This is a genomic window from Halosimplex salinum (assembly GCF_003730195.1).
Lineage (GTDB): Archaea > Halobacteriota > Halobacteria > Halobacteriales > Haloarculaceae > Halosimplex > Halosimplex salinum.
The window spans coordinates 167,505-279,099 of sequence record NZ_QWGG01000004.1 but is presented as its reverse complement, the minus strand read 5'-3'; the positions used below and the strand labels follow the sequence as shown (position 1 = coordinate 279,099).

Annotated in this window: 114 protein-coding genes, 2 tRNA genes and 2 pseudogenes (2 of these 118 only partly in view); 41 read left to right on the top strand and 77 right to left on the bottom strand. The window is 68.8% G+C overall.

All coding sequences use genetic code 11. The annotated features are described in order from the left end of the window. From D1409_RS12705 to D1409_RS12695, 3 genes are all read left to right on the top strand, one after another. Positions 1–223, top strand: partial view of a 5-methyltetrahydropteroyltriglutamate--homocysteine methyltransferase gene (locus tag D1409_RS12705; RefSeq protein ID WP_123537354.1) — the final stretch only. 791 nt of this gene lie to the left of the window's left edge; 223 of the gene's 1,014 nt are visible here — the last part of the coding sequence; its start codon lies off the left edge, out of view; the stop codon is at positions 221–223. Next, positions 220–1,305, top strand: a complete 1,086-nt coding sequence (locus tag D1409_RS12700; protein ID WP_123537353.1) for a methionine synthase — start codon at positions 220–222, stop codon at positions 1,303–1,305. The genes D1409_RS12705 and D1409_RS12700 overlap by 4 nt, the downstream gene beginning before the upstream one ends. A gap of 275 nt (positions 1,306–1,580) precedes the next feature. Beyond that, a complete protein-coding gene (locus D1409_RS12695; protein ID WP_123537352.1) occupies positions 1,581–2,090 on the top strand; it encodes an HTH domain-containing protein in 510 nt (169 codons plus the stop codon). 21 nt (positions 2,091–2,111) lie between these two features. On the opposite strand, the gene D1409_RS12690 is transcribed toward D1409_RS12695, so the two are convergent. The 10 genes from D1409_RS12690 to D1409_RS12645 all read right to left on the bottom strand — a co-directional run bounded on the left by D1409_RS12690 (position 2,112) and on the right by D1409_RS12645 (position 10,710). Then, entirely contained in the window at positions 2,112–3,224 is a 1,113-nt protein-coding gene (locus D1409_RS12690; protein ID WP_123537632.1) for an ABC transporter permease, read from the bottom strand. Between the two features lie 35 nt (positions 3,225–3,259). Then, positions 3,260–4,003, bottom strand: coding sequence for an ABC transporter ATP-binding protein (locus tag D1409_RS12685; protein WP_235853553.1), 744 nt, complete (start codon positions 4,001–4,003; stop codon positions 3,260–3,262). Then, positions 3,990–5,798, bottom strand: a complete 1,809-nt coding sequence (locus D1409_RS12680) for a CARDB domain-containing protein (RefSeq protein ID WP_123537351.1) — start codon at positions 5,796–5,798, stop codon at positions 3,990–3,992. Before D1409_RS12680 ends, D1409_RS12685 begins: the two co-directional genes overlap by 14 nt. Positions 5,799–5,868: 70 nt before the next feature. Beyond that, positions 5,869–6,528 carry a Yip1 family protein gene (locus D1409_RS12675; protein WP_123537350.1) on the bottom strand — a complete coding sequence of 220 codons (660 nt, stop codon included), beginning with the start codon at positions 6,526–6,528 and terminating at the stop codon, positions 5,869–5,871. A 133-nt stretch (positions 6,529–6,661) separates the two neighbouring features. After that, positions 6,662–7,675 carry a phosphotransferase family protein gene (locus D1409_RS12670; RefSeq protein ID WP_123537349.1) on the bottom strand — a complete coding sequence of 338 codons (1,014 nt, stop codon included), beginning with the start codon at positions 7,673–7,675 and terminating at the stop codon, positions 6,662–6,664. A 218-nt stretch (positions 7,676–7,893) separates the two neighbouring features. Then, on the bottom strand, positions 7,894–8,373 hold the full coding sequence (gene ndk, locus D1409_RS12665) for a nucleoside-diphosphate kinase (RefSeq protein WP_123537348.1): 480 nt from the start codon (positions 8,371–8,373) through the stop codon (positions 7,894–7,896). A gap of 3 nt (positions 8,374–8,376) precedes the next feature. Beyond that, positions 8,377–8,805: a 50S ribosomal protein L24e gene (locus D1409_RS12660; RefSeq protein WP_123537347.1), complete on the bottom strand. Its 429-nt coding sequence runs from the start codon at positions 8,803–8,805 to the stop codon at positions 8,377–8,379. Further along, complete coding sequence (locus D1409_RS12655) at positions 8,805–9,035, bottom strand: 30S ribosomal protein S28e (RefSeq protein WP_123537346.1); 231 nt, start codon at positions 9,033–9,035, stop codon at positions 8,805–8,807. Before D1409_RS12655 ends, D1409_RS12660 begins: the two co-directional genes overlap by 1 nt. Positions 9,036–9,045: 10 nt before the next feature. Further along, complete coding sequence (rpl7ae, locus tag D1409_RS12650) at positions 9,046–9,408, bottom strand: 50S ribosomal protein L7Ae (RefSeq protein ID WP_123537345.1); 363 nt, start codon at positions 9,406–9,408, stop codon at positions 9,046–9,048. Positions 9,409–9,678: 270 nt separating this feature from the next. Next, positions 9,679–10,710 carry an NAD(P)H-dependent flavin oxidoreductase gene (locus tag D1409_RS12645; RefSeq protein ID WP_123537631.1) on the bottom strand — a complete coding sequence of 344 codons (1,032 nt, stop codon included), beginning with the start codon at positions 10,708–10,710 and terminating at the stop codon, positions 9,679–9,681. Positions 10,711–10,783: 73 nt separating this feature from the next. Here D1409_RS12645 and tmcA point away from each other — a divergent pair, with 73 nt between their 5' ends. The 3 genes from tmcA to D1409_RS24535 all read left to right on the top strand — a co-directional run bounded on the left by tmcA (position 10,784) and on the right by D1409_RS24535 (position 13,878). Further along, positions 10,784–13,144, top strand: coding sequence for a tRNA(Met) cytidine acetyltransferase TmcA (gene tmcA, locus D1409_RS12640; protein WP_123537344.1), 2,361 nt, complete (start codon positions 10,784–10,786; stop codon positions 13,142–13,144). After that, entirely contained in the window at positions 13,144–13,650 is a 507-nt protein-coding gene (locus D1409_RS12635; protein ID WP_123537343.1) for a DUF456 domain-containing protein, read from the top strand. The genes tmcA and D1409_RS12635 overlap by 1 nt, the downstream gene beginning before the upstream one ends. 63 nt (positions 13,651–13,713) lie before the next feature. Beyond that, complete coding sequence (locus D1409_RS24535; RefSeq protein ID WP_164471668.1) at positions 13,714–13,878, top strand: hypothetical protein; 165 nt, start codon at positions 13,714–13,716, stop codon at positions 13,876–13,878. A gap of 28 nt (positions 13,879–13,906) precedes the next feature. On the opposite strand, the gene D1409_RS12630 is transcribed toward D1409_RS24535, so the two are convergent. From D1409_RS12630 to D1409_RS12475, 32 genes are all read right to left on the bottom strand, one after another. Further along, the gene (locus D1409_RS12630) at positions 13,907–14,248 is read right to left on the bottom strand and encodes a DUF7344 domain-containing protein (protein WP_123537342.1); all 342 of its coding nucleotides are present in this window, start codon (positions 14,246–14,248) and stop codon (positions 13,907–13,909) included. 72 nt (positions 14,249–14,320) lie between these two features. Continuing rightward, positions 14,321–15,052 carry a GNAT family N-acetyltransferase gene (locus D1409_RS12625; protein WP_123537341.1) on the bottom strand — a complete coding sequence of 244 codons (732 nt, stop codon included), beginning with the start codon at positions 15,050–15,052 and terminating at the stop codon, positions 14,321–14,323. Between the two features lie 111 nt (positions 15,053–15,163). Further along, positions 15,164–15,538 (bottom strand): hypothetical protein, encoded by a 375-nt coding sequence (locus D1409_RS12620; RefSeq protein WP_123537340.1) that lies wholly within the window; start codon positions 15,536–15,538, stop codon positions 15,164–15,166. Positions 15,539–15,556: 18 nt separating this feature from the next. Further along, complete coding sequence (locus D1409_RS12615; RefSeq protein ID WP_123537339.1) at positions 15,557–17,224, bottom strand: FAD-dependent monooxygenase; 1,668 nt, start codon at positions 17,222–17,224, stop codon at positions 15,557–15,559. Between the two features lie 60 nt (positions 17,225–17,284). Beyond that, on the bottom strand, positions 17,285–18,997 hold the full coding sequence (locus tag D1409_RS12610; protein ID WP_123537338.1) for an electron transfer flavoprotein subunit alpha/FixB family protein: 1,713 nt from the start codon (positions 18,995–18,997) through the stop codon (positions 17,285–17,287). Positions 18,998–18,999: 2 nt separating this feature from the next. Beyond that, entirely contained in the window at positions 19,000–19,896 is an 897-nt protein-coding gene (locus D1409_RS12605; protein ID WP_123537337.1) for an electron transfer flavoprotein subunit beta/FixA family protein, read from the bottom strand. A 175-nt stretch (positions 19,897–20,071) separates the two neighbouring features. Beyond that, positions 20,072–20,401, bottom strand: coding sequence for a 4Fe-4S dicluster domain-containing protein (locus D1409_RS12600; RefSeq protein ID WP_123537336.1), 330 nt, complete (start codon positions 20,399–20,401; stop codon positions 20,072–20,074). Positions 20,402–20,541: 140 nt separating this feature from the next. Further along, entirely contained in the window at positions 20,542–21,195 is a 654-nt protein-coding gene (locus D1409_RS12595; RefSeq protein ID WP_123537335.1) for a helix-turn-helix domain-containing protein, read from the bottom strand. A 202-nt stretch (positions 21,196–21,397) separates the two neighbouring features. Beyond that, positions 21,398–23,131: a glutamate--tRNA ligase gene (locus tag D1409_RS12590; RefSeq protein ID WP_123537334.1), complete on the bottom strand. Its 1,734-nt coding sequence runs from the start codon at positions 23,129–23,131 to the stop codon at positions 21,398–21,400. A gap of 120 nt (positions 23,132–23,251) precedes the next feature. Next, positions 23,252–24,028: a YihY/virulence factor BrkB family protein gene (locus tag D1409_RS12585; protein WP_123537333.1), complete on the bottom strand. Its 777-nt coding sequence runs from the start codon at positions 24,026–24,028 to the stop codon at positions 23,252–23,254. A gap of 85 nt (positions 24,029–24,113) precedes the next feature. Continuing rightward, positions 24,114–24,296 (bottom strand): hypothetical protein, encoded by a 183-nt coding sequence (locus D1409_RS12580; RefSeq protein ID WP_123537332.1) that lies wholly within the window; start codon positions 24,294–24,296, stop codon positions 24,114–24,116. Positions 24,297–24,388: 92 nt separating this feature from the next. After that, positions 24,389–25,429, bottom strand: coding sequence for a geranylfarnesyl diphosphate synthase (gene idsA3, locus D1409_RS12575; protein ID WP_123537331.1), 1,041 nt, complete (start codon positions 25,427–25,429; stop codon positions 24,389–24,391). Between the two features lies 1 nt (position 25,430). After that, the gene (locus tag D1409_RS12570) at positions 25,431–26,771 is read right to left on the bottom strand and encodes a ribonuclease J (RefSeq protein WP_123537330.1); all 1,341 of its coding nucleotides are present in this window, start codon (positions 26,769–26,771) and stop codon (positions 25,431–25,433) included. Between the two features lie 280 nt (positions 26,772–27,051). Next, positions 27,052–28,845 (bottom strand): hypothetical protein, encoded by a 1,794-nt coding sequence (locus D1409_RS12565; RefSeq protein WP_123537329.1) that lies wholly within the window; start codon positions 28,843–28,845, stop codon positions 27,052–27,054. 99 nt (positions 28,846–28,944) lie between these two features. Then, positions 28,945–29,685, bottom strand: coding sequence for an isopentenyl phosphate kinase (locus D1409_RS12560; RefSeq protein ID WP_123537328.1), 741 nt, complete (start codon positions 29,683–29,685; stop codon positions 28,945–28,947). Further along, the gene (gene mvk / locus D1409_RS12555; RefSeq protein WP_123537327.1) at positions 29,682–30,665 is read right to left on the bottom strand and encodes a mevalonate kinase; all 984 of its coding nucleotides are present in this window, start codon (positions 30,663–30,665) and stop codon (positions 29,682–29,684) included. The genes D1409_RS12560 and mvk overlap by 4 nt, the downstream gene beginning before the upstream one ends. A 45-nt stretch (positions 30,666–30,710) precedes the next feature. Further along, entirely contained in the window at positions 30,711–31,169 is a 459-nt protein-coding gene (locus D1409_RS12550; RefSeq protein ID WP_164471667.1) for a DUF5518 domain-containing protein, read from the bottom strand. Positions 31,170–31,178: 9 nt separating this feature from the next. Beyond that, positions 31,179–31,553, bottom strand: coding sequence for a DUF5518 domain-containing protein (locus tag D1409_RS12545; RefSeq protein ID WP_123537326.1), 375 nt, complete (start codon positions 31,551–31,553; stop codon positions 31,179–31,181). Positions 31,554–31,619: 66 nt separating this feature from the next. Then, positions 31,620–33,221, bottom strand: coding sequence for a molybdopterin-dependent oxidoreductase (locus tag D1409_RS12540; protein WP_123537325.1), 1,602 nt, complete (start codon positions 33,219–33,221; stop codon positions 31,620–31,622). A 115-nt stretch (positions 33,222–33,336) separates the two neighbouring features. Beyond that, the gene (rpsB, locus tag D1409_RS12535) at positions 33,337–34,113 is read right to left on the bottom strand and encodes a 30S ribosomal protein S2 (RefSeq protein ID WP_123537324.1); all 777 of its coding nucleotides are present in this window, start codon (positions 34,111–34,113) and stop codon (positions 33,337–33,339) included. Continuing rightward, a complete protein-coding gene (gene eno / locus D1409_RS12530; RefSeq protein ID WP_123537323.1) occupies positions 34,110–35,315 on the bottom strand; it encodes a phosphopyruvate hydratase in 1,206 nt (401 codons plus the stop codon). Before eno ends, rpsB begins: the two co-directional genes overlap by 4 nt. Further along, positions 35,312–35,488 (bottom strand): DNA-directed RNA polymerase subunit K, encoded by a 177-nt coding sequence (locus tag D1409_RS12525; RefSeq protein WP_123537322.1) that lies wholly within the window; start codon positions 35,486–35,488, stop codon positions 35,312–35,314. Before D1409_RS12525 ends, eno begins: the two co-directional genes overlap by 4 nt. Beyond that, entirely contained in the window at positions 35,485–35,679 is a 195-nt protein-coding gene (locus D1409_RS12520; protein ID WP_123537321.1) for a DNA-directed RNA polymerase subunit N, read from the bottom strand. The genes D1409_RS12525 and D1409_RS12520 overlap by 4 nt, the downstream gene beginning before the upstream one ends. 7 nt (positions 35,680–35,686) lie before the next feature. After that, positions 35,687–36,085: a 30S ribosomal protein S9 gene (locus D1409_RS12515; RefSeq protein WP_123537320.1), complete on the bottom strand. Its 399-nt coding sequence runs from the start codon at positions 36,083–36,085 to the stop codon at positions 35,687–35,689. Further along, positions 36,079–36,516, bottom strand: a complete 438-nt coding sequence (locus tag D1409_RS12510) for a 50S ribosomal protein L13 (RefSeq protein ID WP_123537319.1) — start codon at positions 36,514–36,516, stop codon at positions 36,079–36,081. The genes D1409_RS12515 and D1409_RS12510 overlap by 7 nt, the downstream gene beginning before the upstream one ends. Next, positions 36,513–36,863, bottom strand: coding sequence for a 50S ribosomal protein L18e (locus D1409_RS12505; protein WP_123537318.1), 351 nt, complete (start codon positions 36,861–36,863; stop codon positions 36,513–36,515). Before D1409_RS12505 ends, D1409_RS12510 begins: the two co-directional genes overlap by 4 nt. A gap of 18 nt (positions 36,864–36,881) precedes the next feature. Further along, positions 36,882–36,966 (bottom strand) — tRNA-Leu (locus D1409_RS12500). Between the two features lie 174 nt (positions 36,967–37,140). Beyond that, a complete protein-coding gene (locus tag D1409_RS12495; RefSeq protein ID WP_123537317.1) occupies positions 37,141–37,908 on the bottom strand; it encodes a DNA-directed RNA polymerase subunit D in 768 nt (255 codons plus the stop codon). A gap of 2 nt (positions 37,909–37,910) precedes the next feature. After that, entirely contained in the window at positions 37,911–38,300 is a 390-nt protein-coding gene (locus tag D1409_RS12490; RefSeq protein ID WP_123537316.1) for a 30S ribosomal protein S11, read from the bottom strand. Between the two features lies 1 nt (position 38,301). Beyond that, the gene (locus D1409_RS12485) at positions 38,302–38,820 is read right to left on the bottom strand and encodes a 30S ribosomal protein S4 (RefSeq protein ID WP_123537315.1); all 519 of its coding nucleotides are present in this window, start codon (positions 38,818–38,820) and stop codon (positions 38,302–38,304) included. After that, complete coding sequence (locus tag D1409_RS12480) at positions 38,820–39,347, bottom strand: 30S ribosomal protein S13 (protein WP_123537314.1); 528 nt, start codon at positions 39,345–39,347, stop codon at positions 38,820–38,822. Before D1409_RS12480 ends, D1409_RS12485 begins: the two co-directional genes overlap by 1 nt. A gap of 22 nt (positions 39,348–39,369) precedes the next feature. Beyond that, positions 39,370–39,454 (bottom strand) — tRNA-Ser (locus tag D1409_RS12475). 248 nt (positions 39,455–39,702) lie between these two features. Between D1409_RS12475 and D1409_RS12470 the strand changes: the two genes are divergently transcribed. The 3 genes from D1409_RS12470 to fni all read left to right on the top strand — a co-directional run bounded on the left by D1409_RS12470 (position 39,703) and on the right by fni (position 42,229). Next, positions 39,703–39,996, top strand: coding sequence for a hypothetical protein (locus tag D1409_RS12470; protein WP_123537313.1), 294 nt, complete (start codon positions 39,703–39,705; stop codon positions 39,994–39,996). 69 nt (positions 39,997–40,065) lie between these two features. After that, positions 40,066–40,614 (top strand): NUDIX domain-containing protein, encoded by a 549-nt coding sequence (locus tag D1409_RS12465; RefSeq protein WP_123537312.1) that lies wholly within the window; start codon positions 40,066–40,068, stop codon positions 40,612–40,614. A gap of 541 nt (positions 40,615–41,155) precedes the next feature. After that, positions 41,156–42,229: a type 2 isopentenyl-diphosphate Delta-isomerase gene (gene fni / locus D1409_RS12460; RefSeq protein ID WP_123537311.1), complete on the top strand. Its 1,074-nt coding sequence runs from the start codon at positions 41,156–41,158 to the stop codon at positions 42,227–42,229. 50 nt (positions 42,230–42,279) lie between these two features. Here the strand turns inward: fni and moaA are convergent, their stop codons facing one another. After that, positions 42,280–43,356 carry a GTP 3',8-cyclase MoaA gene (gene moaA / locus D1409_RS12455; RefSeq protein WP_123537310.1) on the bottom strand — a complete coding sequence of 359 codons (1,077 nt, stop codon included), beginning with the start codon at positions 43,354–43,356 and terminating at the stop codon, positions 42,280–42,282. A 125-nt stretch (positions 43,357–43,481) separates the two neighbouring features. Here moaA and D1409_RS12450 point away from each other — a divergent pair, with 125 nt between their 5' ends. After that, on the top strand, positions 43,482–44,504 hold the full coding sequence (locus D1409_RS12450; protein ID WP_123537309.1) for an ArsR/SmtB family transcription factor: 1,023 nt from the start codon (positions 43,482–43,484) through the stop codon (positions 44,502–44,504). A gap of 39 nt (positions 44,505–44,543) precedes the next feature. Here D1409_RS12450 and D1409_RS12445 read toward each other — a convergent pair whose 3' ends face one another. The 6 genes and pseudogenes from D1409_RS12445 to D1409_RS25740 all read right to left on the bottom strand — a co-directional run. Beyond that, complete coding sequence (locus D1409_RS12445) at positions 44,544–45,272, bottom strand: archaeal proteasome endopeptidase complex subunit alpha (RefSeq protein ID WP_123537308.1); 729 nt, start codon at positions 45,270–45,272, stop codon at positions 44,544–44,546. Next, positions 45,272–46,003: an Ntn hydrolase family protein gene (locus D1409_RS12440; RefSeq protein ID WP_123537307.1), complete on the bottom strand. Its 732-nt coding sequence runs from the start codon at positions 46,001–46,003 to the stop codon at positions 45,272–45,274. The genes D1409_RS12445 and D1409_RS12440 overlap by 1 nt, the downstream gene beginning before the upstream one ends. 162 nt (positions 46,004–46,165) lie before the next feature. Continuing rightward, positions 46,166–46,588, bottom strand: coding sequence for a hypothetical protein (locus D1409_RS24530; protein ID WP_164471666.1), 423 nt, complete (start codon positions 46,586–46,588; stop codon positions 46,166–46,168). A 433-nt stretch (positions 46,589–47,021) separates the two neighbouring features. After that, positions 47,022–47,840: a hypothetical protein gene (locus D1409_RS25230; RefSeq protein ID WP_206425045.1), complete on the bottom strand. Its 819-nt coding sequence runs from the start codon at positions 47,838–47,840 to the stop codon at positions 47,022–47,024. Positions 47,841–47,861: 21 nt separating this feature from the next. Then, positions 47,862–48,698, bottom strand: coding sequence for a hypothetical protein (locus D1409_RS12430; RefSeq protein WP_164471665.1), 837 nt, complete (start codon positions 48,696–48,698; stop codon positions 47,862–47,864). 33 nt (positions 48,699–48,731) lie between these two features. Beyond that, a pseudogene (locus D1409_RS25740) lies at positions 48,732–49,037 on the bottom strand (PKD domain-containing protein); the annotation flags it as partial. 264 nt (positions 49,038–49,301) lie between these two features. Here D1409_RS25740 and D1409_RS12425 point away from each other — a divergent pair. The 6 genes from D1409_RS12425 to D1409_RS12400 all read left to right on the top strand — a co-directional run bounded on the left by D1409_RS12425 (position 49,302) and on the right by D1409_RS12400 (position 54,056). Further along, positions 49,302–49,853 carry a protein-tyrosine phosphatase family protein gene (locus D1409_RS12425; RefSeq protein ID WP_123537304.1) on the top strand — a complete coding sequence of 184 codons (552 nt, stop codon included), beginning with the start codon at positions 49,302–49,304 and terminating at the stop codon, positions 49,851–49,853. Between the two features lie 85 nt (positions 49,854–49,938). Continuing rightward, entirely contained in the window at positions 49,939–51,162 is a 1,224-nt protein-coding gene (locus D1409_RS12420; protein WP_123537303.1) for an HD domain-containing protein, read from the top strand. Positions 51,163–51,183: 21 nt separating this feature from the next. After that, positions 51,184–52,218 carry an amidohydrolase family protein gene (locus tag D1409_RS12415; protein WP_123537302.1) on the top strand — a complete coding sequence of 345 codons (1,035 nt, stop codon included), beginning with the start codon at positions 51,184–51,186 and terminating at the stop codon, positions 52,216–52,218. A 76-nt stretch (positions 52,219–52,294) separates the two neighbouring features. After that, complete coding sequence (locus tag D1409_RS12410; protein ID WP_123537301.1) at positions 52,295–52,651, top strand: four-helix bundle copper-binding protein; 357 nt, start codon at positions 52,295–52,297, stop codon at positions 52,649–52,651. 111 nt (positions 52,652–52,762) lie between these two features. Beyond that, positions 52,763–53,299, top strand: coding sequence for an alpha-crystallin domain-containing protein (locus D1409_RS12405; protein ID WP_123537300.1), 537 nt, complete (start codon positions 52,763–52,765; stop codon positions 53,297–53,299). Positions 53,300–53,555: 256 nt separating this feature from the next. Beyond that, positions 53,556–54,056, top strand: a complete 501-nt coding sequence (locus D1409_RS12400; RefSeq protein WP_123537629.1) for a universal stress protein — start codon at positions 53,556–53,558, stop codon at positions 54,054–54,056. Positions 54,057–54,086: 30 nt separating this feature from the next. On the opposite strand, the gene D1409_RS12395 is transcribed toward D1409_RS12400, so the two are convergent. The 4 genes from D1409_RS12395 to D1409_RS12380 all read right to left on the bottom strand — a co-directional run bounded on the left by D1409_RS12395 (position 54,087) and on the right by D1409_RS12380 (position 58,258). Further along, positions 54,087–55,061, bottom strand: a complete 975-nt coding sequence (locus D1409_RS12395; RefSeq protein WP_123537299.1) for a biotin--[acetyl-CoA-carboxylase] ligase — start codon at positions 55,059–55,061, stop codon at positions 54,087–54,089. Positions 55,062–55,110: 49 nt separating this feature from the next. Beyond that, positions 55,111–55,926 (bottom strand): hypothetical protein, encoded by an 816-nt coding sequence (locus tag D1409_RS12390; protein WP_123537298.1) that lies wholly within the window; start codon positions 55,924–55,926, stop codon positions 55,111–55,113. Continuing rightward, entirely contained in the window at positions 55,923–57,182 is a 1,260-nt protein-coding gene (locus D1409_RS12385) for an outer membrane protein assembly factor BamB family protein (protein WP_123537297.1), read from the bottom strand. Before D1409_RS12385 ends, D1409_RS12390 begins: the two co-directional genes overlap by 4 nt. A gap of 77 nt (positions 57,183–57,259) precedes the next feature. Continuing rightward, positions 57,260–58,258, bottom strand: a complete 999-nt coding sequence (locus D1409_RS12380; RefSeq protein ID WP_123537296.1) for a Gfo/Idh/MocA family protein — start codon at positions 58,256–58,258, stop codon at positions 57,260–57,262. A 309-nt stretch (positions 58,259–58,567) separates the two neighbouring features. Here D1409_RS12380 and D1409_RS12375 point away from each other — a divergent pair, with 309 nt between their 5' ends. Further along, a complete protein-coding gene (locus tag D1409_RS12375; protein ID WP_123537295.1) occupies positions 58,568–59,332 on the top strand; it encodes a helix-turn-helix transcriptional regulator in 765 nt (254 codons plus the stop codon). Positions 59,333–59,344: 12 nt separating this feature from the next. On the opposite strand, the gene D1409_RS12370 is transcribed toward D1409_RS12375, so the two are convergent. Further along, on the bottom strand, positions 59,345–60,334 hold the full coding sequence (locus tag D1409_RS12370) for a hypothetical protein (RefSeq protein WP_123537294.1): 990 nt from the start codon (positions 60,332–60,334) through the stop codon (positions 59,345–59,347). A gap of 585 nt (positions 60,335–60,919) precedes the next feature. Here D1409_RS12370 and D1409_RS12365 point away from each other — a divergent pair. Together D1409_RS12365 and D1409_RS12360 are read left to right on the top strand one after the other, a co-directional pair. After that, positions 60,920–61,294 carry a hypothetical protein gene (locus D1409_RS12365; RefSeq protein ID WP_123537293.1) on the top strand — a complete coding sequence of 125 codons (375 nt, stop codon included), beginning with the start codon at positions 60,920–60,922 and terminating at the stop codon, positions 61,292–61,294. Positions 61,295–61,452: 158 nt separating this feature from the next. Beyond that, entirely contained in the window at positions 61,453–61,944 is a 492-nt protein-coding gene (locus D1409_RS12360) for an adaptin protein (protein WP_164471663.1), read from the top strand. Positions 61,945–62,045: 101 nt separating this feature from the next. Here the strand turns inward: D1409_RS12360 and D1409_RS12355 are convergent, their stop codons facing one another. Both D1409_RS12355 and D1409_RS12350 read right to left on the bottom strand, forming a co-directional pair. Next, positions 62,046–63,893: an acetyl/propionyl/methylcrotonyl-CoA carboxylase subunit alpha gene (locus tag D1409_RS12355; protein WP_123537291.1), complete on the bottom strand. Its 1,848-nt coding sequence runs from the start codon at positions 63,891–63,893 to the stop codon at positions 62,046–62,048. A gap of 133 nt (positions 63,894–64,026) precedes the next feature. Continuing rightward, positions 64,027–65,922, bottom strand: coding sequence for a PDC sensor domain-containing protein (locus D1409_RS12350; RefSeq protein WP_123537290.1), 1,896 nt, complete (start codon positions 65,920–65,922; stop codon positions 64,027–64,029). 238 nt (positions 65,923–66,160) lie between these two features. Here D1409_RS12350 and pdhA point away from each other — a divergent pair, with 238 nt between their 5' ends. The 4 genes from pdhA to D1409_RS12330 all read left to right on the top strand — a co-directional run bounded on the left by pdhA (position 66,161) and on the right by D1409_RS12330 (position 69,472). After that, a complete protein-coding gene (gene pdhA, locus D1409_RS12345; protein ID WP_235853552.1) occupies positions 66,161–67,276 on the top strand; it encodes a pyruvate dehydrogenase (acetyl-transferring) E1 component subunit alpha in 1,116 nt (371 codons plus the stop codon). Positions 67,277–67,432: 156 nt separating this feature from the next. After that, complete coding sequence (locus D1409_RS12340) at positions 67,433–67,591, top strand: DUF1059 domain-containing protein (protein WP_123537289.1); 159 nt, start codon at positions 67,433–67,435, stop codon at positions 67,589–67,591. Between the two features lie 118 nt (positions 67,592–67,709). Beyond that, complete coding sequence (locus D1409_RS12335; RefSeq protein WP_123537627.1) at positions 67,710–68,381, top strand: DUF4166 domain-containing protein; 672 nt, start codon at positions 67,710–67,712, stop codon at positions 68,379–68,381. Further along, positions 68,378–69,472, top strand: coding sequence for a YndJ family transporter (locus tag D1409_RS12330; protein WP_164471662.1), 1,095 nt, complete (start codon positions 68,378–68,380; stop codon positions 69,470–69,472). The genes D1409_RS12335 and D1409_RS12330 overlap by 4 nt, the downstream gene beginning before the upstream one ends. A 455-nt stretch (positions 69,473–69,927) precedes the next feature. Here the strand turns inward: D1409_RS12330 and D1409_RS12325 are convergent, their stop codons facing one another. Beyond that, positions 69,928–71,478 carry an acyl-CoA carboxylase subunit beta gene (locus D1409_RS12325; RefSeq protein WP_123537288.1) on the bottom strand — a complete coding sequence of 517 codons (1,551 nt, stop codon included), beginning with the start codon at positions 71,476–71,478 and terminating at the stop codon, positions 69,928–69,930. Positions 71,479–71,672: 194 nt separating this feature from the next. Here D1409_RS12325 and D1409_RS12320 point away from each other — a divergent pair, with 194 nt between their 5' ends. Further along, the gene (locus D1409_RS12320; protein ID WP_123537287.1) at positions 71,673–72,299 is read left to right on the top strand and encodes a uracil-DNA glycosylase family protein; all 627 of its coding nucleotides are present in this window, start codon (positions 71,673–71,675) and stop codon (positions 72,297–72,299) included. 15 nt (positions 72,300–72,314) lie between these two features. On the opposite strand, the gene D1409_RS12315 is transcribed toward D1409_RS12320, so the two are convergent. Together D1409_RS12315 and D1409_RS12310 are read right to left on the bottom strand one after the other, a co-directional pair. After that, positions 72,315–73,706: a sodium-dependent transporter gene (locus tag D1409_RS12315; RefSeq protein ID WP_123537286.1), complete on the bottom strand. Its 1,392-nt coding sequence runs from the start codon at positions 73,704–73,706 to the stop codon at positions 72,315–72,317. A gap of 72 nt (positions 73,707–73,778) precedes the next feature. Next, on the bottom strand, positions 73,779–75,299 hold the full coding sequence (locus D1409_RS12310; protein ID WP_123537285.1) for a sulfatase family protein: 1,521 nt from the start codon (positions 75,297–75,299) through the stop codon (positions 73,779–73,781). 92 nt (positions 75,300–75,391) lie between these two features. Between D1409_RS12310 and D1409_RS12305 the strand changes: the two genes are divergently transcribed. Then, positions 75,392–76,015, top strand: coding sequence for a hypothetical protein (locus tag D1409_RS12305; protein ID WP_123537284.1), 624 nt, complete (start codon positions 75,392–75,394; stop codon positions 76,013–76,015). Between the two features lie 27 nt (positions 76,016–76,042). On the opposite strand, the gene D1409_RS12300 is transcribed toward D1409_RS12305, so the two are convergent. The 4 genes from D1409_RS12300 to D1409_RS12285 all read right to left on the bottom strand — a co-directional run bounded on the left by D1409_RS12300 (position 76,043) and on the right by D1409_RS12285 (position 80,738). Further along, positions 76,043–76,762 (bottom strand): SDR family NAD(P)-dependent oxidoreductase, encoded by a 720-nt coding sequence (locus tag D1409_RS12300; RefSeq protein WP_123537283.1) that lies wholly within the window; start codon positions 76,760–76,762, stop codon positions 76,043–76,045. 573 nt (positions 76,763–77,335) lie between these two features. After that, entirely contained in the window at positions 77,336–77,983 is a 648-nt protein-coding gene (locus D1409_RS12295; protein ID WP_123537282.1) for a glycerophosphodiester phosphodiesterase, read from the bottom strand. A gap of 492 nt (positions 77,984–78,475) precedes the next feature. After that, positions 78,476–79,213 carry a hypothetical protein gene (locus D1409_RS12290; protein WP_123537281.1) on the bottom strand — a complete coding sequence of 246 codons (738 nt, stop codon included), beginning with the start codon at positions 79,211–79,213 and terminating at the stop codon, positions 78,476–78,478. Next, positions 79,203–80,738, bottom strand: a complete 1,536-nt coding sequence (locus tag D1409_RS12285) for a protein kinase domain-containing protein (protein WP_123537280.1) — start codon at positions 80,736–80,738, stop codon at positions 79,203–79,205. The genes D1409_RS12290 and D1409_RS12285 overlap by 11 nt, the downstream gene beginning before the upstream one ends. Positions 80,739–80,985: 247 nt before the next feature. Here D1409_RS12285 and D1409_RS12280 point away from each other — a divergent pair, with 247 nt between their 5' ends. The 3 genes from D1409_RS12280 (at position 80,986) to D1409_RS12270 (ending at position 85,736) form a co-directional block, all read left to right on the top strand. Beyond that, positions 80,986–82,614 carry a DUF3604 domain-containing protein gene (locus D1409_RS12280; RefSeq protein ID WP_123537625.1) on the top strand — a complete coding sequence of 543 codons (1,629 nt, stop codon included), beginning with the start codon at positions 80,986–80,988 and terminating at the stop codon, positions 82,612–82,614. 98 nt (positions 82,615–82,712) lie between these two features. Next, the gene (locus tag D1409_RS12275) at positions 82,713–85,004 is read left to right on the top strand and encodes a methyl-accepting chemotaxis protein (protein WP_123537279.1); all 2,292 of its coding nucleotides are present in this window, start codon (positions 82,713–82,715) and stop codon (positions 85,002–85,004) included. Positions 85,005–85,007: 3 nt separating this feature from the next. After that, the gene (locus D1409_RS12270) at positions 85,008–85,736 is read left to right on the top strand and encodes a bacteriorhodopsin (protein ID WP_123537278.1); all 729 of its coding nucleotides are present in this window, start codon (positions 85,008–85,010) and stop codon (positions 85,734–85,736) included. Positions 85,737–85,883: 147 nt separating this feature from the next. Here the strand turns inward: D1409_RS12270 and D1409_RS12265 are convergent. Further along, positions 85,884–86,723, bottom strand: a pseudogene (locus D1409_RS12265) (transcription initiation factor IIB); the annotation flags it as partial. Between the two features lie 484 nt (positions 86,724–87,207). Further along, on the bottom strand, positions 87,208–87,669 hold the full coding sequence (locus D1409_RS12260; protein ID WP_123537277.1) for a MaoC/PaaZ C-terminal domain-containing protein: 462 nt from the start codon (positions 87,667–87,669) through the stop codon (positions 87,208–87,210). Positions 87,670–87,779: 110 nt separating this feature from the next. On the opposite strand from D1409_RS12260, the gene D1409_RS12255 reads away from it, so the two are divergent. Both D1409_RS12255 and D1409_RS12250 read left to right on the top strand, forming a co-directional pair. Continuing rightward, entirely contained in the window at positions 87,780–88,760 is a 981-nt protein-coding gene (locus D1409_RS12255; RefSeq protein ID WP_123537276.1) for a 3-hydroxyacyl-CoA dehydrogenase family protein, read from the top strand. Positions 88,761–88,918: 158 nt separating this feature from the next. Then, on the top strand, positions 88,919–89,446 hold the full coding sequence (locus D1409_RS12250; protein ID WP_123537624.1) for a DUF2391 family protein: 528 nt from the start codon (positions 88,919–88,921) through the stop codon (positions 89,444–89,446). 39 nt (positions 89,447–89,485) lie between these two features. On the opposite strand, the gene mce is transcribed toward D1409_RS12250, so the two are convergent. After that, a complete protein-coding gene (gene mce, locus D1409_RS12245) occupies positions 89,486–89,875 on the bottom strand; it encodes a methylmalonyl-CoA epimerase (protein WP_123537275.1) in 390 nt (129 codons plus the stop codon). 724 nt (positions 89,876–90,599) lie between these two features. On the opposite strand from mce, the gene D1409_RS12240 reads away from it, so the two are divergent. Further along, positions 90,600–91,703, top strand: coding sequence for an aminotransferase class V-fold PLP-dependent enzyme (locus tag D1409_RS12240; RefSeq protein ID WP_123537274.1), 1,104 nt, complete (start codon positions 90,600–90,602; stop codon positions 91,701–91,703). Positions 91,704–91,909: 206 nt separating this feature from the next. Further along, complete coding sequence (locus D1409_RS12235; RefSeq protein WP_123537273.1) at positions 91,910–92,347, top strand: NUDIX domain-containing protein; 438 nt, start codon at positions 91,910–91,912, stop codon at positions 92,345–92,347. 15 nt (positions 92,348–92,362) lie between these two features. Here D1409_RS12235 and D1409_RS12230 read toward each other — a convergent pair whose 3' ends face one another. From D1409_RS12230 to D1409_RS12200, 7 genes are all read right to left on the bottom strand, one after another. Continuing rightward, a complete protein-coding gene (locus D1409_RS12230; protein WP_123537272.1) occupies positions 92,363–92,980 on the bottom strand; it encodes a DUF998 domain-containing protein in 618 nt (205 codons plus the stop codon). A 150-nt stretch (positions 92,981–93,130) separates the two neighbouring features. Continuing rightward, positions 93,131–94,816: an acyl-CoA mutase large subunit family protein gene (locus D1409_RS12225; protein ID WP_123537271.1), complete on the bottom strand. Its 1,686-nt coding sequence runs from the start codon at positions 94,814–94,816 to the stop codon at positions 93,131–93,133. Between the two features lie 97 nt (positions 94,817–94,913). Next, positions 94,914–95,324 carry a hypothetical protein gene (locus D1409_RS12220; protein WP_123537270.1) on the bottom strand — a complete coding sequence of 137 codons (411 nt, stop codon included), beginning with the start codon at positions 95,322–95,324 and terminating at the stop codon, positions 94,914–94,916. A 77-nt stretch (positions 95,325–95,401) separates the two neighbouring features. Continuing rightward, positions 95,402–97,390: an FG-GAP repeat protein gene (locus tag D1409_RS12215; RefSeq protein WP_123537269.1), complete on the bottom strand. Its 1,989-nt coding sequence runs from the start codon at positions 97,388–97,390 to the stop codon at positions 95,402–95,404. Between the two features lie 122 nt (positions 97,391–97,512). Then, a complete protein-coding gene (locus D1409_RS12210) occupies positions 97,513–99,858 on the bottom strand; it encodes a glycoside hydrolase family 2 TIM barrel-domain containing protein (protein WP_123537268.1) in 2,346 nt (781 codons plus the stop codon). Between the two features lie 75 nt (positions 99,859–99,933). Next, positions 99,934–100,338 (bottom strand): SRPBCC family protein, encoded by a 405-nt coding sequence (locus D1409_RS12205; protein WP_123537267.1) that lies wholly within the window; start codon positions 100,336–100,338, stop codon positions 99,934–99,936. A 42-nt stretch (positions 100,339–100,380) separates the two neighbouring features. After that, positions 100,381–101,112, bottom strand: coding sequence for an HFX_2341 family transcriptional regulator domain-containing protein (locus tag D1409_RS12200; protein WP_123537266.1), 732 nt, complete (start codon positions 101,110–101,112; stop codon positions 100,381–100,383). 132 nt (positions 101,113–101,244) lie between these two features. Between D1409_RS12200 and D1409_RS24520 the strand changes: the two genes are divergently transcribed. The 7 genes from D1409_RS24520 to panB all read left to right on the top strand — a co-directional run bounded on the left by D1409_RS24520 (position 101,245) and on the right by panB (position 106,945). Then, positions 101,245–101,406, top strand: a complete 162-nt coding sequence (locus D1409_RS24520; RefSeq protein WP_164471661.1) for a hypothetical protein — start codon at positions 101,245–101,247, stop codon at positions 101,404–101,406. Positions 101,407–101,505: 99 nt separating this feature from the next. Continuing rightward, positions 101,506–102,129: an NUDIX hydrolase gene (locus D1409_RS12195; protein ID WP_164471660.1), complete on the top strand. Its 624-nt coding sequence runs from the start codon at positions 101,506–101,508 to the stop codon at positions 102,127–102,129. A gap of 430 nt (positions 102,130–102,559) precedes the next feature. Further along, positions 102,560–103,069 (top strand): hypothetical protein, encoded by a 510-nt coding sequence (locus D1409_RS12190; protein ID WP_123537264.1) that lies wholly within the window; start codon positions 102,560–102,562, stop codon positions 103,067–103,069. Between the two features lie 190 nt (positions 103,070–103,259). Beyond that, positions 103,260–104,525: a serine hydroxymethyltransferase gene (locus tag D1409_RS12185; RefSeq protein WP_123537263.1), complete on the top strand. Its 1,266-nt coding sequence runs from the start codon at positions 103,260–103,262 to the stop codon at positions 104,523–104,525. Positions 104,526–104,530: 5 nt separating this feature from the next. Beyond that, positions 104,531–105,067, top strand: a complete 537-nt coding sequence (locus D1409_RS12180) for a GNAT family N-acetyltransferase (protein ID WP_123537262.1) — start codon at positions 104,531–104,533, stop codon at positions 105,065–105,067. An 86-nt stretch (positions 105,068–105,153) separates the two neighbouring features. After that, positions 105,154–105,984, top strand: coding sequence for a hypothetical protein (locus tag D1409_RS12175; protein ID WP_123537261.1), 831 nt, complete (start codon positions 105,154–105,156; stop codon positions 105,982–105,984). Positions 105,985–106,114: 130 nt separating this feature from the next. Then, positions 106,115–106,945: a 3-methyl-2-oxobutanoate hydroxymethyltransferase gene (panB, locus tag D1409_RS12170; protein WP_123537260.1), complete on the top strand. Its 831-nt coding sequence runs from the start codon at positions 106,115–106,117 to the stop codon at positions 106,943–106,945. Between the two features lie 35 nt (positions 106,946–106,980). Here the strand turns inward: panB and D1409_RS12165 are convergent, their stop codons facing one another. From D1409_RS12165 to D1409_RS12155, 3 genes are all read right to left on the bottom strand, one after another. Continuing rightward, on the bottom strand, positions 106,981–108,063 hold the full coding sequence (locus D1409_RS12165) for a S66 family peptidase (protein ID WP_123537259.1): 1,083 nt from the start codon (positions 108,061–108,063) through the stop codon (positions 106,981–106,983). A 90-nt stretch (positions 108,064–108,153) separates the two neighbouring features. Beyond that, a complete protein-coding gene (locus D1409_RS12160) occupies positions 108,154–108,450 on the bottom strand; it encodes a type I phosphoribosyltransferase (protein ID WP_123537258.1) in 297 nt (98 codons plus the stop codon). 10 nt (positions 108,451–108,460) lie between these two features. Beyond that, complete coding sequence (locus tag D1409_RS12155) at positions 108,461–108,796, bottom strand: 2Fe-2S iron-sulfur cluster-binding protein (RefSeq protein ID WP_123537257.1); 336 nt, start codon at positions 108,794–108,796, stop codon at positions 108,461–108,463. 141 nt (positions 108,797–108,937) lie between these two features. On the opposite strand from D1409_RS12155, the gene D1409_RS12150 reads away from it, so the two are divergent. After that, positions 108,938–110,308, top strand: coding sequence for a geranylgeranyl reductase family protein (locus tag D1409_RS12150; protein ID WP_123537256.1), 1,371 nt, complete (start codon positions 108,938–108,940; stop codon positions 110,306–110,308). 279 nt (positions 110,309–110,587) lie between these two features. Next, positions 110,588–111,070 carry a type IV pilin gene (locus tag D1409_RS12145; RefSeq protein ID WP_123537623.1) on the top strand — a complete coding sequence of 161 codons (483 nt, stop codon included), beginning with the start codon at positions 110,588–110,590 and terminating at the stop codon, positions 111,068–111,070. 31 nt (positions 111,071–111,101) lie between these two features. Here the strand turns inward: D1409_RS12145 and D1409_RS12140 are convergent, their stop codons facing one another. Next, positions 111,102–111,595: the 3' end of an amidohydrolase gene (locus tag D1409_RS12140; protein WP_123537255.1), read on the bottom strand. 787 nt of this gene lie beyond the right edge of the window; only the last 494 of its 1,281 coding nucleotides appear in the window; its start codon lies off the right edge, out of view — the gene reads right to left on this strand; it ends in the stop codon at positions 111,102–111,104.

Sequence of the window (111,595 nt, the reverse complement as noted above, 5' to 3'; positions counted from 1 at the left end):
CGACGACGTGGCGCTGGGCATCGTCGACGGGCAGAACACGCTCGTCGAGGAGCCCGACGAGATCGCGGAGCGCGTCGAGTGGACGCTCGCCAACACGCCCGGCACCGACTTCGAGACGGCGTACGCGACGATCAACACCCCGACGTTCTACCTGCCGTCGGGCAAGTTCGAGGAGAAGCTCGCGGCGCTGGGCGCCGTCGAGCGCACGGAGGTGAAAGCATGAGTGACCGACCCGCAGACAACCGAGAGCAGTTCCGCCCCGCCGAGCACGACAACGACCACTTCCTGCTGACGACTGTCGTCGGCAGCTACAAGAAGCCCAAGTGGCTCGACCACGCCCGCGACCTCCTCGAGGACGAGGACACCAACTTCGGCGACGAGGAGTGGGAGGAGGCCACCGACGACGCCGCCCGCCTCATCACCGAGGAGCACGAGCGGTCGGGCCTCGACGTCGTCGTCGACGGCGAGATGCGCCGCAACGAGATGGTGGAGTACTTCGCCGAGCGCATCGACGGCTACGAGTTCAACGGCCGCGTGAAGGTCTGGGGACACAACTACTTCAACAAACCCAGCGTCGCCGACGAGGTCGAGTACGGCGAGCAGTGGCTCGTCGACGAGTTCGAGTTCACCGACTCGGTCGCCGACCGCCCGGTCAAGGTGCCCATCACCGGCCCGTACACCCTCGCCAGCTGGACGTTCAACGAGGCCTACGAGGACGACGCGGCGCTCGCCTACGACCTGGCCGAGCTCGTCAACGAGGAGATCGAGCAGCTGGTCGACGCCGGCGCCCGCTACATCCAGATCGACGAGCCCGCGCTCGCCACGACGCCCGACGACCACGCCATCGTCGGCGAGTGTCTCGAGCGCATCGTCGAGGACATCCCCGAGGACGTGCGCATCGGCGTCCACGTCTGCTACGGCGACTACTCCCGCATCTACCCGGAGATCCTCGACTACCCCGTCGACGAGGTCGACCTGGAACTCACGAACGGCAACTACGAGCAGATCGACGTGTTCACCGACCCCGAGTTCACGCTCGACCTCGCCCTCGGCGTCGTCGACAACCACACCGCCGAGGTCGAGACCGTCGAGGAGATCAAGGAGAACATCAAACAGGGCTTCAAGGTCGTCCCCCCGGAGCAACTGACCATCTCCCCGGACTGCGGCCTGAAGCTCCTGCCCCGCGAGATCGCCTACCAGAAGATGGAGAACATGGTGCAGGCCGCCCGCGAGATCGAGGCCGAACTCGACGCCGACGAGATCGACGTCCCCGTCGCAGGCGAGACGGCGTCCGCCGACGACTGAGACCCGGGCTTTCTTTCTGCGTGGCACGCACAGCGAGCCGATGGCTCTCGGCACTCGCGCCGAACGCTGCCGCTGTGGCTCTGATCGCGCACCCGGGAGAGCGACACACCACCGAAGACCGTGAGGGCACCCCGGCGATCGAACGTGCCGGACGCCTTTCGAGTACCGACGCAGTGCTAACCAGCGCCATTCTAGCGGCCTAAATCCCCTCGAAGGAATACGGCGGAAAGCGTTTTGAGGCACCCACTCGAGGAATCGATCAAGTGACAACCAGCATGACCAGCACAACAGACTATCGCGTCGAGCTATACCTCCGCGGGGACACGTACGGCAGCTACGACCGGCAGAATCGGATCCTCCAGCGCGTCGAGAACCTCGGAGCCGAGGGCGTCGTGGCCGACACCGACGTCGACGCCTCCTGGCAGCGCATCCGAACGCCCGAACAGGACAGCCGGGACGAGGCCGTCCGAACCTACGAGGAGTTCGGCGAGTGGGCGCGCGAGAACGGCTACCGGCTCGAACCGGCGTTCGAGCGCCGACAGCGCTCCTACATCGGCACCGACGTAGTTCAGGACGTTGTCGTGTTCCCGATGGCGTCGCTGGCGGTCTACGCCGAGAGCGACCTGCAGGCGGTGTTCCCGTGTGCCGACGAATCCGGCGAGATCCACTTCTCCGTCCAGGACTGCCTCGACGCCTTCGAGGACGAGGAGACCGACTGGTTCGAGCAGTTCGCGCCGGTCACCGTCGACCGGGCGGAGCCGCGGCTGAGCGTCAGTGCGGACTGAAGAGGGGGATTTTCGCGGATTTCAGCTCCGGAGCGCGTCGACCGGGCGTTCGTTGGCGGCTTTCCAGGCCGGGTAGAGGCCGCTGAGGAGGCTGGTGCCGACGCCGAAGGCGAACGCCAGGCCGACGTAGAGGAAGTTGTCCGGGCGGAACGCGAGCAGCGCGTCGTCGAGCATGAAGTGGTTGATCAACCCGCCGGCGATCATGCTGAAGACGACGCCGACGATCCCGCCCACGACGCCGAGGAGGACCGCCTCGGAGAGCATGATCTTCAGGACGTCGCGCTTCTGGAAGCCGACGGCCCGGAGGACGCCGATCTCCTGGCGGCGCTCGACGGTGCTCATCAGCATGACGTTGAGGATACTGACGCCGGCGACGAGCAGGGAGATAGAGCCGATGCCGAGCAGGAAGAGGTTGAGCGCCTGGAACGTCTCCCCGATCTGGTCGGCCAGATCGGCGTTGTCGTCGACGGTGAAGCGGTCGCGCCGGTCGTTGAGCTGTTCACGGAGGGCCATCGCGGTCTCGTTCGCGGCCTGACTGTCCTCCGCCTGGACGATGACCTGCGAGTAGGTCCGCTGCTGGAACATCGTCGTCGGGACGACGACCACGTTCGCCGTCGGGAGGAACCCGACCGTCCCGCCGGGAGCGAGGATCGCTCGCACTCGCGTCGTCGACCCGTTGATCGAGATCGAACTGCCCGGCTCGAGGTCGTACTCCATCGCGAGCTGCTGGCCGACGAGCGCACCGCTCCGGAAGTTCTCGGGGATGGTCCCCTCGCTGGCCTCGTAGACCCCCGCCGGAGAGTCGACGGCGTACATGAACCGGTTCTGCGGTGGTCCCCTGTCGAGCGAGACCGGCGCCCGCTGTTGCTGGAGCGGGACGACCGACGCGCTCGTTCCGGCGATCCGCCGGATGTCTCTCACCTCGCGTTCCGAGATGGCGGTGGGCGCTTGCCGGCCGTCCCGATTCGGCTCGACGGTCACCTGGTTGGCGATGTCGTCGAAGTTCTCTGTTATCTGGTATCTGAGCGTGAGCCCGAACATCCCCAGCGACGCGATCGCGATGACGCCGATGACGATGCCGAGCGCCGCGAGCACCGACCGGACTTTCGTCCGGCCGATGTTCCGGCGAGCCATCAGGAGCGCGGGGAACCGCTTGAGCAGCCAGTCGATCACGGTGGGCCACCTCCGTCGGATCCCGGTTCCGAGGCGGACAGCGCCGAATCGCTCGCGTGTTCGCCGTCCGTTGGCACGTCCTCGCCCATGTAGCCGTCGACGAGTTCCACGGTCCGGTCGACGTACTCGTTGACGAGTTCGTCGTGGGTGACGGCGATGACCGCCACGTCGCGGTCGGTGATATCGACGAACTCCTCGAGGATCTGCTTGCCGGTGGCCCGGTCCAGGTTGCCCGTCGGTTCGTCGGCGAGCAGGAGGCGGGGTTCGTTGATGAGCGAGCGGGCGATAGCGACCCGCTGTTTCTGCCCGCCGGAGAGTTCGTCCGGCTTGTGGTCCAGTCGGTCGCCGAGGCCCATCCGTTCGAGCAGGTCGACGGCCCGCTCCTCCACGGTTGGGTCGTGGTCGAACAGCGCGGGGATCTCGACGTTCTCGCGGGCGGTGAGCGTCGGGATGAGGTAGAAGTTCTGGAAGACGAAGCCGATGGTGCGCTTGCGCGAGCGGGTCCGCTCCGTGTCGGAGATGCCGGTCACGTCCTCGCCGTCGAGGAGGACCTCGCCCTCGCTGGGGTCGTCGAGCAGGCCCAGCAGGTTCAGCAGGGTCGTCTTGCCGCTGCCGCTGGGGCCCATGATGGAGACGAACTCGCCGGGTTCGACGGCGAAGTCGATCCCCTTCAGGGCCGTCAGCGTCTCGCCGCCGGTCCGGTACCGCTTGACCACGTCCCGGGTCTCAATCACCGCCACGGCTGTTCCTCCAGGCGCGGAAGACGACTGCACCGACGCCCAGCACGACGATGCCGGCGACGACCGCGGGCAGGAGGATGCCGCCGCCGCTACCGGAGTTACGCGGTTCGGGGTCGCCCCCGCCGCCACCGAAGGCCTGTCCCGCACCGCCGGTGTCGACGTCGATCGTCCGAGTGTGTCGTTCACCGTCGACGAGGTACTGGACTTCGAGGGGGACCGTCGAGACGTTCCCCCGCGTGGTCGCGTACACGTCGAAGGAGACGAAGTCGCTCGCCGGGACGGTCCCGACGAAGAACTCCCGGTTGGGCGCGCTCGGCGTCACCCGCTCGGTGTCGACGACGCTGACGAGCACGCTCTCGGCGTCTGTCGTCCCGAGGTTGCTCGCGCTCCCGGAGATCCGGAGCCGCCCGCGGTCGGGGACGACCTCCATACCGGTCAGGCCGATGGTGCCCGGCGTCTGCGTGAGCGCCGTGGACGCGCTCGTCTCGCCGCGCTGGTCGCCCACGTCGTAGGTCGCCGTCACGTCGACGGTCGCGCTGTCTTCCGACAGCGACGCGTTCAGGCGGACCGTCCGGGAGTCCCCGGGCGCGACGCGGTCGACTAGCGCCTGTCCGATCGAGGCGTTTGGCGAGTTCGCGCGAACGCTGACGTTCGAGAGAGGGGCGTTCCCCTGGTTGAGCACCGAGACGGACACCGTCTGGGCGTTGCCGCCCTCCCGGGAACTCAGGTCGAGCGCGACGCGGTCGCGGAGCGGGTCCGTGTCGACCGTGACCGTCTCGGTGACGGTCCGGCTCGCACCGCCGCGCGTCGAGTAGGTCAGCGTCGCGGTCAGTTCCTGTTCGCCGGCCTGTGCCGGCTGGAATTCGAAGCCGGCCGTCGCCGACTCGCCGTCGGCGATCCGGGTGAACACCGACCGGTCGTTCCTGACCGTGACGCCGTCGCCCGACACCGTCAGTTCGGCGCTGGTCATCGCGGCACCGAGGCCGTTGGCGACCGTCACCGTCCCGTCCGACTCGATGCCGGCGATCGACCCGTTGGTGTCGACGTCCAGTTGCGGCCGCGCCTCCTCCGTGCGGACGGTCACCGTGTCGGTGACGGTGTCGGTCACGCCGCCCGCGGTCGTGTACGTGAGCTCCGCCGTCATCGAGTGCGTACCGGGTTCGTCGGCGCGGTAGTCGAATTCGACGGTGCGCGAGGCGTTGGGGTCGACCGTCGCCAGTACCGCGCGCCGGTTCGAGATCGTCACGTCCTCGCCGTCGAGCGTGAGTTCGACGTTCTCGATCGGGCTCCCGAGGCTGTTGGCGACCGTCACCTCCCCGTCGGCGCGGACGCCGGCCGCCGAGTCGTTCGCGTCGACGTCGACCTGCGGCTGGCGCTGTTCGACGGTGACCGAGAACGGGTAACTCAGCTGGGTCCGCTCGTCGTTCTCGGTCTCGCGACCCGAGACGCGGACCCGGAGGTCGTACGTGCCGGGCTCGTCGAACGACGCCGTCAGCGGGACCGTCTTCGAGCCGCCGACGGGGATCGTCCCGATGTCTTTCACGTCGTCGTACTCGTCGGGGTCGTCACCGCCGTTCGCCTCGACGATCCGGACCCTGTCGACGAAGTACCCCGCCGAGCTACTGTCGAAGTTCTCGATGGTCGGCGTGACCTCTATCTCGCCGCCCGGGACGGGGCGGTCGGGACTGACGTCGACCGAGGAGATGGTCACGTCGACGCTGGTCGCGGCCGAGACGGCCGGAAGCGATGCGACTGCGAGCAGTACCAGGAAGGCTACCGTCTTGTTGCGATTCATTTGTCGAAGCGGGTTCGCGGGATCCGGGTGTCGATGCGCGAACGCGGAGCGGGGGTTCGGAGACGAGTCATCAGAGGACCTCGACTGCTATCAGCAGCGAGCGGATCGTGAGTAGCAGGCCGAGCGCGACCGGTACGGCGACGCTCAGCCCCGCCTGTTTGAGGGTCAGGTTCCGGGCGTGTTTCACTGCGAACGTCCAGAGGAACGCGCTCCAGAGTGTGAAGACGATCCCAAGAACCGCGATGAGCGCGACCAGCGGCCCGGTCTGGAGGTTTCGAGAGAACTCCTGCATCGTCTCCATCGTGATCTCGGAGGGCACCTCCACGCCGCGGACGTTGAACCGGTAGTAGCGGATCGCGGCCTCGGCGATCGACCCCAGAATGCTCGGGACGAACCCCCAGCCCACCAGCGCCAGCGTGGTCGAGAAGTCGCCCTCGCCGTCGAACAGCGCCGAGACGCCGTGAAAGACACCGGCGTACAGCAGCCAGATCACGAACGGGCCCGCGACCACCAGGATCAGAGTGATCGCCTGGACCGCACCCATGAGGCCCGCGTCGAACTGGCCGCTCTCGAAGACCTGCGCTCTGAATCGTGACTGGAGTATCGAAGCGATCACGTTGACCGCAGCTATCAGCAAGATTACGACCAGCGGACCTATCAGCGACGGGTCCGCCTGCCGCTCGCGGAAGAACTCGTTCGGGTCGGTCAGCAACGCCAGTGTGGAGGGCATGCGCGGAGTGTTCCGTAGAGTGTCGACTTAAAAACTTCGTTTCAGGAGACAGGTTCGCGTGCGGACACGTGGTGGAGGGAAAGTAGAATTTCCAACAGGTGTATGGTGAGCAGGCGTCCGGTTCGTCGGGTCGCTACCGCGGGAGTTCCGCGAGGAGGCGGTCGAACTGCTGGCGGTACTGGAACTCCGCGCGGGCGCGGCCGAGGTCGTCCTCGGCGAAGGCGTCGTCGAAGCCCGTCATCCGCCACAGCAGCGTCGAGAGCTGGTAGATCGGCTTGCACTGTTCGTACCGTTCGTCGGGTTCGAACTCGTGGTGTTCGCGGTACCCCTCGTACAGTTTCTCGCGCAGGGTCTCGCGGACCGTCGGGTCGTCGAACGTCGAGTCGATGTAGAGGAACTCCGACTGGGCGACCTGGTAGTCGCGGTGGGCAGCGAGCGTGTCCTGCCAGTCGAGCACCGCCGTGATCGGCTCGGGTTCGTCGAGCATACAGAGGAGGTTCGTCGGCTGCATGTCGTCGTGGACGAGCCGGGGCATCCCGTCTTCGGGCACGAGCTGCACGGTGTCCTCGAACGCCTCGCGCGCCCGCGACTCGACGCCCTCGAAGGGCGTTTCCGAGAGCCGGTCGATGTGGGACTCGGTGAGGTCGGCGAAGTACTCCTGCCAGTTGCCCCGCCAGTTCTCGATCGTGATCCGGTCGTCGTAGAGCATCAGCCGCCCGAACGCCTCGAACGCGATCTCGGAGTGGAGGTCGCCCATGATCCGTCCCACCTGTTCGATGACGCGCTCCCAGAGCGCCTGGTCCATCGCGCCGTACTGGTCCGCGAGGTTGTCACCGCGCACCCGCTCGGTGACGAAGTACGGCGGCACGTTGCGCTCGGGCTCTTGCTTGAACACGAGAATGCGGGGAATCGGAAGGTCCGTCCGGTCGGCGACGTAGTCGTGGAGCTTCGGTTCGACCGCGAATCGGTCGTCGCCCGCCGGCTTGAACTTCACGACCACCTCGTACTCGTTCCCCCGGTAGACGAGGGTGACGAGATAGACGTCCGCGCGAGTCCCGCCAGTGGCCGGTTCGTACCGGAACTCCTCGTAGTCCGGCCCGGACTCGTCGAGGACGGCTTCGATATCGGCGGCCGATGTCGTCTGCACGCCCTCCTATTGGACAGGGGGTGGCAAAAATGTATCAGTCCGATTCCGGTCGGACGACCGACTGGTTTCCCCGTCCGTCCGTCGGGCGGGCGACGGCGTCGTCGAAAGCGGCCGTCGGTCGCCGCCGTTCGACGTGGCGACTGCTGGAGGACGTGTGTAAGTCGGCGGAGCGGTCCGCCGACGAACGCAGCGACGGCCGAAAAGCGGGGTCCGAACGCTCAGTGCGACTCGTCTTCGTACACCCAGGGCTCGTCCGCTCGGGTGTAGTCGACGAGTTCGTCCTCGTCGAAGAACAGCTCGATCTCGCGCTCGTTGGCGCCCTCGTCCTCGTGGTCCGAGCCGTGGATGACGTTCTGGCTGAGGTCCAGCCCGTAGTCACCGCGGATGGTGCCGGGGGCGGCCTCGGCCGGGTCGGTCGCGCCCATCATCTGTCGGACCTGTCGGGTGGCGTCCGCGCCCTCCCAGACCATCGCCATCACCGGACCGCTGGTGATGAACGCGACGAGGTCGTCGAAGAACGGCTTGTCCTCGTGCTCGCCGTAGTGGCGCTGGGCGAGGTCGTCGTCGATCTGCATGAACTTCGCGCCGACGAGCTTCAGCCCGCGCTCTTCGAGGCGGGAGACGATCTCGCCGGTGAGCCCGCGCTGGACCGCGTCGGGCTTCGCCATCACGAAGGTGCGTTCGTCGTGGTGGCTCATGGGTTAGGCTTCCGCCTCCTCTTCCTCGGCGTCGGCGTCGTCGGACTCCTCGTCCGCTTCGGCTTCTGCGTCGGCCTCGTCCTCGTCGTCGGACTCGTCGTCCGCCTCGGCTTCCGCGTCGTCCGCCTCGGCTTCCGCGTCGTCCGCTTCGGCCTCGGCGTCGTCCGCTTCCTCCGCCTCGGCGGCTTCGTCCTCGGATTCGGACTCCGCTTCGGGTTCCGGCTCCGGTTCGGCTTCGGCTTCCGGTTCGGCCTCGGCCTCTGCGTCTTCGCCGGCCCACTCGAGGTCGCGGGACTCGCGACCGAGGTTGGCGTTCTTCTCGCACTTCGAGGAGCAGTAGTGGATGGTCGAGCCGTTGACGCGGACGAACATGGTGCCCGTGCCGGGCTCGATGTCGGTGCCACAGTAGTCACATTCGCGCGTTCGTGGCATTATTGACCTCCGATCTGGTCGGCCTCGCGTGCGGTCTCGCGGAGCTGGAGTACGTCACCCTCGCGGACCGGACCGAGGACGTTTCGCGTGATGATGCGACCCTGATTCTCGCCCTCGCGGATCCGGCACTTGACCTGCATGGCCTCGCCGTGCATCCCCGTGGTGCCCACGACTTCGATCACTTCGGCGGGCGTGGAACCGCCGTCTCCGTCGGATTCTTCAGCTGACATCGTCGGTCACCTACCGGAGTTCCTCGACCTTGTCGGCGATGTCGTCGACGTCGTCCTGTGCGTCGCCGGCATCGACGATGGCTGCGGCCGCGCTGCCGACCTCGAGGCCGGCGGCGTGACCGACGTCGTCCTGCGTGCTCACGAAGACGAACGGGATGTCCTTCTCGTCGGACAGTTCCGGGAGGTGCATGACGATCTCCTCGGGCTGGACGTCCTCTGCGACGAAGACGAGGTCGGCGTTGCCGCGCTCGACGGACTTGGTCGTCTCGTTGGTTCCTTTCTTCACTGTCCCTGTGTCTCGTGCGACCTCGAGGGCCTCGAGAGCGTCGTCCTCGAGGTCCGCGGGTACGTCGAAGTCTACGTATACTGGCATTTGTGTTCACCTCCTGTGCGTGGGCTCGCGCTCCCCCGCCATTCCGGGCCGACGCCCGTGGGCCGCGAGAAGTCCGCGGCACGTATCCTGAGAGGCTAGGAGCATCATCAACCCCGCACAGGCTGTACACCCAACTGGCAGAGGAGTACTAAAAGCCCTTTCGAAGATGAGAAAGCGTGTGAGCCGCCTGCACACGTCACGGCCGCTTACACCCCTCAGCGCGAACCCCGCCGATCGATCGCGCCTCGAACGGCACCGCGCCCGCGCACGCTACGACCCCCCGGGGCCGCGAACCGCTCGCAACGTCTCGACTGCGTCGGTCGCCTCGGCCACCAGCTCCGCGACGACCGTGTTCGCGTGCGCCACCTCGTCGACCCCACCGACGCTCTGGCCGGCGTAGTGTGGCAGTTCCTCGACACTGCCCTCGACCCCCGCCAGCGGCGGCAGGTCGACGTACCGCCGGAGGGACTCACCGTCGCCCGTCTCGGCCACCACCGCGTCGGCGTCCGGCCGCTCGTCGAGGGGCGGCCGCCCGGCCGCGATCCACCGCTCGGTCGCCTGCGACTCCAGGGTCCGGTGGGGCTGTTCGGGCCACCCTCTCGGGAAGGGCGTCCCGCGGACCGTCTCGTCGGCCGCCCCGTCGACCACTGCCTCGCGGTAGCGCTCGTGGGCGTCGGCCTCCTCGGTCGCGACGAAGCGGGTTCCGAGCCACCCGCCGTCCGCGCCGAGGGCGAGCGCCGCCGCGAGTCCGCGCCCGTCCGCTATCCCGCCCGCGGCGACCACGGGCACGTCGTCGGGCGTCGCGTCCGCGACTCGGGGGACGAGCGCCATCGTCGCCACGTCGCTCTGGACGTGCCCGCCGGCCTCCCAGCCCTGCGCGACGACCACGTCGACGCCCGCCTCGACGGCCGCCCGAGCCTCGTCGGCGCTCCCGACCGTCGCGAGCACGTCGGCCCCGGATTCGTGGACCCGTTCGACGTACGGTTCGGGGTCCCCGAACGAAAACGAGACGAGCGGGGCACCGGCGTCGAGACAGACGTCGAGATGCTCCTCGGTCGGACGCTCTCGAGCGGCGTCGTCCAGCACGAGATTCACTGCGAACGGGTCGTCGGTCCGCTCCCGGACCGCGTCTACCGCCGCACGCGTCCGGTCGAAGTCGCGCCATGTGACCGCGAGCGTCCCGAGTCCGCCGGCGTTCGAGACGGCCGCGGCCAGGTCCGGCGTCGAGACGCTCCCGATGGGCGCCTGGACGACCGGGTGTTCGATGCCGAGTCGGTCACAGAGCGGCGTGTGGAGGGACACGACCGGTGATGCGAGCGCGTCGACCTTGAATCCGATCGGCGGTTCTTTGCCGTTCGGCGGCGGACTGGCAGGCATGACCGTCGGTCGCGTCGCCGCCGCGCTCTGGGAGGAAGCCCGCGCTACCAACGAGCGCCGACTCCTCGTTCTCTCCGGCGACGCGTCCGCCACACGCGACGCCGCCGCGACCGCGCTCGACGCCGGCGACGTCGACCCCTCGGACGTGACCTACGTCGGAGACGCCGACGGAACGCCGTGGGAGCGGGTACCGCCCGCCCGCGCCGGCGACCTCCTCGGGACGACTCACGCCGCGCTCGTGCTGGACTGCCACGAGGAGTGTCGCCCCAACGCACTCGGCCGGGCCGTCGGTGCGGTCGACGGCGGCGGACTCCTCGTCCTCTGCGTCCCGCCGCTGGACGAGTGGCCCGACCGCCGCGACGCCTTCGACGAGAGCCTCGCCGTCCCGCCGTTCGACGCGAGCGAGGTGGCCGGCAACTTCCGGACGCGACTCGTCGAACTGCTCCGGGCCCACCCCGGAATCGCCGTCGTCGACGTGGACGAGAGCGGCGATCCGAATGTCGAGAAGACCGGACTCACCGACCCCGCGCCCCGCGTCCCGCCGGACCCGCCCGCGGTCCCCGACGACCCCATCTTTCCCCTCGACGTGTACGAGCGCTGTCTCACGGACGACCAGGTGACGGCCGTCCACGCGCTCGAAGCGCTCGGGGAACCCGGCGAGGCGGTCGTCGTCGAGGCCGACCGCGGCCGCGGGAAGTCGAGCGCCGGTGGGCTGGCGGCGGGCGCGCTCGCACTCGCCGGCCGCGACGTGCTCGTCACCGCGCCGCAGTACCGGAGCGCCGCCGAGGTGTTCGCACGGGCCCGGGAGGTGCTCGCGAGCGCCGGCGCGCTCCGGGGAGAGCCGGACGAGGACGGGGACGAGAGCGATGGCGGCCGGGACCCCGAACTGCTCCGGGCGGACTCGGGCGGCCGGGTCCGCTTCGAGCGGCCCGCCGCCGCGGCCGACCTGCCCGAGGACCCCGACGCCGTCCTCGTCGACGAGGCGGCCGCGCTCCCGGTCAGACTCCTCGAACGGCTCCTCGCCGCCCCCGCAGTCGCGTTCACCACGACGATCCACGGCTACGAGGGCGCGGGTCGGGGCTTCTCCGTGCGCTTTCGCGACCGCCTCGCCGAGAGCGACTTCGAGATACGGGACGTGTCGATGACCGACCCGATCCGCTACGCCGCCGGCGACCCCGTCGAGGTCTGGGCCTTCCGCGCGCTCCTGCTCGACGCCGGCCCCGCGGTCGACCCGCTCGTGGCCGACGCCGACCCGGACGAAGACCCCGATTCGATCGCCTATCGCGCGTTCGACGCCGGCGACCTGCTCGCCGACGAGCACCTGCTCCGCGAGGTGTTCGGCCTGCTCGTCGCCGCCCACTACCAGACGGAGCCGGACGACCTCGCCCGAGTGCTGGACGCGCCCAACGTCGCCGTCCGGGCACTCACCTACGAGGGTCACGTCGTCTCGGTGGCGCTACTCGCGAGGGAGGGGAACCTCCCGGCCGACCTGCGAGCGCACATGTACGAGGGCGGGAGGGTGCGCGGGAACATGATCCCGGACGTGCTCACGAGCCAGTTGCGCGACGAGGCGGCCGCCGAGCCCGAAGGGTTGCGCGTTCTCCGCATCGCGACCCACCACGCCGTCCGCTCGCGTGGCCTCGGCTCTCGGTTGCTGTCGCACGTCCGCGAGGAGTTCGCCGCCTCGGTCGACTGGCTGGGCACCGGCTACGGCGCGACGCCCGAACTCCTGCGGTTCTGGCGGGCGAACGGCTTCGATACCGTGCACCTCTCCACGACCCGCAACGAGTCCAGCGGCGAGTACTCCGCGGTGATGCTCGCCCCGACCAGCGACGCCGGACGCGCCCTCGCGGACCGACACGGCCGCTGGTTCGTCGACCGCGTCGGGGCGATGTGCTCGGACCCGCTCGACGATATGGACCCCGACGTGGTGCGCGCCGCGCTCCGGAGCGTCGACGCGACGCCCGCGCTCTCCCTCTCCGAGTGGGAGTGGCGCCTCCTCGTCGGTATGACCGGCGGCGCCGGCATCTTCGACACGTCGCCGCGGCCGCTGCGCAGGCTGACCGTCCGATACCTCGCGGACGTCGGCGGGGCGGCCGGCGCGGACGCCGACGGACACGGCAGCGACGAAGGCGGTGACGACGAGGACGACGGTGACGGGGAGTCGCTCCTGACTCCGAAACAGGAGCGCCTGTTCGTTCGGAAAGCCCTGCAGGGTCACTCCTGGGAACGCGTCACGGCGGAACTGGGCTATCACTCCGACGGCCAGTGCATGCGCGCGCTCGGGGAGGCGGTCCGACCACTGCTTTCACGGTTCGGGGACGCCAACGTCGAGGCAGAACTGGAGCGATTCGAATGATGCAACTCCCCGCACTCGAGGCCCTCCCCGTGGATCTGCTCGTGATAGTCGCGTTCGTCCTGCTGGTCGCCGGCGTCGTCGGCAGCGTCGCGCCGGTCGTCCCTGGCGGACTGCTCTCGCTGTCCGGCGTCCTCGTCTACTGGTGGGCGAGCGGCTTCTCGGAACCGAACGTGCTCGTCCTCTCGGGCGTGCTCTTCGTCGCCCTGCTCGCGGTCCTCGTCGACTGGCTCGCCGGCGCCGTCTCCGCCACGGCCGGCGGGGCGTCGCTTCGGACGACGGTGATCGCCACCGTCGTCGGACTGATCGGACTGACGTTCGGTCCGATCGGGTTCCTGCTCGGCACCGCCGGCACCGTCTTCGTCCTCGAACTCGCCGACGGCGGCGACCCCGAGGAGAGCGCCCGCGCCGCGGGCGTGACGCTCCTCGGGATGCTCACTTCGAGCGTCCTGCAGGTCCTCCTCACCGCGGGCGTCCTCGTCGCGATGGTCGGCGTCCTCGTGCTGTGACCCGGCTCCACGCCGGCAGTCGAGCGCGGGAAAGACTCTCCTCGCGGCGCTCGTAGAGGTCGTATGGTCGAGTGCGCGGAGGACGACTGCGACGACGAGGCGGTCGTCGAGCTCCACATCCCGTGGGCTGAGAACCAGGTGGTGTGTGCCGGCCACGCGCGCGTGATCGCCAGACAGGACGGCGTCGTCGCCGACCCGCTGGAGGGGCGCGAGGACGCCTGGCCGTGATCGGTGGACGGAGCGCGGGCGCGCCCTCTCAGACGGAGTCCGAGGAGCGGCGCATCCACTGGTCCGAGCGGTACAGTTCCGCCACGTCGAGACAGCGCTCGACCAGCGGGTCTGAGTCGTACTCGACGACACCGGCCTCCTCGTCGTAGTCGACCACGCCCGCGGCGTCGAGTTTCGGGAGGTGGCGCTGGGAGAGCGACGACGTCAGGTCGTCGACGTCGCTCACCGTCGCCACGGCCTCGACGAGCGTCGCGACTTCGAGCGACCCGCGCGGCGTCGTGCGTAGCACTTCGATCACCGCCCTGCGCCGACGGTTCGCGACTAGCTCGAAGGCCCTATCGAGATCCGCTTCCTCGTCTTCGACCGTCATTGAGTAGCGATTAGCGAGAACGTCGTATAAAAGAGTGCCGTGGTGACTCGGAGACGGCGCCCGCGAACCCGCTCAGGGAGTCGTCGCGAGCATGACCTCGTCGAGGTACTCGCCGTCGAACTTGTAGTGGTCTTCGCGGACGGCCTCGACCTCCCAGCCGTGGGACTTGAGGAACTCGATGGCCGCCTCGTTGGAGTCGGGGACGCTGTTGTAGATCTTCTCGTAGCCGTTGTCGGTCGCCCACTCGAGTCCGCGTTCGAGCAGTTCGCTGCCGATCCCGTGGCCGCGGTACTGGTCGAGGACGCCCACGGTGAGTTCGGCCGTGTGGTCGAGTTTCTCCGTCTCGTTGGTGTTGAGGTTCACCCAGCCGACGACCTCCTCGTCGACCGTCGCGACGAAGAACACCCGCGACTGGAGTTCGTTGTGCCGCAGGAGCACCTCCTCGTGGTCGACCACGTCCGCCACCGTCTCCGCGTCGACGTACGTCCCGTCACCGATCGCCTGCCGTATCACGCCGACGAGCCCCGTCAGGTCCTCCTCGCGGGCGCGGCGGATCGTCACGTCGATCCCGTTCGAACTGAACTCCTCCTCGACCTCGTCGTCGTACGCGATCCGCAACTCTCCGTCGGACTCCAGCAGGACGCCGTCGCGCTTGAGGATGGCGACGTGGTGGCCGAACGCCCGCGGGTCCATGTCGAGCGAGCGCCGCGCCCGTTTGGGCTCGACTGACCCGTGGCGCTCCACGTAGTCGTAGATGTCGCGCCGGTCGTCGTGGTCGAACGATAACTCTGCTGTGAGCTCCATGGGGATCGGTACCACGCCACGACACTTAGCATTTGTCACGGACGATCGATATAGAGTCGCGCGTCGTCCGCAGGAGGGCGAGAAACGGGCGGGAAGTGGGGGCTGCGAGCGTCAGCACTGGCGATCTCCGGCGGGTACGCCGGTCAGGATCCGGGCCACGTCGGCGACGTTGTGCGTGTCGAGCAGGGCCTCGGCGGCCGTCCGCACGGAGTAGTCCGCGTCCAGTTCGACGCCGTAACAGCGGGCGTACAGGTCGAGGTAGTCGTTCATCGCCCGTTCCAGGCGGGCGAACTCCGCCTCGTCGAAGCGGTCCCACTCGCCGCTCCGGGCGTCGACGTAGACGGCGACGGCCGCGCCGACCCCCTCGCGACAGAACGCCATGGCGCGCTCCTCGTCCGGCGGCTCGTCCGGTGGGACGAACGACTCGCGAGCGCTCGCGGCGTCGGCGGCGATATCGGCGATCCTGTCCTGGTACTGTGAGGCCATCTGAAGGGGGAGAACCGGTCAGCCCTGTTCGTACTCGACGCCCTTGCCGCCGCGCGGGTGCGTCCAGTTCGTGTCGGCGACCACAGCACAAGTACCACACTCGACGCAGGGCTGGGTGTCGAGGCTGACGACGTGTTCCTCGGTCCCGTTGGACCCGACGTACTCGTCGCGGTAACACCCGCCGCCGAAGTCCTTCGCGCTGACGGGACAGGCCGTCACGGCCGTCCCGCTGGCGGCGAAGGAGTTGTCCCGCAGTTCGATGTGCGGGTTGCCCTCGTCGACGTCGTAGGTCAGGTCGCCGATGCGGTCGTCGAGTTCGGGCGGTTCGACCGTCGACTCGCCCTCGACCGGACTGCCGAGTTGCTCGGCGACCACGGTGGGAACCGTCACGTACCCCATCCGCGTGTCGGGGAGCATCCCCATGAGGAACGGGGAGTTGAACAGCGACTCCGCGCGGTCGCCGAGCGCGGAGATGGCCGTACGGCCGACCACGGAGTCGGTCACGGCGTTCATCGCCGATGCGACGGGACCGACCTCGCCGAGCCTCCCGAGCGTCCGGTAGCGCGTCGGCCTGAGCTTGTCCATCACGCCCTCGTTCTCGAGTTTCGTCACGTAGCGCTCGCCCGCCGCGCTCGTGTCGCCCCGGGACTTCGCGTCGACGAACGCCTCCGCCGCGAGCGCGCCCGCGGTGACGGCGTGGTTCATCCCCTTGATGATCGGGCCCTGGGCCTGCATCTGCCCGGCGGCGTCGCCGACGAGCAGGAGCCGGTCGCGGTACGGCGAGGGGTGGGCCACCTTCTTCGAGTCCGGGACGAGCTTCGCCGAGTACTCCAGTTCGGTGTACTCGTCGCCGATCCAGTCGGCCAGCAGCGGGTGGGTCAGCAGGTTGTCGAGCAGCTCCTGCGGTTCGGCGCGCTGGTCGGCGATGGAGTCGAGGTGGAACACCGTGCCGATGGACAGGGACTGGTCGTTCGTGTAGAGGAACCCGCCGCCGCGGACGTTCTCGAAGAGGTCGCCCGAGAACAGGTGGGCGACGCCCTCGTCCTCGTCGACGTCGAACCGCTCCTCGATGGCGCCCTCGGGCATCTGCGCGACCGCCTTGACGCCCTGGAACCACTCGTCGGGCTCCTCCCAGTCCATCAGCCCGGCGTCGCGAGCGAGTTCGGAGTTGACGCCGTCGGCGCCGATGATCACGTCCGCTTTGATCGGGTCCAGTTCGTCGAGGGTGACGCCGACGATCTCGGCGCCCTCGCGGAGGAGGCCGTTCACCCGCACTTCGGTGAGCAGGCCGCCGCCGGTCTCGCGGGTCATCTCGTGGACCTCGCGGGCGAGCCACGAGTCCATCTTCCGCCGGAGCACCGAGTCGGCCCACTCCGTGTCGTGGTGGTGCAGGTCGTGCAGGTCGAACGTCTTCACGTTCCGCCCGGCGATGTTGTGGATGTAGTGCTCGGTGACCTCGCGGTCGCTCGCCTCCTCGCGGAAGCCGGGGAAGAGGTCGTCGATGGTGTACGGCGAGGACTCCTCCGCGTAGAGGAGGCCGCCCGAGACGTTCTTCGACCCGGCGTCGACCCCGCGTTCGAGGACCAGCGTTTCGATACCGTTGCGTGCCAGCGTGGCGGCCGCCGCGGCGCCGCCCGGACCGGCGCCGACCACGACCGCTTCGTAGTGTTCGTAGTCGTCTGTCATCGTCGTCTCCGTTGGTGTTCGCTCGTCGTTCCGGTCGGCGTGCGGCCGAGACCCGTCATCTCAGTCGTCGCTCGCCTCCGCGACCGCCGCCGCCAGTTCGCCCGACTCGACCGCCTCGGTCAAGCGGGGGAGCACTTCGAACAGGTCGCCCTCGATGTAGTAGTCCGAGAACCCGCTGATGTCCGCGTCGGGGTCCGTGTTGATCGCGATGATCGTGTCGGACTCGTCCATCCCGACCTTGTGCTGGATCGCCCCGGAGATGCCCGCCGCGATGTACACGTCGGGCTCGACGACCTGCCCGGACTCGCCGATCTGTCTGTCCTCGCCGATGTACTGCTCGACGTGTCCGTCGAAGTCGTACGAGGAGGTGATCACGCCCCGCGAGAGGCCGAAGGCGGCGTCGTCGAACGCGTCGACGAGATCGAGACCGAGTTCGATCCCCTCCGTGGGCGCGTCGCCGATGCCCCGGCCCATCGCGACGATCACGTCGTGGCCGGTGAGGTCGATCCCGCTGTCGAGCGTGTCGAAGTCGGTCACCTCGACCTGGAACCAGTCGTCGTTCAGGTCCATGTCGAAGTCGATCACCTCGCCCTCGCGTTCGGGGTCGGCCTCCGGGATCTCGAAGCTCCCCGGGATGACCGACGCGCCCTGCGGGTGGAAGTCGCGGAACGGCTTGTCGATACAGAGGATCGTCGAGTACTCGAAGCCGGAGAAGTCCGGCCGCTTCATGTGCAGGATGCGGTCGAACTCCTTACTGTCGCCCGGCTTGCCGGTCTTGGCCGGGTTCGAGATCATCGCCTCCTCGATGTAGAGGCCCGAGCAGTCCGAGGCCAGCCCGGAGTCGAGTTCGCCCTGGACGAGCGCCGAGAGGTCCCGGCCGTTGTTCGTCGCCGGGAACACCGTGTAGCGCGGTTCGTCGTACTCCTTCCACTCGACGTCCTCGTGGTCCTCGTCGGCGACCTGCCCGCCGGCGCGGGCCATCGAACAGAAGATCTCCGTGTACGGTTCGTGGCGGAACCGTTCTAACCTATCGTCCTCGTGGTAGACGACGCGGTCGGCGCCGTAGGCGATTACCTCTTCGGTGAGGTCGCTCGCCCCGTCACCGATCAGGACCGCGACCACGTCCTCGGGGTTGCCGTCCTCGTCGCCGCCGGAAGACGAGTCTTCCGAGCCTCCGACTTCGTCGGAGACGCCGTAGCGGTCGTTGTAGTCGTCCATCAACTCGCGGGCCTTCCCGAGCATCTCCCGGGACACGTCGATGAGTTCGCCGTGCTGGGTCTCGCAGTACACCCACATGTCCCGGTACGTGCCGCCGTCGATGTTCTCGACCCACTGCTTGTCGTTGGTGGGGTGGTCGAGGTCGGGGTGTTTCTCCTCGGGCGGGACGTACTCGAGTTCCTCGCCCGCTTCGTCCTCACTCCCCTCGATGGACTCGATGCGGTCCTCGATCTGGCCCTTCGCGGTCTTGCGGTCCTGTCCCGCCTGCTCGCGTTCGAGCATGTCCTCGAGGACCGTCACGTCGTCGACGTCGCGGACGAGGTTGGCGATGTCGGCGACCGTCATGTCGTCGAGGTCGGCGGATGAGGGGTCTACCTCCTCGTCTTCCTCCTCGAGCTTCTCGATGCGGCTCTCGATGAGCGTCTTCACGGGAGCGCGGTCCTCGCCGCTCTCCTCGAGTTCCAGCATCTCCCGAAGTTCGTCGGCGTCGTCGACGTCCTTGATCTTCGGCCCGAGTTCCGCGATCTCGTGGTCTGTGGGGTCTATCTCTGGCATCGTCAGTCACCCGCCGCGTACGGCGCGAGTTCGTCCACGACCCGTTCCATCGCCCCCTCGTCGTCGGGGTCGACCATCGTCGCTTCCCGCTCGGAGGGGGCTTTCGGGATGGGATCGACGCCGGCGACGATAGTGGGCGACCCGTCCAGCCCGATGAAGTCGGGGTCGAGGTTCAGCGCCGTGTGGTCCCACATCGTGAAGCGGTCGTACTCCGCCACGTCGAGGTCGCTGTCGTCGTCGAGGTACTCGCCGAACTCGGCAGCCCGCTCCCGGGTCTGCTCGCGCAGGTCCTTGTGTTTCAGCCGATGCTCGGCCTTCCGGTAGGTGGGCTCGAACTCCGGGTCGGCGACGACGAACGCGGGCAGCGGCGCCTCGACCGTCTCGATCTCCTCCACGTCGCCCTCGACGAGCCGTTTCGCTCGCAACACACCCTCGTCATCGTCGATGTCGAGGGAGATAACGTGCGTCACGAGGGGCATGTCGAGACACCACTCCGTCTGGGGCCCGGTGTGGCCGGTCTCCCCGTCGGCGGTCTTGAAGCCGGCGAACACGAGGTCCGGCGGGTCGTCGAGTTTCTGGATGCCGGTCGCGACGGTCATCGCCGTCGCCCACGTGTCCGCGGCGCCCATCTCGCGGTCCGAGAGCAGATACAGGTCGTCGGCGTACACGTCCCGCATGCCCTCCTGGAGCACTTCCATGTAGCCGGGCGGGCCCATGCTCATCAGCGATACCGTCCCCCCCTTCCGGACCTTGGTCTGCAGCGCCGCCCGGAGGGCGTGTCTGTCGTTGGGGTTCATCACCGTCGGCGTCTTCCCTCGCTCCAGGTGGCCGTCCTCGTCGAACGAGACCTGGCCCTCCCTGAAGTCCGGGACGCCTTTCGTCAGTACGACACTATGCATATGTGACTCACACACACTGGTTACCGAGTCGACAATGGGTAAGTTTTTCGTCCATCGAAACCCCGGAACTGTGACGCGTCTCGCCTTCGTGACGTGCGATCGGGACGAACCGGGGGCTCGGCGACGGGTGATGTCCGTATACCGATAAGACGGCCACCGACGAGTTCGGAACCGGTCAGATGCGGCCGGCGCGACCGGGGTCGACGTCGATGGCGTCGACGGGGCAGACGTCGACACAGAGCATGCAGTCGATGCACTGGTCCTCGTGGGCGGGGTCGGCCTTGATCTCGCTCTCGGGGTGGCCGGGCGTGTCGACCCACTCGAACACGTCGACCGGACAGTCCTCGAGACAGGCGCCGTCGGCGAGGCAGATGTCGAAGTCGACGGCGACGTGCGTGCCGTGGATACCCAGCGTCTCCGGTTCCTCGACCGGACCCCACACGTCGTGTCCGTCGTGTTCCTCGACGACCTCGCGGTTGTTCTCGAACTCGGGATCGATGGCCATAGCTATCTACGTGAACCACCCGTGCGCACGTAAACCTTGCCCCGACCGAACCGCCGTACCGCGGCCGGTTCGGGGCTCAGCGGCGGGATCCAGCGTCTCACCACTGTCGCCGTTCGACGGGTCGGAGCGCCCGCCGTCGGTCAGTTTCCGGGCGAGGTCAGGATCGTGTTCGTCACGAGTCTGACGATCGCGCGCCGGAGGCGCTCGGTGACCGCCTGGTCGGAGATACCGAGATCGTCTGCCAGTTCGACGGTCGTACAGTCCCGCGGGATGTCGTAGTACCCCTCCTCGACCGCGAGGACGATCGCCTCGCGCTGGCGCTCGGTCAGCCCGAACCACGGACCCAGGTCCGGTTTGCCGGGGTTGTAGACGCGGATCACCTCGAAGCCGATATCCTCCTCGGCGCACTCCTCCTGGAAGGTCGACATCGCCTCGTGGGAGGGGAATCGCAACTCGAACCGCCAGGAGGTGTCGGCCCCCGTCGCGTTCAGGATGTAGGCGTTGACGTCGCGGATAGACCGGAACACCGCGTCGTTCTCGACCGACCACTCGAACGTGTACAGCACGCGGTCGTCGTAGGTGTCGATCTCGACGAGTTCCGCCACCGACGGCGCCTCGCTCACCGTCCGCTCGAACGCCGCGAAGTCCGCATCGTAGACCCAGAAGAAGGGCACCGCCCGTTCCCCCGTCGGAACGAGCGACTCTAGCTCGACCGTCCCCGACCCGGAAACGTCCATGATACGTCCCAACTCGAACTCCGTCGCTGGAATACTGATCTCGGCGATGACGCTCATACAACCAACGGTCCCGTGTTATGCGGCCCGCCCGAAAGCCAATTACCATGGCACATCATGCATCGTCTCCCCATTACGGCTGCGTTCGTGTACGAACCAGCGGCTGAAAAAACCGATCCGCACTGGAACGGGTTCGCGCCATCGCCGACGGACGGTCCGGTCGACACCACCCTGACGAGCCGTAACGTCGTCGACGCAGCGGTCAGGGATGTGCGTAGTAGGCGACGGCGGGGTCGCTGTCGAGGTCGTCGAGGCGGGCGAACCCGACGCGTTCGAACTGGAGCATCGTGTCCTCGTCGTACTCGACGACGCCGGGCTCGGCGACGCCGGTCACGTCGCCGTCCATCGTCCGCAGGCGGATCCGCGGGCCGTCGGCGGGCGCCCAGTGGACGACCGGCACGTCGCCCGCCCGGACCACGTCGAGGTCGTCGCCGGTCGCGACCAGTGCCCCGTCCTCGCGGCGGACGCAGCCGAAGCCCTTGAGCCAGACGCGCTCGCCGGCTTCGGGGACGTCGCCCGCTTCGAGCATCACCGCGTCGTCGACGGGCACGTGTCGTCGCCCGCGGTCCTCGTGGTTCGGGTGGACGGGCGGTTCCGCCGCGTCGGGACCGCCGGAGACCGGCATCGTGACCGCTCCCTCGACGTCCGGCCCGTCCTCGCGCACGAGGAATGCGCGGTCGGTCTCCTCGTCGATCATGTCGCGGTTGTTCGCGTAGATGGACGACATCGCGAGGTCGACGTTCGACGACGACGTGCCCAGTTCGACCATCGCGTCGACGATGGCCTCGCCGCGGATGCCGCGTCGGCGCAGGCTCGCGATGGTCGGCGCGCGCGGGTCGTCCCATCCCGTCAGGTCGCCCGCTTCGATCTTCTCGATGATGGTCGACGTGCTCATCGGCACGTCGTAGGCGTCGATCTGGACGTGCCCCCAGTGGACGACCTCGGGGTACTCCCAGCCGAAGTAGTCGTAGACGAACCCCTGGCGCTTGGCCGAGTCCTGCAGGTCGATCCCGCGGATGATGTGCGTGATCCCGGTCAGGTGGTCGTCGATCCCGCTCTGGAAGTCCAGCATCGGCCAGCAGCGGTACTCGGCGGCCTCCTCGCGGGGGTGGGGCGTGTCGATCATCCTGAAGGCGACGAAGTCCCGCAGTGCGGGGTTCTTGTGCGTGATGTCGGTCTTCACCCGCAGGACCATCTCGCCGCTCTCGTACTCGCCCGCGACCATGTCCTCGAACTCCTCGTGGACGGTCTCGCTGTCCTTGTCCCGGTGGGGGCAGGCCTCCCCGGAGTTCTTCATGTCGGAGAACGCCTCGCCGGAACAGGAGCAGGTGTACGCGCCACCGAGGTCGATCAGCTCTCGCGCGTGGTCGTAGTAGACGTCGAGGCGGTCGCTGGCCTTGATCACCTCGTCCGGTTCGAAGCCGAGGAAGTCGACGGCCTCCAGAATCTCGTCGTAGGCGTCCAGGTCCGGCCGCTTTGTCTCGGGGTCGGTGTCGTCGAACCGGCAGAGCATCCAGCCGTCGTACATCTCCTTGTACGTCCCGATGACCGACGGCATCCGCGCGCTCCCGAGGTGCCACGGCCCGTTCGGGTTGGGTGCCATGCGCATCCGCACCTCGTCGTGCTCGTCGACGTTCGGTAGATCTGGAAGGATCTGGTCGTCTTCCTCCTCCTCGGCGTCGAGTTCCTCGACCTTCTCCGGGGCGAGTTCGGCGAGTCGCTCGCGCTGTTCCGACGCACTCATCCCGTTGACCCGCTCGACCACCGGCGCGACGACACCCGCCATCTGGTCGCCGTACTCCCGGAAGTCGGGGTTCTGGCCCATCAGCGGGCCCATGATAGCGCCCACCTGTGCGTCGCTGTCGTGTTTCAGCGCGTTGAACAGCGCGTTCACCTCGGCGGCCTCCTCGGCCTGCTCGCGTACGTCGTCGTCCATTGGGCGTGGGTTCTCGCCCCCGCGTAAAAACCGCGTTGGGTTCGACGTCGCGACTGCTGTCCGTCGCTTCCGTCCTGCGCACCGACACTGCCGTCGGCAGGTCGGCGACCGTCCCCCGAGTCAGTTCGACCGATCCTCGCGGTTCCGCGTCGCGTTGACGACCACGCCGAGCATGAGGACGAGCGCGGCGAGGTAGAGGCTCGTCAGGATGAGGATCACGCCGCTGAGGATGCCGTAGAGCGCGTACTGGCCGGCGTTCGCGACGTAGAACTGGATGCCGAGTATCAGGACCGTCCATCCGACCGCGGCCGTGAGCGCCCCCGGTAACGCGCCCGACGGTGACGTGACGAGCGTCGAGGGAAGGTAGTACAGCGGGAGGAACGCGAGGACGAGCACGCCCAGAAGCACGAGCGGCCAGGCGACCGCGGTGAGCGGGCCGGCCGACAGTTGCGAGAAGACCCCGCCGGTGAAGACGACTGCCAGCGCCGCCAGCGAGAGCGACCCGAGGACGCGGACGGCGTCGCGGAGCTGTTCGACCAGGGGTGGCTCGTCGGTCCCCTCGACGCGTTCGACGACCGACTGGAAGTCCACGCCCATGTTCGCGCCGCTCCAGGCGAACACGACGATGGCGAGCATCGTCGCCCCGGTCCGCCCGGAGGCCGTCCCGATCGATTCCGTGACGAGTCGCCGGGCCTCCGGCGTCAGCAACCGCGGCATCGCGGCCCGGACCTCTGCGGCCGACCGATCGCCGAGGACCGCCAGCGCCAGCACCGTCACCGGGAGAAACGAGACGAACGCGTAGTAGGCGAACGCGGCCGCGGGGTACTTGATGTCGTGCTCGTCCGCGACCCGCGCCGCCGTGAGCGCGGCGTCGAGGACGTCGGCCAGACGCGGCATACCGGTGATACGGGCACGAGACCTAAAATTCCTGTAACGGACGCGGCTCCGCCGACCGAGCGGCCGCGGCCGCCCCCGTCCCGACTCAGTCGCGTCGCGCCGTCTCGTCGGGCTCGTCGGGCTCTTTGGGCTCGCCGAACTCGTCAGGCTCGCCGGGCTCGTCGTCGTCTCCGCGCCGTCGGAGCGCTCTCGCCGCGACGGCGGCCACGCCGACCGCGAGCGCCCCGAGCGCGAGCACCCACGGGCCGGTGAGGTCGTCGTCGGACACGGACGCAGTAGGGGCTCGTCGCGGAAGAACGTTCCCCGACGTCGGGACTCGCGGTCGTCTGGTGCCGTCGAGAAGACCGAGGGGATCCGGGGTCAGTACTCGCGTTCGATGAGGTAGTCGGCGATGTCCTCGAGTCGGTCGCGCGCGTCGTTGTCGGGGAGGACTTTCAGGTTGTCCTTCCCGCTGACGATCAGTTCTCGGGCGGTCTCGCGGGCGTACTCGATGCTGCCCACGTCGTGGAGGCGGTCGACGGCGGCCTCGATCTCCGCTTCGTCGACGGCCTCGACGGAGTCGGTCTCGACGAGGTCGTCGACGTCGACGCCCTGCTCGCGGGCGTGCAGCGTGATGAGCGTCTGCTTGCCCTCCACGAGGTCGGAGCCGCGCTGTTTGCCGAGTTTCTCGCTCGGCGTGGTCAGATCGAGGAGGTCGTCCTGGATCTGGAAGGCGCGACCGACGTCGAGGCCGTAGCCGTACAGCGAGTCGACGGTCTCGTCGTCGGCGCCGAGCAGCGTCGCGGCGATGGCGGCGCTGGCGGCGTACAGCACGGCGGTCTTCAGTTCGACCATCTCGAGGTACTCGTCGGTCGAGACGGCGCCGCGGGACTCGAAGTCGATGTCGAGCGACTGGCCCTCACAGATCTTCGTGCAGGTGGTGGCGAGTTCCAGCGCCGCCGTGTTGGTGTCGGCGGGGTCGGCGCCGGTCTCGAGCAGTTGCTGGAAGGCTTTCGAGTAGAGGGTGTCCCCGGCGAGGATCGCCGTCGAGAGGTCGTACTCGCGGTGGACCGACGGGACGCCGCGCCGCAGGTCGTCGTCGTCCATGATGTCGTCGTGGATGAGCGTGAACGTCTGGATGACCTCGACGCTCACCGCGGCCCGCAACATGTCGACCGCGTCGTCACCGACCGGGAACGACCGGTAGTCGACGGCGTCGGCGTCCACGTCGGCGAGCGACTCCGCGACCAGCAGGAGGACGGTCGGTCGGAGCCGCTTCCCGCCGGCATCGAGCAGGTACCGCGTCGCCTCGTAGAGGCGCTCGGGATGCTCGACCGGGAGTTCGACCGCGATGGCCTCGTTGACCAGCTCACGGCGCTCGACGATAGCCCGCTCGACGGCCGCCTGGGACTGCCCGTTCATCTCACTCGACCAGCTGGATCATGTTGCCGTTGCGGGTGACGTGCAGGTCCTCGCCCAGCTTGTATCCCTCGCTCTCCGCGAGGTCGACGTAGTCGGCGTACCCACTCATGTCCTGATGGGCCGGGATGACGTTCTCAGGCTGGAGCGCGTCGAGCATCTCGTAGTGGCCCTCCTTGCAGAGGTGGCCCGACACGTGGATGTCGTCGTAGATGCGCGCGCCCTGCATCCCCAGCAGGCGCTCGCTCTGGTAGCGCTGGCCCTCGTTGGTCGGCTCGGGGATGACCCGCGCCGAGAAGATGACCTTGTCGCCGTCGTCCAGTTCGTAGGGCGTCTCGCCGCGGCCCATGCGGGTGAGCATGGCGCGCGGTTCGCCCTGGTGGCCCGTCACGATGGGGAGGTAGTTCTCCTTGCCCTCGTTCATGATCCGCTTGAACGTGCGGTCGACGGACTTGCGGTGGCCGTACATCCCCAGGTCGTCCGGGAAGTCGACGAAGTCGAGTCGCTCTGCAGTGCCCGAGTACTTCTCCATCGAGCGACCGAGGAGGACGGGCTGGCGCCCGATGTCCTCGGCGAACTCGACGAGCGAGGTGACGCGCGCGATGTGGGAACTGAAGGTCGTGGCGACGATGCCGCCGTCGTAGTCCTCCAGACTGTACATCACGTCTTTCAGGTGCTTGCGCGCGACGGACTCCGAGGGGGTGCGTCCCTTCTTGTTCGCGTTGGTACAGTCCTCGATGTAGCAGAGGACGCCTTCCTCGCCGATCTCGCGGAACCGGTCCATGTCGATGGGGTCGCCGATGACCGGCGAGTGGTCCATGCGCTTGTCCAGCCCGTAGACGATAGCGCCCTCGGGGGTGTGGAGGACCGGGTTGATCGCGTCGATGATCGAGTGAGTGACGTTGACGAACTCGAGTTCGTTCTCCTCGCCGATGCTCATCGTCTCGCCGGCTTCCATCTCGACGAGGTCGTTCTGGACGCCGAACTTCTCCTCGCTCTTGATCTGCTGTTCGACGAGCGCGAGCGTGAACGGCGAGGCGACGATCGGCGCGTCGTAGCGGTGGGCCAGTTTCGGGATGGCCGCGATGTGGTCGAGGTGGCCGTGTGTCGGTACGATGGCCTTCACGTCACCTTCCAGGTCGGACATGACGCGGTCGTCGGGGATCGCGCCCATGTCGATCAGGTCCAAGCTGTGCATCCGTTCGGTCTCGACGTTGTCGTGGATGAGGACCTTCGACAGGTTCAGGCCCATGTCGAAGATCACGACGTCGTCGCCCGCACGAACTGCCGTCATCTGGCGACCGACTTCCTCGTAGCCGCCGATAGTTGCGATTTCGATTTCCATGGTTTGCACTCCGAGGGAGGCTCGCCCGCGGACGCGGTGGCGGCCGGCGAACAGTGGACGCTTGCGTGACTGCCGCGCTCCGAACCGTCCCGGTCCGTCGACACGAGAGCCGCGAAATCGCAGCGGCCCGCGCGTCACCGGCGATGGCCGGAGTCCAGCACGCATCGGCGCCCGATGCGTCAGCCGGCCGCCCCTACTGCGACCCAGGCGGCCGTATGCTCGGTTATCTCCACCTATACGTCGAGGTTTTAAAAAGAGTACGGCTCGTCTCCGCGCGCTGTCACTCCTCGCCCATGTGCCCGCTCCCCGTCGTCCAGCCGCCCCCGCTCTCGTCCGCTCCCGCGCCCTCGTCGCCGTCCTCCTCCGAACCCTCGTCGGCCGCGACGAACGCGTCCGAGTCCGCGGAGGAATCCGACACCGTCGACGAATCCCCGGAAAGCCCGTCCGCCGGGTCTTCAGCGACCGAACCCTCTGCGCCGTCCGCGCCCGACGCGAGCGGGTCGGTGTCGCTGTTGGGTGCCAGCGGGTCGTCCTCGTCGCCGCGCGTCAGCGGGTCTGTCGAGTCTCCGTTCGCCGACGAGAACAGGTCGGGGGACCCGGTCGGTTCGGCGGCCTCGTCGTCTCCCGGGCTCTCCTCCCCGTTACCGGCTGCTTCCGAGGAAAGCGAGTCGTCGTCGGTCCCGCTCTCCGACGGAAGTGACCCGTCGTCGGCACCGTCTTCAGACGAAAGCGAGGCGTCGTCTCCGCCGCTCGGAGCGAGCGGGTCGCCGCTCTCGGCATCGTCGCCCGCGAACAGGTCGTCGGCCGACCCGTCGTCCGATCCGTCGTCCGACGCGAGCGGGTCGCTCTCGTCGGCGGAACCGAACAGCGGGTCGCCGCGGTCGTCGGTCGGTTCGTCGTCGACCGGTTCGACGGGTGCCGAATCCCCCTCCCGGTCGGGAGCGTCGGCCGGAGCGGCCTCCGGTTCGGCGTCCGCTTCGGGTTCGTCGTCGGTACCCGGGAACGACTGGTCGGCGTCGCCGGCCGTCGGAGCGGGACCGTCTCCCTGGCCGAAGCCCAGTTCCTCCGCGATGTCGCTCTCGTTCGCGACGTCCTCGGGGAACGGCCCCTCGCCCTCGTCGCCGCCGTCACTCGGTCCGTCGGAGGAACTCTCGTCGGCCTCGTTCTCCGCCGGGCCCGGTTCCACGACGGAGGAGTCGTCGGGTTCGGACGCGTCGTCCGCTCGTGATTCGTCCGCGGAGTCGTCTCCCGGTTCGTCGCCGTCCGGCGGTCCGCCCGCGGCGACGCCTGCGGGCCCCCACTCACCGGACCCGGACTCGCCTGTCCGCTCGTCGGCCGGTTCCTCGTCGGTTGCGTCGTCAACCGGCTCGTCGTCCACCGGCAGAACGGTCGTCGACCGGTCGTCGTCGGACTCCGCGGCAGTTTCGGACGTCACGGCTTCCGTATCGGCGTCGGCCGACGGTTCGACGACCGGCGAGTCCGGTCGGTCGTCGGTCGCCGCGTCGTCGGTCGGCACGTCTGTTCGGTCGTCGGTCGCCGCGTCGTCGGCGACGGACCCGTCGGCCGGAGCAGTCGCGCCGTCGCCCGACGAGTCCGACCGGCCCTCGGCCGCCGCTCCGCTCCGCTGGCCCGCACTTCCCGGTTCGCGGGGCTGTGGCTCGGGTCGGTCGACCGGCTCGCTATCCGATTCGAGCGGGTCTCCCGACGCGGCGGCGCCGCCCGCCGCGGCGACACCGTTCGCGGACTCCGATTCGGCGTCCGACTCCGCGTCCTCGGACTCCGCAGTCGTGCCGACCGCGCCGACCACGCCGACACCCGTAGCGTCCGCGACGAGTTTGTAGGCGAGGCCAGTCTGGCCCGCGCCGTAGACGAGGACGCCGAGGACGGCGGCGAACCCGCCGACGGCAGCGAGCGCGCCGTCGCGGGTCGAGCCGACGCTGCCGCTCTCGACCTGCTGATACAGCAGCCAGCCGCCGCCGGCGACCAGCGCGCCGCAGAAGACGAGCAGTCCCAGCCAGTACGAGAAGAGATAGAAGCCGTAGCGAAATGCCGCTCCACGTGAGACCGATGTCATATCACCCTCATTGCATAGCCCGGCCAAATAGGTTACGACGACGGGAACGCTCCCTGATAACCGGCGGGTCTCCGGTCAGCCATCACCGGTCGGCGGGCGTCAGTCGCGACCGTCGACGACGGTGCCCGGGGATCCGCCCGCGAGGAACGCCGCGAGCCCGTCGGGACCGAAGACGTGCGCCGGTGCGGACAGGCCGAGCAGCGTCTCGACCTTCGCGGCCATCCCGCCGGTCACGTCCGTCGCCTCGCTCGCACCGACGGCGTCGGCCACGTCCGAGAACCGCTCGATCCGCTCGACGACGTCCCCCTCGCCGTCGAGGACGCCCGGGACCGTCGAACACAGGCCGACGCGGTCGACCGAGAGCCCCCTCGCGATGGCGACCACGAGGTCATCGCCGCTCGTGATCGTCACACCCGCGCCCGCGTGAGCGACCCCGTCGCCGTGGAGCACGGGCGTGAACCCCTCCTCCAGCATCGTCGCGACGCTCCCGGTCGGGAGCGAGAGTTCGCCCTCGGTGTCTCGGCTGGCGACGGACAGCGGTCGGACGGGGAGCGCCTCGACCCCCGCCTCGTGGAGCGCGTCGAGCACGGCCCGGTTGAGCCGTCCCATCGCCCCGTGGATGGCGACCGTGTCGGCCGCCGACCGCGTCCCCTCGGTCGAACTGACGCCGCGCTCGGCGGCGGCGTGGTGACCGAAGCTCCCGCCGCCGTGGACGACGACGACGTCGTCCTCCGCGTCGGCGACCGCCGCTGCAGCGCGCGCGAGGGCGTCGTCGTCGACTGTCTCCGGCGTGTCCTTCTCCGTGACGACGCTCCCGCCGAGTTTGAGGACGGTCGTCATTCCACTCGGACCCCGTCGGTGTCGAGTTCCGCCCGGAACGTCTCCTCGCAGCCCGGGAGATAGCGGAGCGCGGTCTCGGTCTCCTCGCTGTCGTCGAGCGCGACGACACAGCCGCCGCCGCCCGCGCCCGTCAGTTTCGCGCCGAGCGCGCCGGCGTCGCGGGCCGCCCACACCATCGAGTCCAGCGACCGCGAGGAGACGCCCAGCGCCGACAGCAGCCCGTGGTTGAAGTCCATCAGCTGTCCGAGCTCGTCCAGATCGCCCGCTTCCAGCGCCGCCTCGCCGTTGCGGACCAGATCGCCGATGGCCGCCACCGTGTCGGCGGCGAAGTCGTACTCGTCTTTCAGTTCGCGCACGCCCGCGACGAGCGCGCCCGTGTCGCCGGCGCCGCCGTCGAACCCGACGACGAACGGGAGTTCGGGCGCGTCGAGTGACCGGCAGTCGTCCCCCTCCACCCGGACCGCGCCGCCCGTCGCCGAGCAGAAGGTGTCGGCGCGGGAGGCGTTGCCCTCCTGCACCGCGCGTTCGGCTCGGTAGGCTCGGTCTGCGACCTCTCTCGTCGAGAGGTCGGCGCCGAGTTCGCGCGTCGCCGCGAGGATGCCCGCCGCCGTCACGGCGGCCGACGACCCCAGGCCGGCGCCCAGCGGGATCTCGCTCTCGATGGTGATGTCGAAGCCCGCCCGCGGCGTGCCGGCGGCCTCCCGGGCCTGTTCGACCGCGGCGTCGACGTAGCCGGTCGCGGCCTCGACGAGCGACTGGGAGACGTCCACGTCGGGGGCGGCGTCGGTCGTCCCGCCGTACTCGACGGTGAAGCCGTCGAGGCTCAGGTCCTCGGCGTGGACTCGCAGGTGGTCGTCCTCGCGCTCCTCGACCGTCACCCGCGCGCGGCGGTCGATGGCGCAGGGCACCGCCGGTTCGCCGTACACCACTGCGTGCTCCCCGAAGAGATAGACCTTCCCGGGCGCGCTCGCGGTAACCATGCCCGCCCCTCGAACCCGCGGGGAGTTAGGGGTTTCCGAACGCCGCTACAGCCACCGCGCCGGGTCGAGCGTCCGGTCGGTGTGCCGGACCGTCCAGACACCGACCAGCCCGCCCACCGCCGACAGCCCGACGGTGTACGCCAGAAAGAGCATCGCGACGATCGCGAGAAAGGGACCGTACGCGGGCGACGACGGCGATATCCCGACGCCCAGCCACGCGACGACGCGGAGGGCAGGTATCAGGACGAGCGCGAGCGGGACCGCCGCGAAGACGCCTGCGAGCGTCCCGATCCCGACGCCGCCGAGATAGCCACCGCCGCGACGGGCCGCGGCCGCCGCACCGCCGGCTATCGGCGAGAACGGGATCACGGAGAGAACGAGCGTCACGACCGCGCCGTAGCCGGCGTCCCACAGCGGTCCGTGGCGGTCGCCGAGAGAGACGGACGGGTCGGCGTCGTCTCGGTCGGAGTCTGACCGACCGCCGTCGCCCCGGCCGGTCGTCATCGATCGGCGCTAGATGTCGGTCTCGTACTTGACGTAGTTGCCGATCCAGCCGCCGAGCGCGCTCAGTCCGACGGTGTAGACGAGCAGCGCGACGAAGACGAACACGACGATGACGCCGCCGAAGGCGAACGGGAGCACGCCTTCGCCGCTCCCGACGGAGACGAACCCGATGAAGCTGAGGACGAGAAACATGATCCCGACGACCGGGACCAGCGCGATCCCGCCGGAGATGGCGCCGACTTTCAGCCCGTCCGAGCGCGACCCGCCCTGGAAGTACCCCGCCAGCGCCCCGCCGAGGACCGGGGAGAACGGGACGAACCCCGCAGTTATCGCCGTCACCACCGCGCCCACGAGCGCGTTGAGGAACGTGTTGCCTTCGTCCATGCACCCCCGTTCACCCAGCGGGGTCTTAAAACTGGTACACAGGCCGACACGAGCGAGGATTCAGGGCTACAGCGAGACGGTGACGCCGTGCCACCCGGTCGATCCGCCGGGATGGGGGCCGCTCCGCTCGCGAGTCTGGCGCGCTCCCGTCCCGTCGGTCGCCCGGACGACGACCTCCGTCGGACCGGAGTCCGGCAGTTCGACGACGTGTCGGAACCGCCGCCACGCGTGGGGCGAGGGCGGGGCTTCGAGCGTCGCGTCGGCCCAGGAGTCCCCGCCGTCGAGACTCACTTCGACCCCGTCGATCCCTCGCCGCCCGGCGTAGGCCACTCCGCCGACGGCGACGCGGTCGCCCCGGCGCTGGACCCCGCGGACGTACGACAGCGTGTTCACGACGGCCTCCTCGACCCACCCGCGCGCCTCCCAGTAGGCACTGTGTTCGGACACGCTGACCTCGATCCCTTCCACCCACTTCGTCGACTTCATGCCGTATCGCCCGGGCACGAGCAGTCGCGCGGGGAAGCCGTGCTCTCTGGGGAGGGTCCGACCGTCCATCCCGACCGCCAGCACGACGTCCTCGCGCTCCCGGACGACCTCCCACGGGAGCGCCTCCGTGTACCCGTCCGCCGCGCGCGTCACCACGTCGACGGCCGGGCCGGCGACGCCCGCCGCTTCCAGCAGCGCGCGTACCGGCACCGCGCGCCACTCGGCGGTGCTGATGAGGTCGCCGCCCACGTCGTTGGAGATACACGCCGTCGTGACGGTCATGTCGCGGGCCTCGGGATGCGAGACGAGGTCCGAGAACGAGAGGTCGTACGACTCCTCGACTGCCCCGGACACGGAGAGCGACCAGCGGCCCGCGTCGACGCGGGGGTTCGAGACCGCCTTGTCGACGACGTAGTGGTTCTCGGCGCTCCCGACCGCCGCGGGCATCCCCTCGAAGTCGTACCCGAACGCGGCGTCCGTGTCCGCGACGGAGACCACGACGCCTTCGGTCTCGCTGCGGGTCTCGACGTTCCCCCGGTCCGCGACCGGCGTCGCCGTCCGCCCGGTGTCCGGCGTCGTGGTCCCCTGTTCGCGCTTCTCGGCGACAGCCTCCAGCGAGTCGCCCGGGTCGGGGCCCTCGCCCGACCCGGAACCGCCGACCGACCGGGCGGCGAGCCCGCCGACGGCGACCACCCCGACGGCGCCGCCGAGGTTCCGCAGCGTGCGACGCCGACCGACCGACCGCCGGGGGTCGGAGCCGAGAATCCGAAGCAACGCGGGCCCGAGCAGGGCGAGCGCCGTCGCGAGCGCCCACCGCCAGAGTATCCCATCGCCGGCCGCCCGAAAGCCCGCCGCCGTCAGCACGACGACCGCGACCGTCACCCCGCGCACGAGCAGTCGCTGCTGTCTTCGGTTCGTCCCGTACCCCTCGGCGAAGGCGGCGATACCGGCTGCGCCCGCGACCGCCGCGATCGCGACCGTCGCCATCAGCGCCGGCTGGGCCATCGAGCCCAGGGTCTCGATCGCCAGCGTCGCGACCGACCCCGGCGACGCCTCGATAATCACCTGCGCCGCGACCGCCAGCGGGTGGCCGCCCACGAGCGGCGCGACCGCGAGGATCCCGAGCAGCCACACCGCTGCCGTCGCCGCCCACCCGAGCGCCGCGCTGTCACGGCTGTCCATACCCCGCTCTCGGGACTGCGGTCGGTAATAGCTTGCGTGCACCTCGCTGTGAGGACGAGGAGAGCGGTCGCTCGCGGGCGAAGCGGACCGAAAAAGAAACGTCCGAAAGTCGCAGTTAAATCTCGGTCTCGAAGTCGTCGAGCGAGTAGGCCGGTTCGGCGCCGCGCCGGTCCAGCGTCTCGTTGGCCAGCAGCCAGTAGACGACGGAGAGTGCCTTTCGCCCCTTGTTGTTGGTCGGGACGACCAGATCCACGTTGGAGGTCTGGTTGTTGGAGTCGCACATCGCGATGACCGGGATGCCGACGGTGATGGCCTCCTTGACGGCCTGGGCGTCGCCGATCGGGTCGGTGACGACCACGACGTCCGGCTCGATGTACCCCTCGTAGTCGGGGTTGGTCAGCGTGCCCGGGATGAAGCGGCCGGTGCGGGCGCGGGCGCCCACGGCGTCGGCGAACTTCTCGGCCGGGAACCGACCGTACTGGCGCGACGAGGCCACGAGGATCTGCTCGGGCTCGTAGTTCGCCAGGAAGTCAGCGGCCGTCCGGATGCGCTTGTCCGTCATGCTCACGTCGAGCACGTACAGGCCGTCGGTGCGGACGCGGTGGATGAACCGGTCCATGTCCTTGGTTTTCTGCTGGGTACCGATGTGGACACCTGCCGCGAGGTAGTCCTCGACGGGGATGAGGAGGTCTGCCTCTTCGTCGGGCATGACGTCCTCGTCGAGGGCCGGCCCCTCGTCGGCCTCGGCGGCCGCCTCGTCTTCTTCGGCCACATCGTCGGCCCCAGCGGCCGATTCCTCAGTCTCTGCCTCGGTGGCTACCGTCTCCTCGTCGACGTCCGGGTCGACGTCGGATTCGGCGGCGTCGAGGCCTTCGTTTTCGTTTCCGCTCATACTGCGTTGTCCTCGATTCGGATGAGTTCGTTCAGCTTGGCAGTGCGCTCGCCCCCGACCGCGCCCGTCTTGATGAACGGCGCGTCCGTGGCGACGGCGAGGTGTGCGATGGTCGCGTCTTCGGTCTCGCCGCTGCGGTGGGAGACCACGTGTCCGTACCGGTTCTCGACCGCCAGTTCGATGGCGTCGAACGCGTCCGACAGCGTCCCGATCTGGTTCGGCTTGATCAGGATGCTGTTGGCCGCGCCCTGCTGGATGCCGTCACCCAGCCGGGAGACGTTCGTGACGAACAGGTCGTCGCCGCAGACCAGCGTCCGGTCGCCGACCTGCTCGGTCAGGTCCGCGAAGCCCTCGTAGTCGTCCTCGTCGAGCGGGTCCTCGACGTACTTGAGGTCGTACTCGCGCACGAGGTCGGCCATGTACTCGACCTGCTCCTCCGTGGAGCGGACCTGGTCGCTGTACACGTATCCGCCCTCGTCTTCGTCGTACATCTCCGCCGCGGCCACGTCGAGGCCGAAGCGGATCTCGAAGCCGACCTCGTCGGCGACCGCGCCGGTCGCCTCGTCCATGATCTCGAACGCTTCCGAGTCGTCGATGGACGGCGCCCACGCGCCCTCGTCGCCCTTGCCGCTGGGCAGGTCGCGCTCCGTGAGGATGTCGTGGACCTTCTGGTGGACCGCCGCGTTGGCGAAGATGGCCTCGGAGACCGACGGCGCGCCGACCGGCGCCGAGAGGAACTCCTGGATGTCCGTCGCGTCGGCGGCGTGTTCGCCGCCGCCGATGACGTTCCCGAGCGGGATCGGGAAGGAGTTGCCCCGGAAGGTGCCCCCGAGATGCTGATACAGGGGCGCGCCGAGCACGTTCGCGCCGGCCTTGGCGGCCGCCATCGAGATGGCGACCGCGCTGTTGGCGCCGATCGACGAGAAGTCGTCGGTGCCGTCGGCGGCGTGCAGTGCGGCGTCGACCTCGCGCTGGTTGCCCGCGTGGACCTCCCCGACGAGTCGGGGGATGGCGTCCTCGCGAGCGGCGGCGATGGCCTCGCCGGCCGGCAGTTCGATCGCCTCGTACTCGCCCGTGGAGGCGCCGCTCGGTGCGGCCGCGCGGCCGAAGCCGCCCTCCTCGGTGAGCACGTCCGCCTCGACCGTCGGGTTGCCCCGCGAGTCGAGCACGCGGCGCAGTCGAACGTCGGTGACGAGCGTCATTGCTCACCTCGTCGAACGGTGAACGGGAGCGCACCGGAGTCGTACTCCTCGGCGGCGATCAGGATGGGCTGGGTCTGCTCGCTGTCGACGAGCACCGGTGCCCCGTAGGCCACCTGCAGCGCTCGCGCGCCGATGATGCGTGCTTTCTCGTAGCGGTTGTACGATTCGCTCATTGGTAGGGTGCGACGATGTCGACCAGGTCCTTGTGGGAGACGAGCATCCGCCGACAGCAGTGCCGTTCGACGCCGATGTCGTCGAGCACCTGCTCGGGGTCCTCGCCGTCCTCCTGGGTGCGGACTTTGAACTCCTCCCAGTGGCCGCCGACGACGTTACCACACGTGAAACACCGGACCGGGACCATCATGGCGATATCACCTGTAGGACTTCTGGTAGCGGGCCCGTGCACCGGGGCCGCCCCACTTCTTGGACTCGCTCTGGCGGACGTCGTTCACCAGCAGCGAACGGTCGAACTCCATGAACGCGTCGCGGAGTTCCGCGTCGTTCGTGTGCTGGACGAGTCCGCGAGCGATAGCGGTGCGGGCCGCGTCGGCCTGCCCCATGACGCCGCCGCCCGCCACGTCCACCTCGACGTCGACCCCCTCTCGGAGTTCGTCGTCGGCCAGGCGGAACGGTTCGAGCATCTTCAGCTGCGCCAGTTCCGGCTCGGTCAACTCGACTGGCTGTGCGTTGATACGCACACGGCCCTCGCCCTCGCGGATCGTCGCGCGGGCAACGGCCGTCTTCTTCTTTCCTGACGTGTTCGTTACCATGTTTTGTTCGCTCCCAGTGCCTCGCTCACTTCGCCGAGCGAGACGAACTTGATGTTCGAAAGCCGGTCGAGCGACGTCCCCTCGAGGACTTCGCCGTCGTCGTCGTAGGGGTTGCCCATGTAGACGCGGACGTTCTCGAAGGCCTCGCGACCGCGCGTGGTCTTGTACGGGATCATGCCGCGGATCGACCGCTTCATGATGCCGTCCGGGCGCTTCGGGTAGGCCGGACCGCGGTCCGACCCCAGCTCGCGGCGCGTCTCGAACGTCCCGATGACGTCGTCCTCGCTGCCGGTGATGACCGCACGCTCGGCGTTGACGACCGCCACGCGCTCGCCGTCGAGCGAGCGCTCGGCGACCTGCGACGCGACGCGACCGAGGATGCAGTCGCGGGCGTCGACGACGACGTCGGCCTCGTACTCGGCGCGACTCATCGGATCACCCGCACGTTCGTTCCGTCGGGGTTGTTCTCGAGTACCTGTTCTAGCGATGCCGCCTCGCCGACCTGGTCGATCTTCGTTCGGGCGGTGCCCGAAAAGTCGACCGCGGCGACGGTGACGTCCTTCTGCAGGACACCACTGCCGAGCACCTTCCCGGGCACGACCACGGTCTCGTCCTCCTGGGCGTATCGCTCGATGCGACCCAGGTTGACTTCTGCGTGCGTGCGCCGCGGACTCTCTAAGCGCTCGGCCACGTCGCCCCAGACGTCGCCGCCCGAATCGCGGGCGGTCGACTTGAGGTCAGCGATGAGGCTACTGAGTCTCGGATTGGTCTTGCTCATACGTTTCTCCTAGAAAAGTGCAGGGAGCAGGATTTGAACCTGCGGACCCCTACGGGACAGCGCCCTGAACGCTGCGCCGTTGGCCTGACTTGGCTATCCCTGCTCGCAGTTTGCTGTTTCGTCGGCCCCCTCAAACCGCTTTCGATCCCGGCGCTCGTCGCACCGGATCGAACCGTGGTCCGCGCATTTCCAGCCGGACGGGCGGGTCGCTCGACGCCGCCGGAGCCGACCGGCGACCAGTTTCGAGCGACGTGGGTTGTGGGGGCCTGTGTCATCGTTACAGTTGCACCGATTCGCGCAGTTCGTCGGCACGGTCACGCAGCGAGTCGACCGCCCGGACGACGAGGTCCTCGACCGTCATCGAGCCGTCGGTCTCGACGTGGAAGACGAAGGCGTTCGGGACGTCCTCGACTGCCAGTTCCTTGTCGGGGTAGCGCTCGGTCAGGTCGTTGTCGAACTCGTCCGTGGCGATCAGTTCGCCGTCGTCCTCGATGACCCCACGCAGGATGTGGGGCTCGTCGTCGGCGAACTCGCCTTTGTCGCCGACCACCTCGACCTGCTGGAGGTGCCGGTAGCCGACGGCCACGCCGCCCTGGTGTTTGGCGTGTTCGCGACCGTGGTCGAGCACCGCGTCGGCCTCGACTTCGAGTCGCTGACCGGCCTTGAGGTCGATGATCGGGATGTTGTCGTCGGCGGGCCGGACCAGCTCGTCGCTGCTGACGATGTCGCCCGAGTAGGCGGTCACCGTCTCCGTCGTCTCCTCGCGACTCGGTCCCTCGACGTCGAGCGCGAGCGTGACTTCGTCGCCGATCTCGAACTCGCCCTCGGGCGTGGTCAGCGGGACCAGCCCGAGTCGGAGTCCGATCTGCTCGTCGAACATCACGCTGGAGTTCTCCACGACGCGCAGCTGGTCGATGGAGAACGTCGGCACGTCCGCGATCATCGCGCGGCGGATGCCGTTGGCGAACGCGGGGGTGATCCCGCGCACGAGGAACCGCGCCTCGCGGTCGCCGCGTTCGACGAACTCGACCTCGTAATCCTGCATTGTTAGAATCCTGCGTTCTTGGGACCGCGGGTGCCGTCGTGCGGGATCGGGGTGACGTCCTCGATGCGACCGATCTCCAGGCCGGCTCGCGCCAGCGCTCGGATGGTCGCCTGCGCGCCCGGTCCGGGGTTGGTCTGCTGGTTGCCACCGGGACCGCGCACGCGGACGTGAACGCCCTCGACGCCCTGTGCCTTCGCCTTCTCGGCGACGACCTCCGCCATCTGCATGGCGGCGTAGGGCGACGCTTCGTCACGGTTCTGCTTGACGACCGTCCCACCCGACGACTTGGCGAGCGTCTCCGCTCCCGTCTCGTCGGTGATCGTGATGATCGTGTTGTTGAACGATGCGTGCACGTGGGCGACGCCCCACTTGTCTTCCTGTGTCTCGCTCATGTTATTGGTCCTCCGCGCGTTCGGGGTGGAGTTCGTCCGTCAGCGGACTGTTGTCGTCGAACTCGACGGACCCCTCTTCCGTGACGTCGACCTTCTTCGACGGACGGGTCACGCGTCGCCCCTCGACCGTGACGTGGCCGTGGGAGACGAACTGGCGGGCCTGACTCGTCGTGTTGGCCAGCCCCTTCCGGTAGACGACCGTCTGGAGTCGCCGTTCGAGGATGTCCGTCACGTCGAGCGACAGGATGTCGTCCAGCGAGTCGGTCTCGTCGAGGACGCCGATGCGCTTGAGGCGAGCGAGGAACTCCTCGGTCTCCTTCTCGGCGCCGGCGGCGTCGGTCTGCCCGAGGAGCTTCCGCGCCTCGCGGCGGTAGGCGCGCAGTTCGGACTGGGCGCGCCAGAGCTCCTCCTTGTTCTTGAGGCCGTACTGGCCGGTGAGGCCGGACTCCTCGCTGATGCGTTCGCCCTGGTAGGGGTGGTTGGGCGTCTCGTAGAACTTGGTGTTGCTACCGAGTGCCATTACTCTTCATCCCCTTCTGCTTCTGCCGCTTCGGCCTGCTCCTCTTTGATGGCCTCGACGTTGACGCCGATGGTGCCTTCGGAGCGACCGGTGGACTTCGTCCGCTGTCCGCGGACCTTCTGTCCGCGCTTGTGACGCGACCCCTTGTAGGAGTCGATCATCTTCATGCGGTTGATGTCCTGTCGACGAGTCATGTCGAGGTCGGTCCCGGTCTCGTGGGTGGTCTCGCCTGCGAAGAAGTCGTTCCGGTGGTTCGTGAGCCACTCGGGCGCCTCCTCGGCGAAGCCCTCGACCAGGTCGACGATCTCGTCGATGTCGTCCTCTTCGAGTTTGCCGAAGACGGCACGGCGGTCGATGCCGGCCTCCTCGGCGATGATGCGGGCCGCGCGATGGCCGATACCGTTCATGTCGGTTAGCGACCGCTCGACGGACTTCGTGCCGTCGAGGTCGGTCTGGCCGATGCGGACGAAATAACGGATATCCTCTTCGTCTTCCGCTTCGTCCGGGTCTTGGTCTTCTGCACTCATATGTCTGTGATTCGGGTGTGAGCGTCGTGGCGGGGATTCGAACCCCGGAGGCTGTACGCCACAGAGTTAGCAACCCTGCGCCTTGGGCCAGGCTTGGCTACCACGACACGCACTTGCCGCGTGCTGGTTGTATACTGGCGCCCTCACATGGCGTGACTCCGACGAGTCACCTGCGGGACTCGGGACCCGACGTCCCTGCACGAGCGTACCTGAATTACCTCCCGGCCCCTATTTAAATATCACGAAGTGGACCCCTCGCGCCACTCAGTCACATGGCCCCGGTCGTCACCGAGTGGTCACCCCGTCCCGCCCGCGTCGACGCCACCGCTTTGTTCGTCCGGGCCGACGTACCGACATGACCGGACAGGACCCCACGGTCGTCGATCCGACCGACCGCGAGGCCGTCCGCCGGAACCTCGAACGCTTCGCCGGCGCCGACGCGGTCACCGAGCGCGAGGACGGGTCGCTGGTCGCCGACTTCCGCGGCGTCACCCACGTCACGGTCCGCCCGGACGGCCGAATCGAGACCGGTATGCCCCTCCACGAGTTCGCCGGGGCGCCCGACCGCCTCGTCTTCGACCACGACGCCGGCGAACTCCGGGCCGAGGGCGAGGCCGGTGGCGTCGCCTACACGTTCCGGCGACCGTGACCGAGCGGCCGGCACCGTCACGATCGATTCGTCGCAGCCGTTAACACGGACCCGTTCGACCGGCAAGCGATGACGAACTACGAGCCCGATTTCTGCGGGTACTGCGGGAGCGAACTCGCCGACGCCGACCTCTCGCCCGGGGCGTATTTCTGCGAGGACTGCGACCAGTACGTCTTTCACAGCCCGACGCCCGGCGTGAGCGTCACCGTCGTCGACGGCGAGCGCGTCCTGCTCATCCAGCGGGGCGTCGGCGAGGATGCGGGGCAGTGGGGCACTCCCGCCGGGCACGTCGACTGGGGAGAGGGTCCCGATCGCGCGGCCGCGCGCGAACTCGAAGAGGAAACCGGCCTCTCGGTCGACCGGCGCGAGTTGACGCTGGTCGCCGGCCGCGGGACGTGGGTCGCCGAGGGCAAACACATGGTCGGTTTCGAGTACGCCGTCCACCGCGACGCGACCGATGGGGTACTGGAGGCCGGCTCCGACGCGCAGGACGTACGGTTCTGGTCGGCCGACGAGTGGCGTGATTCCGGCGGGACGATGCGCGACGTGTCTCGGAAGCGCTACGGGACGACCGACGTGGACGAAATCGTCGCGAAGACGCTCGACGAATTAGAGTGACGAATCCGAGGACCGGTTTCGACTGCCGTCGGTAGCAAGCGCTGAAAGCCCTCGGCCCGCTCGCTCACGGGTCGCTTCGCTCCCCGTTCACATGTCGAGGCGCTCGCTTCGCTCGCGCCTCGCTCTCGCGGTCACTGAGCGGCATATCCGCGCTCGAACAACCGCACTACGCCGCACTCGCGCGTATAGCGGCCGCTCAGGCGACTGAACTGAACGCGAGCGCGCCTCACGGCTCCCGTCGGTCGCCGTTCGGCTAGCCGTGGCGCTCCCTACGGTCGCGCCACGCGCGCCTCGCCCTTTCAGTCCACCAGGGGCAGCACGGAAGACAGCACCGCACGCCACCGCAGACGGCCACACACCTCCCCAGCCGATTGCGTTACTCGTCGCTTCGCTCCTGCGTTACTCATCCCTCGCACGACTTCGTCGCGCGCATGAAAGCGCGCTCCAGCGCGCGCCACGATTGATTTTCGCGGGACCGACACGCGTCCCTGGCCGGGAAGAGGTAGTTGTAAGGTATGGCCGTCGGTACTGCGGGCAACAGATGACGGGATCGGACGAGACGGTCGACAGGAAGGACGACCACGTCAGGATCGTAAACGAAGAAGACGTCGAGGAACCGGGGACGGGCTTCGCGGACGTCTCGCTCGTCCACGAGGCCCTGCCGGAGATCGACAGAGAGGCCGTCGACCCGAGCGTCGACTTCCTCGGGCACGAACTCGACGCGCCCATCGTGATCGAGAGCATGACCGGCGGCCACCCCAACACGACGAAGATCAACCGGGCGCTCGCCGCGGCCGCCGAGGAGGTCGGCATCGCGATGGGCGTCGGCAGCCAGCGCGCGGGGCTCGAAGACGAGGAGACCGTCGAGTCCTACTCGGTCGTCCGGGAGGCCGCACCGACCGCCTTCGTCTACGGCAACATCGGCGCCGCGCAGCTGGAGGAGTACGGCGTCGCGGGCGTCGAGCGCGCGGTCGAGATGATCGACGCCGACGCCGTCGCCGTCCACTGCAACTTCCTGCAGGAGGCCGTCCAGCCCGAAGGCGACGTCGACGCCCGCGGCTGTCTCGACGCCATCGAGCGCGTGTGCGACGGGCTGTCGGTCCCGGTGATCGTCAAGGAGACCGGCAACGGGTTCTCCCGGGGAACGGCCCGAAAGCTCGCCGCTGCCGGCGTCGATGCCATCGACGTGGCCGGAAAGGGCGGCACAACGTGGTCCGGCGTCGAGGCCTACCGCGCCGCCGCCCGCGACGAGCGCCAGGGAGAGCGCCTCGGCGAGCGGTTCCGCCAGTGGGGCATCCCGACGGTCGCGAGCACCCTCGAATGTCTCGACGTCCACGACACCGTCGTCGCCAGCGGCGGCGTCCGTTCGGGGCTGGACGTCGCGAAGGCCGTCGCGCTCGGTGCGACCGCCGGCGGACTCGCCAAGCCGTTCCTCCGGCCCGCCGGCCGGGGGACCGACGCAGTCGTGGAGGTGGCCGAGGACCTGGTCGCGGAACTGGAGACGGCGATGTTCGTCACCGGCTCCCGGACGGTCGAGGACCTCCAGGCTGCGGACGTGGTCGTCGGCGGGCCGACCCGACAGTATCTGGACGCGAGAGGCGTCGCCGACTGGTGAACCCGCGTCCGCAGAACGTTCGGCCTCCGTCGGCAGTTCGGCGTCCGGCGTCAATCGTCGGTCTGTGCCGGCGTCTCGTCGACGGTCGAGGACGCGTCGCCGGCCGGTGAGTCGTCGAGGTACTCGTCGTTGACGACCCACTCGCCGTCTTCTTTCACCATGTACTCGCCGTAGAAGGGGACGCGATTCGCGACCGTCTCGCGGAAGGTCTCGCGGATCTCGCCGCGAGTCATCTCACCCATCGGTCGCAGGTCGTCGTTCCGGTTGAGACAGCCTTTCAGGTAGCCCTCGTGCGTGACGCGCACGCGGTGACAGTTCGCGCAGAAGGTCGGGTTCTCCACCGGATCGACGATCTCGACCATGCCCGCCTCGGATTCGTCGACCGTCCCGTCGTCGACGACGGCGTCCCAGTCGAGATCTGTGCCGTCGGGAGTCACCCAGTAGCGTCTGCGGTCGTGCATCTCCCGGCGCTCGACGTGATCGGCCTGTTCTTCGAGCCAGTCGTGGACGCGCTCGATGTCGATGGCCCACTCGGGGTGGCCCGCGATCTCCGGCATATACTCGATGAGCTGGAGGCGCAGGCCGTCGTTCTCGGCGACGTGCTCGACCATCTCCGGGACGTACCCGGCGGTCTGCTCGAAGACGACCATGTTCAACTTGACCGGCGCCAGCCCCGCCTCCAGCGCGGCGTCGACCCCGTCCATCACGGCGTCGTAGGCGCCTGCCTGCGTGACCTCCTTGAACGTCTCACGGTCGAGCGCGTCCTGTGAGATGTTGACGCGTTCGAGACCGGCGTCCACGAGGTCCCCGGCCCGACCCGGCAACATCGTCCCGTTCGTGGTCAGGGAGACCTCCATCTCGTCGGGGGAACGGCGGACGATCTCCTCGACGTCCTCGCGCAGGAGCGGTTCGCCGCCGGTGAACTTCACCGAGTCGACGCCGAATTCGGAGACGACCTGCAGGAAGCGGACCACGTCGTCGGTGCTCATCTCGTGCTCGCGGGGCGCCATGGGGCCGCGGGTGTCACCCAGCCCCTCGTTGTGACAGTAGACGCAGTCGAAGTTGCACCGATCGGTCAGCGAGACCCGCACGCCGCTCACTTCCCGACCGAACTCGTCCGCGAGCATACCTCACCTTTCCGCCCGGTAGTAATAAGGCCGGTGCCTGTTCCAGGATTTCTGCACACCCGGTCACCCCGCAGAGATCGCCACGGACGACAGGTTCAAACCGCCGTGGCACGCAGTAGCGTGACATGACGGCCGAGCGGCGCGAGGACGAGACGGTGACCGACGAGTCCGAGGGCGAGCCAGCAGCCGCATCGGTCCCGGAACCCGACGGTTTGCCGCCGAGCGACGCGTTCGGAGCGCTGGGCGGTGAGACTCGGCTCGAAATCGTCCGGGCCATCGCCGACGAGACGCCGCGCACCTTCTCGGCGCTGTTCGACGCGACGGACGAGGACACCTCGGCGGGGTTCGCGTACCACCTCCGCCAGCTCACCGACGGGTTCGTGCGCCAGCGCGAGGACGAGCGATACGAACTGACCGACGCGGGACGGTCGGTCGCCCGGGCCCTCCGGGCGGGAACCTACACCGCGAGCGTCGACCGCGACCCGATCGAACTCGACGATGACTGCCCGTTCTGCGGTGACGTCGCTCTCGTCGCCACCGTCGTCGACAACGTCACCGAGATCGACTGCGAGAACTGCGACGCGCCGCTCTTGCAACTCTCGTTCCCGGCCGGCGGCTACGCCAGCCACGACGCCGACGACCTCCCCGAGGCGCTCGACGCACACCACCGCCGACGCATCGCGTCGTTCGGCGACGGCGTCTGTCCCGACTGCGCCGGCACGGTCTCGACGACGGTCGAAGCGGTCGCCGACAGAGACGCGACCGCGCCGTCAGACCCACAGGAAACGGGGACGGAACACGTCCCCGCCCGGACTGTCTTCGAGTGCGAGGCCTGCGGTGCGGACCTGCGCTGCCCCGTCGCGCTCACCCTGCTCGACCACCCGGCGGTCGTCGCGTTCTACCACGATCACGCTCGCGACGTGCGCGAGCGACCCATCTGGAACGTGGGGAGCGAGTGGCGCGAGCGCGTCGTCTCCCGGGACCCGTGGTGCGTCCTCGTCAGCACGCGACTCGACGGCGAGGACCTCCGCCTGTACGTCGCCCGCGACGGAACGGTTGTCGACCACCGGCGCGTCGACGTGGGCGAAGATCACACGTCAGAGAGCGCCTCGGACCGGAGCCGGCGCGATTCCGGGGCGAGCGCGTAATCGCCGGCCCAGCCATCGCCTCTGCCCCGCCTCCGCCACTCACGACGCAGCGGAGAGGTCGGCGTCGTCGAGCGCAGTCGCCCGGCGGTCGCGGTCGAACGCTTCGAACCCACTCTCGTCCAGCACTGCCACGTCGACCTCCAAGGCGGTGAGTTCCTCGTCAGCCCCCTCTTCGAGCGCCGACAGCGCCAGCGAGAGACCGGCGTCTGCGTCGAGTCCCGTCGCGTACTCGGCTTCGAGGTGACTCCGGATCGCTTCGCTCCCGTCACCGACGGCGGTCGCGCGCCACTCGGCCGGCGTCCCGGAGGGGTCGATCTCGTAGAGATGGGGCCCGTCGTCGACGACGCCGCCGACGAGGAGCGCTGCACCGAACGGTCGCGTCCCGCCGGACTGCGTCGACTCCTGGATCTGGTCGGCCACCGCTTTCGCGACCGGTTCCACGGCCGGCGCTTCGCCGTAGCGCAGACGTTCGCGCTGTGCGAACTGTCGGCCGTAGTCGACCAGTCGCCGCGCGTCCGCGACGTGCCCCGCGGAGGCGACCCCGAGGCGGCCGTCGAGGTCGTGGACCTTCTCGATGCTGTCGGGCTCCATCAGCGGCGACCGCGGCCGGCCGTGCGCGGCGAAGACGACCGCGTCCGCCGCCGCGACGCCCACCGCGGGACTGCCGCGCTTGACCGCTTCGCGTGCGTACTCGACCTGATACAGTCGCCCGTCGGGCGAGAAGACCGTCACGCCGCGGTCGTACGCCTGCTGGTCGCTCGACTGCATCAGGCCACCTCCCCGGAGTCGCCCGCCGCGTCGCGGCCTTCGGTAGCGGTCGCCTCGCTGGCGTCGTCGACCGCCTCGATCTCGACCCCCGCGTCCGTGATCGTCGCGACGGTCACGCCGTTTCCGCTGGCAGTATCGCGCTCGCACGCGGCGTCGACGGCGGCGACTGCGGCGTCGGTCGCGTCGGCCAGCGCCGCGCCGGGCTCGAAGCGGCGTTCGAGCACACCGTAAGCGACCTGCATCCCGCTCCCACCGGCCGCGTAGGCGTCCGCCATCACGCTCCCGCCGCCGTCGAGTTCGTAGACGTGCCCGCCCTCGTCGTCGACACCGCCGAGGATCGGCGCGACCGGTAGCCCACGCACGAGGTGCCCCGCGGTCTGGGACACCGCCGCCATACTCATCGGTTCGTCTCGGCGGGACTCGTAGAGGCTGGCCTCCGCCCGGAGCGAGCGGACCACGTCCTGTGCCGGCCCGACAGACCCGGAGATCGCGAACGCCGCGCGAGGGTGCACCCGCGAGATCTTCCGGGCGTTCTTGTTGGCCGTGAACCGCCCGCCGAGGCTCATCCGCTGGTCGGCGGCCATCACTACGCCGTCTTCCGCGGTGACGGCCACGATAGTCGTCCCGGTGTCGAACATCGGCGCGTCGACCGCGTCCGACTGTCCGAAGTGGTCGTGCGATAGTTCGTGTCGCCGCGGCTCCTCACGGAGACCGAAGTCTTCCGGCGTCATCGACAGATTGTCGGGACCGCATGGAAAAATATGTTATCTAAAGAATATTTTAGCAGGAGGAATGACAGGGGAGTCGGAACGTCCGTCCTATGTACGCGATCTCGAGGAGGGAGGTTATCGGATTTGGAGGGTGCCCAGAGTAGAACGGTGCCGAATTAGAGTTTAATCCGCATATTTGGGACGTATCGTCACGTTTCCGGCGTCTCTATCCAGATTTCTGGTAAAGTTCATTTCCTCCCCAGTCATGTTTCGGGCAGTGTCCCAGACCCGTTCTGTGAATTCGACACTGTCTATTTGATTAGTGTAATATTCACGAATTATGAGTGTATTTACATAGGAGATACGGGGAGGTACGCCGGTATTGTTCACTTCGGCGATGCGTAATCGCGTCGGTATTTTTCCACCGATATTCCCGTTATCGTGGTGGGCAACTGCCTGCCCGTATCCGCTCGTAACGAGTGTATTCACCTCCCTCGAACGGTTCACGTCGTCTTCTGAACGCGCAGTTAGATTCATCGCGATCACGAGTACACCACCTTCAACAACTGAATACCCGCGAATTCTCAGCGGTAGTTCGGTGTCCACTTCTGCTTCACCGTAGACTGTAGCTACGAATTCACTGTACCTCTCGTTCGCATACAGACCTGGTGTCGTAGGCGTCGGTGTTGGCGTTGCTGTTGGCGTCGGAGTTGCCGCAGCAGTCAGTGTTTGCGTTGGGGCCGAAGTTGCCGTGGGTGCCGGAGTTCGTGTCGTTGTTCGCGTTCGAGTCAAGGTAGATGTGCGATGAGTTCCTTTTGTAGGTCTTGCCGTCGGAGTTCGTTCACTACCTGATTTGGTGACTGTCTGTGTTGTATTCGCTTCCGAATGTTGCCAATCAAACCCTCCGCCCGATCCCAGAAGGAAGGCAGTTCCAGCACCACAAAGCAAGTTTAGAGCGACGGTGGATCTTGCCCGTTTAGTAGAGAGTATTTTACGAGGACGACCCATTCTTACTAATCGTACCTGTCATCGATCAGTATCACTTCTCAGGATGTATTGTGCCGTTCCCTGCCCTCTTGTCCAGTCTTCGAGTGAATCGTTTCTCTTTTGCCGTCTGATTTCGCTCGGTGTCCCAGTACTGCTCGGTGAACTCTGTCGGCTCGATCTGTCCAGTGTAGTACTCACGAGCCAGTGACGTGTTCACGTGAAGCGTCTTCGGTGGAGCGTCGGTATTGTTCACCTCAGCAATCCGAAGTTTCTTCGGAATCTCCCCATCGACCTTCCCATTGTCGTAGTGGGCGACTGCTTGTGCGTACCCGGACGTGACGAGTGTGTTCACTTCCTTGGCGCGACGGACATCGTCCTCCGATCTCGCAGTCAGATTGACTGCGAGGAACATTACATCGCCTTTCAAAGCAGTCCACCCTCGAAGTCTAACCGGTACGTCAGCGTCCACTCCCGCCTCCCCGAGCACCACACTGACAAAGTGGTCAAATTCGTCGTTCGGACTCTCTTCTGGAGTCGCAGTTGGGGTCGGCGTCGGTGACTCCGTTGGGACCGAAGTTGGAGTTGGCGTTGGGGTCGCGGTCGCCGTGGGTGATACTGTCGGGCTCGGAGTTGGAACTGCTATCGTTGCTGTGTGAGTGCTCGTCTCGACCGACGTGGGAACAACTGTCGAAACCGGATGTTTCGTCTGGGCGGTTGTCTCAGGGCCTGTTCGAGACTCACTCGGTGTGATATCCACCCCAAAGAGAACGACAGATGCGGCGACGATACTCGAAACGAGAACGATCACGGCTACGAGGACAACGACACTACTGACTGCCCGACCGTTTGCGCATGGTTTCTTAATGTGCATTCGTACTGTCTCCGTTGATGCTCAGAACCCCGTACCAGAGGATCCACTAGTGGGAGGGACACGACCGCTCTGGGTGTTTGTGTTAGTTTCGTCACTTTCGCTCCTATCGTCTCCACTGTCATCGCTTCCTCCGGTATCGTAACCACCGGTTCCAGCAATGTCCAAGAGGTTGGGGAGGCCCACTCCTTCGTCCCCACTGGGAGTGTCGTTCGAGCTACCCGACATCATATCCAAATCGAAATCTCGGAGTATGTCGTTTCTCAAGCTGTCATTGTCGTTTACGTCAGCATTCGGGTCAACGTTCACAGTGTCGACCTCTAGCGCTTCTTTGTACGCTTCTCGACTCTCGAATTCGGCGACGCCGTCGGTCGAGTCGTACTCGACACCGTCGTTGTTCGCAGCGAACTCTTCGTCGAGCGTCACGCCGGCCCACTCGACGCTGTCGTCGTTATCGGCGTCGGAAATGGTTATCCCGTTGCTGTCGACGGTCATCCGGTCGTTGTCGCAGTACCTGTCGTCGTCGCGGGTGTACTGCGAACACGACTCGCCGCCGCTGGAAGCGCCAGCACTCCCACTACTGCCGACCGTCGAAGGAGTACGCACGGTGACGTTCGTCTGTGCCGTGCGCTGGCGGCCGAGGCGGTCGACCGCGGTCACGGTGATGGTGACGGTTCCCTCGCTGGTGAACACCTGCGAGTGGTTGGTCGTCGCGCTCTCGCCGGCGACGGCCGTCCGATTCTCGAACTGGCCGTCGACGCGCCAGACGACCGCGGCCAGTTCCGTCGCACCGGCGGAAACGCTCGCCGAATAGTCGGCGAAGCGTCCCTCGACGACGTCTTCAGGGCCAGTCAGCGACACCGCTGGTCCGTCAGACGGTTCGACGTGGACGTGGAGCGTATCCGTCCGGGTCGCGCCTTCGTCGTCGGTGACGGTGATCGTCGCGTTGTACGTCCCGGTCTGGGTGGCGACGAACGACGTCCGGCCGCAGGTCTGGCAGGCCGGCGCCGTGTAGTTGCCGTCCGGTTGTTCCAGGCGCCACGCGTAGGTACGGATCTCCCCGTCTGGGTCGCGAGAGCCGGTCGCGTCCAGATGCACGGTCGTGTTGGCACTGACGGTCTGGTCCAGCCCAGCGTCCGCCAGCGGCGCGTCGTTGTCACCCGCTGCAATCGCTTCTCCGACGGGTACCCCCGACAGCATCGCGCTCACGACGAGCGCGAGACTCGCCGCCGTCGCGAGGCCCCCCTGTCTCCCCCTCGACATGCTCGTAGGTGCGACTGGCTCGCTCTCGCCTATAAATGTTCGTGGTTCTGAACGTCTCGCTGTCCAGTATCTCTGGCGGCACGTCCGAGCGGCTGTGCCTGGCGGGCGAAACTCGCTCCGTGAGCGCCCCTACCATTGTCAGACGTGAGAATCAGCCCTCTACACTGAAGAGGGGTGGTCGAGTGATACGACCAGGATCCGATGCCAGACGTTCACAACCGAGAGTCGGGTGCGCCGGCACACCGACTCGCCCCCGCTGCATCCGACGAGGAACACGTCTACGGTGCCTGTAGCCCCGGCTGGCACAGCGCGGCCGACCAGCGCGAGGCCCTCGAAGACTGGATCGCCGTCGTGCGCGCGAACGACGTCGAGCGCGTCGTCTCTCTCCTCCCCGGCGGCCAGCCGCCCGACGACTGCGACGTCGCGGCGTACGCCGACGTGTTCGGCGAGGACCGCGTGCTCCACGCGCCCGTGCCGGACGGGCAACTCGTCGGCCCTGCCCTCCTCGAACGCGAGATACTACCCTTCCTCGACGACGCCGTCGCGGCCGACGAGCGGGTCGTCGTCCACTGTCTCGACGGGATGGGCCGGACCGGGCAGGTGCTCGCGGCGTGGCTCGCTCACGACCGCGGCTACGACCCCGGACGGGCCATCGAAACCGTCGCGGAGTCCGGTCGACAGCCCCGCGAACCCGTCCAGGTCGGCAACGCCAGCGAGGACGAACTGCACGACCTGTTCGCGGTCTTCTCCTGACCGGCGTCGACCGGTCCGAGACTCGGCCGCCCGTGTCGCGGGTCGATGCGGACCCTTATGTCGAGAGACGTGCAAGTTCGACCCAATGACGACGATCAAGGACAGCGTCCACGACCACATCGCGGTCGAGGGCTGTGCGGCGGACCTGCTCGACACGCCGCCCGTCCAGCGGCTCCGACGGATCAAACAGCTCGGGACCGTCACGTTCGTCTACCCCTCGGCTAATCACACCCGGTTCGAGCACTCGCTGGGGGTCTACCACCTCGCGGACGAGGCGCTCTCACATCTCGGTATCGAAGGGCGGCGGGCCGAGCGCGTCCGCGCCGCCGCGATGCTCCACGACGTGGGTCACGCCCCCTATAGCCACAACGTCGAGGACATCATCCACCGGCACACGGGCAAGTACCACGACGACGTTCACGACCTGATCGGCTCCGGCCCGGTCGCACGCGTGCTGAGCGACCACGGGCTGAACCCCGACGCGATCGCGGACCTCGTCGCCGGCGACGGGGAGGTGGGACAGATCGTCTCGGGCGAACTCGACGTGGACCGGATGGACTACCTGGTCAGGGACGCCCACCACACCGGCGTCCCCTACGGCACTATCGACGCCGAGCGCCTCGTGCGCTCGCTGTGTTTCGTCGACGGCGACCTCGTCCTCGACGAGGGGAACGTCCAGACGGCCGAGAGCCTCCTGCTGGCCCGGGCGCTGATGAATCCGACTGTCTACAGCCACCACGTCGCCCGCATCGCGAAGGCGATGCTCCGCCGCGGGACCGAACGGCTGCTCGTCCACACCGACATCGACGCGAGCGAACTCCGCCGGATGGACGACTACGGGCTCCGGGTCGCGCTCCGTCAGTGCGAGGCGACCGCCGCCTACGCCCACCGGCTCGACCGCCGTGACCTGTACAAGCGGGCGGTCTGGGCGGAGATGGCGGCCGTCCCAGACTCCCTGCTCGACGCCGACCACGACCAGGTCCACGAGTACGAACAGCTGGTCGCCGACGAGGCCAACGTCGACCCCGACGCCGTGATCCTCGACGTGCCGGGCCGGCCGTCGATGAAGGAGTCGAGCAGTCGCGTCCTCGTCAACGGCGAGGTGCGACGGCTGAGCGAGCAGTCGACGCTGGTGAACGCGCTCCGGGCGGCCCAGCGCGACCAGTGGCGCCTCGGCGTGTACGCGCCCGCCGAGACCGCCGAGCGGGTCGGCAACGCCGCGATCCGCGCGCTCGGCATCGACCTCGAGGACACGCTCGTCCGCGACGTGCGCCCCGGTGTCCACGCGACGCTCGATGACTTTAACTGACGCCCACAGAGTCTCCCTGTCATGGCCGACTCCACGACGTTCGACGGCACTGTCCTGCGCGGCCCGGACTTCGAACCGGTCGAGGGCCGCGTCGTCGTCGAGGACGGTGAGATCACCGCTATCGAGGAAGACCCGACTCACAGCGACGACATCATCCTGCCTTCGTTCGTCAACGCGCACACCCACATCGGCGACTCCATCGCCAAGGAGGCCGGTGGCGGCCTCTCGCTCGAAGAACTCGTCGCGCCGCCCGACGGCCTCAAACACCGACTGCTCCGTCAGGCCAGCAGGAAAGAGAAGGTCGAGGCGATGCGGCGCTCCCTGCAGTTCATGGCCGACTCGGGGACCGCCGCCTGCATCGAGTTCCGCGAGGGCGGCGTCGAGGGCGTCGAGGCGTTCGAACAGGCCATCCACGGGCTCGCCATCGACTCCGTCCTCCTCGGGCGCGAGACGGTCGACGCGATGGAAGCGAGCGACGGGTTCGGCGCGAGCGGAGCCAACGACGCCGACTTCTCCTACGAGCGCAACGCGACCGCCCGCGCGGACAAACTGTTCGGCATCCACGCCGGCGAGGTCGACGCCTCCGACATCAACCCGGCGCTCGACCTGGACCCCGACTTCCTCGTCCACATGGTCCACGCCGAGGAACTCCACCTCGACCGCGTCGAGGACAGCGGGACGCCGGTCGTCGTCTGCCCGCGTTCGAACCTCGTGACGGACGTGGGATTCCCGCCCGTCGCCGACCTGCTGGAGCGGACGACCGTCGCGCTCGGGACGGACAACGTCTTCCTCAACTCCCCGTCGATGTTCCGCGAGATGGAGTTCACCGCGAAGATCGCCGACGTGAGCGCCCGCGAAGTCCTGCGGATGGCGACCGTCAACGGCGCCGATATCGCCGGCCTGAACTGCGGCCTCGTCGAGCCCGGTCGCGACGCCGACCTGCTCGTCCTCGACGGCGACTCGGACAACCTCACCGGCGCGAAGGACCTCGTCCGCGCCGTCGTCCGTCGGGCCGGCGTCGCGGACGTCTCCGAGGTGTACCACGCCGAGTCCTGACAGACCACGTCGAGTCCTGACGGCTTGGAGATACAGGCCGGTGTCTGAACGGTGCGCTGCCCCTACGACGGGTGCGATGTCACTCTCAGAAACCGTCTCCAAGATCGACCGGCTGAGCGACGACCAGCGAGACTGTATCGAGAACTGTAACGAGGCCGCCGAAGTGTCCGAGTGGTGCGCCGACGAGTGTCTCGGCGACGCGGAGATGGAGCAGTGCGCCCGTCTCTGTCGCGACGTGGCCGACCTCACGTCGCTCCACGCGCGGTTCATGGCGCGCGGGTCGAGCCGAAGCGGCCAGCTCGCCGAGGCCTGTGCCGACGCCTGCGAGGAGTGCGCCGACGAGTGCGAACAGCACGACGCCGACCACTGTCAGGTCTGTGCCGAGGTGCTCCGCGAGTGCGCCGAGTCCTGCCGGAACATGGCATCGGCCTGAGCGGGGCCGCCCCGCACTGCGACGCTCGACCGCGACCGCTGCCGTACTGCAATGTGTGCTGACACGAATCGCCAAAAGGGACATGACGGTACGGTCCCAACCCAGGCTACAGTGACTGACAACAACCGCGACGAGAACGTCTTCGACCTCTTCGAGGAGTTCTTCGAGGCCATGCGCCGGGCGGCCGAGGACGGCGACCCCGCCGAGCGCGGCCAGTTCGGCGACGGACCGACCCGGATCGAATTCAGCTGTTCGGTCAGCTCCGGTCTCGACCCGGACGCCGAGGGCCGGCGCGGGCGCCCCCGCTTCGAGGTCGACAGCGACGTGTCGAGCCGTCGGAACCCCGGTGGACCGGCTGGCCGCCGGAGCGACCCCTCGAAGCGTCGCGACGCAGCGGACGAGCAGGCCGAAGACCGCCCGGTCCGCGTCGACGCGACCGACGACGGTCAGGCGGTCACGGTCGACCTCGTCGACAGCGACGTCACCGACCCGTCGGACGTGACGGTGGCCGTCGCCGACGACTCCCTCACCGTCGACCGCGAGGGCGCGACGCTTGCGACGGCGTCGCTCGACGACGGCTCGTGGACACTCGACGACGTGACCGTCAACAACGGCGTCCTCAGAGCCCGCGTCGTCGACGACGCCTGACCGTACCGAGCCGCGACGCCTGACTGTACAGGTCCACGACGACGCCGACGGAAGTCTGACGACGCCGCCCGAAGCCTGAGGCCCGACTGCGACAGCGTCGGCCGGTCGCCGTCTCCGATCCGCGACTGCCGGCGGAACGACTCTGTCTGGAGCGGTGTCCCGTCCGCTCGCCGGTTCCTTGCGGGCTACCTGTCCGATTCTGGCCAGCGCGGAGCGAACAGTTATCCCGCGTGGTGTGTTATCTGTGCGCATGGGACTGTACGAGACGATCTTGCTTCCGACAGACGGGTCAGCGGGGGTGGAACGGGTGATCGACCACGCCGGGGAGCTGGCGCGCGTTCACGACGCGACCATCCGGGCGCTGTACGTAGTCGACGCGACGAGTTTCACGGGGCTGCCGATGGAGACGTCGTGGGAGGGGGTCAGGCAGGTGCTCGAATCCGAGGGCGAAACGGCGCTCGAACAGGTGGAACGGATGGCACCGGCGGACGTGCCCGTCGAGACCGTGACGGTCGAGGGGACACCGAGCACGGAGATCGTCCGCTACACGCGAGAACAACCGGTCGACACCGTCGTGATGGGGACCCACGGCCGCGGCGGGATCGACCGACTCCTCCTGGGGAGCGTCGCCGAACGCGTCGTCCGCAAGTCCGCGGTGCCGGTCGTCACGGTCCCGGTCAGCGGGACGGCCGTCGCCGACACCGAGGAGGTCGTCGAGGCCGACCCCGACGCGGTATCGAGCCCCGAGAGCTCCTGACGGACGGGAATCTGTCCGCCGCCGGAGCGGTCACCTCTCGACGGGTCGCAGGTGTTCGCAGTCGCCGGCAGTGACGGTGACGCGCTCGTCCCCGGTGTCGACGACGAGGGCGCCGGGGAACTCGACGTCGACCGCTTCGCCGACGACTTCGCCGCCGGGGGTGTCGACCCGGACCCGCTTGCCGAGCGTCGTCGCGTACTCGCGCCAGGCGGGCACGACCGACTCCAGGTCCTCGCGGAGAGCGTCGAACTCCTCGAGGACGCGCTGGGTGAACAGCCGCCGGTTGACGTAGCCGACCTCGGTCGACAGCGTCGCCGGGTTCGCCTCGCTCGGCAGTTCGTCCGGGTCGACGTTGGCGTTGATTCCCACGCCGACGACGACCCACGAGACCCGGTCCGCCTCGCCCTCCATCTCCGTCAGTATCCCCGCGAGTTTCCGCTCGATGTCGTCGGAGCGCGGCGCTGACTTGCTGTCGCTCGCTCCGCTCACGACGACGTCGTTCGGCCACTTGATCCGCGCGTCCGCGCCGGCTTCGCGGGCGACGCGGGTGACGGCGACCGCCGCGGCCAGCGTGTAGGCGGGCGCGTGGGTCGGGGGAACGTCGGGGCGGACGACGATGCTCAGCCAGATCCCGCCGCTCGGCGAGGTCCACTCCCGGTCGAGTCGGCCCCGGCCGCCGGTCTGTTCGTCCGCGAGGACGACCACGTCGTCGCCGCCCTCCTGTGCGAGTTCCCGGGCGCGGGCGTTCGTGCTCGGGACGGAGTCGTGGAACTCCACGTCGAAGGGCGCGTCCATGTCGTACTCGACGGTCGCGCCGCCGAACTCGGGGAACTCGACGAGCGCGTACCCCTCGCCGCTGCTCGCGATACCGAACCCCTCCTCGCGGAGCGCCTCGACGTGTTTCCAGACGGCCGCCCGCGAGACGTCCAGTCGCTCGGCCAGTTCCGGCCCCGCGACCGGTCCCTCCGTGAGTGCGTCGAGGATCCGCGCGCGAGTCTCCTGCATGTGCCTCCGTTCTCCGGGTTCGAACGTAAGTGGTCCGGAGCGCGGCGGGTCAGCGCCGCGTCGCGGAGCCGCCGCCGTTCGCCCGACGGACGAACGCCGCCACGACGGCGACCTGCAGCGCCGTGACGATACTCGCGAGGACTGGCCCCGCGACGGGGACGCTCGCCGCCCCGAAGCTCGCGAGACCGACGACCGCGACGACGCCGAGCAGCGACCACCCGTGTCCCGCCGCGAGCCGCCAGCTCCGACCGACGGCCGCGCTCACCGACGCGCCGGTGACGAGCAGGGCCGGGAGGGCGACGAGGCGGACGACGACGAAGAGGAAGAGCGCGATGAACAGTACGCCGGCAACGAGGCCGACGCTGTAGGTGGGGAAGAACGCTCGTAGCGCGGCGAAGACACCGAAGACTCCGGCGTACCGGAGCGTCGCGCTCGCCGTCGCGTCCACGTCGAGGAGCGTCGCGAACCCGTAGACGCCCGCGAGGACGAGCGCGCCGTTGCGGAGCAGTTCCAGCCCGACGACCCAGGCGAGCCACGCCGGTCTGAGGCCGGCGAGCGCCGAGAGCGGTGTCGAGGTGCCCGAGACGACGGTCACCATCACGCCGTAGTGTATCGTCACGCGACCGCCGGTGAGACCGACGAACTCCGTCACCGGGGCGGGGTCGACCAGCCGAACCCAGTCGACGACGGCGACGGCCAGTCCGGCGAGCACCATCGCGAGGAGGACGCTCGGGGTCCGGCGCAAGTCCGTGACCCCGTCCCGAAGCAGTCGGATCGCGGTGAGTCGCGACTCGTCGCCCCGGCGAGCGTCGGCCGCGGTCGGGAACCTGCTTTCGCTCGTCGGGTCGCGGTCCTCGTGGCTCACGGCTCCTCCAGCGCGTACAGGTGTTCGTCCGTGACCACGTACAGCGCGTCGCCGGCGAGCGCGGCCGGCGAGGACCCCCCGTCGCCGGGGTCGAACCGCCACCGGACCGTCCCGTCGGCGGCGTCGACGCCCGCGATCCCGCTCTCGGCGACCGGGACGTACACCGTCTCGTCGGCGACGGCAGGCAGGAACGCGTCGGCGTCCCCGGAACCGTCGTCGCTCACCCACTGGACCGACCCGTCGGTCGCGTCCAGCGAACACAACCGGGGTCCCGAGGCCGTCGGGCGCCGAGCGTACACGGACCCGTTCGCCACGGCTATCGGTCCGACCGGCACCGAGCCGGAGGCGTCGAACGTCGACTCCCATTCGACGCGGCCCTCACCGTCCAGCGAGCGGATCCAGTCGTCGCCCGTCACGAGCAGTCGGTCCGGCGTCGCCACGAGCGACGAGGGGCGGTCCGCCGAGGGCGACCCCGGTCGGAACCGGGTCCGGTCACCGCGCTCGACGTCGAAGGCCAGGACTCCGCCGTCCGGGCCGGGAACGTAGGCGACGCCCTCGCGAACCGCGGGTCGAACGCCCGTGAACGGCTTCTCGCTCGCCCATCGGACCGCGCCGCTACTGGCGTCGACGGCCGCCAGCGTCCCGCGGAAGAACGTCAGGAGCGTCCAGTCCACCGCGACCGGGGGCGGCCGAGCGCCCCCGCCGTAGTGGACCGCACCGTAGCTGTCGACGTCGCGCTCGGCGGTCGCGGTCCACCGCGTTTCGCCGACCCGGACGCCAGCGACCGAGTCGCCGCCCCGACCGTGGTGACCTGCGAGGCGATGCGGGTCGAACGGCGGCGATTCGTGGACTGCCGCGGTCCGGGTGCGGTACGCGCGCGCCGACGCGACCGCCGGCGCGGTGTCCGTCGTCCGGTCGAACCGCGCCAGCGGTTCGCCGTCGCTCGCCGACACGGCGTACACGTCGGTCCCGGCGGCGTAGACGACGCCGTCCGCCACGACCGGCCCGGGCCGGAACTCGCCACCGGTCGCCAGCGGCTGGCGCCAGCGGACCTCGACGCCGTCGGCCGGTGGGTCGGCCTCGGGTGCGAACGCCGTCCCTGCGGGGTCGCGGCCGGCCATCGGCCAGTCGGCGACCGCGGACCCGGCGGCCGTCGGGAGGAGACGGCGCGCCAGCGCACCGCCGGTGAGGAGGGCCGCGGCCGAACCGCCGGCCGCGAGTACCTGCCGCCTGGAGAGGGGTGTGCGGGGAACCATCTACCGAGTCGTCTCGGTCAGTCGTCATAAAGGTAGACGGACGAGGTGCCGTCGGTGGTCGGGCGGCCGCCGGCCGCTCACTCGATCTCGTCGACCGCGACCGCCCTGTCTTCGTCGGCCGACCGGAGCGCCGCCTCGACGACCCGGTGGACGGCGAGCGCGCTCGAGAAGTCCGAGGGATGGTCGTCGCGCTCGCCAGACAGACACTCCGCGAGGATCTCGTACAGTCGACCCGTCGATTTCCCGTCGGGGTCGAACCCGTCGACGTCGACCCGGTCGTGACCGTCATCGCCGAAGCGGGCGCTGGCGTGACTCCCGAGGACGAACTGGCCGTGACCGTCGGTACCGACGACGTCGAGGCGGTACTCCAGCCAGAAGGTGTCGGCCTGGGCGGGCACGCCCGGCGCGTCCGGGCCGAGATGCAGCGTCGCCCGCACGTCGTCGGGGTACGCGAGTTCTACCAGCGCGTCGGTCGGTTCGACCTCGGCGTGCCAGTCGTCGAAGGGGTGGTCGCCCCACTCGGCGTGGGCCCTGACCGACTCCGGCTCGGCGCCGAGCAGCCAGTTCAGCTTGTGGAGGAAGTGCGTCCCGTGCTCGTAGAGGCCGCCCTTCGTAGAGCCGGTCAACCGCTCCACGTCGCCGAGTCTCCCCGCGTCGATCCACTCGCCGAGCGTCCGGATCTCCTCGCCGTAGACGTGCTGGTGACACACCGTGACGCGGGCGTCCGTCTCGGCGACGAGGTCCGCGACGGCCGCGACCTCCTCGTGGGTCGTCGCCACGGGCTTCTCGAAGAGGAGCGAATCGGGGTCGTGGGCGAGTACGTCGGCGATCACCTCGCGTCGGATCGTCGCAGGGGTAACGAGCGTGACGTGGGTCGGCTCCTCGGTGTCGAGCGCGTCGTCGAGGTCCGTGTACACCGACGGGACGTCGAAGGCGTCGGCGGTCTCCCGTGCGGCGCGCTCGTCGAGGTCGCAGACGGCCACGACGTCGAAGCGGTCGCTGTCGTGGAGCGCGCGGGCGTGGGTCTGGCCGCGACTGCCACAGCCGATCTGGACGGTCCGATGAGTTTCGGTCATACCGAGGTGTCTGACCGATGTGCCATGAGTGTTGGCACGCCCGCCCGAGACGATTCGCTCCGTGCAGCGACTCCCAGCGGCCGCTCCGGGCCCGTTCGCTCACCCGCTACATCCCTCCGCGACCGCTCGGACCGGGCGAATTCAGTATCGATAGCGCCGGAACGGGGATCGCACGGCCATTCTCGCGGGTCCCGACCCCGGGTCGGGACCCGCGAGCGGACGCGACCCGGACCGGTCTCCGTAGTGTAATTAATTTATTAATATGGGTCGGTAGTTTTTACTTGCTGACGATAAAACTAGCTAGTACTGATGGGTGAAACGGTCTCTGACGTTCTCGATATCTATAACCGGCGGGCCGATCTGCTCGGTCTGGTCTGTGCGGGGACGCTCGACAAGGGCGCCATCGAGCGAGAGGTGGAGTGTTCGCGACCGACCGTCGACCGCTCGTTCCGGGAGCTGGAGGAGCTGGGCGTCCTGCGGTCGTACGGGACGACACACGAACTGACGAACTTCGGCGAACTACTGTGTCGGGAGTTCACGCGGACCCGGGCGACGCTCGCGACGCTCACCGAACTGCGGGACGTGCTGTCGGTCCTCCCCCGGGATTCGCCGGTCGACATGCAACTGCTGGAGGGAGCGACCGCCCATCGGGCGAAAGAGCACGCTCCCCAGGAGCCGTTCCTGGACGTCGTCGACGCCGCCGCCGACGCGACGGAGATACGGGGGTACTCGAGCACCGTCCTTCCCTCGTACGTCGACGCCTTCTACGCGCTCGTCGTCGAGGCGGAGATGCCCGCGACGCTCGTGTTCACGAGCGACGTCGTCGAGACGCTGGAGCGCAACTACCCGGACCGGTTCGCGGACCTGACGGACGCGGACCACACGACGGTGTACGAGACGACGAGGACGGAACTGTTCGGACTCCTCGTCGGCGACGACGTCGTCGCCGTCCCCGTGGGAGACGAGGGGGGAGCCCTCCGGGGCGTCATCGTCAACGACACGGACGACGCGCTGGCCTGGGCCGAGGCGTGTTTCGACGACCTCGTCTCGGCGGCGGGCACGTCCGAGATCTGACCGCCCGCGTGGCTACTGTCCGCCGTCGACCGGAACGTCCCCGACCGGGATCCCGAGGACGTGGTCGGCTCCCGTCGCCACGTCCTTCGCGACCAGTGCCGCCCCCTGCGCCGAGGTGTACGGTTCCGCGAACCGGACCGGGGCGAGGTCGAGACAGCTCTCGTACACCCGTCGACCGAGGGGGAACGGCTGTTCGCGCCGCATCAGTCGACCGCTCAGGACGACGGCGTCGAGGCCGTCGGCGCCCAGTTCGCGGGCGAACGGGTACAGCGCGTAGACGTTCTGTATCGCCGACCAGTACACGCTCTCGAGGAGGTCCGGGTCGGAGATGTCGTGGACCTCGGTGAGGTCGTCGCCCCGTCGCGGGACGAGTCCGCACTGCATGAACACGTTCTCGAAGTCCGACTCGACGCCGCGGCGGATCGCCTCCGGGTCGGGCCAGCCGTGCACCGGGCCGACCCAGTGGAAGAAGCCCTTCAGCCGCCCGTCACAGACGAGCCCCGCCATGCACGAGGAGCTCGCACACACCCAGATGAAGGTGCCCGAGTGCCCGAACTCGCTGGCGAACCGTTCCAGCGCGTACCGGATGGAAGCGACCTTGTCCGCCCCGGCCAGCGTCGAGTAGTGCCTGAAGAACTCGTGGAGCGTGTCGAGCCCGCGGTGGACGCCGGGGAGGACCACCGCCGGGACGTCGGAGTCGCGGAGCCGGTCGAAGACGGTCGCCCCGGCGCCGGTGCCGTAGTCCAGCCCCACGAGGTCGGTGACGCCTCTGTTCGGGACCTGCTCGATCCCCTCGACCGTCGCGATCGCGTCCCCGAACGCGTACGTGATCGTCGCGAGCGAGACCTCCGAGAGGCCGATGCGCTCGTCCAATTTTTCCAGCACGGACTCCGCCGTATCGACGTTTCGACGGTCTATCCGAAACGCGGTCGTCAGTTCGCCGTCGTCGCCGACGCCCGCGACCTTGATACCCGTCGTCGAGTGGTCTATGCCCACGTACATTGCAATTCTCCCGCCGGACGACCGCTCGCCCCACCCGTGGCGGCGCGACCGACCGCCCGCCGGCGTTGTCTCCGAGTGATAGTTCGGATGACATGTGTATTGTTATCTGTGATCTATACGTCACGTCTCGATGGTGCGCCCGGTAAGGAGTCGATTTCACGGAGCGCGGGCGGGTTCGGAGTTCTCGATGCCGGGCCGTAAGGAGAGCCGAACGAGCAGTTCGGTCCGAATCGTCGTTCGACGGCGGACAGAGCACCGTTCACACGCCGCGGCGCTTCTCCGGCGGACGAACGGCGCTCCGTCCGTCGGTATCGGATCCCAGAGCGACCGATAATCACGGCGTGAACGACGTTCAGTTCTTAATACTTTGCATTTGTGGGACGTTACCAGTTCTAGAGGGGCAGCGCACTCGCCCGATCCGACGGGCGAGCCGCGACCGACGTCCCTCCACAAACGATGACTGTACGAACCAACGGATGCGACACGGATCCGAACCGCGGTGGGGTTCGAAGTCTCGCGCTGGGCCCGGACGCGCTGATCTGCGCGTTACTGCGTGCGGTTTCGGGGCCCGGCCGGTTCCGACAGATGCTCCTCGTCGTCGCTCTGTGGGCGCTCTATCGCGGCCGCGAGTGGCTCGTGGCCGCGGCCGTGACCGGACTCGTCGTCGCGGCGGCCTCGCGAGTGGCCGTCCGCGGCGCCTCGTGGCTCGCACGGCGCGTCGAGTGTTCTCGGAACCCGCCACGGCCGCCGGACGACTGTCCCTGCGACTGCGAGTCGGCGGACCCGGACTCCCGAGCGCCGGAACCACCGTCCCGTCCCGTCGACGGCGTCGGCCGAGAACGACGGGCGAGCGGGTCTCCGTTCGCGGTGTTCTACATCGACAACGACACCGACGGGGTCGCGATTCGGAGTTCCGACGACCGCCGCGAGCGCCGGTCACCCGAGCCAGACGACGAGTGAGCCCGCGACGCGATCCCTCCGCGGACCCGGTCGGCCCCTGTCCGCTTCTTCGTGTAGTTTTGTTGACTGGACGCCGCCGGAGTTTCGGTCGACGAATGAAGTCGTTACTCGGGTTCACGGTCGGGTTACTAACCGGTTCGCCGCGTTCGATCCGATCGATGACGACGATCCTCGCGTTCGACCGCGACGACACCGTCGACGTCAACCCGCCGGCCGACCGCGAGGCGGTCCCGCTGGCGTGGCTCCGCGCCTTCGACGACCAGGACGCGGTCGAAGTGTGGGCGATCGGCAACCAGCGACTGCGCTACGAAGCGGGCGTCCCCGGCGTCCCGGAACTGCTCGCCGAACTCGGCGACAGTCGGGTCCGCTCGCGCCTCCTCGCGGGGATGATGCTCGTCGAGTGGCGCCTCCACGGATACCCGGGACTGCGCTCGATGTTCGCGGCGGCCGCCCCGTACGTCGACTCGGGGATGCTGCCCACGCGCGAGGAGCGCCTCCGACTGCTCGCAGACCTCCGCGAGAACACGACGGAGTACGTCGTCGTCGACGATATCGACCGCTCGCACGTCGACGGGTGGACCCACTACTACCCCTGGGAGTTCGTCGAAGCGATCAGAGCGGGGACCCTCGACCTCGACCCGCATTGCTGATCGGCGGCCGTACGGTCCCCGTCACCGACTGTGCGGCGGGAGCGCGTCGGCGTATTCGCCGCTCTATCGGGGTCAATCGACGACGAACAGCTGTATCGAGGTCAGTCGATGACGAACATCGTGTCGCCCATGTCGACGGACTCGCCCTCGCTGACCTCGACGTGGGTGACGGTGCCGGCGCTCTCGGCGACGATGTCGTTCTCCATCTTCATCGCCTCGAGCACGCAGAGCACGTCGCCGGCGGCCACCTCGTCGCCCTCGGCGACGTTGACTTCGAGGATGGTGCCCTGCATCTCCGCGGCGACCTCCTGGCCTTCGGCGGAGACGCCGCCGCCGGAGTCGTCGCTGGAACCGCCGCGACCGGGCTGAGGGCGCTGGGCCTGGCCGCCACCGCCGCCCCCGCCGTCGCCCGTCGGGATGGCCGGCGCGCCGCGCTCTTCGAGGTCGACCTGGAAGCGCTTGCCGTTGACCTCGATCGTGAACTCCCGCTCGACGACCTCCTCGTCCTCGTCGTCGCTCGCGGTCGGTTCCGCGGTGCCCCAGCGCTCCTGGGCCTCGTCGATGCGCTCGGGATCGATGTGTTCGTCGAGGTACTTCGTGGTGTGGCGCCCCTCGAGGAACGTCTCGTCGGTGAGCATCAGTCGGTGGAACGGGATGATCGTGGGGAACCCCTCGATGGTGTAGTCGGCGAGCGCGCGCTTCCCGCGGGCGACGCACTCCTCGCGGTCGCCCCCCGAGGTGATCAGCTTCGCGATCATCGAGTCGTAGTCGGTGACGAGGTCGTCGCCCTGGCGGTGGGCGTCGTCGACCCGGACGCCGATGCCGCCCGGCGGGTCGTACACGTCGAACTCGCCGCCCGTCGCCGGCGCGAACTCGTTGGCGGCGTTCTCGGCGTTGATCCGGAACTCCATGGCGTGACCCTCGATCTCCACGTCGTCCTGCTCGAAGCTCAGTTCCTCCCCGTCGGCGACCCGGATCTGCCACTTCACGATGTCGATGTCCGTGATCTCCTCGGTGACGGTGTGCTCGACCTGGATGCGCGTGTTCACCTCGAGGAAGAAGAAGTCGGCGTCCTCGTCGAGCAGTCCCTCGTCGTTGCGGTCCTCGTCCTCGACGAGGAACTCGAAGGTGCCGGCGTTGTAGTAGTTCCCGGCGTCGGCGCCCCGCCGTGCGGCCTCGCCGATCTTCTCCCGGAGGTCGTCGGTGAGCGCCGGGCTCGGTCCCTCCTCGATGACCTTCTGGCGGCGTCGCTGGAGCGAGCAGTCGCGTTCGCCGAGGTGGCGGACGTTGCCGTGCTCGTCGCCGAGGATCTGGACCTCGATGTGGCGGGGGTTGTCGAGGAACCGCTCGAGGTACACCGTTGCGTTCGAGAAGTACGCCTCCCCCTCGCGTTTCGCGGTCTCGAGCTGTTCTTCGGCGTCCTCCGGGCCGCGGACGATCTTCTGGCCCATCCCGCCGCCCCCGCCCTCGGCCTTGATGAGGACGGGGTAGCCGTGTTCGTCGCCGAAGTCCGTGATCTGCTCGACGTCCTCGACGGGTTCGGTGGTGCCGGGGACGATGGGGACGTCGGCCTCCCGCATCACCTGCCGGGCGTGGGTCTTCTCGCCGAGGCGCTCCATCGCGCCGCTGGGCGGGCCGATCCAGGTGACCCCGTCGGTCTCCTCGACGCGGGCGGCGAAGTCGGCGTTCTCGGCGAGGAAGCCGTAGCCGGGGTGGATGGCGTCGGCGTCGGCCTTCTTCGCGGCCTCGAGTATCGCCTCCTGGTCGGTGTAGGAGTCGGCCGCGCGGGCCGGGCCGACGTTGTACGCCTCGTCGGCGTAGCGGACGAACCCGGCGTGCTTGTCGGCCTCGCTGTAGACGGCGACTGTTCCGACCCCCAGCTCCTCACAGGCGCGCATGACGCGAACGGCGATCTCGCCGCGGTTCGCGACGAGGACCTTCTCGAACATACAGTCCTGTACCGACCGTCACCCTTTAAATCTAATCGGAGTCACGAGTGGTCACCGCCCCACGTCCGCCGTGACCGCTCCGTGAGGGCTGCGCGGACGGCTCGGACCGGCAGATCCGGGGCGGGCCGGACCGTCAGTCGTCGGTGGGTTCCGGGCCGTCGCCGCCGGGTCCGCCGGCGCCGGTCTGGAAGACGAACTCGTGTTCCTCCTCGGTCTCGAAGTTACCCAGCCCGTCGCCCAGGTACTGGGCGTACCGGACGAGTTCCTCGGCGCGCGAGGAGACCTCGTTGAGCTCGGCCGCCTGCTCTTCGGCGGCGCCGGCGACGTTCTCGCTCTCCGCCATCGTCTCCTCGCCGAGGTCGACCGCGGTGTTCAGCGCCGCAGCGATCTCCCGGACCTGTCGCAGCGAGTCGCCGAAGTCCACCTGGTCCGCCTCGGCCTCGAACGTTTCCAGACGCTCGGCGACGGAGTCCATGTCCTCCGAGACGTCCTGGAGACGCTCTTTCTGGTTGTAGGCGTCGTCGGATATCTTCTGGATCGACTCGGCGACCTGTTCGCTGGCGTCGCGGACCGTCTCGGCGCTCTGCTGGACCGACCGACCGCTCTCCTCGACCTCCCTGGCGAAGGTCTTGAGCTGGCCGGTCGTCATCTCGAGTTCGGCGATCATCTCGTTGAAGTCGGTGGCGATCTGGTCCATCGCCTCGTTCTCGTCTTCGGGCTCCATGCGGCGGGTGAGGTCGCCCCGGGCGGCGGCCTGCATGATCTCGGAGTACTCCTCGGCGCGCTCCTGGAGGTAGCTGCTCATCGCCATGGCCTCGGACCGGGAGACTTCCGCCTCTTTGCGGGCCTGCTCGGCCTCCTGTATCTGCGCTTTGAGCGAGTCGCGCATCGAGCCGAACGCCCCGTACAGCCGGCCGACGTTGTCGATCCGGCCGGTCTCGATCTCCACGTCGAGGTCGCCCGCCTCCATCGCTTCGGCCTTCCTCGTGAGCCGGTCGATCGAACTCGACGTGTTGTACCCGAGCACGACGCCGATGAGGCCCATCAGCAACACCGCGGCCCCGGTCGCGACGAGCCCGAAGTCGGAGATGGTCTGGACGAACCCGAACACTTCGCTGGTCGGGGCGTGCACGAGCACGACCCACTCCTCGGGCCCGCTCGTGACGAAGATCGGCGCGTACCCGACAGCGTACTCTTCGTCGATGACGTTCGACTGGGCGGGCATCGCGGGGCTGACGCCGTTGGGGTTCCGCTGGTCGCGGATCGCGTTGGCGTCTCTGATCGGCTGCCGGGCGGCCTCGTCGCCGTAGGTCGAGAACAGCTCCGCGCTGTCGTCGTCGCCCATCCGCTCGTCGATCAGGATCGTGCCGTCGCCGTCGACGACCTGCGTGAACCCGCTCTCGGCGCGTCGGGAGCCCTGGAACTCGCCCGCCAGTTCGTCGACGGCGGACTCCAGAACGAGGTAGCGGTCGCCGTTCCCGACCGGACTCACGAAGCCGACGACGGTGTCGCCGCCGGCCTCGTAGACGGTCGAGGTCTTGACCTGCCCGATGCTGGCGAACTCCAGGTCCGCGACGTACTCGCGGCTGGTCCCCGCTATCGAGTCGCTGGCGTCGAGTTCGGTGCTCGCGACGACGGAGACCTCGCTCCCGTCGGCCGACACGACGTGGACCTCGTCGATGTCCGTGGTGTCGCTCTGGAGCTCTACCGCGGCGCGCTCGACCGACGACGTGTCCTCCGAGGCCCACACGTCGTTGTTCGAGGCCAGCCGCGCCGACTGGCGGTTGCGGTCGACCCACTGCGTGATGATCGTGGCCTCCTGGTCCGCGAGACTGCTGTACTCGTTCTCGATGCGGTCCTGCGTCTCCGTCGTGATCTGGCCGGTCGCCAGGACGCCGACGGCCCCGATCGCCAGTCCCATCAGCAACAGGACGATCAGGAACTTCAGCGCGAACCGCTTCCTGATGGCATCGGGAACGACGGTGCGCACCACCCCGAGCACTGCCCCGCCCGCACCGCCGCCGCTCATCGGATATCACCCCGTTCAACTGTCGAAAATCGAAGGACCCCGGCTGTCAGTCCCGGCCCGCGCCCGTCCGTACCCGTTCCCAGCGACTCCCGCTCACCCATCCGGCAGTGTCGATTCGATGATGTCATAAAAGGCGTGATAATCATGTTTAATCATAATATATTAACCCTTCGACCGGCGCCGGCGCGGTTCCCGACGGGAGAAACGATTATGCCTGCCGTGTGCGTTCGCTCCCACAGTGAGCGAACGCGGACGCATCGCCCGGGACGACGACGGGCTGGCGCAGGTGCTCGACGCGGACGGGCAGGTCCGCGAGGGCGCGACGGTCCCCGACCTCCCGGACGACGAACTCGTCGCGATGTACGCCGAGATGACGCTCGCCCGCCACCTCGACGAGCGGGCCGTCTCGCTCCAGCGCCAGGGCCGGATGGGCACCTATCCGCCGCTGGCCGGGCAGGAGGCCGCGCAGGTCGGGTCGACCCACGCCCTGCGCGACGACGACTGGATACTCGACCAGTACCGCGAGCACGGCGCCGTCGTCGTCCGCGGCATCGAACCGGAGTACCTGCTCTACTGGAAGGGCCACGAGGTCGGCAACGAGTGGCTCGCTTCCCGCAACGTCTTCCCGATGAACATCTCCATCGCGAGCCACCTCCCCCACGCGACGGGGATGGCGTGGGCCGCCCGGTTGCAGGGCGACGACCGCGTCGTCTGCTGTCACTTCGGCGACGGCGCCACGTCGGAGGGCGACTTCCACGAGGCGCTCAACTTCGCGGGCGTGTTCGACGCCCCCGCCCTCTTCTTCTGCAACAACAACCAGTACGCCATCTCCGTCCCGCGCGAGCGCCAGACGGCGAGCGCGACCATCGCGCAGAAGGCCGACGCCTACGGGTTCGCGGGCGTCCGCGTCGACGGCATGGACCCCCTCGCCGTCTACCAGGTGACGAGAGCCGCCGTCGAGAAGGCACGCGACCCCGGCGAGGGGGAGGCGCGACCCACGCTGATCGAGGCGGAGATGTACCGTTACGGCGCCCACACCACCGCCGACGACCCCTCGAACTACCGCGACGACGCGGAGGTCGAGCGCTGGAGGGAACGGGACCCCATCGCGCGGATGGAGACGTTCCTCCGCGACCGCGACCTGCTGGACGACGAACGGGTCGCGACCATCGAGGACCGGAACCGCGAGACGGTCGCCGACCTCATCGAGGGCGCGGAGGCGTACGAACCGGACGTGGACGACTGGTTCGAGCACGCCTACGCCGAGCCAACCCCCCGCGTTCGGGAGGATCAGGCGTATCTGCGGGCCCTCCGGGAGCGCCACGGCGACGACGCGCTCCTGCGCGACGAGTAAGCGCTGCGTAGTCCGCGTCGATCCGTTCGCCGTCCGGTTCGGACGCACTCCGGGACCCGCTTACTCGGCTTATCGAGCGCGTTACTCGGAACTGGCGGAGCCCTACCATCCTGAAACCGGTGTATAGCTAAACCCGGTGCGTCCTTTGGCCCGCGTATGGCATATCAGGTCGAATGCAGCCAGGACGACGACTTCATGATCAAGTCCGAGGACGAACATGAGGTCATCGAACACGTGAAAGAACACGCCGAAGAGAAACACGACATGGATCTGAGCGACGACGAGGCGCGCGACATGATCCAGCAGGCGTCCTGACTCGCGTCGGAGACACTCCACTCGTCGGATCGCGACACCAGTTCTTTGTCACTCGGCCGTCCAGTCCCGGTATGGACAGGAGCCAGCGGTGCGGACGGCGGCGGGAGCGGGTGGTCGCGTGACGGGCGTCTACGAGTACGCGCTGGGCGACGAGGCCGACGACCTGCATCCGAAGGTCCGCGACCGCTACGGGCTCGGACCGGCGGACGCGTACGCGACGGTCGGCTCCGGGCGGATGGACATCACTCGCGGGACGCTCGCGCTCCCGGTGCTGTACGCGATGCCGCTCCGCAACCTCCTCTTTCCCGAATCCGGGAAGGACGTCCCGTTCTCGGTGACGACGGTCGGCTTTCGCGACCCGGCGGGGTACGAGGCGCTCACGACGCGCCGCGAGTTCCAGTTCGGCGAGCGGACTCGCCGGTTCGACTCGCTGACCGTCTGGGACGCCGAGCGCGAGCGCCTGTTCGACTTCCTGGGCACCGGCGGCCACGTCGTCTCGGAACTCCACCCGCGCGTCGAGGACGGCGCGCTCGTCGTCGAGGGCGGCAAGCAGTGGACCAGAGTCGGCGGTCGGTACCTGCCGACGCCCGGACCGCTCGCCGTGGACGTGACGGTCCACGACCGCTACGACGAGGGCGACGAGCGGTTCTACGTCACCGCCACCGTCGAGAGCGACCTCGCGGGCCACGTCCTCGGCTATCGCGGGTCGTTCACGCAGGAACGGCGGGAGATGGAGGCCGTTCCGCCGGACCTGCGGCCGACCACGGGGATCGACCCGCTGCCGCCATGAGCGGCGGGCTCGGCGGCGATGTGGGGACAGCGTCGGGCGACGGGGCCGGAGACGGCGACGCCGGGGCCGGAAGCGGAGGCGCCGGGGCCGGAGACGGAGGCGCGGAGACCGGAAGCGGAGACGCCGGAGACACTCTTTCGACGCCGCTCCCCTCGGTCCGCGGCGTTCCGGTGACGGACGTCAGTGCGGTCGCCGGGGCGGCGCTGTGGGCGCTGGCGGCGCTCGCGGGCGACCTCTCGGCCGTCGGTCGGGCGCTCGCGCTGGCGCCGCTCGTCGTCGTCCCGCTGGGCATCGGCCTGGCCGCCGAGCGGGGCTTCGAGGGCACTTCGGGGAGTCTCCTCGCCCTCGCGGCGGTGACACAACCGGCCGCGGCGCCGCTCGTGCTGGTGTCGCTGGTCGCGTCGGGCTTCGTCGCGACGCTGACCGCCGTCGCGTGGCTTCCGGTGACGGGCCTCCTGGCGCTCGCGGGCCTCCTCCGGGCCCGAGAGCGCGGCGTCGACTTCGGCCCGGCCTCGCTGTCGGAGTGGCTCGTCGACGCCGGCCTCGCGTACACGACGGTCGCCGCCGTCGCGCTCGTGCTCTTCCAGCAGGGGATCACGTTCTGGTTCGAGCCCGTCATCGTCCTGCTCACCGCAGTTCACTTCAACTTCGCCGGGTTCGCGCTCCCCGTCCTCGCGGGCGTCACGGGCCGCCACCTCGGCGGGTTCGATGGACTCGCCGCTCGCGCGGTCGCCGCCGTGGTACTCGTCGGTCCGGCGATCATCGCCGTCGGCATCTCCTTCTCGCCGCTGGTGGAGGTCGTCGCAGTCGGCGCGTTCACGCTGGCCGTCGCCGCGTTCGGCCTGCTCGTGCTCGTCCGCGTCGTCCCGTCGCTCGACGCGCTCCCCGCCGCGCTCGTGGGGCTCTCCGCGCTCGCGCTTCCGGCGTCGATGGTGCTCGCGCTCGGCTACGGTATCGCGGCGTTCGGCGGGACGAACCCGCTGGGGCTGAGCATCGGCAGGATGGTGTCGCTCCACGGGTCGCTGAACGCCTACGGGTTCGCGCTGTGCGGCGTTCTGGGGTGGCGGCTAGTGGGTGAGTCGACTCGATGACGACTGTCGATCCGCGGTCGAGCGATAACAGTCGCAGTCGAATTCGAGTGGTGGTGGCCTCGACTCGCTCGCAACGAGACGCAGTGACCGCAGACGACAGCACGCGCTGAAACCCCCCGACCCGCTCGCTCACGGCTCACTCCGTTCGCCGTTCGCATCTCGAGGTGCTCCCTGCGGTCGCACCTCGCACTCGCCCTTTCAGTCCGCCAGGAGCTACTACACCCGGCACAGCACTGCAGATAGCCTCACGCCTCCCCAGCCGATTCACTCGGCCACTCCGTTCCCTCGCTCATCCACCTGAAGACTCCCTCCGGTCGTCTTCCGAGCCTTCGCTCCTTTCACTCGCGAAGACCTCGCGCGACTTCGTCGCGGCACAGAGGCCGCGACAGCGCGCGCCACAGCGCCGCTCACACCTTCGATTCCTCTGAAAAAGCACTGTCCGCGTCTCGCCGGATCTACAGCGGGATGTTCCCGTGTTTCCGGTCCGGGTGGTCCTTGCGCTTGCTTCGGAGCGTCTCCAGATCGCCGATCAGTCGGGCGCGGGTCTCGGGCGGTTCGATCACGTCGTCGACGAACCCGCGCTCGGCCGCGTCGTAGGGGTTCGCGAACGCGTCGCGGTACTCGTCGATGAGCTCCTGGCGTTTCTCCTCGACCTGCTCGGCGGCGTCGAGTTCGTCGTCGTAGAGGACGTTGACGGCGCCCTCGGGGCCCATGACTGCGATCTCGGCGGTCGGCCAGGCATAGTTCACGTCGCTCCCGACGTGCTTCGAGGACATCACGTCGTAGGCGCCGCCGTAGGCCTTCCGCGTGATGACGGTCATGAGCGGCACCGTCGCTTCGGAGTAGGCGTAGAGCAGTTTCGCGCCGTGCTTGATGATGCCGCCCTTCTCCTGGTCCTTCCCGGGCATGAAGCCGGGCACGTCGACGAAGGTGAGTAGGGGGATGTTGAACGCGTCGCAGAAGCGGACGAAGCGCGAGCCTTTCAGCGAGGAGTCGATGTCGAGCGTGCCGGCGTTGACGCGGGGCTGGTTGGCGACGATACCGACGGGGTAGCCGTCGAGACGGGCGAATCCAGTGAGGAGGTTCCGGGCGTAGCGCTCGGCGACCTCGAAGAAGGAGTCCTCGTCGACGACGCCGTCGATCACGTCGTGCATGTCGTAGGGTTTCTGGGGGGCCTGCGGGACCACGTCGCGCAGGCTCTCGTCGGCGCGGTCGGGGTCGTCCCACGGTTCGACGCGAGGCGGGTCCTCTGCGTTGTTGGCCGGGAGATAGGAGAGGAGATAGCGGATGTCGTCGAGCGCCTGCTCCTCGGCAGCGGGCGCGAAGTGCGCGACGCCGGAGTCGCCGCTGTGGGTCGCTGCGCCGCCGAGTTCGTCGAAGGTCACCTCCTCGCCGGTGACCGTCTCGATCACGTCGGGACCGGTGATGAACATGTGACTGGTCTCCTCGACCATGAAGATGAAGTCCGTGATGGCGGGCGAGTACACCGCGCCGCCGGCGCAGGGGCCCATGATGGCGGAAATCTGGGGAACCACACCGGAGGCCAGCTGATTGCGGTGGAAGATGTCGGCGTACCCCGCGAGCGCGTCGACGCCCTCCTGGATGCGCGCGCCGGCGGAGTCGTTGAGGCCGACGATGGGCGCGCCGGTCTCCATCGCCCTGTCCATGACCTTGCAGACCTTCTGGGCGAACGCTTCGCCGAGCGACCCGCCCATCACGGTGAAGTCGTGGGCGAACACGAAGACGGTTCGGCCGTCGACTTTCCCGTAGCCGGTGACGACGCCGTCGCCCGGGACGCGCTTCTCGGCGAGGTCGAAGTTGGTCGAGCGGTGTTCGCGGAGCTGGTCGACCTCGACGAAGGTGTCGTCGTCGAGGAAGTAGTCGATCCGCTCGCGGGCGGTCATCTTCCCGCGGTCGTGCTGGGCCTGGATACGCTCCTCGCCGCCGCCTTTGCGAGCGCGCTCCTTGCGTTCGCGGAGCTCCTCGATGTCGTCGTCGTGAGTCACGCCGACTCACCCCGTCGCGGTCCGAATCGCGGTCGAACGCGAGTCCCTGCGGTCATTGGGAGGACATCGACAGACCGAGAGAAAAGCGTTTCCACGGACGGTGGCTCCACCACCCGTCGGGGCGGGCGATGGCCGGCGGGCGGCGTCTGGCGGGAACCAGCGGAGTTTTGGGTTCCGGTCGCCTCCGACCGGACGTGAAGAACGTCACGGCACGCCAGTCGAACCCCTTCGGCTTCTCGCCGCCGTGTGAGCCGTTCGTCGCCGGATTCGGCGACGCGAACGCGGACTTCCACGTGATCGGTGACCACCCCGGCCTCCACGGCGGCGGCGAGTCGGGCTACCCGTTCACCGAGTTCGACGCGAGCGAGCGCCTCCAGCGGGCCCTCGCCGAGGGCGGCCTGCTGGCCGAGACGGGGACGCCACCGGTCGTCGAGAAGACCTTCTTCTCGTATCTCTACCCCTGCGTCCCCGAGGGCGTCCCGAGCGCGAAGGACTACGCCGACCTGGAGAACATCTTCGACTCGGAGATCAGGGCGATCACCGCCCACGTCCTCCTGCCCGTCGGGGAGCGCGCGACCCGGCACGTGTTCGCGAACATGAGCGCTCGCCCGCCCGACGAGGCGGATATGGACGCCCAGCACGCGACCGAAATCCCGGGGAGCGGGTGGCTGATCGTCCCCGTCAAGGACCCGGCGCAGTGGTCCGAGGACGACGAAGACGCGCTCGTGGAGCGGCTCGTGGAACTCCGCCGGCGCGACTACGTCCGCCGCGCCGACCTGGGTCGATTCCTGCCCGACGACGACCCGTACATGGTGCGGTAGCGTTCGCGGCCAGTTCTACAGCGTGAGCCAGCCCACCAACAGCGGCGACGGCGTACCAGCCAACAGCGGCGGGACCCCGGTCGGGTCCGCCTGGAGGAACAGTTCGTAGACGCCGAGCGCGAGCGTCCCGAGGACGCCGAGCACGACGACGACGCGGAGCGTCCACAGCCAGACGGGGCCGAACGACCCGAGCCCGCCGGTCCCGCGTCGGAGTTCGTCGAGGGCGTCTCGGCCGATCACCCAGCCGACGAAGACGACGACGGCGAGGACCGACACGGGCAGGAACAGGCTGTACGCGAGGTTGTCGAACCACGTCAGCCAGGCGGTGTCCCACGCCGAGGGGAGTCCGAGGGCGAACAGGCCGAGGCCGACGGAGACCGCCAGCGTCGGCCGGGAGTAGTCGAAGTTGTCGACTGCCCACGAGACGGTGACCTCCATGAGGCTGATCGCGGAGGAGAGCGCCGCGACGAGCACGACGGTGAAGAAGACGACTCCGAGCGTCTCTCCGAAGGGGAGTTCGGCGAACCCGGCGGCGACGGCGACGAACAGCGCCGCGGCGCCGCCCCCGCCCGTCAGCGCCAGGTCGATGTCGTTCGCGAACAGGATCGGGAAGACGACCAGTCCGGCGAGGATGCCGACGAGCGTGTTCGTGACGACGATGACGCCCCCGTCGAACGGGAGGCTGTCGTCTTCGCCGACGTACGACGAGTAGGTGATCATGATCGCCATCCCCAGCGAGAGGGTGAAGAAGGCCTGCCCGACGGCGAAGGGGATCGCCGTGCCGGCGTTCTCGCCCATCGCGTCGAGACTGGGCGTGAGGAAGTAGGCGTACCCCTCGCCCGCGCCGACGAGCGTCGCCGCCCAGCCCGCCAGCACGAGCATGATCACGATGATCGAGGGGACCATCACCTTCGTGGCGCGTTCGATGCCGTTCTCGATGCCGAACGCGACGATGGCGGTCGCGACACCGAGGAACAGGGCCTGCGCGAGGACGGCCTCGGGGCCCGACGACACCGCGCCGAAGTACTCGGCGGGGGCGTCGAAGTACGCGCCCGTCGCGCTCCCGAGGATGTAGCGGAGCACCCACCCGCCGACCACGTTGTAGTACGAGAGGATCCAGAACCCGGTCGCGACGGCGAGGCCGCCGACGACGCGCCAGTTCCGATGGCCCAGACTCGCGAAGGCGTCGATGGCGTTGACGTTCGTCCGCCGCCCGATCACGAACTCGGCGAGCATCGCGGGGAAGCCGATCAGCACCACCGCGACGAGGTAGAAGGCGACGAACGCAGCGCCGCCGTTCTCGGCCGTCTTGAACGGGAACTGCCAGAGGTTCCCGAGGCCGACAGCGCTCCCGATCGCAGCGACGAGAAAGCCGACTCGCGTCGCCCACGTCTCTCGTTCGACCATATCTCGTGTTCAGACTTCTCCCGGGAATATCTGTGGTTTACCGACCGAGCGGGTCTCTCGGCGTTCGGTCCGTCAGGACAGGTACTCGCCCGGGTCCTGGTCGACGATCCCGCCGCGGTCCTCGATCGTCTCGGCGTGTTCCTCGCGACCCGTCTCGCGGAGTCGCGTCGTGTACGGCTCCTCGGCGTCCCGGAGATAGACGGAGCCGCCGTCGCGGACGACCTCGAACAGCGGGTCGACGAGCGCACGGGGCGCGCCCGGGTTCCCGCCGTCGGCACCGACCGCGGCGTCGAGCCCGCGCTGGCTCCGCCAGCGGTCCAGCAGCGCCATCCCGCGTTCAGCGACCGTCGGGTGCTCGTCGGCGACGTTCTCCACCTTGTGGGGGTCCGACGCGAGGTCGTACAGTTCGACGGCGTCGAACTCCCGCCAGCCGTCGTGGTAGGTGCGGAGCAGGAGCCAGTCGTCCCAGCGGACGCCTCGCTGACACGCCCAGGCGCCCTGTCCGGTGACGAGGAACGGCCGCCCCTCAGAGTCGCCGTCGGTCAGCGCCGGCAGGAACGACCGGCCGTCCCAGCCGTCGGGCACGTCGCCGCCGGCCAGTTCGACGAGCGTCGCCGAGAGGTCGACGTGGTAGTGGAAGTCGTCGTCGACGCCGGGTTCGACGCCGGGCCCCTTGACGATCAGCGGGACTCGACACGTCTTGTCGTCGGCGGTCTGGTGGTCGCCGTAGACGTTGAGTTCCCCGAGGTTCTCGCCGTGGTCGGCCGAGACGACGATCAGGGTCTCCTGGTAGACGCCTTGAGATTTCAGAAGGTCCACGATATCGCCGATGTACTCGTCCATGTATCGGATCCCGACGTCGTAGCCGTCGACCCAGCGACCGAAGTCCTCCCGGTCCGTGATCTCGTCGGGCGTCCGCTCCAGGTCCTCCGGTCCGTCCCCGTTCAGGTAGCCGTGGTGGAGGTCCTGTGCGCTGTGGGGACCGTAGCTCTCGTAGTGCTCTCGGATCAGGTCCTCGGTGAGCCACTCCGGGGCCGGGTCGTCAGCGAAGGGGTTGCCGAACTCCTCTGGCGTGTCGTAGGGCGTGTGCGGGTCCCAGAAGTTGACGTGGAGGTACCAGTCGTCGTCGGCGGCGTGCTCCTCGAGCCACTCCTCGGCGTGGGGGTAGACCTCGTCGGCGCGTTCCAGTCCGTAGTTGCCCGTGTCGATCCACTCGTTGAAGCCGTCGACGGCGTGCCAGGCCCCGTGGCGCTGCGGAAACGGACTGATGAAGGCGGTTCTGTGCCCCTCCTCGCGGAGCGCGGTCGGGAGTGTCCGGTACGCGCCGCGGTTCGTGTGACCGCGTTCGTCCCCGCGGTGACGCATGTCCGCGCTGATACCGGCGTGGCTGACGACGCCCGTGTGGATACCGAACCGGCCGCTGAGATACGCGGTCCGCGACGGGAGACAGGGGGCGTCCGAGACGTAGTAGTTCGTGAAGCGACGCGCGTCTTCGGCGATCCGGTCGACGTTCGGCGACGTGTCGCGCTCGTACCCGTAACAGCCCAGGTGGTCGGGTCTGAGCGAGTCGACGTCGATGTACAGGATCCGCATGCTTGTGCGTGTCAATTGCACGCACGTTAACTGCTCTGGTCCCGGAACCGCCCAAGACGCTAAGTCGTCCGCGCGTCTCACTCCCACCCGTAATGCCCTCCCTGCTCGACCGACTGCTCGGCGACGACTCGACCGAGGAAGGTATCGACCTCCAGCAGCGCGAAGACGACGCCCACGAAGCACTGCGGAACCGGATCACGCCGGAGACGTACGGCATCGACGACTGCGCGGTGACCGGCGTCGCCGTCGTCAACGAAGGCCCGGACGAGGAACCGATCACGGTCCCCATCGCCCGCTTCTCGCTGGGCGAGGACGTGGAGTCGCCGGACTACGACCTCGTGTGGGAACTGGCGGGCGAGGCCATCCGGGCGATGCACCCCGCCTTCGACGGCGTCTTCGTCCGCCACTACGACGTGCAGTTCACGTTCGCGGGCGACGGCCTGTTCGAGGCCGAGGAGTGTCGACGCATCGCGGTCACGCCGGAACTGGCCGAGCGGCTCGTCACCGAGACGGGCTGGGGCGTCGCCGAGTTCAAGTCGGCGATGCTGGCGGCCGACGACATCGACGACCACGTCGCACCGGTGGCGTGGGGCGAGTGCGTGGACTACAGCCGGAACCAGAACGCGGCGGTGGTGACCGGTTCGGCGGCCGCGATGGCCGGCGCGAGCGCCGCCGGGGCGAGCTGTGCGGGCGCCGGCGGCGCCGGTGGGTGTTGAGTCGACCCCTGCCCGCGGTTCGAACGCTCAGGCCTCGCCGTACACCGGCACGGCCGCGCCGCTCGTGACGCTCGCGGCGTCCGAACAGAGGTACATGATCGTCTCGGCGATGTCTTCGGGGTCGACCCACGTCTCGTGGTCGGAGTCGGGCATCATCTCGCGGTTCATCGGCGTGTCGATGACGCTCGGCATGACCGCGTTGGCGCGCACCTCGCCCAGGTTCTCCTCGGCGATGGTCTCGGTGAGGATGCGGACGCCGGCCTTCGACGCCCGGTAGATCCCGTCGCCCTCGCCGCCCTCCAGCGACGAGCGCGCGGAGACGCTGACGATAGCCCCCTGTCCCGCGGCGTCGGAGTCGCGGAGGTGCGGGACGGCGTGCTTCGAGGCGAGGAACATCGTCTTCAGGTTCACGTCCATCAGGAAGTCGAAGGTCTTCGCTTCGGTCTCGTCGATCGGCGTGCCGCCGCGCCAGGTGCCCGCGATATTGGCGAGTGCGTCGAGGCTGCCGTGGTCGTCGACGACCGCCTCGACGGTCTCGCGGACATCGTCTTCGTCGGTGAAGTCGCCCTGGTAGAAGTCGACGCGGTCGGTGTCGAGCGCGAAGTCCTCGTCGTCGGGGCCGACCACGTCCGCCCCGCAGACGGTCGCTCCGGCGTCGGCGAAGGCGTCACACACCGCACTCCCGAGCGTCCCGCCGGCGCCGGTCACGAGCACCACGCTATCGCTGAAGTCGAAGTCGGCTGACATGGACGTGGGTTCGGGTGGAACGCGGTTAAAGATGGGGCGGTAGGGGGTCGTGAAGACGGGTCCAACGAGTGAAAGTGCGGTGGCGCGCGCTGGCTCGCGTTTCATCGCGAGCCGTAGCCGCGCGAGGTCTTCGCGAGTGAAACGAGCGAAGGCTCGGAAGACGACCGGAGGGAGTCTTCCGGTGGATGAACGAGGGAGCGGAGCGACCGAGTGAATCGGCTGGGGAGGTGTGAGGCGGTTTGCGGTGCAGTTGCGGTCCCTGGCGTCCTGACGAGCGGAGCGAGTCAGGGCTCGGAAGACGAACGGAGTGAGTCTTCCGGTGGACTGAAACGGCGAGGCGCGGTCGCGCGGTCTGCGCGGGCCCTATCCGAGCGCAGCGAGGATATCCCGCACAGACCGCGCGAGCGAGCCGAGGGGGTTCGTCGCTTGCTGCCGTTTGCAGTAGTCGAGACTGCTAGCGAGCGAGCCGAGGGGGTTCGTCGCTTGCTGTCGTTTGCAGTAGTCGAGACTGCTAGCGAGCGAGCCGAGGGCTTTCGTCGCCGGGCGTAGTCCGCTGTAACACAACGGATACACTCAGGACGGACAGCAGTCGGGGAAGTCGGTGATGACGCCGTCGACGCCCAGTTCCCGGAGCCGTTCGGTCTCATCCGCCTCCGTCACGGTCCAGCCGTTGGCCGCCATCCCCGCGTCCTGCACCCGATCCACAAGCGACGGGGTCCACGCGTCGAGATTCAGGCTCACCACCGAACACCCCAGTTCGGTCGCCCGCTCCACCGCATCCGTACCGTCCCACTGGACGAGCGCGGTCGGGAGGTCCTCGACCTCCGAGAGCGCGTCCGTGTCGAACGAGGAGACCACGGTCTCACACGCCGCGTCGGAGACTATCGACTCGACTCCCTCACCGGTCCCGCGCTCTTTCAGTTCGGCGTGGAGCGTCACGTCCTCGGGAATCACGGCCACGACTTCCTCGAAGGTCGGGACACCGAACCCCGACCCCTCGACGGACAGCTCGGCGAGTTCCGCGGCGGTGTGCGCGCTCACGGCACCGCTCCCGTCGGTCGTGCGGTCGACCGTCTCGTCGTGGCAGACCACGAGTTCGCCTGACCCGCAGATCCGCACGTCGACTTCGACGCCGTCGGCCCGCTGTGCCGCGTCCTCGACGGCGGAGACGGTGTTTTCGGGGTTCACGCCACAGAAGCCACGGTGGGCGATGCAGTTCATGGGCGTAGGTCGGCCCGAATCGGCGAAAGTGTTTGGTGAGGCGTTCGATAGTGGCGTGTTCGTGTATCGGCTCTCTCTGGTCCTGACGGCGTATCGGAGAGTCGGACGAACGCGACCGCGGGAGACGACAGGCGACGAACGCCCTCGGCCCGCTCGCTCACGGTCGCTTCGCTCCCCGTTCGCGGTCGAGGCTTCCCTCCGGTCGGCCTCGCTCTCGCGGTCGCTGACCGGGATATCCGCGCTCGGACAACGGCACCGCCCCGCACTCGCGCGGATAGGGCCCGGTCAGGCGACTAAACTGAACGCGAGCGCGCCTCGCCCTTTCAGTCCGCCAGGACAGCACGGCAGACCGCACCGCAACTGCACCGCAGACCGCCTCACACCTCCCCAGCCGACTCGTTCGCCTCCGGCTCACTCGCCCCTCGCACGACTACGGCTCGCGATGAAACGCGAGCCAGCGCGCGCCACAGCAGTCGGTAATTCGTCGGGTCCTCACAGACTCGCCAGATTCTGCCGGAGTTTGATGGTCGCGGTCATGAGGGCGGTGGCGGTCATGATGACGAAGACGACCTGGACGTGCACGACGACGACGCGGTCGAGACCGGCGACGGTGGCCAGGTCGACGGCGGGGACGAGCGTGGCGAAGGCGAGGACGGGGAGGAGGTGCCGGAGCAGGGAGTCGATCATCGTCCCCTGGACCATCGTCTCGGTGGTCTGCTGGCGGCTGAACCAGAATCCGTAGCCGGCGATGGCGAGCGCGCCGACGCCCTGCAGCGCGAGCAGGGAGTCGCGGAGGCCGAGGACGGCGACGCCGAAGACGACGGCCGCTACGACGCCGACGAACCCGATCTCGAGGAGGCGGCGGCCGGGGAAGGCCGTGCGCTCGCCGGCGCCCGTCGAGAGCGAGGCGTTGAAGTGGATCTCGCGGACCGAGAGCGAGAGCAGGAGGACGACGGCGAGCATGACGCCGCTCCTGTAGGGCGTCTGGACAGAGGAGACGATCTCGAGGATGCCGACAGCGCCGTACACGGCGGCGACGACGCCGACGTAGAGGAGGTACTCCCAGAGGACGCGCTGGGCGGTCACGTCGGTGGCGTGCATGTTGAAGTAGGCGTAGGCGCCGAAGCGGGCGGCGATCACCGCGAGGAGGACCAGACCGACGAAGGCGATGAACGTCAGGTTGGGGTCGTCGGCGACGAGATAGAGGCCGAACTCCACGTCACGCGCCATCGGTATCGACACCCCGCAGTTCCCGCCGGAAGTGGTTGACCGTTTCGTATCTCGTGAGTCGGTGGGGTGCCATCGCCTTCCTGACGACCTGGTCGAGGCCGGCGGGGAGGTCGGGGTCGACCTCGCTGGGGACCGGCACCCGGTCCGAGAGGACGCCGGTCCTGATCTCCTCGGGCGACCCTCGATAGGGTGCTTCGCCGGTCGTCAGGCGGTAGAGCAGGGCGCCGAGGGCGTACACGTCGGTCGTGTGGTCGACGCTGCCGAAGCGGGTCTCGTAGTATTCCGGCGCGGCGTAGCGCAGGTCGAGGCAGTTCGCGAGGCCGATGCGGACGGCGTAGACGCGGGCGAGGCCGAGCGCGGACAGTCGCGGGCGCTGGCGCTCCGTCTCGGTGAGCGTGGCGCCGGGGTAGGCGACGGTCTCGGGGTCGATGGCGCCGTGGACGACGCCGCGCTGGTGGGCGTGCGCGACGGCGCCGGCGAGGTCGACCGCGTTCGCGACGGCTTCCGCGGGCGGAAGGGCGTCGCGGTCGACCAGCGTCAGCCCCGTGTGTTCGACGGCCGCCCACGGACGGGGTCGGAGGTCCCAGTCGCGGACCGTCAGGACGGAGTCGTGGTCGTCGACGCCGGCCCAGGCGCCCATCGCCTGACGCACGTTGCCGGCGAACGCCGCGTCGTCGCCCTCGGGGATGCGGAAGACGTACAGCGCGAGTGGCGTCTCCACGCCGTCGACCACGCCGACCGCCCGGTAGCGGTCGCCGAAGCGCTCGCGCCGTCGCTCCGTGAGGACGTTCAGGTCGTCGAACTGACTCCGCTCCACCACGGCCGACAGCCGCCGAGCCACGAGCGCGAGCGTCCCCCGAGTTACGTCGGACTCGTCGCTCTCGTCCGCGTCGGTCTCCTCACCCCTATCCGCGTCGCCGGACCCATCCGCGTCCTCCGCTCGACTGCCCCCGCCGTCACCACCTGTCTCCTCGTCCGTCTGCCCGTCGAGACCGTCCGTCTGCCCGTCGAGACCGTCTCTCCGCGGGTCGTCGCGGTAGACCTGGTTCCGGTCGGTTGTGCGCTCGTCCCGGTCCGACGGCGTTCGGCCGCCGCCGGCGTCGAGGCCGGAGGCGGTGCGGTACTCGTTGCGGCCGTAGCCGGCGCCGGACTGGTAGAGTTGCTGGCGTGCACCGACCTGCGCGTCCGCCGCGAGATCGGTGACTGCCTCGTCGACCGCCTTCGGCCGTCGGGCGGCCAGATAGTCGAGCGCGTGCGGGATCTCGACCGGCGAGTCGTCGTCCAGGCGGTCGACTAGCCGCCGGACGACGGGCTCGAGCAGCTCCGGCGACGCCTCGACCGCGAGACAGAGCGCGAGCGCACCGCGCAGTCGCTGTACCGGGTCGTCGGCGTCGATCAGGCGCAGGAGATGTGGGAGATGCTGACGACCTCGCTCTGGGTCGGCGACCACAGCGAGCAACGGGTCGTGCTCGTCACCGTGGGCCGAGCCTCCGCGCTCGCCGGCTGGGTCGCTCTCCTCTGTCATCGTGGGTGACCGCCGCGTCTCGGGCCGCTCCGTGACGTATTCCGAGTATTTTGCCGGTCTTCTGTTATGACTGTTTGGGTCCGAGCGGCTGGCGACGCGGGTCTCGCGCCGGCCCGTCCGCCGGGAAGCTTAACCGCCAGCCGAATCACGTCGCCGATATGTCCGTCCAGCAACGCGCTCGCCCGGGCGACTCCGGGTCCCCGACCGCCCTCGTTCGCACGGTGTCCCCGGTCCGGCGGTGGTCTCGATGCTGACGAAGGCCCTCGAATCGGTGAAGGTCTTCGCCGAGAACAACCCCTCGCTCTCCGAACTCGCGCGGGGCCGCCGCCGGCAGTTCGACGACGTGGAGTGCGTCCTCCCCTCGCGCGTCGTCACCACCGAACCGCTGTCGGCCACGATCTCCGTCTGGGACGAGTACCTCCGCCTCCTCCCCGAGTACGACGGCGAATTCACGGTCGAGAGCACCGACCCGGAGGCGATCCACCCCGAGCGACTCGACTTCGAGTTGACCGACGAGGCGGTCACCGAACTGGAGGGAATCACCTTCGAGACGCCCGGCGTGCAGTACCTCGTCCTCACCGACGAGCGGGGTCGCCGGTTCGTCAGCAACCCGGTGCAGGTCTTCGCGGCGGAACCGGAGTATCGCCTCTACTGGGGTGACATCCACCTCCACTCGCAGTTCTCCGACGGCGCGGGCTCGATGAGCAAGGGGTTCGAGTTCGGCCGCGACGTGATGGACCTCGACGTCGTGGCCTACACGGACCACGACACGATGGGATTCTTCATCCCGCCGAAGCTCCAGCGCCGGCGGATGCACCGGAAATACTTCGAGCGGATGAAGACCGTCACGAAGCACTTCCACGACCCCGGCGAGTTCGTGACGCTGTTCGGTTACGAGTGGACGAAACAGCCGAACATGGGCGGACACGTCAACGTCTACTTCGAGGGCGTCGACGAGGCCGAGCTGTTCGACTCGCTCGACACCGACACGAACCGCTACGAGAAGCTGTTCCGCCGCCTGCAGGACTGGCGCGAGGAGACGGGCAACGACGTGCTCGCCATTCCGCACCACCCCGCCGAGGCGATGTACCCCTTCGACTTCTCGAACGTCGACTACGACGACGACATCGCGCCGCTCGTCGAGGTGTACTCCCAGTGGGGGTCCAGCGAGCTGCCCCGCGACGACGGCAACCCGCGCCCGGTCGAGATGGGGCAGGGCGAGATGGGCGAGCCCGGTCACTACGTCCAGGACGCCCACGAACTGGGCTATCGCGTCGGCATGATGGGGTCGTCCGACTTCCACGCGCCCCGGCCGGGGCGGTCGCACATCCACCTGCCGCCTCATCTGCCCTCGCTCTCCGATATCTGGGAGGACGGGATTGGCTGGGGCCACATCTGGCGGATCTGGGACGAGGGGAGCTACCCCGGCGGGCTGACGGGGTTCTACGCGTCGGACCTCTCGCGGGAGAGCGTCTTCGAGAGCCTCCGCTCGCGGCGCGTCTACGGCACCAGCCAGCCCCACCGGACGCTCGTGGAGTTCTCCGTCGACGGGACGGCGGTCGGCGAGGACGATAGTACTGTCACCGCCGACGGCGAGCGCACGATAAAGTGGCTGGTCGCGGGGACGGCGCCCATCGAACGGATCACCGTGGTCAAGAACAACGAGAACTGGCACGTCGTCGCCGGGACGGCCGACGAGTCGGCGGGGCTCGACGCGTTCACGGACGCCGGCGAGGTCGTCGACGACGGATCGGTGACGGGGATGCACTGGGACGAAGAGCGCGGGAGTGACGCCGACGTGTACTACCTGCGCGTCGAGCAGGCCGACGACGGGATGGCGTGGGCCGGGCCGGTGTGGGTCGAGCCCGCCGCCTGACACGCCGCGCGTCAGGGACCGAGCGCCGCGCCGATCCGCTATCAGCCCTGAGAATCGCGTACGAACGCTTTACACGGAGTATTCCTCTGTACCAGACGATGACATCTGATGCACCCTCTCTTCTTCCCGGAGTGATCAGGCGGTCGTACGCCGCCCGCCTCGGGGTCGCGCTCGCGGTGGCCGTGGTGGTGATGGTCGGGTTCGGGGCCGTCATCAGCACGCAGGCCTCCGCGACGCTGCAGGAGGACGTGGAGAGCGACCTCAAGACGCTCTCCGAGACCCGGACGGCCGAACTCGACGCGTGGCTCGGCAGCGTCCAGCGCGAGGCGGTCCTCACGTCGCAACTCGAGACGATGCGCTCGGGCGACGGCGACGCTATCGACCGCGAACTCACCGACCTCGTCGAGTCCGGCAGCGTCCCGCCCGACGTGGTCGGGATCCACTACCTCGACACCGAGTCGATGGTGTTCCGCGAGAGCACGAACGACGACCTCGAAGGGATGAGTCCGGCCGAACAGGGCGCGCCCTTCGCGACCGACCCGCCGCAGTTCGACGGCCCGAACGACGTGTACGTCTCCGAACCGTTCGAGGTGCCGGCGGTCGACCACCCGATCATCGCGGTCGTGACGCCGGTCCCCGGTGCCGAGAACCGCGCGCTCGTGTTCATGACCGACCTCGCGGCCCGCTCCGAGACGCTGGGCGACGCGAACGGCGACACGTCGACCGTCGTCGTCAACAGCGCCGGCCAGTACGTCGCACACCCGAACCAGAGCCGGATCCTGACCGACCAGGACGCCACGGGCATGGAGACGGGAGCGGACGCGGACGCGAACGCGACGTTCATGGACGACGGCGAGATGCTCATGGCGAGCACGCTCATGGAGACGAAAGACTGGACGGTCATGATCCACTCGCCGAAGGAGACCGCCTACGCGCTCGGGTCGCAGATCAACTCCGACCTCGTCGGACTCGTCCTGCTGGCGATCATCAACCTCGGGCTGATCGGGGTGACGATCGGGAGCAACACGCTCATCTCGCTGCGACGGGTGTCCGAGCGGGCGCAGGCGATGGCCGACGGCGACCTCGAAGTCGACCTGGCGACCACCCGAGAGGACGAGATCGGGGCGCTCTACCGGTCGTTCCAGGACCTGCGCGACTCCATCCGCGAGAAGATCGCGGAGGCGGAGTCGGCCAGGGAGGACGCCGAGGACGCGCGACAGCGCGCCGAGCAGGAGGCCGCCGAGATGGAGTCGATGACGACCCACCTCGAGACGAAGGCCGCAGAGTACGGGGACGTGCTCTCCGACGCCGCGGACGGCGACCTCACGAAGCGCGTGACGCCCGAGAGCGAGAACGCGTCGATGACGTCGGTCGGCGAGAGCATCAACGCGACGCTCGACGCGCTCGAGGAGACCATCGCGGAGATGAAGTCCTTCGCCGGCGACGTGTCGGCCTCCAGCGAACAGGTCGGGACCAACGCCGAGCGGGTCGACCGCGCGAGCGAGCAGGTGACCGCCTCCATCGCGGAGATCTTCGACGGGACGACCGAGCAGTCCGAACGCCTCGAGGGCGCCGCCGGTGAGATGGAGAACCTCTCGGCGACGGCCCAGCAGGTCGCCTCCTCCGCACAGGAGGTCGCGACGACCTCCAACCAGGCCGCCGAGGTCGGCGAGGAGGGCCGCGAGGCCGCACAGCGCGCCATCGAGGAGATGAGCGCCATCGAGGGCGAGACCGACGAGACCGTCCGCGCGATCAACGACCTCGACGACGAACTCGACGAGATCGGACAGATCGTGAGCGTCATCACGGAGATCGTCGAGCAGACGAACATGCTGGCGCTGAACGCCTCGATCGAGGCGGCACACGCCGACGGCGACGGCGCCGGCTTCGCCGTCGTCGCCGACGAGATCAAGGGGCTGGCCGAGGAGACCAAGGACGCCGCGGGCGACATCGAGGACCGCATCGACGGGATCCAGTCGCAGGCCAGCGAGACGGTCGACACGATGGAGTCGACGAGTCAGCGGGTCACCGACGGCGTGGGGACGGTCGAGGAAGCCGTCGACGCGCTGGAGACCATCGTCGAGTACACCGAGGAGGTCGACACCGGCATCCAGGAGATCGACGACGCGACCGAGGAGCAGGCGCGGACGGCGCAGGAAGTGATGGAGACGATCGACGCGCTGACGGCGATCAGCCAGCAGACCGCGACCGAGGCGGACACGGTGGCCGGGGCGGCCGACGACCAGTCCCAGTCCATCGACGAGGTCGCGGCCTCGGCGACGGACCTCCGTCAGCGAGCGGACGAGCTGGAGGCGGCACTGTCGCGCTTCGAGACGCGGACGGGCGGCGGGAGCGCGGGATCGACTGCGACCGCGGTGACTGACGATTAGACAATGCTCGGAATTACAACCTGGTTCACCATCGGCACGCTCGGGATGGTCGTCGGGACGGTCATGCTGGCCTACGGCGTGACGCTGGTCCCGACGGAACGACGACGGATACTCGCTCTCACAGCGATCGTCCCCGGTATCGCCGCGGTCGCCTACGGAGCGATGGCGATCGGACTCGGGGGACTCACGACGGCCAGCGGGTCCGTCGTCTACGTCCCCCGGTACGTCGACTGGCTCCTCACGACGCCGATCCACGTGGCGGTCATCGCGCTCGTCGTCGGTGCGTCGACCGCGCTCGTCGCACGGCTGGCGACGCTCCAGGCGCTGACCGTCGTCTTCGGGTTCGTCGGCGCGACGCTGTCCGCGCCGCTGAACTGGCTGCTGTACCTGGTCGGGAGCGTCTGCTTCGCGGCGGTCGTGTATCTGTTGTTCACCGACGCGGAAGCGCTCGCGGCCGAGGAATCGGACGACGTCGCGAGCCTGTTCCGCAAGCTCAGGTCGTTCGTCGTCGTCCTCTGGCTGGTGTACCCGGTGATCTGGGTGCTCGCACCCGCGGGCGTCGGCCTCATGGACACCGAGACGTCGGCGCTCGTCGTCACGTACATCGACGTGGTCGCGAAGGTCGGCTTCGGCCTCATCGCGATCAACGACTTCGCCAGCATGGCCGCCGCCAGCGACGAGACGGCCGAGGTCGACGCCGCCGTCGGCGAGGGCGCGGCGACCGCCGACTGACGGCGGAGACGTCTTTTCGGGGTAGAACGCCGCCCAGCGACCGCGATACCTGTCGCTCACCGGTCGGTGCGTGGAGAAGGAAGTCGACGGCAGTCGGCCGTCGATGTCGGACGAACGAAGCCGGTCACCGGGTCGGCGCGGCGCCTATCAGTGGATGCCCATCGCTTCGATCTGTTCCTGGTACCGGTTCCGAATGGTGACTTCCGTCACCTGGGCCACGTCGGCGACCTCGCGCTGGGTCTTCTTCTCGTTGCAGAGCAGCGAGGCCGCGTAGATGGCCGCGGCGGCGTAGCCGGTCGGGGACTTGCCCGAGAGCAGGCCCTTCTCGGCGGTGACGTCGATGATCTCGTTGGCTTTCGCCTGTACTTCCTCGCTGAGTTCCAGCTCGGAGACGAAGCGGGGGACGTACTGCTTCGGGTCGACCGGCTCCATCTTGAGACTGAGTTCCTGTGCCACGTAGCGATAGGTCCGGCCGATCTCCTTCTGCTCGACGCGGGAGACCTCGGAGACCTCCTCGAGGCTGCGCGGGATGTCCTCCTGTCGGCAGGCGGCGTACAGACAGGCGGTGGCGACGCCCTCGATGGACCGGCCGCGGATGAGGTCTTCGTCGAGCGCGCGGCGATAGATGACCGACGCGACCTCGCGGACCGAGCGCGGGACGCCCAGCGCCGAGGCCATGCGGTCGATCTCGGAGAGCGCGAACTGGAGGTTGCGCTCGCCGGCGTCTTTCGTTCGGATGCGCTCCTGCCACTTGCGCAGGCGGTGCATCTGACTGCGCTTCTCGGAGGACAGGGAGCGCCCGTAGGCGTCCTTGTCCTTCCAGTCGATCTGGGTGGTCAGCCCCTTGTCGTGCATCGTCTGGGTGGTCGGCGCGCCCACCCGCGATTTCTCCTGTCGTTCGCTGTGATTGAACGCTCGCCACTCCGGCCCGCGGTCGATGTTGCCCTCGTCGATGATGAGACCGCAGTCCTCGCACACTACCTCGCCGCCGTGCGCGCGCCGGGCGAGCGCCGCCCACAAAAACACCCCCCCCACCCGCGTTTAAGGCAGCCCCCCCCTGCCCCCGCACACCCCCCCCCCGCCGCCGGCGCTGGGCCCGCGGGCGCACGACTCACACTCCGGACACTCCTGCTGTTCGGCCTGTTCGTCCGCTGTTTCCTCCTCTTTTTCCTCGGACTCCACGCGCTCGCGCTGGCGGCTCGGCCGTTCCATTGTTCTTATATAGACAAATTTTGGGGACGTATAAACCCTTCGCCACCCTTTCGTCGCATGTCAGCCGACACAACGGGACCGATCGCACATATTCGGGTATAGGGCGTTCGAATACGGGGTATCTGCGGGCAGGGTCGGACTGGAGACACGTGTCTGACATGCGTACGACGACGACGTTCCCCGGGTGGCCGTGGGCGGGTCGTTCTGTTCGTTCGGTAGGAACCCGGCGGACGGACGCGCCTCGGTCGGTCCCGTCGGCTCAGTTCCGGCGCTTCACGAGGAACTTCATGTCGCCGGCGAACACGGACTCACCGTCCTGGTTCGCCATATCGCTGTCGAGGACGACGAGCCCGGCGTCGTCGCGACTGGAGACGTCGCGCGTCTCGGTCACCTCGAACTCGGCGGAGACGGTGTCGCCGGCGTACACCGGTGCGGGGATGTCCATGTAGTTCATCCCGAGGAAGGCGACGACGCGGCGTTCGAGGAAGCCACAGCGGTAGACGAACCCCGTCGCCAGGACGAACGTCATCGGCCCCTGCGCGACGCGCTCGTCGAACGGTCCGTCCTCGGCGTACTCCGCGTTGGTGTGCAGCTCCGTCCAGTCGCCGGAGAAGGCCGAGTGCAGGACGAAATCAGCCTCCGTGACGGTGCGCCCGACGCTCTCGAAGGTCTGGCCCGCCTCGAACTCCTCGAAGTACTGCGGTTCGTAGCTGTACGGCATACGCGACGTGTTGGCGCGCAAACAGCATAACTCGGGGGGTGGGAGAAGGGACGCCGCGCGGACCCGCCGAGGCGAAAACGCTTAATCGGGTAGGCGCTCGCATGGGGTGTATGGACGTTGCCGTACTGGGCGCGGGCGCGGCGGGCCGGGGAATCGCGCAGTCGTGCGCCGCCGCTGGCCACGGCGTGACACTCCACGACGACGACGCGAACGTCGTCATGGACGCCATCGACGCGGTCGGCGCGGGGCTCGACAACGCCGTGGCGGCCGGAGACCTGGCCGCCGGCGCGCGCGACGAGGCGGACGACCGTATCGAAGCGACGACCGGCCTGGCCGGCGCCGTCGCCGACGCCGACCTCGTGATCGAGGCGACGGACGCCGACCGCGCCGAGCGACGCGACCTGTTCGCCGACGTGGAGGAGCACGTCGACGAGGCGACGCTCATCGCGACCAGCGGCGCCGCGGTGTCGGTCACGGCCGTCGCGGCCGGCCTCAAGAACCCCGGTCGCGCCGTCGGGTTGCACTTCGTCGACCCCCCCGACGCGCCGCTGGTCGAGGTCGTCGTCGCCGAGCAGACGACCGAACCGACGCGGGACGCGGCCGTCTCGTTCGTCGACGGACTCGGTCTCGAGGCCATCGTCGTGCGGGACACGCCGGGTTTCGCGGCGACGCGACTCGGACTCGCGCTCGCCGTCGAGGCGATGCAGATGATAGACGACCGGGCGGCGGGCGTCGAGGCGGTCGACCGCGCGACGACCGCGGGCCACGACCACCCGGTCGGGCCGCTCGCCGCCGCGGACGAACGGGGCCTCGACGTCACGCTCGACGCGCTGGACCACCTCGCCGACTCGCTCGGCGACCGGTTCACGCCGCCGCCCGTCCTCCGGGAGAAGGTCGCCGCCGGCCAACTGGGCCGCAAGACCGGCGAGGGGTTCTACGTCTGGGAGGGCGGCGAGCCGACCGAACCGAGCGACCCCGACCCGACGCCGGACCTGCGGGCGGAGACGCCCGTCGACCCCGAAGACCAGGCGGAACCCGACGACGACTCCCCCGGCCCCGACGACGGCCCCGTCGGACCGGGTGAGGGATGAGCGACCGGAGCGAGGAGCGCCGGAGTCGGACCGACGAGTTCGACGACGACCAGTGGTACAGCGAAGGCGAGATCCCGGACGACTGGGACGGGGGCGGGGGAGGGAGACGCCCGGCCGGAGCGCCGTCGGCGAAGTCAGGTGACGACGGCGACCCGGACATGGGCGACCTCTTCGACGAACTCGAGCAACTCGAGGAGACCGTCGACTCGCACGAGGAGCGCGAGCAGGTCCGCGAGACGATGCGGATGATGATGGACGTACAGGAGCCCGCGGTGTTCGGGCGCGTCGTCTTCGGGTTCGACCGGAGCGACGCCGCCGAGTCGCTGCTGGGCGCGCTCCTCTTCGGCATCCCGATGTTCGTCGAGGGCGGGACCGAGGAGGTCGGACTGTTCTTATCCCAGCGCCCGCACTACTTCCTCCTCACGAACGTGCTGACAGTCGCCCTCGTCCTCGGAATTCTCTACGTGGCGGACTTCCAGGACGTGCGCGTCCACAACCCGATCCTCGGTGTTCTCCCGCGGAAGTTACTCGGCGTGCTCACCATCCCGCTCCTGACCGCGCTCGTCGTGATGACCGCCTGGGGTCGCATCGACTGGGCGGAGCCGTGGCTCGCGGTCTGTCAGGTCAGCGTCGCGCTCGTCCCGATGGCGATCGGTGCGGCGCTCGGGGACCTGCTGCCGGGGTAGCCGCTCCGCGTCTCGGCGGGCGTCCGACATCGATCCCGCTCAGTGCTCGACGAACTCGATCAGGACGCCGCCGGTCGATCCGGGGTGGAGGAAGGCGACGTCGTGGCCCCACGCGCCCGGCCGCGGTTCCTCGTCGATGAGGGAGACGCCCGCGGCGCGCGCGGCGTCGAGCGCGTCGTCGATGTCGTCGGTGCGGAGCGCGAGGTGGTGAACGCCCGGCCCCCGTTTATCGAGATAGTTGGGGATCGGGCCCTCGGCGTCGTCGGTCGGTTCGAGCAACTCGAAGTAGCCGTTTCCCAGGTCGAGGAAGGCGACTCGCAGTTCGCCGAACGTCTCCTCGTGGGCGACTGAGGCGTCGAACAGCGTGCCGTACAGGTCGATGAGGGTATCGCGGTCGTCGGTCGCGATGCCCGCGTGATCGAACTCCATGCCGGCGCTTCGGCCGTCCGGGGCTTAATGCCCGGCGTCGCTCTCCATCGGTCGGTGAGACGGTGATCGGAGTCGCGTGCTCGCTAGGAGGTGGTTCAGCCCCAGTCGACAGCATGCGTTGTAAACCCTCGATCCGCTCGCTCTGAGTTGGCTCGACCGCAGGAGACCGCAGGCGACGAAAGCCCTCGGCCCGCTCGCGGTCGCTGAGCAGGATATCTCCGTTCGCTTCGCTCACTCCGATAGTGCCTGCTCAGACGACTGAACTGAACGCGAGCGCCTCACGGCTCCTGCCGGTCGCCGTTCGGCCAGCCGTGGCGCTCCCTGCGTCTGCTCACGGGCGGCGAAGCCGCCCGTTCGCATGGTATGAGGGACCGACGGTCCCTCACTAGTCGCGCCACGCGCGCCTCGCCCTTTCAGTCCACCAGGAAACGACGACCGCTCCGCACGGCAGCGCAGACGGCCTCACACCTCCCCAGCCGACTTGTTCGCCTTCGGCTCACTCGTCCACCGGAAGACTCCCTTCGGTCGTCTTCCGAGCCTTCGTTCACTCCGTTCACGAAGACCTCGCACGACTACGGCTCGCGATGAAACGCGAGCCAGCGCGCGCCACCGCACCGCTCCCCTACTCACTCGATCACTACCAGTGAGTACAACCGTCGGCGAGCGGCCAGCGTGCCAGTCGTGTGACGGGTGGTTTAACGGGATTCGGTCCGTCGACTCGGACATGACGCCCGAGGAACTCCGCGCGGACATCCCGGCGCTCGACGAGGCCGTCTACCTCAACACCGGTGCGGGCGGACCGAGCCCCCGTCGGGTCGTCGATGCCACCGAGGCCGCGCTGGAATACCACGAGTACGAGGCGCCCGCCGGCGCGGGCACCTACGGCGCCCTGTTCGAATCGCTCGACGAGACCCGCGAAGTCGTCGCCGACCACCTCGGCGCCGACCCCGAGTCCGTCGCGCTCACCCAGAGTACGACCGACGGCATCGGACGCATCGCCGCCGCGATGGACTGGGAGCCCGGCGACGTGGTCGTCCGCACCGACCAGGAGCACTCCGCCGGGATCCTCCCCTGGCAGCGCCTCCGCGACACGCACGGCATCGAAGTGCGCGTCGTCGACGCGGTCGGCGGCGACGTCGACCGCGACGAGTGGAAATCCGCCGTCGCCGACGCGAAACTCGCACTCTTCAGCTCCCTGACGTGGACCGACGGCGCCCGGCTTCCCGTCACCGAGCTCACGGACGTCGCGCAGGATGCCGGCGCACGCGTGCTCGTCGACGCCGTCCAGTCGGTCGGTCAGCGCCCCGTCGACGTCGAGGCCTGGGGCGCAGACGCCGTCGCGGCGGCCGGCCACAAGTGGCTGCTGGCCCCCACCGGCACCGGCTTCCTCCACGTCGACGACGAGTTCGCACAGCCCCTCGAACCCGCACAGGTCGGTTACATGGGCGTCGAGGATCCCGAGGCCGACCCGGCACCGCTCAAGCCCGACGCCCGGCGGTTCGAGATCGGGAGCGTCTCGCCGGTGCCGTACGCCGGCCTTCGCGAGGGCATCGCGACCATCGAGGACGTGGGCTTCGACACCATCGCCGACCGCGTCGAGCGACTGACCGACCGCCTCAAGGACGGACTGGGCGACCGCCTCGTCTCCGCGGAGTCCTACGAGTCCGGCCTCGTCTCGTTCAGGGCCGACGACCCGATCGAGGTCGCCCAGCGACTCGTCGACGAGGGGATCCGCGTGCGAGACATCCCGCCGACCGGGACCGTCCGCGTCTCCGTCCACGTGTTCAACACCGCCGACGATATCGACGCACTGCTCGACGCGCTCTGACTTCGGAACCGGCGCGCGCTGTCGCCCCTCTCGTGCCGCGCCGGCATCGTGCGAGTCTCCACCAGCCTGCGAGAGCAGGTCGGAGTAGTTCCTCGATTACAGCCCCCGAGAGCGGGCGAAACGACCGTGAACGGCCGTAATAAATGGGCACACTCGGCGCGAACACACAAGAGCGATTATCGACCACATACCAGACGAGGGACGAGATGGAAGACTACGCCTACGTCGTCAACGTGGACGGTGTCGTCGCGCGCGGCGACGAGTATCTCCTGATCGAGCGCGGAGCGGACGAGGACCACGCACCCGGCGTCCTCGGCCTCCCCGGTGGCAAACTCGAAGCGCCGCCGGGAACCGACGACGCGCTCGAAGCGACGGTCAGACGCGAGATCCACGAGGAGGTCGGTGTCGACGTCGGCGCCGTCGAGTACGTCTGCAGCAGCACCTTCGAGACGGACACCGGCGACCAGTGTCTCAACATCGTCACGCTCTGCGAGTACGAGAGCGGCGAAGCCACCCCACGGGCCACGGACGAAGTCGCGGCGGTCCACTGGCTCACCGAAGACGAACTCCGAGCCCGGGAGGACGTGCCTGCGTTCACCGAGCGCTACGTCGAGCGGGCCGACGCCGTCCGCGAGCGGAACTGAACCGACGCACGCGGCTCAGAGTCGGTCGCGCTCGACGCGCAACCGGCGGAGTTCGTCGACGGCGATCCAGCCGCCCCAGAGCGCGAACGCGACGGAGCCGACGAGTTCCGGGATGGCGATACCGGGCGGGAACCAGGGGAAGAGCGCCCACCAGGCCCACGAGACGAGGTGGAGGACGCCGGCGAGCACGAGGACGAGCCCTCGAACCGGCCGGTCGTCGGCGTAGTCGCCGGCGCCCCAGAGGAGGACGGCGAGCGTCAGGAAGAGGAAGAAGGGGATGGCGACGACGCCGTGGAGGGGATGCGGGAGCGGAAACACGCCGACGAGGGCCATGAAGGCCATCGCGAGCAGGCCGAAGAGAGCGCCGGCGGTGCGGATCGGGTGGTCGGTGTCGGCGAGGACGGAGACGACGAAGCCGACGCCGAGCGCGCCGCCGACGAGGAGGGAACCGTTGAAGATCGGGGCCGTGACAGCGCCGCGAGCGCCGAGATCCGAGAGGGCGTTGACGAACGGCGAGAACCAGGGCGCGGCGATCATCGCGTAGGAGACGCCGCCGAACGCGACGACGACGGCGGCGAGTCCGACGACGGGCGGGACCCGCGGGAGGGCGGGGTCGTACTGGGACTGGGCCATACGGCCGGGTGCGCCCGCCCCGAGGAAAAAGCAACTGGTCGGGAGGAAATCGTAACTGGTCGGCACGTGGCGGCCCGCGCCGAACGCGCGCTCGGCCGACCGAGGCCGCGACGGGCAGAGGGCCGGGCACGTGGCCGTATCGAGACCCGCTCACATCGCCGCGCCGGGCTGGTACTCGCCGAAGACGTCCCGCAACACGTCGCAGATCTCGCCGGTCGTCGCGTAGGTCTTCACCGCGTCGACGAGGGAGGGCATCAGGTTCTCGTCGCCCTCGGCGGCGTCGTGCAGGGCGGCGAGCGCGGCCTCGACCGCCTCGTCGTCGCGCTCCGCCTTGACGGACTCCAGGCGCTCGATCTGGTTCCGTTCCTGCTCCTCGGGCACTTCCTCGATGTCGGCGTCCTGTGCGTCCTCCTCGACGGTGTACTCGTTGACGCCGACGATGATCCGCTCGCCCGACTCGATGGCCTCCTGGCGCTCGTAGGCCACGTCCTGGATCTCCCGCTGGACCCACCCGCTCTCGATGGCCTGGCGCATCCCGCCGCGCGAATCGATCGCTTCCAGTATCTCGCGCGCCTCGGCCTCGACCTCGTCGGTGAGCGACTCGACGTAGTAGCTCCCGCCGAGCGGGTCGATGGTGTCGGCCGCACCCGACTCGTGGGCCAGTATCTGCTGGGTCCGCAGCGCGGTCCGCACGGACTGCTCGGTTGGGAGCGAGAGCGCCTCGTCCTTGCCGTTGGTGTGGAGGCTCTGCGTCCCGCCGAGGACTGCGGCGAGCGCCTGGTAGGCGACGCGGACGACGTTGTTCTCGATCTGCTGGGCGGTCAGCGTCGACCCGGCCGTCTGGGTGTGGAATTTTAACTGTCGGGAGGCGGGCTTCTCGGCGTCGAAGCGCTCGGTCATGATCGACTGCCACATCCGGCGGGCGGCCCGGAACTTCGCGACCTCTTCGAGGATGTTGTTGTAGGAGGCGAAGAAAAAGGAGAGCTGTGGGGCGAACTCGTCGACGTCGAGGCCCGCCTCCTGTGCGGCCTCGACGTACTCGATGCCGTCGGCGAGGGTGAAGGCGATCTCCTGTGCGGCGGTCGACCCGGCCTCGCGGATGTGATACCCCGAGATAGAGATGGTGTTGAAGTTGGGAACCTCCGCGGCGCAGTACTCGAAGATGTCCGTGATGATGCGCATCGACGGCTCCGGCGGGTAGATGTACGTGTTCCGGGCGATGTACTCCTTGAGCACGTCGTTCTGGATCGTCCCGCGAAGCTCCTCGCGGGGGACTCCCTGCTGGTCGCCGATGGCGATATACATGGCGAGCAGGACGCTCGCGGGCGCGTTGATCGTCATCGACGTGCTCACCTCGTCCAGCGGGATCCCGTCGAACACCGTCTCCATGTCCCGGAGCGAGTCGATAGCGACGCCCGCTTTCCCCACCTCGCCGGCGGCCATGCCGGCGTCGGAGTCGTAGCCCATCTGCGTTGGGAGGTCGAACGCCATCGAGAGGCCGGTCTGCCCCTCGTCCATGAGGTAGTTGAAGCGCTCGTTGGTCTCGGTGGCGGTGCCCATGCCGGCGTACTGGCGCATGGTCCACAGGCGCCCGCGGTACATCGTGGAGTAGACGCCGCGCGTGTACGGTTCCTCGCCGGGGAAGCCCAGATCCTCCTCGTAGTCGAGGTCGGCGACGTCGGCCGGGGTGTACAGCGCGTCGACTTCCTGGCCGCCGGTGTCGGTCTCGAAGGGGTCCTCGCGCTCCCCGAACCTGTCGACGGTCGGTCCGTACGTCTCGGCCTCCCACTCCTCGCGGCCCTCCCGGATGGTCGCGAGGTCGTCGGGGTCGAACATACCCCACGGTTAGCGCGGCGGCCCCTTAGCCGTTGGCGGCGATTCGACGGTTCGTTCACGTGAACGGGGAGCGAACACTCGACCGTCTCGCGCCCGGTCAGCCGTCGCTCGGTGTCGCGTTCGATTCGTCGTCGCGGGGACCCTCCGCCAACTGGTCGACGTTCTCGAGCACCATGCCGGTCCCGGCGGCCAGGCCGACGACCCCGGCACCGAAGACGGCGAGCGCAACGGCCAGCGACTCCCCGTCGGAGGCTCCACTCGCGTTCAACACGAGCAGCGCGGTGAACGACACGAGTCCACCGAACGCGCCGCTCGACAGCGACGGGGTGTTCCACGAGGCGATCCGGGCGGTGAGGTCGTAGTGGGCTCTGAACAGGAGTCCGAACCCGAGCGCGTAGACGGCTCCGAGCCCGACGGCTCCGAAGTGCCACCCGGCGAACTCCCACGCGACGGCGCCGACGGCGACGCCGAGGAGGACGCTGAAGGCCCAGTACAGAGCGGGGTGCATACCCGCTGTCCGTCCGCCCCGCTGAAAAGTGTTGCACGTCCGAACAGAGCGGCGGGCTCGGTGGCCGTTCTCGACCACTAGCTCGCGTCTCCGTCGCTGTCGCCGTCGCTGCCGCTGTCGCTGTTTTCACCGTCGCCGCCATCTCCGGTCCCCTCGTCGCCCTCTCCGCTGTCACCGCTATCGTCGCCGTCGTCGCCGCCGGTCCCGTCACCGTCGGTCGTGATGACGAAGTCGTGGTCGGAGACCGGCGTCCCGTAGACGGTCTCGCCGACCAGTCGCGCGGCGAAGTCGTCGGCGGCGAACCCGGTGTCGTCCGCGGGGAAGTCGACGACGAGGTCCTCGTCGCCATCCGTATCGAAGTCGGTCCAGCGACCGTCGCCGACCGCTCGGGCGCCGCCGCCCTCGTCGACCACCCGAGGTGGGCCGAATCGGAGCGTCTCGACGTCGACGAGCGCGGGGTCGAAACGGTCGGTGTGTTCGATCCCGACCGCGATCGCTCCGGGACCGCCGCGAGGGATCTTCGCCGGCCACTCCTCGTCGGGTTCGATGTCGATGGAGATCTCGGGCGACTCCCGCTGGAAGACGGTGACCGTCCCGGTCGGCGCGGCGGACTCCTCGGGCCGTCTCGGCATCGCGGCCATGGAGCTGCCGTCGGCCGCGTCGTCTCGCTGACCCGCGACGGCGACGAGGTACCCGTCGCCGTCGACCGCGACCGACCGCCCGAACCGCGTCACTGCGGCGGGGTCGTCCGGCGTGTGCCTGTGCGACTGCGTCCAGCCGTCCTCGTCGCGGACGTAGACCCGCACACACCCGGTCGACGGCGGCGAGTCGTCGTCCCCATCGGACTCGCCGTCGTCGGAGTCGCTCTCGCCCTCGTCGCCGTCGCTCTCGCCGTCGAAGATGCTGGCGACGACGGCGCTGTCGCCGTCGGCGGCGAGGCCGACACCGGTGCCGAAGCGTTCGCCGGCCGGTCCGCTGTCGGCGACCAGCCGCTGTGCCGAGTGCCACGCGCCCGCGGTGAGCGCGCTCGCGACGCTCGCGGTCTCTCCGGTGGCGACCCCGGAGTCGGAGTCGGAGTCGGAGTCGGTGTCGGAGTCGCTCCCGGTCTGCGAGGGGTCCGGCGCGCCGACGACGGCGTCGCGCCCGTTCGTCGCGACGGCGTGCCCGAACGCGGCACCACCGTCGTCCGGCGCGTCGACGCGGTCGGTCCGACCCCAGGGATCGTCGGCGAAGACGATGACCGCTCCCTCGCCGTCGTTCGCGCCGGGCGCGCCGACCAGCGCCGTCCTGCCGTCGCCGGCGAGCGAGACCGCCGCGCCGGCTCTGTCCCCGGCGCTCCCGTCCGGCGGCGCCAGTTTCTGCGTCTGGGACCACGACGCGTCGCCGTCTTCGTCGGTTCTGTCGAAGACGTACGCCGCGCCGGAAGTCTCCCCGCCGACGCTGTCGCCGGGTGCCCCCGCGAGGACCCGCTCGCCGGCGTCGTCGAGCGCGACGGCCCGTCCCAGTCTGTCCCGGTTCGAGGCGTCCTCGGCGAAGAGTCTCGTCTCGTGGGCCCACTCGTCGTCCTCGCGGACGTAGACGGAGACGGTCCCGCACTGGCCCGCCCGCGCGTCCTCGCCGGGGACGCCGACGGCGATCGTCTCGCCCGCCGCGTCGATCGCGACGGCGTCCCCGACCTCGTCGAGACGCGCTCGATACGGTGGCAGGAGCAGGGCTTCGCGCGTCCAGTCGCCGTCCTCGCGGCGGTAGACCGACACGCCGCCGGGGCGGACGGCGCCGTCCCGTCGCATCGGGTCGCCGACGACGAGCCGTTCCCCCTCGGCATCGAGCGCGAGCGCGCTCCCGAACTCGGCGCTCGCGCCGTCGGCGTCGAGTGCTGCGGCGGTCCAGTCTACCCGGTCGGCGTGGCGCGCGCGGCCGGGCCGCGTCGCGGTCCGAAGGAGGGGTCCGCCGAGCGCGGCGGCCGCGGCCCCCTTCAGAACGGTTCGTCTGGAGACCGCGTACTCCCCCTCGGTCTCGGTCTGTCGGTCGTCCGGGCCGTCGGGCGCGGAGTTACCCGTGTGCATGGGTGGCTGGCCGGAGCGTCGACCCACGCGAGCATTGTAATAGAGGGATTATCCGCCCTCGACGGCAGAGTGTCGCCATCCGAAAATTCCGAGATCTCGCCGTCGAGACTCCCTCTCGCCGGTCAGTTGTGCGACTCGACCGCGACGCTGACGCTGTCGCCGGTCAGCCCGTCGGCCTCGGCCGCGAGTTCGACCGTTCCGCCCTCCCGGCCCGCCCGCACGACCGCGATGCAGGTGCCGTGGTAGGCCGAACGCGTGTCGCCGACCCACGACTCGTCGCTGTCGAGGTCGCCGTTGTCGACGCCGGCGATCTCGCCCGCACCGGAGACTGTGAAGCGGACCTCGTGGTCTGCGCGCGGGACGCGCACCCCCTCGTCGTCGGTGACGGTCGCCTCGACGTAGACCAGGTCCCGGCCGTCCGCCGCGACGCGTTCCCGGTCCGCTTCGAGTTCGACGCGTGCGGGGTCGCCGGCGGTCTCCAGTTCGTGCTCGGCGACGACCTCGCCGTCGTCTTTCGCCACTGCGCGGAGCGTCCCGGGCTCGTAGGGGACCCACCACTCCATCGGGCGCGGGCCGTAGTCGTCGGACCGCTGTGCGCCCAGCAGTTCGTCGTTCTGGTAGAGCTCGACGGTCTCGGCGTTCGTGAAGGTGTAGACGTCGACGAAGCCCTGCGAGTCCTCGCGGTCCGCGAAGTTCCAGTGGGCCGAGAACGGGGGGCCGCTCCAGGCCGGTCGGCAGGCGGGCCGGTCGCGCTCGTGGTCGACGGCGGCGGCGAACACGGTCGGTTCCTCGGACCAGGCGGCCTGGTGGAACCGCCCCGAGGGCTTGATCGCACCGGTGGTGTCGATCAGGCCGGTGGGCCAGCCCTTGCTCGGCCAGTCGCGGGCCTCGCCGAGGTAGTCGATGCCCGGCCAGAGGAACTGCCCGCAGACGTCGTCGCGTTCTTCCACGTCGTACCACGGGTTCCGCGGGACGAACGCGAGCGGGTCGTCGCCCGACCCGCGGAAGAAGCGGCGGTTCTCGGAGCCGAGGACGGGCAGGTCGATGCCCGCCTCGCGGTAGTCGTCGTACCAGTGCTCCTGGTAGTTGCCGACGAGCACGTCCACGTGTTCGGCGACCCGCTCGATGTTGTCGACGACGCCCTCGGTGCCGTCGCCCCACGGCGGGTTGCCGTAGGTGACGGGCCGCGTCGGGTCCATCTCGCTGGCGGCCTCCGTGAGCATCGCGAGGTCATCGATCATCTGGTCCTCGCCCTGGTCGAAGTTCTCGTTGCCGACGCTCCAGAGGACGACCGAGGGGTGGTTGCGGTCGCGGTCGATCATCGCCGCCAGGTCCCGGTCCCACCACTCGTCGAACCACTCGTCGGCGCCCACGTGGCGCCACTTGTCGTACACCTCGTCGATCACGAGGAAGCCCATCCGGTCACAGAGGTCCAGCAGCTCGGGCTGTGGCGGGTTGTGCGCGGTCCGAACGGCGTTACAGCCCAGTTCCTGCAGGGTCTCGAGGCGGCGCTCCAGCGCACGCTCGGTGACGGCCGCGCCGAGACAGCCCGCGTCGTGGTGGAGGTTCACGCCCTTCATGTCGACGGGTTCGCCGTTGAGGAAGAAGCCCGCGTCGGCGGTCCACTCGAAGGTGCGGATCCCGAACGGCGTGACGTAGTCGTCCACGGGCTCGCCCCCTCTGTACACGACGCTTCGCGCGAAATAGCGGGTCGGGTCGTCGAGCGTCCAGCGGTCGGGGTCGGCGACGGAGAGGCGCTGTTCGAACTCGTAACTCTCGGGGGAACCGGGTTCGACCGTCGCTTCGCTCCCCGCGGTCGCGACGACCTCGCCCTCGGCGTCGAGGATGTCGGTCTCCAGGGCGACGTCGACGGGCGCCGCCTCGGCGTTCTCGACCTCGGTCAGCACCTGCACCTCGGCGCGCTGGCGGTTGACGGCGTTCGTCCGCACGTCGGTGCCAAAGGGCGCGACGGCCACCGAGTCGGTCTCGGTCAGATGGACGTCGCGGTAGATGCCCGACCCGGAGTACCAGCGGCTGTGTGGCTGTTCGTCGTTGGCGACGCGGACGGCCAGGGTCTCGCCGCCGTCGACGCCGTACTCGGAGAGGTCGTAGGTGACCGTCGAGTAGCCGTAGGGGCGACTGCCGACGTGTTCGCCGTCGACGTACACGTCGAAGTTGCGGTAGACGCCGTCGAACCGGAGCGTCGGCCGGCCGTCGACGTCCTCGGGGAGGTCGCGGCGATACCAGCCGACGCCCTCGGTGGCGTAGCCCTGCGACGCGCCGCCGGGGTTGTCGGGGTCGAACGGCCCCTCGATGCTCCAGTCGTGCGGGACGTCGACCGTCTCCCAGTCGCCGTCGTCGAGTGCGGGGTCGGCGCCGTCCTCGACGTCGCCGCGCTGGAAGCGCCAGTCGGTCTCCAGGCGACGCGTTCGTCGGTGCTCCTCTGACGGCTCTGCGTCGGTTGGCATACGCTCGCATCACACAGGTCGGTCAACAAGGTTCCGGCTTCGGTCGGTCGTTCCGGGACCGCGACGCCGCGCTCGTCACCCGACGATCGCGTCGAGTCGGCCGGCGATCCGTTCGACAGCGCGCTGGCGTCGCCGGGCGGCGACGCGGCCGACCAGCGGGAGCGGCGTCTCGACTTCGGAGGCGATCTCGACTCGGGTCCCGTCGCCGGCGGGGCGAAGCGTCACAGTAGTCTCCGCCGTCACGATGCCCTGCCCCTCGCCGTAACGCCGGTAGGCGAAGCCGTCGGGGCGCTCCTCGAAGACGAACTCGGGGGCGAGGATCCGACCGTTCGGCCACACGGTGACGACGGTCCGGCCGAGTTCGGTCTCGACCGACTTCACCCGAAAGTCGCCCTCGGCTTCGACGACCGCTTCCGGCGTGAGCCGGTCTGCGACCGTCTCCGGCGGTGCGGAGACGACGCGAGAGATGGCGGCGCGCATGCCCGGAGTCCGACCGGCGGGGTCAAAACTGTTGGCGTTCGGTCAGTTATCCTCGACGAGATAGCGGAAGGCCCGGAGCGTGTTGCGGCCGCTCTCGGTGAGCGAGACGCGGGTCGACCGGCCGACCTCTTCGAGCGCGACGTAGCCGTTCCCCTCGAGCGGGCCGAGGACGTGGCTGTCGAGGAGTCGGTACTCGCTCTTCCTGTTCGCGGCGTCGCGCTCGGCGATGAACGGCAGGCCCTCGCTCTTGCCGAAGTCGATGAGGTCGCGCTTGCGCGTGCCGTCCTCGCGGTCGAGGTAGTCCATGACCGCGACGTGCTGGGGTTCCGGGCTCTCCATCGGGTAGGTCGGGAGCTCCGTGATCTCGCGGATTCCCTCTGCCACGTCGCCGTCGGTCTCGGCGGCGTAGCGCTGGGCGCGGACGTAGTAGGGGGTCGCACCGGTCGCCATGCAGGCGATCATGCCGCCGATGGCGGTGACTTTCGACCCGGAGGCGAGGTTGACGTACACCTCGTGGTCGGCGAAACGGGTGGCGAGTTCGGCCACGGTCCCGATGGAGTCGTAGAAGTCGAAGATGTTGCACGACACCGTCTCGTGGTCGATTCCCTCGTCGGCGAGCCGCTCGCGGACCGTCTCCACGTAGGAGGGGTGGTCTGTCTCGTCCTCGTAGCGCAGGAGGACGACGCGGTCGGCGCGCAACCGGACCGCCGGCAGGACGATCCGGTCGTTCTCGTAACCCACGGGGATGACGTGGACTCGCTCGGCGACTTCCATACCCGCCGCATCTCGGCCCGCCGACATAACTATTGTCCCGACACAGTTGACATAGTTCGTCGGCTCGCGGCCGACTTCACGGCGCGAAACCGGTACGGTGGATTTTTGCCGGTATCCGTCCTCCGTCGGCGCATGCCGGTCATGGCGAGCGACGATTTCTCGGTCCACAGGGAGGACTGTGACCGATTCGACGACGGGATGCCGATCTCGAACCTGCCGGACGAGGTGACCTCCATCGACGACCTCGACTGCGAGTGCTGGAGCGAGTTCGACTCGCTCGGCGAGATCGGGTGATCCGGGGAGTTTCACGGGAATCGACGGCTGATGGCCAGGAGCGCCGATGGGTTTCTCTCGGGATACGTTTTTGACCGGCCCGCTCGACGGTCGAGACCGATGCCCTCCGAGCACGTCAACCGCGAGACGGTCGAGCGTCGACTGGAGCGACTCCGGGACGAGTACGGCGGCGCGTACGTCCAGGAAGTCGACGAGGAGGTGTCGGCAGAGACGTTCGAGGACCTTCTCGAAGTTACCCGTGACGGGTACACCGGCGGCGGATACGCGTGGGTCGTCCGCGGCCCCGACCAGACGGCCGCGCTCACGGAGTCGATGCCCGATTCCGTCGAGGACGGCCGACGCGTCCTCATGATCCTCGGCCGCGGGAGCAGTCGCTGGGGCCTCGCCGGCGGCGGCCGCGAGGACGGCGAGACCTACGAGGAGGCCGCCGTTCGGGAGGTTCGCGAGGAGACCAGCGTCGAGTGCGAACTCGGCGACCCGTTCCTCTACCGCCGGGTCAGGACCGACTCGGCCGGCGACCACGACGAGCGGCTCCACACGCTGTTCGTCTTCTTCGACGCCGCGTACGCCGGCGGTCACGTCGCCGTCCAGCCCGGCGAACTCAACGGCGCCGCGTGGTTCGCCGAGCCGCCGGCGCGGATGCACCCCGAAAACGAGTTCCGCGCCGACGACTTCTGGGACGACTTCGAGGCCGACGACCCGTTCGACGGGTTCTGGGAGTGAGCCGCCACGCACCTCTCGGGCGGGTCGTGCAGGCGGTGTCCGGTCGGAACGGCCGAACGACTCACCCCGGCGAATAGATGCGGTTCATCCGACAGATCGGGCAACAGACGGCCGTCTCGTCGTCCGGGATGATAAACTGTACCTCACACGTCTTGCAGACGTACGTTTTGCCGCGGTTCTCGGGTATCTCTGTTATCTCAGCCATCGTCGGTCTCTGGCGGCCAGTCGATGAGCTCGCCGAACTGCGCTGTTGACGGTCACGCGTCTCGCGTACGGGTATACGTAACAGACGCTCGGATATGCGACTTGTTACCAATTATCTACCACTCTGCTACGCCGGACCGGGGGTCACAGGGGAGAGTGGGCGCGTTCGTCCGGTCCCGGGCGGAGGTACGAACGCACAAATACCGCCGCCCACAACGCCCTCGTCATGGACGCCTTGCACGACCCGGCGACGCTCGAAGGCGAACCCGGGGTCGAGTACGTGGCGACGCGGACGACGGACGGCGAGGACGCCTTCGAGTACTTCGCGGGCGTGGCGGGACTCGTCGCGGTGGGCGTCACGAACGACGCGAACGGGATCTTGCTCATGAACAGCCCGCACGGCTGGCGACTGCCGTACGGGCACGTCGACGCCGACGCGGACTGGCTCGCGAGGGCGGCCGAGATCGGCGAGATCCTGACCGGCGTCGCGGTGACCACCGCCGAAGTCCTCAGGGTCAACGAGATCACGCACGAACTGCGGACGGACTCCGACCGGACCGCCACGAGTTTCGACGCCGTCGTCGGGACGGAACCGGTCGAGGGCGAACCCGTCGCCGACGACCCGACCTTCGGCGAGTGGTCGGATCTCGAACTCGGATGGTTCACCGAGGTTCCCGACGACGCGTACCACGCACACGGCGACGCGGTCGACGACATCGAGTACTTCCTGGACTGACGGTCCGTCCGCGTTGCGTGCCGCGACGACCGACAGCCGCGACGATCGGCAGCCGCGACGACCGACAACCCCGACGATCGGCAGCCGCGACGACCACGGCGGCGCCGACTGTGTCGACTGTGTCGACTGTCGAAACGAACAGGTCCCTGTCAGCACAGTATCTATACAGGCTTCAGGCCACCCTCCGGGTATGCCAACGGATCTCTCCCCCGTGGACAGCGCCCTGACCGAGGCGCTGGAGTCGGAGCGGTCGCGCCAGCGCGACACGCTGTCGCTGATCGCCAGCGAGAACTACGCGAGCGAGGCGGTCCTCGCGGCGCAGGGCTCGGTGCTCACGAACAAGTACGCCGAGGGGAACCCCGGCGAGCGCTACTACGCCGGGTGCGAGCACGCCGACACGGTCGAGCGCCTCGCGAAGGAGCGCGCCTGCGACCTCTTCAGCGCCGAGCACGCCAACGTCCAGCCCCACTCGGGGACGCAGGCCAACTTCGCGGCGTATCAGGCGCTGCTGGACTCGGGGGACCGGATCCTCTCGCTGGAGATGACTCACGGCGGCCACCTCAGCCACGGCCAGCCCTACACGGCGGTCGACGAGCACTTCGACGTGGTCCACTACGGCGTCGACGAGGCGACGGGGCGACTCGACTACGACGCCGTCGAGGCCCGCGCCGCGGAGACCGACCCGGACCTGGTGGTCTCCGGGTTCTCCGCGTACCCGCGGCAGGTCGACTGGGAGCGGATGCAGGCCATCGCCGATGGGGTCGGCGCGCACCACGTCGCGGACATCGCACACCTCACCGGCCTCGTCGCCGCGGGCGTCCATCCCTCCCCTGTCGGCGTCGCGGATCTGGTCACGGGTTCGACGCACAAGACGGTCCGCGCCGGTCGCGGCGGGATGGTCCTCTGCGGCGAGGAACTGGCCGACAGCGTCGACACGGCGGTGATGCCGGGCTGTCAGGGCGGGCCGCTCGTGCACAATATCGCCGGCAAGGCCGCCGGCTTCGCCGAGGCGCTCGCGCCGGAGTTCGACGCGTACGCCCGGCAAGTCGTCGAGAACGCACAGGCGCTCGCGGACCGACTGCAGGCGCGCGGGTTCGAACTCGTCTCCGGCGGGACTGACGTCCACTTCGCGCTGGTTGACTTCCGGGAGACCCACCCCGATCTCACGGGCGCCGAGGCGGAGGCGGCGCTGGAGGCGGTCGGCCTCGTCGCCAACAAGCAGACGGTGCCGGGCGACGACCGCTCGGGCAAAGTCGGGAGCGGACTCCGGATCGGGACGCCCGCCGTCACGACCCGCGGGTTCGACACCGCGGCGACCGTGCGCCTCGCAGACGCCGTCGCCGACGTGATCGACGCGCCCGAGGACGAGGCCGTCGCCGCCGAGGCGGCGGAGACGGTCGCGGACCTCTGTGAGACGTTCCCGGTGTACGGCGAGTTGGCGGTGGCCTCCGCGTGAGTGTCATGCCGGAGCTGACCGTCCGCCGGTACCGGCCCGACGACGCCGAGCGCGTCCGCGAACTGAACCGCGTGGCGATGCGCGAGACGCCGGAGTGGGTGCCCGACGCTCCCGACCCTGATCTCGCCGACGTACGCGGCCACTACATCGATGCCGCCGGTGAGTTTCTGGTAGGCGAGGTCGAGCGGGGAGGAGCGACCCGGGAACCGGATAGCGGGATCGTCGCGACCGGCGCGTACTGCCCGCTCGACGGCTGGATGGCCGAGCAGTTCGACGCCCGTGCGGGGACGGCCGAACTGACCCGACTCCGCGTCGCACCCGAGTACCAGGGCCACGGGTTCGGCACTCGACTCGTCGAAGCGCTCCAGCACCGGGCGCGCCGGGTCGGGTATCGCGCCATCGTGCTGAACACCGGCGTCGAGAACGAACAGGCGCGCGGCTTCTACGAGTCGCTCGGCTACTCCTGTGTCCGCGAGGAGACCGTCGAGTTCGAGGAGGCAGAACTCGACCTGGCGCTGTACTGGCGCCGACTCGACGGCTGATACCGCCGTCGAACAGATCTGACCGTCGAACCAGACCGGCCACCCCTCGAACCGGATTTAAGTCACGCCCCCTCGGACGGATAGTCATGTACGGTATCCTCACGGCGGACGCCGACCTCGCCCGCGAGGGCGTCGGTGACCGAACCTACTACTTCGCCGACCGGGTGTCGGGCGCGCGCCGCGACCCGCTCCCCGGCGTCGTCAACTCCGTCGCCTGCTGGGGCGACACCGCGACTGTCCGGGAGTCGCCGGACCGCGCCGCCGTCGACGCCGACGGTACCCGCGCGACGCCCGAGGCCGAGGGCCACCACTGGGGCACCGTCTGCCCGACTGACTCCGACTACCGCGCGACCACACTGGACCGGGTCGAGGCCGCGGGCGCGGTCGGGGACGTGCGCCTCACGACGCTCGGGTTCCCCGGCGACTCGTTCTGCCACTGCGACCGCTGTGACCGGCTGTTCGCCGAGAGCGAGCACGACGACCGGACGGACTGGCGCACCGCCGTGATCACCGATTTCACTGCCGAAGCGGCCGAGAGCGCCGACGGCGACGTCATGGCGACGCTGTATCCCGACCCCTATCCCGGGGCCCTGCGGGAGCGTGCGGGGCTCGATCCGGCGGCGCTCGCCGACCACGTCGACGGGTTCCTCGTGCCGCTCTGTGGCGCGGGCTACGAGACTACCTACTGGGTCGAATCGCTCGCTCGCGGGTTCGCGTCGGAGGTCGACGGGCTGGACGCCTCGCTGACCGTCCAGCTCTCGGCCTCCGGTGTCGAGCCGGACCGGCTGGTGGGGCTCGCGCGACAGGTCGAGGCGCACGCCGACGGCGTCGTGTTCGGGGCACACCGCACCGACGAGGCGCTGAGCCGCGACGTTCTCGACCGGCTGGGGGACCGGGCGTCGTCGGTCCTCACGTGAGCGGCGGCTGGCACAGTCTGTGAGCGGCGCCTGACACGGTCGGTGAGTACCGACCCCGTTCCGCCCGTCGACGTCGGGCCGCGCTCCGGCAATACATAAACCGGAGGCGGCCGAAGTACGGACACTCGCGATGTCTCGCAACAGCATTCCGGACCTCTACGAGAAGTACGACGCGGGCGAGCCGTTGACGATGCTGACCGCCTACGACGCGCCGATCGCTCGGCAGATCGACCGCGGCGGCGTCGACATGATCCTCGTCGGCGACAGCGCCGGCGACAACCACCTCGGCTACGACGACACCCTCCCGGTCACGCTGGAGGAGGCGCTCTCGAACACCGGCGCGGTCGTCCGCGGCACGGACGAGGCGTTCGTGATCGCCGACCTGCCCTTCCTCACATACGGCACGTCGATGGCGGAGTCCGTCGAGAACGCCGGTCGCTTCCTCAAGGAGGCCGGCGCCGACGCCGTGAAACTCGAGACCGCACCCTACGGCGAGACGACCATCGAGATAGTGGATCGGCTCACCGAACTCGGGATCCCGGTTCAGGGACACATCGGCCTGACACCGCAGCGCAAGAACGAGATCGGCGGTGCCTACGTCCAGGGCCGCGACACCGACACCTCATCGACGGGCGAGGCGCTCGTCGAGACCGCCCAGCGACTGGAGGAGGCGGGCGCCTTCTCCATCGTCCTCGAGACCGTCAGCGAGGGCGTCGCCCGCGAGATCAGCGAGAGCGTCGACGTGCCCACCATCGGGATCGGGTCGGGCCGCTACGTCGACGGACAGGTGCTCGTCCTCACCGACGTGCTCGGGCTCAGCCCGGAGCCGTACAGCCTCTCGAAGCAGTACGCGGACCTCGACGCGGAGATCCGGGACGCCGTCGAGCAGTACGTCGAAGAGGTCGAGTCCGGCGAGTTTCCCACGAGGGACAACGCCTTCGACCCGGTCGACGAGGACTGACGGCCCCGCGGCCGACCGACCGCCGCGCAGGAGGGCTACGCTCCGGGGAACCGGACAGACCGCTCGTCCGTATCGACCTCGACGCATCCACCGATCGGAACGGGCGCAGTCGGGTTCGTGTGGCCGAAGTCCAGGTCGAAGACGATCGGTACGTCGGGGTTGTACGCCCGCACCCACTCCCTGATTGCCGTCCGCTGGTCGGTGCGGTACCGTTCGCGTTCCTCGTCGCTGTACTCTCGTTCCCGATTCCTGGTCTGCGGGCGGCCGACGAGGACGGCGTCGAACCGCTCTGTCAGGCCGCGCTCGCCGACGCAAGTGAGGATCCGCCGCACCTCGTCGTCGCTCGGCAGTTCCTCCGAGGTCTCCAGCGCGAGGACCGCGCCGTCGAGCGCCTCGGGGTCGGGCAGTCCCCGATTCGTCGCCAGCACCCACTGGAGGACGGTGAGACAACCGCCCCAGAGCCGGCCGGAGACTGTCTCACCGCTCTGCTCGTCTGGTAGGTCCCAGTGCCAGCCGTCGGTCGGTTCGTACTCGGGGCTCGCCTCGCGGTAGTCGTCGCGACCCCACTCGACCGCGTCGTCGGTCCACTCCGCGGCCGGTTCCAGTTCCCCGACCGACTCCTCGAACAGCGCGCGCCGGAGGTATCGATCGGTGTACTCAGGGAACTCGCCGGAGACCCCGACCTGGTTGAGTAACTGTCCGCCGTAGAACGAGACCACGCCGCGAGTCCAGAGGTAGCTCGCGAGGCAGGTGTTGTCGCTCATGCCGAAAAAGCGGGTCGGGTTCTCCCGGAGGATATCGCCGTCGAGATGCTTCAGCACCCGGATCTGGTCGTCGCCGCCGATGGTGGCGAACACGGCCGAGATGTCGGGATCGCGGAACGCCTCGTGAACGTCCGCGGCGCGCATCTCGGGGTTCTCGCGGAGCCGATCCGGGTCGGCCTCCGCGGTCTCGTAGACGACGGGGTCGAGGTCGAAGCGGTCGCGGAGGCGTTCGAGCGCGAGGTCGAACACGTCCGGGTATACCGTCGCCGCGCCGCTGGACGGTGCGATCACGGCGACCCGATCGCCCGGTTCGGCGGGTGGCGGTGTGACGAACTCGCCGACACTGTCGCTCATATCCGATAGCTCCGGCCCCGCGCGAAAAGCGTTTGCGCCGCCGTGGGGTGCAGTGGCACGGACCACCGGCCGCGGCCCCGGCGGCACGGGCTATCGACCGCGACCCCGTCGGCCGGTGAACCACGGTCGGTGCCACCACTGCCAGATTCGTTTCGTCGCGCGCGTCGCGGGGAACGGCCCGTGGCCGAGCAGTGTCGCGACGAATCCCACTGTGAGGGTTCCGGCGAACACCACCCCGCCCGCGGCGGCCGACAGGAGCAGGGGGTTCTCGGCGCCGACAGTCGCGTCCGCGGTGAAAAACAGGGTCGCGAGCGCGGCGAGCACGGACGGAACCAGCGCGTCGACGAGACTCAGGAGGGCGACGCCGACCGCGCGGAGGGCCTTCATCGGGGCGCCCTCAGTCGTCGGCTGAGGCCGGATCGGCGCCGGCGGCTTCGGCCACGTCGCCCTCGATGCTGGGCGGGTACTTGCCGCGGTCGAGTTTCAGGTCGGACTGCGGGCGGGCCATGCAGGTCAGGGCGTAGTTCTCGGCCTCCTCCTCGGTGAGGCCGCGGGCGGCCGGCTGGGTCACCTCGCCCGCTTCGATCTTCGCCGAGCAGGCGAGACACATCCCCACGCGACAGGAGTACTCCTGCGCGATGCCCTCCTCGATACACCGGCTGAGGACGGTCTCCTTGTCGGAGACCGTGATCTCCTCGCCGGTCCCCACGAACTCGACGGTGTACTCGGTCATGGCCGCGGGTTCGACGCTCTCCGCCTAAACTCTTTATGCCCGTCGGTCGCCGTCGGGTCGCCGGTAGCGGGTCGGAAACCCTCCACAGAGGGTCGCGACGTTGGTAAAGAGTTTTCCCCCCTCCCCCGCGAAAGATTGACCATGACCACACGCGAGTACGACGTCGTCGTCGTCGGGGCGGGGACTGCGGGCTGTTACGCCGCGGCGACCGTCGCCCGCGAGGGCTACGACGTCGCGCTCCTCGAGCGCAAGCCCGAGGAGGAAGGGGGCCACATCGCCTGCGGCGACGCCCTCAAGGGAGCCAGTTCCTTCCCGGACGCCATCCCGAAGTCGCAGATCGAGCCCGCGATGACCAACACCGACGTCGACCACGGCCGCTTCGAGATCCCACAGGAGGACACCGTCCTCGAGATCCCGGTGCCCGGCGAACTCGCCGTCATCGACCGCTGGGAGTACGGGAAACGCATCATCGAGGGGGCGACCGATGCCGGCGCCGAGATCCACTTCGACACGGTCGTCCAGAACGTGCATCAGGACGACGACGGGACGGTCACGGGCGTCCGCGCGGTCCAGGAGGGGGACCCCGTCGACTACGAGGCCGAGATGGTCATCGACGGCGCGGGCGCGCTCTCCATCCTGCAGGACAACATCGACTTCGACGGGGCGACCTTCGACACGAACGTCAGCTACCAGCAGTTCTGCTCGGCCTACCGCGAGGTCGTCACCGTCGACGAACCGGTCGAGTGGGACGACGCGCTCGTGTTCAAGCCGACCGAGCGCGCCGCGGGCTACCTGTGGTACTTCCCGCGGACCGACACCGAGATCAACGCCGGCCTCGGCTTCCAGATGACCGAGGAACCCATGGAACTCGTCGACGACCTCAAGCGCGACCTCCGCGACCGCGAGGAGTTCGAGGGCGCCACCGTCGAGGACAAACTCGGCGCCGCCCTCCCGACCCGTCGACCCTACGACTCCGCCGTCGCACCGGGCTTCCTCGCCGCGGGCGACGCCGCCGGGCTCGTGAACCCCACCACCGGGGGCGGCATCGGCGGCGCCGCCTACTCCGGTCAGTACGCCGGCGAGCAGGCAATCGAGGCGATCGAGGCCGACGACGTGAGCGAGGAGCGCCTCTGGGAGTACAACAAGAACGTCATGGACCACTTCGGGGCGCGATTCGCCACGCTCGACGTGTACAACATCTTCGTGACGGCCTACGACATCGACAGCCTGATGGGGATGCTGGCGGCCCTGCCGGCCGAGAAGATCGCCGAGGGGCTCTACGAGGGCGAGACCGAGATCGGACTCTGGCTCAAACTCAAGACCGCCGTCAAGTCCGTCGGTCACTGGGGCACTATCTACGACCTCTACGAGACGAAACAGCTCGCGGAGCGCGTCCTCGATCATTACGAGGACTACCCCGACAGCCGCGCCGGTTTCGCCGAGTGGCAGGCCCGGCGCGACGACATCATGGACGACGTGTACGCGACGACCGGCGCCGACCCCAAGTACTGACGGGTCCGCCGTCCGCTCCGTTCTCACTCTCACTCCTCCCTTCGCCAGCCCACTTCTCCCGGTCCGGTTCGTCCCCCGAGACGCCCGAGCACGAGCGTCAGAAGCGGTCACTGGACACAAACTGGCGTATATTTGACAAACATTTATGTACAATGACAGTCAAGTGATCCGAAAGCGCGCGGTGTGGGCGCGGTCCGGGCCAGTCGACTCGACAGAAGGGGTGTCGGAGTCGACGTGGGGTGGCTTCGGATCGGACAGACGCGCGTGGGGAAGGAAACCATGTTCGCAACAGACACAAGAGCCGTATCACCGGTTATCGGGGTCGTCCTGATGGTCGCGATCACCGTCCTCCTGGCAGCGACGGCGGCGACGTTCTTCGTCGGCTTCGAGGACTCACTGACGGGGACGGGGGCGCCGACCATCGCCGTACAGGGCGATTTCAACGTCGACAGCAGCGGGCACGAACTGACGCTCAGGTTCAAGAGCGGCGACGTGGCCGACAGCGAGAACGTGAAGGTGTACGTCACCAACGCGGACTGTCGCGGTGCCGGCATCGTCAGCGAGCGCTTCGACGTGAGCCAGCTCGGGGTCTCGGGATCCACCGTCGCGGCCGGGACCCGGGCGAAAGTGACGGCCGGGACCGTCTGTCCGCCGTCGGCGAGCCAACTCGAACTCTCACGGACGGAGGTCACCGTCTCCTGGCTCCGGAGCGGCAGCACCGACGGGACCGTCCTCTACCGCTGGCGCGGACCGGCGGCCTGACCGGGCACCTCGTCGGGAGACGCCCGCCGGCTCAGGGACCGTGCCTGGCGAGGTTGCGTATCGTCTCGGTCAACACGTCCACGCCGATCACCAGCGAGTCCTCGTCGACGTCGAAGGTGGCGGTGTGGTGACCGCCGGGATGGTCTGTACCGACGCCGACGTACGCCGCTTGCCCGCCCGTCTCCTGGACGCGTCGCATCAGGAACGTGGCGTCCTCGCTTCCGCCGAGGTCGGCGTGGCGCACCACCGAATCGACGCCGTCGGTCCGTCCGGCGACCGACTCGACCACGTCGACGACGGCGGCGTCGCTCTCGGCGCCGGGCGCTTCGCCCTCGGGCGTCAACTCGACCTCGCAGTCGTGCATGGCGGCCGCTCCGTCGACCACCGACGCGGCCCGCTCGCGCATGTACTCCATCAGTTCGGTCGTCTCGCCGCGGACCTCGCCCTCGATGTACGCGTCCTCGGGGACGACGTTCGTCGCGCTCCCGCCGCCGACGTTCCCGGCGTTGACCCGCGTGGCACCGT

Coding starts and splice junctions, on each gene's coding strand:
- idsA3 (WP_123537331.1), bottom strand. CDS start 25,429: ATGAACGGGCAGTCCCAGGCGGCCGTCGAGCGGGCTATCGTCGAGCGC.
- D1409_RS12505 (WP_123537318.1), bottom strand. CDS start 36,863: ATGAGCAAGACCAATCCGAGACTCAGTAGCCTCATCGCTGACCTCAAG.
- mvk (WP_123537327.1), bottom strand. CDS start 30,665: ATGGTTACCGCGAGCGCGCCCGGGAAGGTCTATCTCTTCGGGGAGCAC.
- D1409_RS12175 (WP_123537261.1), top strand. CDS start 105,154: ATGTACGGTATCCTCACGGCGGACGCCGACCTCGCCCGCGAGGGCGTC.
- D1409_RS12415 (WP_123537302.1), top strand. CDS start 51,184: ATGGCCGACTCCACGACGTTCGACGGCACTGTCCTGCGCGGCCCGGAC.
- D1409_RS12185 (WP_123537263.1), top strand. CDS start 103,260: ATGCCAACGGATCTCTCCCCCGTGGACAGCGCCCTGACCGAGGCGCTG.
- D1409_RS12360 (WP_164471663.1), top strand. CDS start 61,453: ATGACGACGATCCTCGCGTTCGACCGCGACGACACCGTCGACGTCAAC.
- D1409_RS12315 (WP_123537286.1), bottom strand. CDS start 73,706: ATGGTCGAACGAGAGACGTGGGCGACGCGAGTCGGCTTTCTCGTCGCT.
- D1409_RS12250 (WP_123537624.1), top strand. CDS start 88,919: ATGGGCGACCTCTTCGACGAACTCGAGCAACTCGAGGAGACCGTCGAC.
- fni (WP_123537311.1), top strand. CDS start 41,156: ATGACGGGATCGGACGAGACGGTCGACAGGAAGGACGACCACGTCAGG.
- D1409_RS12660 (WP_123537347.1), bottom strand. CDS start 8,805: ATGCCACGAACGCGCGAATGTGACTACTGTGGCACCGACATCGAGCCC.
- eno (WP_123537323.1), bottom strand. CDS start 35,315: ATGACGCTCGTCACCGACGTTCGACTGCGCCGCGTGCTCGACTCGCGG.
- D1409_RS12310 (WP_123537285.1), bottom strand. CDS start 75,299: ATGCGGATCCTGTACATCGACGTCGACTCGCTCAGACCCGACCACCTG.
- D1409_RS12425 (WP_123537304.1), top strand. CDS start 49,302: ATGCCAGACGTTCACAACCGAGAGTCGGGTGCGCCGGCACACCGACTC.
- D1409_RS12150 (WP_123537256.1), top strand. CDS start 108,938: ATGACCACACGCGAGTACGACGTCGTCGTCGTCGGGGCGGGGACTGCG.
- D1409_RS25230 (WP_206425045.1), bottom strand. CDS start 47,840: ATGCACATTAAGAAACCATGCGCAAACGGTCGGGCAGTCAGTAGTGTC.
- D1409_RS12690 (WP_123537632.1), bottom strand. CDS start 3,224: ATGGCTCGCCGGAACATCGGCCGGACGAAAGTCCGGTCGGTGCTCGCG.
- D1409_RS24535 (WP_164471668.1), top strand. CDS start 13,714: ATGGTCGAGTGCGCGGAGGACGACTGCGACGACGAGGCGGTCGTCGAG.
- D1409_RS12540 (WP_123537325.1), bottom strand. CDS start 33,221: ATGGACAGCCGTGACAGCGCGGCGCTCGGGTGGGCGGCGACGGCAGCG.
- D1409_RS12260 (WP_123537277.1), bottom strand. CDS start 87,669: ATGCCGTACAGCTACGAACCGCAGTACTTCGAGGAGTTCGAGGCGGGC.
- D1409_RS12680 (WP_123537351.1), bottom strand. CDS start 5,798: ATGAATCGCAACAAGACGGTAGCCTTCCTGGTACTGCTCGCAGTCGCA.
- D1409_RS12495 (WP_123537317.1), bottom strand. CDS start 37,908: ATGCAGGATTACGAGGTCGAGTTCGTCGAACGCGGCGACCGCGAGGCG.
- D1409_RS12200 (WP_123537266.1), bottom strand. CDS start 101,112: ATGGAAGTCGCCGAGCGAGTCCACGTCATCCCCGTGGGTTACGAGAAC.
- D1409_RS12190 (WP_123537264.1), top strand. CDS start 102,560: ATGGACGCCTTGCACGACCCGGCGACGCTCGAAGGCGAACCCGGGGTC.
- D1409_RS12230 (WP_123537272.1), bottom strand. CDS start 92,980: ATGGCCCAGTCCCAGTACGACCCCGCCCTCCCGCGGGTCCCGCCCGTC.
- D1409_RS12145 (WP_123537623.1), top strand. CDS start 110,588: ATGTTCGCAACAGACACAAGAGCCGTATCACCGGTTATCGGGGTCGTC.
- D1409_RS12605 (WP_123537337.1), bottom strand. CDS start 19,896: ATGCATAGTGTCGTACTGACGAAAGGCGTCCCGGACTTCAGGGAGGGC.
- D1409_RS12340 (WP_123537289.1), top strand. CDS start 67,433: ATGGCATATCAGGTCGAATGCAGCCAGGACGACGACTTCATGATCAAG.
- D1409_RS12450 (WP_123537309.1), top strand. CDS start 43,482: ATGACGGCCGAGCGGCGCGAGGACGAGACGGTGACCGACGAGTCCGAG.
- D1409_RS12595 (WP_123537335.1), bottom strand. CDS start 21,195: ATGAGCGTCATCGCCGAGATCAGTATTCCAGCGACGGAGTTCGAGTTG.
- D1409_RS12155 (WP_123537257.1), bottom strand. CDS start 108,796: ATGACCGAGTACACCGTCGAGTTCGTGGGGACCGGCGAGGAGATCACG.
- D1409_RS12370 (WP_123537294.1), bottom strand. CDS start 60,334: ATGTACGTGGGCATAGACCACTCGACGACGGGTATCAAGGTCGCGGGC.
- D1409_RS12590 (WP_123537334.1), bottom strand. CDS start 23,131: ATGGACGACGACGTACGCGAGCAGGCCGAGGAGGCCGCCGAGGTGAAC.
- D1409_RS12520 (WP_123537321.1), bottom strand. CDS start 35,679: ATGATGGTCCCGGTCCGGTGTTTCACGTGTGGTAACGTCGTCGGCGGC.
- D1409_RS12275 (WP_123537279.1), top strand. CDS start 82,713: ATGACATCTGATGCACCCTCTCTTCTTCCCGGAGTGATCAGGCGGTCG.
- D1409_RS12470 (WP_123537313.1), top strand. CDS start 39,703: ATGACCGGACAGGACCCCACGGTCGTCGATCCGACCGACCGCGAGGCC.
- rpsB (WP_123537324.1), bottom strand. CDS start 34,113: ATGAGCGGAAACGAAAACGAAGGCCTCGACGCCGCCGAATCCGACGTC.
- rpl7ae (WP_123537345.1), bottom strand. CDS start 9,408: ATGCCAGTATACGTAGACTTCGACGTACCCGCGGACCTCGAGGACGAC.
- D1409_RS12380 (WP_123537296.1), bottom strand. CDS start 58,258: ATGACCGAAACTCATCGGACCGTCCAGATCGGCTGTGGCAGTCGCGGC.
- D1409_RS12485 (WP_123537315.1), bottom strand. CDS start 38,820: ATGGCACTCGGTAGCAACACCAAGTTCTACGAGACGCCCAACCACCCC.
- D1409_RS12410 (WP_123537301.1), top strand. CDS start 52,295: ATGTCACTCTCAGAAACCGTCTCCAAGATCGACCGGCTGAGCGACGAC.
- D1409_RS12225 (WP_123537271.1), bottom strand. CDS start 94,816: ATGTTCGACCCCGACGACCTCGCGACCATCCGGGAGGGCCGCGAGGAG.
- panB (WP_123537260.1), top strand. CDS start 106,115: ATGTCTCGCAACAGCATTCCGGACCTCTACGAGAAGTACGACGCGGGC.
- D1409_RS12365 (WP_123537293.1), top strand. CDS start 60,920: ATGCTCCTCGTCGTCGCTCTGTGGGCGCTCTATCGCGGCCGCGAGTGG.
- D1409_RS12465 (WP_123537312.1), top strand. CDS start 40,066: ATGACGAACTACGAGCCCGATTTCTGCGGGTACTGCGGGAGCGAACTC.
- D1409_RS12480 (WP_123537314.1), bottom strand. CDS start 39,347: ATGAGTGCAGAAGACCAAGACCCGGACGAAGCGGAAGACGAAGAGGAT.
- D1409_RS12585 (WP_123537333.1), bottom strand. CDS start 24,028: ATGCCGCGTCTGGCCGACGTCCTCGACGCCGCGCTCACGGCGGCGCGG.
- D1409_RS12350 (WP_123537290.1), bottom strand. CDS start 65,922: ATGAGCGGCGGCGGTGCGGGCGGGGCAGTGCTCGGGGTGGTGCGCACC.
- D1409_RS12285 (WP_123537280.1), bottom strand. CDS start 80,738: ATGACAGAGGAGAGCGACCCAGCCGGCGAGCGCGGAGGCTCGGCCCAC.
- D1409_RS12630 (WP_123537342.1), bottom strand. CDS start 14,248: ATGACGGTCGAAGACGAGGAAGCGGATCTCGATAGGGCCTTCGAGCTA.
- D1409_RS12300 (WP_123537283.1), bottom strand. CDS start 76,762: ATGTCAGCCGACTTCGACTTCAGCGATAGCGTGGTGCTCGTGACCGGC.
- D1409_RS12655 (WP_123537346.1), bottom strand. CDS start 9,035: ATGTCAGCTGAAGAATCCGACGGAGACGGCGGTTCCACGCCCGCCGAA.
- D1409_RS12385 (WP_123537297.1), bottom strand. CDS start 57,182: ATGGTTCCCCGCACACCCCTCTCCAGGCGGCAGGTACTCGCGGCCGGC.
- D1409_RS12610 (WP_123537338.1), bottom strand. CDS start 18,997: ATGCCAGAGATAGACCCCACAGACCACGAGATCGCGGAACTCGGGCCG.
- D1409_RS12240 (WP_123537274.1), top strand. CDS start 90,600: ATGACGCCCGAGGAACTCCGCGCGGACATCCCGGCGCTCGACGAGGCC.
- moaA (WP_123537310.1), bottom strand. CDS start 43,356: ATGCTCGCGGACGAGTTCGGTCGGGAAGTGAGCGGCGTGCGGGTCTCG.
- D1409_RS12440 (WP_123537307.1), bottom strand. CDS start 46,003: ATGACGCCGGAAGACTTCGGTCTCCGTGAGGAGCCGCGGCGACACGAA.
- D1409_RS12160 (WP_123537258.1), bottom strand. CDS start 108,450: ATGAAGGCCCTCCGCGCGGTCGGCGTCGCCCTCCTGAGTCTCGTCGAC.
- D1409_RS24520 (WP_164471661.1), top strand. CDS start 101,245: ATGCCGGTCATGGCGAGCGACGATTTCTCGGTCCACAGGGAGGACTGT.
- D1409_RS12600 (WP_123537336.1), bottom strand. CDS start 20,401: ATGGCCATCGATCCCGAGTTCGAGAACAACCGCGAGGTCGTCGAGGAA.
- D1409_RS12620 (WP_123537340.1), bottom strand. CDS start 15,538: ATGGCCTCACAGTACCAGGACAGGATCGCCGATATCGCCGCCGACGCC.
- ndk (WP_123537348.1), bottom strand. CDS start 8,373: ATGAGCCACCACGACGAACGCACCTTCGTGATGGCGAAGCCCGACGCG.
- tmcA (WP_123537344.1), top strand. CDS start 10,784: ATGACCGTCGGTCGCGTCGCCGCCGCGCTCTGGGAGGAAGCCCGCGCT.
- D1409_RS12510 (WP_123537319.1), bottom strand. CDS start 36,516: ATGAGTCGCGCCGAGTACGAGGCCGACGTCGTCGTCGACGCCCGCGAC.
- D1409_RS12355 (WP_123537291.1), bottom strand. CDS start 63,893: ATGTTCGAGAAGGTCCTCGTCGCGAACCGCGGCGAGATCGCCGTTCGC.
- D1409_RS12515 (WP_123537320.1), bottom strand. CDS start 36,085: ATGGTAACGAACACGTCAGGAAAGAAGAAGACGGCCGTTGCCCGCGCG.
- D1409_RS12220 (WP_123537270.1), bottom strand. CDS start 95,324: ATGCACCCCGCTCTGTACTGGGCCTTCAGCGTCCTCCTCGGCGTCGCC.
- D1409_RS12675 (WP_123537350.1), bottom strand. CDS start 6,528: ATGCCCTCCACACTGGCGTTGCTGACCGACCCGAACGAGTTCTTCCGC.
- mce (WP_123537275.1), bottom strand. CDS start 89,875: ATGGAGTTCGATCACGCGGGCATCGCGACCGACGACCGCGATACCCTC.
- D1409_RS12550 (WP_164471667.1), bottom strand. CDS start 31,169: ATGACGACCGGCCGGGGCGACGGCGGTCGGTCAGACTCCGACCGAGAC.
- D1409_RS12235 (WP_123537273.1), top strand. CDS start 91,910: ATGGAAGACTACGCCTACGTCGTCAACGTGGACGGTGTCGTCGCGCGC.
- D1409_RS12305 (WP_123537284.1), top strand. CDS start 75,392: ATGCCCTCCCTGCTCGACCGACTGCTCGGCGACGACTCGACCGAGGAA.
- D1409_RS12695 (WP_123537352.1), top strand. CDS start 1,581: ATGACCAGCACAACAGACTATCGCGTCGAGCTATACCTCCGCGGGGAC.
- D1409_RS12545 (WP_123537326.1), bottom strand. CDS start 31,553: ATGGACGAAGGCAACACGTTCCTCAACGCGCTCGTGGGCGCGGTGGTG.
- D1409_RS12420 (WP_123537303.1), top strand. CDS start 49,939: ATGACGACGATCAAGGACAGCGTCCACGACCACATCGCGGTCGAGGGC.
- D1409_RS12295 (WP_123537282.1), bottom strand. CDS start 77,983: ATGAACTGCATCGCCCACCGTGGCTTCTGTGGCGTGAACCCCGAAAAC.
- D1409_RS12255 (WP_123537276.1), top strand. CDS start 87,780: ATGGACGTTGCCGTACTGGGCGCGGGCGCGGCGGGCCGGGGAATCGCG.
- D1409_RS12210 (WP_123537268.1), bottom strand. CDS start 99,858: ATGCCAACCGACGCAGAGCCGTCAGAGGAGCACCGACGAACGCGTCGC.
- D1409_RS12445 (WP_123537308.1), bottom strand. CDS start 45,272: ATGCAGTCGAGCGACCAGCAGGCGTACGACCGCGGCGTGACGGTCTTC.
- D1409_RS12330 (WP_164471662.1), top strand. CDS start 68,378: ATGAGCGGCGGGCTCGGCGGCGATGTGGGGACAGCGTCGGGCGACGGG.
- D1409_RS12700 (WP_123537353.1), top strand. CDS start 220: ATGAGTGACCGACCCGCAGACAACCGAGAGCAGTTCCGCCCCGCCGAG.
- D1409_RS12565 (WP_123537329.1), bottom strand. CDS start 28,845: ATGACATCGGTCTCACGTGGAGCGGCATTTCGCTACGGCTTCTATCTC.
- D1409_RS12290 (WP_123537281.1), bottom strand. CDS start 79,213: ATGGCGCGTGACGTGGAGTTCGGCCTCTATCTCGTCGCCGACGACCCC.
- D1409_RS12180 (WP_123537262.1), top strand. CDS start 104,531: ATGCCGGAGCTGACCGTCCGCCGGTACCGGCCCGACGACGCCGAGCGC.
- D1409_RS12635 (WP_123537343.1), top strand. CDS start 13,144: ATGCAACTCCCCGCACTCGAGGCCCTCCCCGTGGATCTGCTCGTGATA.
- D1409_RS12560 (WP_123537328.1), bottom strand. CDS start 29,685: ATGACGACCGTCCTCAAACTCGGCGGGAGCGTCGTCACGGAGAAGGAC.
- D1409_RS12195 (WP_164471660.1), top strand. CDS start 101,506: ATGCCCTCCGAGCACGTCAACCGCGAGACGGTCGAGCGTCGACTGGAG.
- D1409_RS12625 (WP_123537341.1), bottom strand. CDS start 15,052: ATGGAGCTCACAGCAGAGTTATCGTTCGACCACGACGACCGGCGCGAC.
- D1409_RS12615 (WP_123537339.1), bottom strand. CDS start 17,224: ATGACAGACGACTACGAACACTACGAAGCGGTCGTGGTCGGCGCCGGT.
- D1409_RS12570 (WP_123537330.1), bottom strand. CDS start 26,771: ATGGAAATCGAAATCGCAACTATCGGCGGCTACGAGGAAGTCGGTCGC.
- D1409_RS12490 (WP_123537316.1), bottom strand. CDS start 38,300: ATGAGCGAGACACAGGAAGACAAGTGGGGCGTCGCCCACGTGCACGCA.
- D1409_RS12375 (WP_123537295.1), top strand. CDS start 58,568: ATGGGTGAAACGGTCTCTGACGTTCTCGATATCTATAACCGGCGGGCC.
- D1409_RS12280 (WP_123537625.1), top strand. CDS start 80,986: ATGCTGACGAAGGCCCTCGAATCGGTGAAGGTCTTCGCCGAGAACAAC.
- D1409_RS12215 (WP_123537269.1), bottom strand. CDS start 97,390: ATGCACACGGGTAACTCCGCGCCCGACGGCCCGGACGACCGACAGACC.
- D1409_RS12205 (WP_123537267.1), bottom strand. CDS start 100,338: ATGCGCGCCGCCATCTCTCGCGTCGTCTCCGCACCGCCGGAGACGGTC.
- D1409_RS12165 (WP_123537259.1), bottom strand. CDS start 108,063: ATGAGCGACAGTGTCGGCGAGTTCGTCACACCGCCACCCGCCGAACCG.
- D1409_RS12525 (WP_123537322.1), bottom strand. CDS start 35,488: ATGAGCGAATCGTACAACCGCTACGAGAAAGCACGCATCATCGGCGCG.
- D1409_RS12395 (WP_123537299.1), bottom strand. CDS start 55,061: ATGCAGGAGACTCGCGCGCGGATCCTCGACGCACTCACGGAGGGACCG.
- D1409_RS12270 (WP_123537278.1), top strand. CDS start 85,008: ATGCTCGGAATTACAACCTGGTTCACCATCGGCACGCTCGGGATGGTC.